103 protein-coding genes and 4 tRNA genes (1 of these 107 running past the window's edge) are annotated in these 115,343 nt (G+C 62.8%); 66 read left to right on the plus strand and 41 right to left on the minus strand.

Annotated elements, in window-relative coordinates:
• Positions 1–228 precede the first annotated feature (228 nt).
• Positions 229–1,215 (plus strand): bile acid:sodium symporter family protein, encoded by a 987-nt coding sequence (locus ACIPV6_RS16185; protein WP_400271860.1) that lies wholly within the window; start codon positions 229–231, stop codon positions 1,213–1,215.
• A gap of 153 nt (positions 1,216–1,368) precedes the next feature.
• Here ACIPV6_RS16185 and ACIPV6_RS16190 read toward each other — a convergent pair whose 3' ends face one another.
• The gene (locus ACIPV6_RS16190; RefSeq protein WP_400271861.1) at positions 1,369–2,373 is read right to left on the minus strand and encodes a LacI family DNA-binding transcriptional regulator; all 1,005 of its coding nucleotides are present in this window, start codon (positions 2,371–2,373) and stop codon (positions 1,369–1,371) included.
• A 128-nt stretch (positions 2,374–2,501) separates the two neighbouring features.
• On the opposite strand from ACIPV6_RS16190, the gene ACIPV6_RS16195 reads away from it, so the two are divergent.
• The gene (locus ACIPV6_RS16195) at positions 2,502–3,755 is read left to right on the plus strand and encodes a D-arabinono-1,4-lactone oxidase (RefSeq protein WP_400271862.1); all 1,254 of its coding nucleotides are present in this window, start codon (positions 2,502–2,504) and stop codon (positions 3,753–3,755) included.
• A 154-nt stretch (positions 3,756–3,909) separates the two neighbouring features.
• On the opposite strand, the gene ACIPV6_RS16200 is transcribed toward ACIPV6_RS16195, so the two are convergent.
• The 4 genes from ACIPV6_RS16200 to ACIPV6_RS16215 are packed head-to-tail and all read right to left on the minus strand — an operon-like array spanning position 3,910 to position 9,489.
• Positions 3,910–5,673, minus strand: a complete 1,764-nt coding sequence (locus ACIPV6_RS16200) for an acetyl/propionyl/methylcrotonyl-CoA carboxylase subunit alpha (protein WP_400271989.1) — start codon at positions 5,671–5,673, stop codon at positions 3,910–3,912.
• Positions 5,674–5,680: 7 nt separating this feature from the next.
• Complete coding sequence (locus ACIPV6_RS16205) at positions 5,681–7,330, minus strand: 5-oxoprolinase/urea amidolyase family protein (RefSeq protein WP_400271990.1); 1,650 nt, start codon at positions 7,328–7,330, stop codon at positions 5,681–5,683.
• A gap of 19 nt (positions 7,331–7,349) precedes the next feature.
• The gene (locus tag ACIPV6_RS16210) at positions 7,350–8,687 is read right to left on the minus strand and encodes an MFS transporter (protein ID WP_400271863.1); all 1,338 of its coding nucleotides are present in this window, start codon (positions 8,685–8,687) and stop codon (positions 7,350–7,352) included.
• Between the two features lie 43 nt (positions 8,688–8,730).
• The gene (locus tag ACIPV6_RS16215) at positions 8,731–9,489 is read right to left on the minus strand and encodes a LamB/YcsF family protein (protein WP_400271864.1); all 759 of its coding nucleotides are present in this window, start codon (positions 9,487–9,489) and stop codon (positions 8,731–8,733) included.
• Positions 9,490–9,598: 109 nt separating this feature from the next.
• Between ACIPV6_RS16215 and ACIPV6_RS16220 the strand changes: the two genes are divergently transcribed.
• Positions 9,599–10,297: a GntR family transcriptional regulator gene (locus ACIPV6_RS16220; RefSeq protein ID WP_400271865.1), complete on the plus strand. Its 699-nt coding sequence runs from the start codon at positions 9,599–9,601 to the stop codon at positions 10,295–10,297.
• 11 nt (positions 10,298–10,308) lie between these two features.
• Here ACIPV6_RS16220 and ACIPV6_RS16225 read toward each other — a convergent pair whose 3' ends face one another.
• Positions 10,309–11,028, minus strand: a complete 720-nt coding sequence (locus tag ACIPV6_RS16225; protein ID WP_400271866.1) for a LysR family transcriptional regulator substrate-binding protein — start codon at positions 11,026–11,028, stop codon at positions 10,309–10,311.
• A 34-nt stretch (positions 11,029–11,062) separates the two neighbouring features.
• Between ACIPV6_RS16225 and ACIPV6_RS16230 the strand changes: the two genes are divergently transcribed.
• Complete coding sequence (locus ACIPV6_RS16230; RefSeq protein WP_400271867.1) at positions 11,063–11,509, plus strand: DUF5997 family protein; 447 nt, start codon at positions 11,063–11,065, stop codon at positions 11,507–11,509.
• A gap of 47 nt (positions 11,510–11,556) precedes the next feature.
• Here ACIPV6_RS16230 and ACIPV6_RS16235 read toward each other — a convergent pair whose 3' ends face one another.
• On the minus strand, positions 11,557–11,937 hold the full coding sequence (locus ACIPV6_RS16235; RefSeq protein ID WP_400271868.1) for a VOC family protein: 381 nt from the start codon (positions 11,935–11,937) through the stop codon (positions 11,557–11,559).
• A gap of 526 nt (positions 11,938–12,463) precedes the next feature.
• On the opposite strand from ACIPV6_RS16235, the gene ACIPV6_RS16240 reads away from it, so the two are divergent.
• Positions 12,464–13,003 (plus strand): hypothetical protein, encoded by a 540-nt coding sequence (locus ACIPV6_RS16240; protein ID WP_400271869.1) that lies wholly within the window; start codon positions 12,464–12,466, stop codon positions 13,001–13,003.
• 60 nt (positions 13,004–13,063) lie between these two features.
• On the opposite strand, the gene ACIPV6_RS16245 is transcribed toward ACIPV6_RS16240, so the two are convergent.
• From ACIPV6_RS16245 to ACIPV6_RS16255, 3 genes are all read right to left on the minus strand, one after another.
• Positions 13,064–14,584: an APC family permease gene (locus ACIPV6_RS16245; RefSeq protein ID WP_400271870.1), complete on the minus strand. Its 1,521-nt coding sequence runs from the start codon at positions 14,582–14,584 to the stop codon at positions 13,064–13,066.
• A 25-nt stretch (positions 14,585–14,609) separates the two neighbouring features.
• Positions 14,610–15,473 carry a universal stress protein gene (locus tag ACIPV6_RS16250; protein WP_400271871.1) on the minus strand — a complete coding sequence of 288 codons (864 nt, stop codon included), beginning with the start codon at positions 15,471–15,473 and terminating at the stop codon, positions 14,610–14,612.
• Positions 15,474–15,557: 84 nt separating this feature from the next.
• Positions 15,558–16,931, minus strand: coding sequence for a flavin monoamine oxidase family protein (locus ACIPV6_RS16255; RefSeq protein ID WP_400271872.1), 1,374 nt, complete (start codon positions 16,929–16,931; stop codon positions 15,558–15,560).
• Positions 16,932–17,038: 107 nt separating this feature from the next.
• Here ACIPV6_RS16255 and ACIPV6_RS16260 point away from each other — a divergent pair, with 107 nt between their 5' ends.
• The 3 genes from ACIPV6_RS16260 to ACIPV6_RS16270 are packed head-to-tail and all read left to right on the plus strand — an operon-like array spanning position 17,039 to position 19,045.
• Entirely contained in the window at positions 17,039–17,743 is a 705-nt protein-coding gene (locus tag ACIPV6_RS16260; RefSeq protein ID WP_400271873.1) for a TetR/AcrR family transcriptional regulator, read from the plus strand.
• Positions 17,744–17,761: 18 nt separating this feature from the next.
• Entirely contained in the window at positions 17,762–18,184 is a 423-nt protein-coding gene (gene arr, locus ACIPV6_RS16265) for an NAD(+)--rifampin ADP-ribosyltransferase (protein ID WP_400271874.1), read from the plus strand.
• A gap of 21 nt (positions 18,185–18,205) precedes the next feature.
• A complete protein-coding gene (locus ACIPV6_RS16270; RefSeq protein WP_400271875.1) occupies positions 18,206–19,045 on the plus strand; it encodes an EamA family transporter in 840 nt (279 codons plus the stop codon).
• 22 nt (positions 19,046–19,067) lie between these two features.
• On the opposite strand, the gene ACIPV6_RS16275 is transcribed toward ACIPV6_RS16270, so the two are convergent.
• Positions 19,068–19,523 (minus strand): hypothetical protein, encoded by a 456-nt coding sequence (locus tag ACIPV6_RS16275; RefSeq protein WP_400271876.1) that lies wholly within the window; start codon positions 19,521–19,523, stop codon positions 19,068–19,070.
• A 135-nt stretch (positions 19,524–19,658) separates the two neighbouring features.
• On the opposite strand from ACIPV6_RS16275, the gene ACIPV6_RS16280 reads away from it, so the two are divergent.
• The 9 genes from ACIPV6_RS16280 (at position 19,659) to ACIPV6_RS16320 (ending at position 30,444) form a co-directional block, all read left to right on the plus strand.
• Complete coding sequence (locus ACIPV6_RS16280; RefSeq protein ID WP_400271877.1) at positions 19,659–20,381, plus strand: hypothetical protein; 723 nt, start codon at positions 19,659–19,661, stop codon at positions 20,379–20,381.
• A gap of 131 nt (positions 20,382–20,512) precedes the next feature.
• Positions 20,513–21,640 carry a mandelate racemase/muconate lactonizing enzyme family protein gene (locus tag ACIPV6_RS16285; protein ID WP_400271878.1) on the plus strand — a complete coding sequence of 376 codons (1,128 nt, stop codon included), beginning with the start codon at positions 20,513–20,515 and terminating at the stop codon, positions 21,638–21,640.
• Between the two features lie 10 nt (positions 21,641–21,650).
• Entirely contained in the window at positions 21,651–22,349 is a 699-nt protein-coding gene (locus ACIPV6_RS16290) for a FadR/GntR family transcriptional regulator (RefSeq protein ID WP_400271879.1), read from the plus strand.
• Between the two features lie 332 nt (positions 22,350–22,681).
• Positions 22,682–24,079 (plus strand): FAD-binding oxidoreductase, encoded by a 1,398-nt coding sequence (locus tag ACIPV6_RS16295; protein WP_400271880.1) that lies wholly within the window; start codon positions 22,682–22,684, stop codon positions 24,077–24,079.
• A gap of 58 nt (positions 24,080–24,137) precedes the next feature.
• The gene (locus ACIPV6_RS16300; RefSeq protein WP_400271881.1) at positions 24,138–25,790 is read left to right on the plus strand and encodes an ABC transporter substrate-binding protein; all 1,653 of its coding nucleotides are present in this window, start codon (positions 24,138–24,140) and stop codon (positions 25,788–25,790) included.
• Positions 25,787–26,740: an ABC transporter permease gene (locus ACIPV6_RS16305; RefSeq protein WP_400271882.1), complete on the plus strand. Its 954-nt coding sequence runs from the start codon at positions 25,787–25,789 to the stop codon at positions 26,738–26,740. The genes ACIPV6_RS16300 and ACIPV6_RS16305 overlap by 4 nt, the downstream gene beginning before the upstream one ends.
• Positions 26,737–27,591 (plus strand): ABC transporter permease, encoded by an 855-nt coding sequence (locus ACIPV6_RS16310; protein WP_400271883.1) that lies wholly within the window; start codon positions 26,737–26,739, stop codon positions 27,589–27,591. The genes ACIPV6_RS16305 and ACIPV6_RS16310 overlap by 4 nt, the downstream gene beginning before the upstream one ends.
• A gap of 1 nt (position 27,592) precedes the next feature.
• The gene (locus ACIPV6_RS16315) at positions 27,593–29,251 is read left to right on the plus strand and encodes an ABC transporter ATP-binding protein (RefSeq protein WP_400271884.1); all 1,659 of its coding nucleotides are present in this window, start codon (positions 27,593–27,595) and stop codon (positions 29,249–29,251) included.
• Positions 29,248–30,444, plus strand: coding sequence for a PLP-dependent aminotransferase family protein (locus tag ACIPV6_RS16320; protein WP_400271885.1), 1,197 nt, complete (start codon positions 29,248–29,250; stop codon positions 30,442–30,444). The genes ACIPV6_RS16315 and ACIPV6_RS16320 overlap by 4 nt, the downstream gene beginning before the upstream one ends.
• Before the next feature lie 118 nt (positions 30,445–30,562).
• Here the strand turns inward: ACIPV6_RS16320 and ACIPV6_RS16325 are convergent.
• Positions 30,563–30,645: transfer RNA gene (locus tag ACIPV6_RS16325), tRNA-Leu, on the minus strand.
• Positions 30,646–31,041: 396 nt separating this feature from the next.
• On the opposite strand from ACIPV6_RS16325, the gene ACIPV6_RS16330 reads away from it, so the two are divergent.
• The 7 genes from ACIPV6_RS16330 to pknB are packed head-to-tail and all read left to right on the plus strand — an operon-like array spanning position 31,042 to position 40,631.
• Positions 31,042–31,788, plus strand: a complete 747-nt coding sequence (locus ACIPV6_RS16330; RefSeq protein WP_397324250.1) for an FhaA domain-containing protein — start codon at positions 31,042–31,044, stop codon at positions 31,786–31,788.
• A 5-nt stretch (positions 31,789–31,793) separates the two neighbouring features.
• Complete coding sequence (locus tag ACIPV6_RS16335) at positions 31,794–32,273, plus strand: FHA domain-containing protein (protein ID WP_387437643.1); 480 nt, start codon at positions 31,794–31,796, stop codon at positions 32,271–32,273.
• 3 nt (positions 32,274–32,276) lie between these two features.
• Positions 32,277–33,986, plus strand: coding sequence for a PP2C family protein-serine/threonine phosphatase (locus ACIPV6_RS16340; RefSeq protein WP_400271886.1), 1,710 nt, complete (start codon positions 32,277–32,279; stop codon positions 33,984–33,986).
• Positions 33,983–35,413 carry an FtsW/RodA/SpoVE family cell cycle protein gene (locus ACIPV6_RS16345; protein WP_400271887.1) on the plus strand — a complete coding sequence of 477 codons (1,431 nt, stop codon included), beginning with the start codon at positions 33,983–33,985 and terminating at the stop codon, positions 35,411–35,413. The genes ACIPV6_RS16340 and ACIPV6_RS16345 overlap by 4 nt, the downstream gene beginning before the upstream one ends.
• Entirely contained in the window at positions 35,410–36,867 is a 1,458-nt protein-coding gene (locus ACIPV6_RS16350) for a penicillin-binding transpeptidase domain-containing protein (RefSeq protein WP_400271888.1), read from the plus strand. Before ACIPV6_RS16345 ends, ACIPV6_RS16350 begins: the two co-directional genes overlap by 4 nt.
• Positions 36,864–38,693 carry a protein kinase gene (locus ACIPV6_RS16355; protein ID WP_400271889.1) on the plus strand — a complete coding sequence of 610 codons (1,830 nt, stop codon included), beginning with the start codon at positions 36,864–36,866 and terminating at the stop codon, positions 38,691–38,693. Before ACIPV6_RS16350 ends, ACIPV6_RS16355 begins: the two co-directional genes overlap by 4 nt.
• Before the next feature lie 6 nt (positions 38,694–38,699).
• A complete protein-coding gene (gene pknB, locus ACIPV6_RS16360) occupies positions 38,700–40,631 on the plus strand; it encodes a Stk1 family PASTA domain-containing Ser/Thr kinase (protein WP_400271890.1) in 1,932 nt (643 codons plus the stop codon).
• A 106-nt stretch (positions 40,632–40,737) separates the two neighbouring features.
• Here pknB and ACIPV6_RS16365 read toward each other — a convergent pair whose 3' ends face one another.
• Genes ACIPV6_RS16365 through ACIPV6_RS16375 form a run of 3 tightly spaced genes read right to left on the minus strand, consistent with a single transcriptional unit; the run spans position 40,738 to position 42,266 of the window.
• Positions 40,738–41,379 carry an aminodeoxychorismate/anthranilate synthase component II gene (locus tag ACIPV6_RS16365; protein ID WP_400271891.1) on the minus strand — a complete coding sequence of 214 codons (642 nt, stop codon included), beginning with the start codon at positions 41,377–41,379 and terminating at the stop codon, positions 40,738–40,740.
• On the minus strand, positions 41,376–41,546 hold the full coding sequence (locus tag ACIPV6_RS16370; RefSeq protein ID WP_400271892.1) for a hypothetical protein: 171 nt from the start codon (positions 41,544–41,546) through the stop codon (positions 41,376–41,378). Before ACIPV6_RS16370 ends, ACIPV6_RS16365 begins: the two co-directional genes overlap by 4 nt.
• A gap of 3 nt (positions 41,547–41,549) precedes the next feature.
• Positions 41,550–42,266 (minus strand): class E sortase, encoded by a 717-nt coding sequence (locus ACIPV6_RS16375; protein WP_400271991.1) that lies wholly within the window; start codon positions 42,264–42,266, stop codon positions 41,550–41,552.
• A 259-nt stretch (positions 42,267–42,525) separates the two neighbouring features.
• Between ACIPV6_RS16375 and ACIPV6_RS16380 the strand changes: the two genes are divergently transcribed.
• The 7 genes from ACIPV6_RS16380 to ACIPV6_RS16410 all read left to right on the plus strand — a co-directional run bounded on the left by ACIPV6_RS16380 (position 42,526) and on the right by ACIPV6_RS16410 (position 47,231).
• Complete coding sequence (locus ACIPV6_RS16380) at positions 42,526–42,780, plus strand: cell division protein CrgA (RefSeq protein WP_387437502.1); 255 nt, start codon at positions 42,526–42,528, stop codon at positions 42,778–42,780.
• A 44-nt stretch (positions 42,781–42,824) separates the two neighbouring features.
• Entirely contained in the window at positions 42,825–43,334 is a 510-nt protein-coding gene (locus tag ACIPV6_RS16385; RefSeq protein WP_400271893.1) for a methylated-DNA--[protein]-cysteine S-methyltransferase, read from the plus strand.
• On the plus strand, positions 43,334–43,882 hold the full coding sequence (locus ACIPV6_RS16390) for an RNA polymerase sigma factor (protein WP_400271894.1): 549 nt from the start codon (positions 43,334–43,336) through the stop codon (positions 43,880–43,882). Before ACIPV6_RS16385 ends, ACIPV6_RS16390 begins: the two co-directional genes overlap by 1 nt.
• Positions 43,879–44,505: a methylated-DNA--[protein]-cysteine S-methyltransferase gene (locus ACIPV6_RS16395; protein ID WP_400271895.1), complete on the plus strand. Its 627-nt coding sequence runs from the start codon at positions 43,879–43,881 to the stop codon at positions 44,503–44,505. Before ACIPV6_RS16390 ends, ACIPV6_RS16395 begins: the two co-directional genes overlap by 4 nt.
• Positions 44,502–45,218: an alpha-ketoglutarate-dependent dioxygenase AlkB family protein gene (locus ACIPV6_RS16400; protein WP_400271896.1), complete on the plus strand. Its 717-nt coding sequence runs from the start codon at positions 44,502–44,504 to the stop codon at positions 45,216–45,218. Before ACIPV6_RS16395 ends, ACIPV6_RS16400 begins: the two co-directional genes overlap by 4 nt.
• Positions 45,219–45,303: 85 nt before the next feature.
• Positions 45,304–45,906, plus strand: coding sequence for a DNA-3-methyladenine glycosylase I (locus tag ACIPV6_RS16405; RefSeq protein WP_400271897.1), 603 nt, complete (start codon positions 45,304–45,306; stop codon positions 45,904–45,906).
• 698 nt (positions 45,907–46,604) lie between these two features.
• Positions 46,605–47,231, plus strand: coding sequence for a GyrI-like domain-containing protein (locus ACIPV6_RS16410; RefSeq protein WP_400271898.1), 627 nt, complete (start codon positions 46,605–46,607; stop codon positions 47,229–47,231).
• Between the two features lie 82 nt (positions 47,232–47,313).
• Here ACIPV6_RS16410 and ACIPV6_RS16415 read toward each other — a convergent pair whose 3' ends face one another.
• Both ACIPV6_RS16415 and ACIPV6_RS16420 read right to left on the minus strand, forming a co-directional pair.
• The gene (locus tag ACIPV6_RS16415; RefSeq protein WP_400271899.1) at positions 47,314–48,168 is read right to left on the minus strand and encodes a rhomboid family intramembrane serine protease; all 855 of its coding nucleotides are present in this window, start codon (positions 48,166–48,168) and stop codon (positions 47,314–47,316) included.
• 9 nt (positions 48,169–48,177) lie between these two features.
• Complete coding sequence (locus tag ACIPV6_RS16420; RefSeq protein WP_400271900.1) at positions 48,178–48,720, minus strand: peptidylprolyl isomerase; 543 nt, start codon at positions 48,718–48,720, stop codon at positions 48,178–48,180.
• 153 nt (positions 48,721–48,873) lie between these two features.
• Here ACIPV6_RS16420 and ACIPV6_RS16425 point away from each other — a divergent pair, with 153 nt between their 5' ends.
• Positions 48,874–49,773: a hypothetical protein gene (locus ACIPV6_RS16425; RefSeq protein WP_400271901.1), complete on the plus strand. Its 900-nt coding sequence runs from the start codon at positions 48,874–48,876 to the stop codon at positions 49,771–49,773.
• A gap of 124 nt (positions 49,774–49,897) precedes the next feature.
• Positions 49,898–50,776: a glycosyltransferase gene (locus ACIPV6_RS16430; protein ID WP_397324231.1), complete on the plus strand. Its 879-nt coding sequence runs from the start codon at positions 49,898–49,900 to the stop codon at positions 50,774–50,776.
• Positions 50,777–50,807: 31 nt separating this feature from the next.
• Here ACIPV6_RS16430 and ACIPV6_RS16435 read toward each other — a convergent pair whose 3' ends face one another.
• Positions 50,808–51,716: a DMT family transporter gene (locus ACIPV6_RS16435; protein ID WP_400271902.1), complete on the minus strand. Its 909-nt coding sequence runs from the start codon at positions 51,714–51,716 to the stop codon at positions 50,808–50,810.
• A gap of 103 nt (positions 51,717–51,819) precedes the next feature.
• Here ACIPV6_RS16435 and ACIPV6_RS16440 point away from each other — a divergent pair, with 103 nt between their 5' ends.
• Entirely contained in the window at positions 51,820–53,817 is a 1,998-nt protein-coding gene (locus ACIPV6_RS16440) for a beta-N-acetylglucosaminidase domain-containing protein (RefSeq protein WP_400271903.1), read from the plus strand.
• A gap of 183 nt (positions 53,818–54,000) precedes the next feature.
• On the opposite strand, the gene ACIPV6_RS16445 is transcribed toward ACIPV6_RS16440, so the two are convergent.
• The 11 genes from ACIPV6_RS16445 to dnaA all read right to left on the minus strand — a co-directional run bounded on the left by ACIPV6_RS16445 (position 54,001) and on the right by dnaA (position 66,170).
• Positions 54,001–54,076 (minus strand) — tRNA-Ala (locus tag ACIPV6_RS16445).
• Between the two features lie 70 nt (positions 54,077–54,146).
• Complete coding sequence (locus tag ACIPV6_RS16450; RefSeq protein ID WP_310208192.1) at positions 54,147–54,266, minus strand: DLW-39 family protein; 120 nt, start codon at positions 54,264–54,266, stop codon at positions 54,147–54,149.
• Positions 54,267–54,310: 44 nt separating this feature from the next.
• A tRNA-Ile gene (locus ACIPV6_RS16455) sits at positions 54,311–54,384 on the minus strand.
• A 113-nt stretch (positions 54,385–54,497) separates the two neighbouring features.
• Positions 54,498–55,181, minus strand: a complete 684-nt coding sequence (locus tag ACIPV6_RS16460; RefSeq protein ID WP_400271904.1) for a DUF3566 domain-containing protein — start codon at positions 55,179–55,181, stop codon at positions 54,498–54,500.
• Positions 55,178–57,850 (minus strand): DNA gyrase subunit A, encoded by a 2,673-nt coding sequence (gene gyrA, locus ACIPV6_RS16465; protein ID WP_400271905.1) that lies wholly within the window; start codon positions 57,848–57,850, stop codon positions 55,178–55,180. The genes ACIPV6_RS16460 and gyrA overlap by 4 nt, the downstream gene beginning before the upstream one ends.
• 61 nt (positions 57,851–57,911) lie before the next feature.
• The gene (gene gyrB, locus ACIPV6_RS16470) at positions 57,912–59,987 is read right to left on the minus strand and encodes a DNA topoisomerase (ATP-hydrolyzing) subunit B (RefSeq protein ID WP_400271906.1); all 2,076 of its coding nucleotides are present in this window, start codon (positions 59,985–59,987) and stop codon (positions 57,912–57,914) included.
• 337 nt (positions 59,988–60,324) lie between these two features.
• The gene (locus ACIPV6_RS16475; protein ID WP_400271907.1) at positions 60,325–60,879 is read right to left on the minus strand and encodes a DUF721 domain-containing protein; all 555 of its coding nucleotides are present in this window, start codon (positions 60,877–60,879) and stop codon (positions 60,325–60,327) included.
• Positions 60,866–62,059: a DNA replication/repair protein RecF gene (gene recF / locus ACIPV6_RS16480; RefSeq protein ID WP_400271908.1), complete on the minus strand. Its 1,194-nt coding sequence runs from the start codon at positions 62,057–62,059 to the stop codon at positions 60,866–60,868. The genes ACIPV6_RS16475 and recF overlap by 14 nt, the downstream gene beginning before the upstream one ends.
• A gap of 24 nt (positions 62,060–62,083) precedes the next feature.
• A complete protein-coding gene (gene gnd, locus ACIPV6_RS16485) occupies positions 62,084–62,968 on the minus strand; it encodes a phosphogluconate dehydrogenase (NAD(+)-dependent, decarboxylating) (RefSeq protein WP_400271909.1) in 885 nt (294 codons plus the stop codon).
• A 91-nt stretch (positions 62,969–63,059) separates the two neighbouring features.
• Positions 63,060–64,184, minus strand: coding sequence for a DNA polymerase III subunit beta (gene dnaN, locus ACIPV6_RS16490; protein ID WP_400271910.1), 1,125 nt, complete (start codon positions 64,182–64,184; stop codon positions 63,060–63,062).
• 564 nt (positions 64,185–64,748) lie between these two features.
• Positions 64,749–66,170 carry a chromosomal replication initiator protein DnaA gene (dnaA, locus tag ACIPV6_RS16495; RefSeq protein ID WP_400271911.1) on the minus strand — a complete coding sequence of 474 codons (1,422 nt, stop codon included), beginning with the start codon at positions 66,168–66,170 and terminating at the stop codon, positions 64,749–64,751.
• A gap of 465 nt (positions 66,171–66,635) precedes the next feature.
• Here dnaA and rpmH point away from each other — a divergent pair, with 465 nt between their 5' ends.
• The 8 genes from rpmH to ACIPV6_RS16535 all read left to right on the plus strand — a co-directional run bounded on the left by rpmH (position 66,636) and on the right by ACIPV6_RS16535 (position 72,281).
• On the plus strand, positions 66,636–66,773 hold the full coding sequence (rpmH, locus tag ACIPV6_RS16500; RefSeq protein ID WP_011776797.1) for a 50S ribosomal protein L34: 138 nt from the start codon (positions 66,636–66,638) through the stop codon (positions 66,771–66,773).
• Positions 66,774–66,814: 41 nt separating this feature from the next.
• On the plus strand, positions 66,815–67,225 hold the full coding sequence (rnpA, locus tag ACIPV6_RS16505) for a ribonuclease P protein component (RefSeq protein ID WP_400271912.1): 411 nt from the start codon (positions 66,815–66,817) through the stop codon (positions 67,223–67,225).
• 70 nt (positions 67,226–67,295) lie between these two features.
• A complete protein-coding gene (yidD, locus tag ACIPV6_RS16510; RefSeq protein ID WP_397324265.1) occupies positions 67,296–67,640 on the plus strand; it encodes a membrane protein insertion efficiency factor YidD in 345 nt (114 codons plus the stop codon).
• A 16-nt stretch (positions 67,641–67,656) separates the two neighbouring features.
• The gene (yidC, locus tag ACIPV6_RS16515) at positions 67,657–68,625 is read left to right on the plus strand and encodes a membrane protein insertase YidC (protein WP_400271913.1); all 969 of its coding nucleotides are present in this window, start codon (positions 67,657–67,659) and stop codon (positions 68,623–68,625) included.
• Positions 68,625–69,176, plus strand: a complete 552-nt coding sequence (locus ACIPV6_RS16520; protein ID WP_397324219.1) for a protein jag — start codon at positions 68,625–68,627, stop codon at positions 69,174–69,176. Before yidC ends, ACIPV6_RS16520 begins: the two co-directional genes overlap by 1 nt.
• 6 nt (positions 69,177–69,182) lie before the next feature.
• On the plus strand, positions 69,183–69,833 hold the full coding sequence (gene rsmG / locus ACIPV6_RS16525; RefSeq protein ID WP_400271914.1) for a 16S rRNA (guanine(527)-N(7))-methyltransferase RsmG: 651 nt from the start codon (positions 69,183–69,185) through the stop codon (positions 69,831–69,833).
• 87 nt (positions 69,834–69,920) lie between these two features.
• Complete coding sequence (locus ACIPV6_RS16530) at positions 69,921–70,973, plus strand: AAA family ATPase (RefSeq protein ID WP_397324217.1); 1,053 nt, start codon at positions 69,921–69,923, stop codon at positions 70,971–70,973.
• 66 nt (positions 70,974–71,039) lie between these two features.
• Entirely contained in the window at positions 71,040–72,281 is a 1,242-nt protein-coding gene (locus tag ACIPV6_RS16535; RefSeq protein WP_400271915.1) for a ParB/RepB/Spo0J family partition protein, read from the plus strand.
• A gap of 6,427 nt (positions 72,282–78,708) precedes the next feature.
• On the opposite strand, the gene trxA is transcribed toward ACIPV6_RS16535, so the two are convergent.
• From trxA to ACIPV6_RS16560, 5 genes are all read right to left on the minus strand, one after another.
• Positions 78,709–79,035: a thioredoxin gene (gene trxA / locus ACIPV6_RS16540; protein ID WP_400271916.1), complete on the minus strand. Its 327-nt coding sequence runs from the start codon at positions 79,033–79,035 to the stop codon at positions 78,709–78,711.
• Positions 79,036–79,068: 33 nt separating this feature from the next.
• Entirely contained in the window at positions 79,069–80,025 is a 957-nt protein-coding gene (gene trxB, locus ACIPV6_RS16545; protein ID WP_400271917.1) for a thioredoxin-disulfide reductase, read from the minus strand.
• Positions 80,026–80,264: 239 nt separating this feature from the next.
• Positions 80,265–81,887, minus strand: coding sequence for an ABC transporter substrate-binding protein (locus tag ACIPV6_RS16550; protein WP_400271918.1), 1,623 nt, complete (start codon positions 81,885–81,887; stop codon positions 80,265–80,267).
• A gap of 139 nt (positions 81,888–82,026) precedes the next feature.
• Positions 82,027–84,036 carry a murein biosynthesis integral membrane protein MurJ gene (gene murJ / locus ACIPV6_RS16555; protein ID WP_400271919.1) on the minus strand — a complete coding sequence of 670 codons (2,010 nt, stop codon included), beginning with the start codon at positions 84,034–84,036 and terminating at the stop codon, positions 82,027–82,029.
• Positions 84,037–84,062: 26 nt separating this feature from the next.
• Entirely contained in the window at positions 84,063–84,566 is a 504-nt protein-coding gene (locus ACIPV6_RS16560; protein WP_090822121.1) for an NUDIX hydrolase, read from the minus strand.
• Positions 84,567–84,762: 196 nt separating this feature from the next.
• Between ACIPV6_RS16560 and ACIPV6_RS16565 the strand changes: the two genes are divergently transcribed.
• The 5 genes from ACIPV6_RS16565 (at position 84,763) to ACIPV6_RS16585 (ending at position 90,607) form a co-directional block, all read left to right on the plus strand.
• Positions 84,763–86,229 (plus strand): CCA tRNA nucleotidyltransferase, encoded by a 1,467-nt coding sequence (locus ACIPV6_RS16565; RefSeq protein WP_400271920.1) that lies wholly within the window; start codon positions 84,763–84,765, stop codon positions 86,227–86,229.
• On the plus strand, positions 86,230–86,811 hold the full coding sequence (locus ACIPV6_RS16570) for a histidine phosphatase family protein (RefSeq protein ID WP_397324211.1): 582 nt from the start codon (positions 86,230–86,232) through the stop codon (positions 86,809–86,811). It begins immediately after the preceding gene.
• A gap of 586 nt (positions 86,812–87,397) precedes the next feature.
• Positions 87,398–87,538, plus strand: a complete 141-nt coding sequence (locus ACIPV6_RS16575) for a hypothetical protein (protein ID WP_400271921.1) — start codon at positions 87,398–87,400, stop codon at positions 87,536–87,538.
• A 143-nt stretch (positions 87,539–87,681) separates the two neighbouring features.
• Positions 87,682–89,172: a glycosyltransferase family 87 protein gene (locus ACIPV6_RS16580; protein ID WP_400271922.1), complete on the plus strand. Its 1,491-nt coding sequence runs from the start codon at positions 87,682–87,684 to the stop codon at positions 89,170–89,172.
• Positions 89,165–90,607 (plus strand): phytoene desaturase family protein, encoded by a 1,443-nt coding sequence (locus ACIPV6_RS16585; RefSeq protein ID WP_400271923.1) that lies wholly within the window; start codon positions 89,165–89,167, stop codon positions 90,605–90,607. Before ACIPV6_RS16580 ends, ACIPV6_RS16585 begins: the two co-directional genes overlap by 8 nt.
• Positions 90,608–90,618: 11 nt before the next feature.
• Here ACIPV6_RS16585 and ACIPV6_RS16590 read toward each other — a convergent pair whose 3' ends face one another.
• Positions 90,619–91,224, minus strand: coding sequence for an NAD(P)-dependent oxidoreductase (locus ACIPV6_RS16590; protein WP_400271924.1), 606 nt, complete (start codon positions 91,222–91,224; stop codon positions 90,619–90,621).
• A gap of 83 nt (positions 91,225–91,307) precedes the next feature.
• Here ACIPV6_RS16590 and ACIPV6_RS16595 point away from each other — a divergent pair, with 83 nt between their 5' ends.
• Entirely contained in the window at positions 91,308–91,706 is a 399-nt protein-coding gene (locus tag ACIPV6_RS16595) for a winged helix-turn-helix transcriptional regulator (RefSeq protein WP_400271925.1), read from the plus strand.
• Positions 91,707–91,721: 15 nt separating this feature from the next.
• On the opposite strand, the gene ACIPV6_RS16600 is transcribed toward ACIPV6_RS16595, so the two are convergent.
• Positions 91,722–92,453, minus strand: coding sequence for an ABC transporter ATP-binding protein (locus ACIPV6_RS16600; protein ID WP_400271926.1), 732 nt, complete (start codon positions 92,451–92,453; stop codon positions 91,722–91,724).
• Between the two features lie 23 nt (positions 92,454–92,476).
• Positions 92,477–93,556, minus strand: a complete 1,080-nt coding sequence (locus ACIPV6_RS16605) for an ABC transporter permease (RefSeq protein WP_400271927.1) — start codon at positions 93,554–93,556, stop codon at positions 92,477–92,479.
• Between the two features lie 195 nt (positions 93,557–93,751).
• Here ACIPV6_RS16605 and ACIPV6_RS16610 point away from each other — a divergent pair, with 195 nt between their 5' ends.
• From ACIPV6_RS16610 to ACIPV6_RS16640, 7 genes are all read left to right on the plus strand, one after another.
• Entirely contained in the window at positions 93,752–95,044 is a 1,293-nt protein-coding gene (locus ACIPV6_RS16610) for a sensor histidine kinase (RefSeq protein ID WP_400271928.1), read from the plus strand.
• Positions 95,041–95,697: a response regulator gene (locus ACIPV6_RS16615; RefSeq protein ID WP_400271929.1), complete on the plus strand. Its 657-nt coding sequence runs from the start codon at positions 95,041–95,043 to the stop codon at positions 95,695–95,697. Before ACIPV6_RS16610 ends, ACIPV6_RS16615 begins: the two co-directional genes overlap by 4 nt.
• A 58-nt stretch (positions 95,698–95,755) precedes the next feature.
• Entirely contained in the window at positions 95,756–97,735 is a 1,980-nt protein-coding gene (locus ACIPV6_RS16620; RefSeq protein WP_400271930.1) for a penicillin-binding transpeptidase domain-containing protein, read from the plus strand.
• A 13-nt stretch (positions 97,736–97,748) separates the two neighbouring features.
• Positions 97,749–99,014 (plus strand): FAD-dependent oxidoreductase, encoded by a 1,266-nt coding sequence (locus tag ACIPV6_RS16625; RefSeq protein ID WP_400271931.1) that lies wholly within the window; start codon positions 97,749–97,751, stop codon positions 99,012–99,014.
• Between the two features lie 128 nt (positions 99,015–99,142).
• On the plus strand, positions 99,143–100,825 hold the full coding sequence (locus ACIPV6_RS16630; RefSeq protein ID WP_400271932.1) for an ABC-F family ATP-binding cassette domain-containing protein: 1,683 nt from the start codon (positions 99,143–99,145) through the stop codon (positions 100,823–100,825).
• Between the two features lie 157 nt (positions 100,826–100,982).
• Positions 100,983–101,738, plus strand: a complete 756-nt coding sequence (locus tag ACIPV6_RS16635) for a DeoR/GlpR family DNA-binding transcription regulator (RefSeq protein WP_400271933.1) — start codon at positions 100,983–100,985, stop codon at positions 101,736–101,738.
• Entirely contained in the window at positions 101,735–102,928 is a 1,194-nt protein-coding gene (locus ACIPV6_RS16640; protein ID WP_400271934.1) for an MFS transporter, read from the plus strand. Before ACIPV6_RS16635 ends, ACIPV6_RS16640 begins: the two co-directional genes overlap by 4 nt.
• On the opposite strand, the gene ACIPV6_RS16645 is transcribed toward ACIPV6_RS16640, so the two are convergent.
• The gene (locus ACIPV6_RS16645; RefSeq protein WP_400271935.1) at positions 102,873–103,577 is read right to left on the minus strand and encodes a phosphatase PAP2 family protein; all 705 of its coding nucleotides are present in this window, start codon (positions 103,575–103,577) and stop codon (positions 102,873–102,875) included. The genes ACIPV6_RS16640 and ACIPV6_RS16645 overlap by 56 nt on opposite strands.
• 79 nt (positions 103,578–103,656) lie before the next feature.
• Between ACIPV6_RS16645 and ACIPV6_RS16650 the strand changes: the two genes are divergently transcribed.
• The 8 genes from ACIPV6_RS16650 (at position 103,657) to ACIPV6_RS16685 (ending at position 113,138) form a co-directional block, all read left to right on the plus strand.
• Positions 103,657–105,162, plus strand: a complete 1,506-nt coding sequence (locus tag ACIPV6_RS16650) for a bifunctional phosphatase PAP2/diacylglycerol kinase family protein (RefSeq protein WP_400271936.1) — start codon at positions 103,657–103,659, stop codon at positions 105,160–105,162.
• Positions 105,163–105,325: 163 nt separating this feature from the next.
• Positions 105,326–106,267 carry an ABC transporter ATP-binding protein gene (locus ACIPV6_RS16655; protein ID WP_397324191.1) on the plus strand — a complete coding sequence of 314 codons (942 nt, stop codon included), beginning with the start codon at positions 105,326–105,328 and terminating at the stop codon, positions 106,265–106,267.
• Between the two features lie 14 nt (positions 106,268–106,281).
• Positions 106,282–107,172 (plus strand): ABC transporter permease, encoded by an 891-nt coding sequence (locus ACIPV6_RS16660; RefSeq protein WP_400271937.1) that lies wholly within the window; start codon positions 106,282–106,284, stop codon positions 107,170–107,172.
• Positions 107,173–107,190: 18 nt separating this feature from the next.
• Entirely contained in the window at positions 107,191–108,480 is a 1,290-nt protein-coding gene (locus tag ACIPV6_RS16665; protein ID WP_400271938.1) for a sensor histidine kinase, read from the plus strand.
• On the plus strand, positions 108,477–109,172 hold the full coding sequence (locus ACIPV6_RS16670) for a response regulator (protein ID WP_400271939.1): 696 nt from the start codon (positions 108,477–108,479) through the stop codon (positions 109,170–109,172). Before ACIPV6_RS16665 ends, ACIPV6_RS16670 begins: the two co-directional genes overlap by 4 nt.
• Positions 109,173–109,234: 62 nt before the next feature.
• Positions 109,235–110,149: an intradiol ring-cleavage dioxygenase gene (locus ACIPV6_RS16675; protein ID WP_400271940.1), complete on the plus strand. Its 915-nt coding sequence runs from the start codon at positions 109,235–109,237 to the stop codon at positions 110,147–110,149.
• 37 nt (positions 110,150–110,186) lie between these two features.
• Positions 110,187–111,488: a M18 family aminopeptidase gene (locus ACIPV6_RS16680; protein WP_400271941.1), complete on the plus strand. Its 1,302-nt coding sequence runs from the start codon at positions 110,187–110,189 to the stop codon at positions 111,486–111,488.
• 237 nt (positions 111,489–111,725) lie between these two features.
• Positions 111,726–113,138 carry an amino acid permease gene (locus ACIPV6_RS16685; protein WP_400271942.1) on the plus strand — a complete coding sequence of 471 codons (1,413 nt, stop codon included), beginning with the start codon at positions 111,726–111,728 and terminating at the stop codon, positions 113,136–113,138.
• A gap of 146 nt (positions 113,139–113,284) precedes the next feature.
• Here the strand turns inward: ACIPV6_RS16685 and ACIPV6_RS16690 are convergent, their stop codons facing one another.
• Both ACIPV6_RS16690 and ACIPV6_RS16695 read right to left on the minus strand, forming a co-directional pair.
• A complete protein-coding gene (locus ACIPV6_RS16690; RefSeq protein WP_400271943.1) occupies positions 113,285–113,944 on the minus strand; it encodes a DUF1345 domain-containing protein in 660 nt (219 codons plus the stop codon).
• A 10-nt stretch (positions 113,945–113,954) separates the two neighbouring features.
• A complete protein-coding gene (locus ACIPV6_RS16695) occupies positions 113,955–114,116 on the minus strand; it encodes a hypothetical protein (RefSeq protein ID WP_400271944.1) in 162 nt (53 codons plus the stop codon).
• A gap of 113 nt (positions 114,117–114,229) precedes the next feature.
• Here ACIPV6_RS16695 and ACIPV6_RS16700 point away from each other — a divergent pair.
• Positions 114,230–114,312, plus strand: a tRNA-Leu gene (locus ACIPV6_RS16700).
• Positions 114,313–114,374: 62 nt separating this feature from the next.
• Here ACIPV6_RS16700 and ACIPV6_RS16705 read toward each other — a convergent pair.
• Complete coding sequence (locus tag ACIPV6_RS16705) at positions 114,375–114,713, minus strand: YnfA family protein (protein WP_400271945.1); 339 nt, start codon at positions 114,711–114,713, stop codon at positions 114,375–114,377.
• 228 nt (positions 114,714–114,941) lie between these two features.
• On the opposite strand from ACIPV6_RS16705, the gene rpsF reads away from it, so the two are divergent.
• Together rpsF and ACIPV6_RS16715 are read left to right on the plus strand one after the other, a co-directional pair.
• Positions 114,942–115,247, plus strand: coding sequence for a 30S ribosomal protein S6 (gene rpsF / locus ACIPV6_RS16710; RefSeq protein ID WP_397324157.1), 306 nt, complete (start codon positions 114,942–114,944; stop codon positions 115,245–115,247).
• A gap of 48 nt (positions 115,248–115,295) precedes the next feature.
• Positions 115,296–115,343 carry the start of a single-stranded DNA-binding protein gene (locus ACIPV6_RS16715; RefSeq protein ID WP_397324155.1) on the plus strand. It continues 543 nt past the right edge of the window, so the window shows 48 of its 591 coding nt (coding positions 1–48); its start codon is at positions 115,296–115,298; its stop codon lies beyond the right edge, outside the window.

Raw genomic sequence — 115,343 nt, forward strand, 5'->3', positions numbered from 1 at the left:
GCATCAAGCGCTACCTCGCCCGCCACATCTACCGCACACTCAACGCCTCAACAACAAGCGCGCCTTGACAGACATAGAAGAGTCTAGGGGACAGGTCTTGCTCTATTGACGGCTCAGTGGAGCAGGTGCTGTCCCCTAGTTGGGCTGGGATGACGGATGTCTGACATATACGCCTCGCTGCAAGTAATGAACTCGTGCCGGTTGGGCGGTAAATGTGAGCATGGATGAATGCTTGAGGCAACGAATTCTCCATCCGAAACCACCGCGCCAGCCAACGCAGCCCTCGCCGCCGAGGCCAAGATCGCGCGCATCGCGGTCACTATCTTCCCGATCCTGGTGGTTGTTGCCGGCGTTCTTGGCTTCCTGCTTCCGGATCTGTTCAAGCCACTCGGCGTGACGGTGCCGTACCTGCTGGGCGTCATCATGTTCTGCATGGGCCTCACGCTGACGCCGCCGGACTTCGCCTCCGTGGCTCGCCGGCCGTGGGCTGTGGCGTTGGGAATCGTTGCGCACTACGTGATCATGCCCGGCGCCGGTTGGCTCATCGCCGTCCTGCTTCAGCTTCCACCGGAGCTCGCGGTGGGCCTGATCCTGGTGGGATGCGCTCCGTCCGGAACCGCGTCCAACGTCATGGCGTTCCTGGCCAAGGGTGATGTGGCACTGTCCGTTGCGGTTGCTTCGGTGTCCACCTTGATCGCACCACTGGTTACCCCGGCACTCACCCTGCTCCTGGCCGGATCCTTCCTCCACATCGACGCCGGCGCCATGGTTCTGGACATCGTCAAGACCGTCCTGCTTCCCGTCATCGCCGGCCTCTTGGCCCGTCTGTTCCTGTCCAAGCTGGTGGCGAAGGTTCTTCCCGCACTTCCGTGGGCGTCCGCCGTCGTGATTTCACTGATTGTTGCAATCGTGGTGGCCGGCAGCGCCAGCAAGATCGTCGCGGCAGGCGGCATCGTGTTCCTGGCAGTGGTGCTGCACAACGGTTTCGGACTGGGCCTCGGCTATCTGGCCGGCAAACTTGGCCGCTTGGACGACAAGGCACGCCGCGCCCTGGCGTTCGAGGTTGGCATGCAGAACTCAGGCCTGGCCGCGACCCTCGCCACGGCACACTTCAGTGCTCTCGCGGCGTTGCCTTCCGCGGTGTTCTCCCTGTGGCACAACATTTCCGGGGCGATCGTGGCCGCGTGGCTGGCTCGTCGCCCGCTGAGGGGCTAACTCCGCGTCGACCGGGCGGGCCGCCACGACCCACATTGGCCCAGCTACTCCGGCGACACGCCGCAGTACCCCGCGAAGTGGGAGATAGCGGCCGTCAAAGTGGGTGGTGGCGGTACAGGCCTCCCAACACGGCAGGCGCAGTGCAACCCAGGGTTAGCCAAGCGTGGTTCCACGGCGGTGCAGCTTCCAAGGGCTCGCCACGCGGACACCCTCGGCAGGGGCTTTCCCGGCCAAACGGTCCAGCAGCATGCGCACAACCTGTTCGAAGATCGGATCCGGGCCAACGGTGGTGAGGGGTGGATCGAAGTCTTGGCCCTCAGTTGAATTGCCCACTCCAACAATCTGGACGTCCTCAGGGACCCTCAGCCCCAGGCGGTAGGCCGCGCGAATGGCCTGCAGGGCTTCCATGTCGTCAGTACAGAAAATGGCGGTGGGCCGGTCCGGCAACTGGAGCAACTCGAGCCCGGATTGGTAGGCAATCGGCGGCCGGTGCTGCGATGTCCGCACCAGGGACTCGTCCACCGGAATCCCGGCTTTGGCCAGTCCGGCAGCGTACGCGGCGAAGCGGCTCTTGGGGCGGCCTTCAGGTTCGGCCCGACGGATGCAGGCTATCCGGCGGTGTTCTGCGGTCAGGAACTCCATGCACTCGTGCAGGCCGCTGTCCTGCTCGGGTGCGAGGACATCGAATCCATCCGGCTTCAGGGTTCCAGAGATCACCACCTGCGCCACACCCCGACGGGCAAGCTCGCTGATGGTCGGATCCTCCTGCTTGGATTCCGGGAAGAATCCGACGATGACACCATCCGCGCCACCTGACATGACGAACTTCCGCCAGTCGTCACCGAGCAGAATCACAGGCTGCAAGCCGTGCTCCGGGAGGATCCTCGCAGCAGCGGTGGCAAGAGCCCGGTCCCATGGCCAGTCAAGGTTTCCAATAGCCACAGCCACTACGTCCGTCTTTCCGCGGCGCATTCCGCGGGCAGCTTGGTTGGGCACGTAGCCCAAATCCTTGACGGCTGCGAGGACCCGCTCTTGCGTGGGCTGGCTGATCCGGGTGGTTCCGCCGTGCCGGCCGGAAAGGACATAGGAAACCGTGGTCAAGGAAACGTTCGCGGCAGTGGCCACATCCCGGATGGTGGGCTTGGATGCCTTGCTCACGTGCTGCTCCTGATCAACGGACGAATTTCTTGAACTCTATCCGTCCCAGCGTGGACGGCCCTTGACGCGCGTTGTTGTTAGCGCTAACAATCAAAACAAGCCAAATCCACACATGGGAAGATCAGTCGATGAAGAACTGGGCAGGGAACCTCGAGTACTCCTCCGCGAATGTCTACCACCCCACCGCCGTCCAAGAGGTCCAGCAACTGGTGGCCGACGCGTCCCGGATCAAGGCGCTGGGTTCGCGTCACTCCTTCAACCGCGTTGCCGATACTGACGGCACCCACATCCTGCTGGATGCCCTCCCCCAGGACATCGTCCTTTCGGCGGACAAGACCACAGTGAAAGTGAGCGGCGGCATCAGCTACGGCGCCCTGTGCAGGGCCTTGGAAGAGCACGGCTACGCCATCCATAATCTCGCTTCCCTGCCCCACATCTCCGTCGCGGGTGCCATCCAAACCGGCACCCATGGGAGTGGGGTCAACAATCCCTCCCTGGCTGCCGCCGTCGTAGGTGTGGATTTGGTGCGCCCCTCCGGAGAGTTGGCGACACTCACCCAGGACGACGACGAATTCCTCGCCAGCGTGGTGGGACTTGGTGCCTTCGGCGTAGTGACGGGCCTGGAATTGGCCATCCGCCCGAGCTACGACATGCGGCAGCGGGTCCTCACTGATCTGCCCTGGGACACTGCGCTCTCGAACTTCAAGCAGATTGCATCCAGCGCCTACAGCGTCAGTTTCTTCACGGACTACACGGGTGATGCGATCCCACAGGTCTGGCTGAAAGCCTTGGACTCAGAGCCCGCCCTGCCGGACCTCTTCGGAGGTACGGCGGCCTCAACGGCACTGCACCCGCTTCCGGGGATGTCGGCCGAGAACTGCACCGTCCAACTCGATGAGCCTGGCAAGTGGCTGGACCGGCTCCCCCATTTCCGGCACGAGTTCACCCCGAGCAACGGCGAAGAGTTGCAGAGCGAGTTCATCCTTCCGCTGAGCGACGCCCCCGCTGCGCTCACCGCTGTGAGGGCCCTGGCTGACAAACTGGCACCCCTGCTCTTCATCTCGGAAATCCGCACCATTGCCGCCGACGAGTTCTGGCTCAGCCCCTTCTACCGGCAGCAAAGCGTCGCGCTCCACTTCACCTGGAAGCCGCTCCAGGCCGAGGTGGAGGCCGTGCTGCCCGAACTCGAGTCGGCGTTGGCACCCTTCGGATCGCGGCCGCACTGGGGCAAACTTTTCACGCCGGGCTTGTACAACTTCGCCGCCCTCTACCCGCGTTTCGAGGACTTCCGGGCACTCGTCCACGCCAACGACCCCTCCGGCAAGTTCCGGAACGGGCTGCTGGAAAGCGTCCTCGGCGTTCCTACCCCGGCAGGCAACTAACGCACGACGGCGGTCCCGTCGCCTTGCGCTGCTCGCGGCATCCCGCGGGTTGCCCGCTCTTCCGTTGCCGGGCAACCAGGGAACGCAGACGTCCACCCGTCGCCCTGCGCTGCTCGGCACCCGCGGGTTGCGGCGACTGGATTACGTTGAAGTGCTACTCGATGTGAGCCAAGACCGCACCGGTGGTTACTACTCCCCCGGGTGCTGACAGCACTTCCGTGAGCTTTCCCGCCCGGTGCGCAGGGACCTGGGTTTCCATCTTCATGGCTTCGAGCACCACCAGGGGATCCCCTGCGGCAACCTCGGCTCCAGGTTCGACGAGCCACTTGACCACGGTGCCGGACATAGCCGCAACCAGGGCCGACTCGGCAGGGGATGTCACACCGTCCACAACAGAACCCGGCGTATCGGTCAACCCGGCCACAGGAGGCAGCCCTTGCCCCGACCGTGCCCAACCGTCAAGCAGATCAGCCGGAAGACCCACAGCCAGCCGCTTGCCATCAACGTCCACGGTGATGGTCCGCCGTTCGCCTCCGGCAGCTACGGCACTGTAATCCGGGTCAACAGGGATCTGGTCCGCGAAGTCCGTCTCGATCCAGCGAGTATGAATGCGCAGCCCTTCCAAAGACGTGAAGTCCTCCGATTCCAGGACCGCCCGGTGGAACGGCAGGACCGTGGCCAGCCCGGTAACGTTCATTTCCGCCAGGGCCCGGCGAGCTCGACGCAGGGCCTGCTGGCGGTCCGCCCCAGTCACGACCAATTTGGCGAGCAGGGAGTCGAACTGCGGAGCCACGATAGAGCCTGCCCGGACACCCGAATCCAAGCGGATGCCGGGACCGGTGGGTGCCACAAGCGAAGCAACTGTGCCGGGTGACGGCAGGAAGCCACGGCCAACGTCCTCGGCGTTGATGCGGAACTCGAACGAGTGTCCGCGAGCCACTGGATCCCCAGTGATGCTCAGGGGTAGCCCGGCGGCGATCCGGAACTGCTCCTGCACAAGATCCACGCCAGCCGTTTCCTCGGTGATGGGGTGCTCCACCTGCAGTCGGGTGTTCACCTCAAGGAAGGCCACGGCCCCGTTGGCTGAGACAAGGAATTCCACGGTGCCGGCACCGTAATACCCGGCCTCACGAACGATCGCCTTTGCGCCGTCGTAGATCTGCTGCCGTTGGGATTCGCTGAGGAACGGTGCAGGGGCTTCCTCCACAAGTTTTTGGTGGCGACGCTGCAACGAGCAGTCCCGGGTTCCGACCACAATGACGTTGCCCTGTTTGTCCGCAATGACTTGGGCTTCCACGTGACGGGGACGGTCCAGGTACTGCTCAACAAAGCACTCTCCCCGCCCGAACGCCACCACGGCTTCGCGGACTGCGGAGTCGAAAGCTTCCTCCACCTCGGCCAGTTCACGGACTACCTTGAGACCGCGTCCGCCGCCGCCGAAGGCCGCTTTGATGGCAATGGGCAGCCCGTGCTCCTCAGCGAAGGACCGGGCTTCGGCCGAAGACTCCACGGGTCCGGCACTGCCGGCCACAAGCGGGGCACCGGCCCGCACGGCGATCTCACGAGCCGTGATTTTATTGCCCAACCGGCGGATCGACTCCGGCGACGGACCGATCCACTCAAGTCCGGCGTCGAGCACGGCCTGGGCGAAGTCCGCATTCTCGGAAAGGAATCCGTACCCCGGGTGGACGGCATCCGCGCCGGAACGGGAAGCGACGTCGAGCAGTTTGCCGATGTTCAAGTAGGTGTCAGCCGGGCTGTTTCCACCCAGGCTGAAGGCTTCGTCGGCAACTGCCACGTGCATGGCGTCCGCGTCGATGTCTGCGTAAACGGCTACCGAGGAGATTCCGGCATCATCGCAGGCTCGGGCGACGCGGACGGCGATCTCGCCTCGGTTCGCAATCAGGACCTTGCGCATCAAGTACTCACTTTTCTGGGATCGGGGTGAAGTCTGGGGAACCGGGGACGAACCGGAAGCGGATCCGTCCGCCGATGGGGACCTGCGCGGCGATGTCCAGGTGTTCATCCCGCACAACGCCGATCACGGGGTACCCACCGGTGATGGGGTGGTCTGCCAGGAACAGGACGGGCAGCCCGGCGGGCGGAATCTGAAGGGCACCCGCCATGGTGCCCTCGCTGGGAAGCTCACCTTCGCGGAGGCGTTCGAGTGGTGTGCCGTCAAGCCGCATTCCCACCCGGTTCGACTGTGGCGTGACCAACCATTCCTGGCCGGTCAGGGATTCAAGGGCGGCCTGATCGAACCAATCGGCGCGCGGGCCTGGGACCACATCCAGTACGGTGACGCCGTGGCCGGGAAATTCAGGCTGGAGCTCGGGGCTGCCAACTGCGGTGGAGACCGTCTCTGTTCCCAGGGGCAGTATTTGCTTGGGCGCGAGGGGTGCGGGTCCAATCCCGGACATGGTGTCCGCTGATCGGCTGCCGAGGACCGTGGGCGCATCGATCCCTCCGCGGAGGGCCAAATAGTTTCTGAACCCGGTCGCGGGCGCGCCCAGTGTGAGCACTTCACCGTCGAGCAGCGCGAAAGGCGTGGCCATCGGTATGGTTCGCGTCGCATCCGGCGGCCTGCCGGCGTCGGGCCCGTCTGCATCAGCCCACGACGGCGATTGGACAGTCAGCGTTGCAGGCGCACCGGTCACGGCAATCACCTGGTCTCCTACGGCCTCGACGGTGAGTCCGCCGCCCACGGATTCGATGGCCGCAGCTGAAGAGGCGTTGCCCACAAGCCGGTTGGCGCGGCGGAACGACGCGCGATCCAGTGCACCGGCGGCGGACACACCCAGGGGGCCGTAGCCTCGGCGGCCGAGGTCCTCGATAAGGCTCTGTGCTCCGGGGCTGAGGATCCTCAGACCGGCAGCCGCGTGGTGTTCAGCATCGGACTCGGAGTCATGCGAGGAGGCAGTGACCACTTCACGGACAGCACGGTATTGGACCCTGTCGCCAGGCCGAACCAGCGCCGGTTGGGCGCGGTCCAAATCCCACATCCGGGCACCTGTGCGACCGATCAGCTGCCAGCCTCCAGGGGAACGCCGCGGATAGACGGCCGAGTACTGCCCGCCCAAGGCCACGGAGCCGGCAGGGACGGCGGTACGTGGTGAGGCCCGGCGCGGAACGGTCAACGACTGGTTTTCCCCAACCATGTAGCCAAAGCCGGGTGCGAAGCCGGCAAAGGCGACGGTCCAGATCTGGCCGGTGTGGGCAGCTATCACGCCATCCACGCTCAGGCCGGTGAGTTCCGCGACATCGGCGAGGTCTTCGCCGTCGTAAACGGTATCGATGACCACCAGCCGGGAATCCGTATCCTCCGGCGTGGTGAGTTCCAGCTCCAGCAGCCGCTCCCCAATGGCCCGGGTTGCGGACGCTGACTCGCCCACCACCATGACTGTCTCTGCGGCGGCCAGTACGTCAACCTGCCCCGGGAGGGGGGACGTGTTCAGCATGGCCTGCAGGGCGAGCACATCCGGGAGTCCGTCCAATTCGGCGAGGACTGCTCGCGTGCCCACGGGCCTCACGGATCGGACCTTCTTGGTGGTTACGGTTTCCATCACGGTTTCCATCATTCACTTCGCCGGCCGGTCAGGCGTGCGAACCCTCCAGGAGATGGGCTTCTTCCTCCGGCTTCGGGTCGCGTCCCATGAGCATGCCCACGATGGTGACAACCGCTGCCAGCAGAAGGTAGCCGGCAATGAGGTACCAGCCGTGGTTGGCTGCACCGTAGAGGGCCGTAAAGATAATGGGAGCCACGGCACCGCCGATCACACCGGCCAAGGTGTAGGCCAGGGAGCTACCCGCGTAGCGGAGACGGGCCGGGAACTGCTCAGTGATGAACGCGGCCTGCGGGCCGTACATGAAGGCATGCAGTGCCAGACCGATCACGACGCCGACGGTCAGCATCACCACGGACTTGCCCTGGATCATAAGGAAGAAGATCGGGATGAAGATGGCAGTCGCCGCGGCCGTTACGCCATAGACCAGGCGGCGGTTGATGCGGTCGGTAAGGGCCCCGGCCGCTGGAATGAGGAATAGCTGGAAGGCCGAACCGATGAGGATTGCGGCCAGGACGTTTCCGGTGGTCATGCCCAATTCCTTGGTGGCGTAGACAGCAACGAACACGGTGAAGAGTGCGTAGAGGACGTCCGGGCAAACACGGGACAGGGCGGCTGACACCAGTGCCTTGGGCTGCTGCGTGAAGACTTCCTTGATGGGGGCCTTGGGACGTTCGCCGTGGGCCTGGATGGCTTTGAACACGGGTGTTTCTTCGAGCTTCAGCCGGATCAGCAGGCCGAAGACCACCAGAAGTGCGGAGGCCAGGAACGCTACGCGCCAGCCCCAGGACAGGAAAGCCTCTTCACTGAGGGAAGCAGCCAGGACCGCGAGGACTCCGTTGGCCATGAGGTTGCCGGCGGGTGGGCCGATCTGTGCAGCGGAAGACCAGAAGCCGCGCTTGTTGGGGTCACCGAATTCGCTGGACAGCAGCACGGCGCCACCCCACTCGCCGCCCACTCCAATGCCTTGGGCAAGGCGCAGGAGGACCAGGATGGTGGGTGCGGCGACTCCAATCACGGAATAGTCGGGCAGCGCACCGATGAGAACCGTAGCAACGCCAATCAGGACCAGCGTGAAGACGAGAACGTACTTGCGCCCGATCTTGTCGCCCAGGCGGCCGAAGATCACTCCGCCGATGGGACGGGCCAAGTACCCGACGGCGAACGCCGAGAAGGAAAGCAGGAGGGCAACGAATTCGTCGTTCGAGGGGAAGAAGATCTTCGGGAACACGAGTGCCGACGCGACCGAATAGATCGCGAAGTCGTAGTACTCAAGCGACGTTCCGGTGAGGCTGGCGATATATGCCTTGAGGGCGCCGGCCGGTGGCTTCCTTGTCACGGCCTTGGCTGCCTTGTTGGTGCTGGTCATGGTTTCCTCCGGAGGGGATGAGGGGTACTGCTTGGCCTGTTGGCTAGATGAACGAGCCGATGGTGACACCGGCATCGCTGAGGGCGGACTTCACTGCGGTGGCCATGGCGACGGCACCCGGTGAATCTCCGTGCACGCAGATGCTTTCTGCGCGGATGGTGAGGGTGGAACCGTCAATTGCCTTGACGGTTTGTTCCGTTGCCATGCGCAGGACGTGCTGGGCAACGTCGGCGGGATCGTGAAGGACAGCTCCTGGCTGGGAACGGGAAACCAAGGTGCCGTCGGGGTTGTACGCGCGGTCAGCGAAGGCTTCCGAAACCGCCCGCAGGCCGGCTTCTTCAGCCAAGCGCAGGACCTCCGAGCCGGGGAGTCCGAGGATCGGAAGGTTGGGGTCAACCGACTTCACGGCTTCCACTACGGCGCGAGCTTGGGCCGTGTGCTTCACGATTGCGTTGTAGAGCCCGCCGTGTGGCTTCACGTATTGCACCCGGGCACCCGATACGGCCGCCAGGGCCTGGAGCGCACCAATTTGGTAAACCACATCGTCCGCAAGTTCCTTGGGGTCGATGTCCAGGAAACGGCGCCCAAACCCGGCAAGGTCGCGATACCCGACATGGGCGCCGATTACGACGCCGGCCCTCGCCGCCTTTTCGCTGGTGGCACGGATGACGCTGGGGTCGCCGGCGTGGAATCCGCACGCAACGTTGGCACTGGACACCGATTCGAACATGGCGGCATCGTCGCCCAGGGTCCAGCGGCCGAAAGACTCTCCGACGTCGCTGTTCAGGTCAATGATTGCCATGCTGTGATCCCTGCCTCGTGATGTGCGTTACATCAAGGATGCACCAAGTTGTGGGATTGTTCAACAATCCAGCGATCCCAGTTTTCGGCAATCGTGTAATTTTGGTGTTATGGCCAGTGCAGAGCAGCAAGCAAGCGAACAAGCTGGCTTCGACACTGCCCGCGCACGCGTGCGCATGCGGGTCCCCTCAGTGGCGGAGCGGGTGGCCGAAGAACTCCGCTACCAACTGGCCGAAGGATTCCTTGTTCCCGGGGCCAAACTCACCGAGGCCACCATCGCTGAGGATCTGGGCGTCTCCCGCAACACCGTCCGAGAGGCTTTCGCCGAACTGGCCAGTGAACGCCTCCTGATCCGGCAACCCAATCGCGGCGTTTACGTAGCAACGCTTGAAGCGGGCGACATCCATGATGTGTATACGGTTCGCCGCGCCATTGAAGTCAGCTCGATCCGCGCGGGCGGCTCACCGGAGCGCATTGCCGCCGTCAGGGCCGCCGTCGAGGAGGGAAAGAAGGCCGCTGCCGCCAATGACAACGACGGCCTGGGCAGCGCCAACCAGCACTTCCACGGCTCGATCGTCGCCTTGGCTGAGAGCAGCCGGCTCAACACGATCATGCGGCAGGTCCTCGCCGAGATGCGCCTCTACTTCCATAAGGCCACGGTCAACGCACACTTCTACGTCGACTGGCTCTCGGAAAACGAGCAGATCTGTTCCGCTTTGGAGAATGGCGAGCTGGAAAAGGCCGGCGACCTCTTGCTGGCCTACCTCAACCGCTCAGAGCAACAACAGTCCACGATCCACGGTGAATAACCGAGGGTAGGTCAGCGCTTCCCCTTCTTGCGGGATCCCCGGCCTCGACCCTTGTCTGGATTGGGCGCGTAGCGCTGCGAAACCGCAGGTTTCTTTCCGGCAGACGAAGTCCCTCTGCGGTCCGGCTTCGGAGTCTTCTTAGGTTTCTCTTGCTGCGCCGACGGCTGACGCGAACTCTGCGCGGTACGCCCACGCACAATCCCAATGAACTCCTCGATCACGGGACTGTCATTGCCCGCAAGCCACGCGAGGCCGATCTGCGTACCGGGAACACCTGACAGCCTCCGGCTCACGGTCTGCTTGTTGTTCAGGTGCCTGGCCACAGGCATGGGCATAATGACCAAGCCCGCTCCGGAGGCCACCACCTGCAGTGCCATGTCCGGGCCACCCATCCCGGCTACATCCAGGAAGTTTTCCTCGGACACATCCTCGAAGGCCACCTCTTCGAAGACCGAGATTTCATGCCCTTTCGGCGCCACCACGGCCTGCTGTTCCTCGTACAGCGGGATGACGTGCAAGCCTTCGCGATCCACGGGCAGCCGCACAAAACTGAGGTCCGCGGAGCCGTCACGCAGCACCGAAAGCTGCGATTCGTCGTCGGACATGAAAGCGTGCAACGGAACATCCGGCATCCGCTCTTCCCACCGACGGATCCACTTTCCGGGCGTAACGCCCGCCACGTAGGCGAAGCGGAGCTCGGGTGTTTCGGGGGACTCTTCAGCGTCTGGCACACACTCACAGTACCGGGCCGGATACCCTTGAAGCATGACTCCCAAGAACTCCCAGACCATGAAGCCGGCAACAGCTGCCAAGAAACTCGGTATCTACTTGCCCGCTGCACCGCAGGAGTTCCAGGACTCACCCGTCACGCGCGACGAATACGCCGAACTCCAGGCCAACCCGCCCGAGTGGCTCGCCGAACTGCGCCGCAACGGCCCGCACCCGCGGCCGGTTGTGGCCCAGAAGCTCAACATCTCCATCAGCGGCCTCACCCGCGGGGGCGTCACCGAGCCACTCACGACGGCGGAAATCGCCGAGCTGCTGCAAGCTCCCCCGCAGTGGCTGGTGGTTGAGCGCGCCACCCACGCTGCTGTGCGCGCCGAGACCTTGAGGGTCAAGGAAGAGGCCCGCAAGAAGGCTGCCACCAAGGAAGCCAGGGAGAACGCCGCTGCCAAGCGCGAAGCTCCCAAGGGAACCAAGCGCAACTCCTAAACCAAAGGCTGTGGCCGGGGCCGAAACGTCCCGGCCACAGCTCTTTACTAGTCCTGGTGGAGCATCACAAAGTTGCCACAGCCGTCGTCGAAAACGGCAGTGACACCCGAGGGATCCTCCGTAGGTTCGCCCTTGAAAGTCACGCCGGCGGCCAGAAGCCGCTCATACTCGGCCCGCACGTCAGGCACGCCGAGGACAACGGCCGGCATCCCGGCTTCGTACACTGCATTCATGTAGTTGGCACCGATGGGGTTATCGCTGGGTTCCAGCAACAGGCCTGGAACGCCGTCTCCCGCACCCGGGTCCTTGATGATGAACAGGTTCGCCTCGGGCATGGCCATGAGGGTGTCGAAGCCGAGCGTCTCCGTGTAGAACGTGTGGGCCGTAGCCGGGTCTTTGACGTGGATACTGCACATTTTCAGTCTCATGGCCCTAGGCTACGCCGCAGCACCGACAGCCAAAACGTGCACGCATGCGGCGACGGCCACGGAACAATCCCGCAGCCGTCGCCAACCCGTTAGGGTTCCATGCGCCAGAACGTGCGGACAACGTCCCACGCAAAGCGTGCGATGTTGACCAGCAGGTTCAGGCGGCCCCAAGGCTCGGGACGTTGCTGTCGTCGAGACATGGTGCACCCCCTCCCACAGGACAGGGTGCGACCGCACAGCCTGCTTGCACAGAATGCGCGCAGGGGCATACCCTTGTGGTGTGGTTTGCAAGGATATACCCCTTGTCATCGCACCAAAGAGCGCCTCGCGCTGAACGAAGGACCCGATTGCACTCGGGTCCTTCGTTATTTACTAGGCGGCAGGCTTTTGCCCGCTGACACGAGTGTACCGAGAGTTGGCTACCCGATTTAGAAGCCCAGTCCGGGATGTTGAAATCGCCCTGTACCAAACTCCCCGCCGGAACGCATACTGAAAACACAGCCTTTTGCGTCCGGGAGGTACTCCGATGCTCATGTGGGGTTTGGCCCTGATCCTCGCGACAGCGGCCACGACGTTCGTCCTGCATCGCAAGCTCACGCACGGTCTGGGACCAGAACCGGACACGATCTTTTGGGACCTGTTTGCCGGACTCGCGGTGATCGCGCCGGCCATCGTGGTCCCGTCCGTGCAGTGGGCACCCGCCGGACTGGTGATGGTGGCACTGGCAGGAACGACGGCGGCAGGAACCTTGGCAGCCGCCCGGAAAGTCGAGCGCGTGCACGCCGCCGAGCCGTGGCGCCGTGCAGGTTTTGCCGATGACGCCGCACACCACGAAGTCATTCTGGCTCAATGGCGAAGGTACGAATTGGACCCCGGCCAGACCATCGACTACCCCGCCATGACGGACGTGCGGGTAACAGAAACGGCGACCCTCACCAAAGCCATGCGCGAGGCGGAATATTGCAAGGTGACCGCAGGCACCGACTACCGTGCCGCCGTCGAGCGCCTTGCCCAAGCCCTTACCGAGGCCGAGCGTGCCGCCGGCGTCCCCCATGCCACACTGTGAGGCCCGCCCAGCGCCCCATCGCGTAGTTTTAGGGCGCAGAGCCGGCCCAACAACGCGGGTCTAGCTTCGGGAAGCGCCGGTACGGGAGAAGTTCCTGAAGAACTCAGGACGCACCCGGTACATCACCAGCATGACCACAACACCCAGCAGGATCACGCCCATGCCCAGGATGAACACCAAGCCAATGCCGCCAACAGAGGAGCCCGAGCCGTAGGCCGGATCAAGGGAGTCAATCGCGGTCTTCACGAACATGACCAGCAGGATCACCCCGCCCAGCAGAGGTGCCAGGAACTTGAAGAAGAACGAACGCACACTGCTGAAGGCGGAAGCCCGGAAGTACCAGACACAAGCCAGCGCTGTGATGCCGTAGTAGAAACAGATCATCATGCCCAAAGCAGTGATGGTGTCCCACAGGGCGTTCTCAGAGACGGTCCGGGTGATCACGTAGAAGCCCGCAGCTGCAATGGCCGCGGCGATCGTAGCGGTGCTGGGCGACTTGAAGGTGGGGCTGATACGGCCGAAACGAGGCGATATGGCCTTGTAGTGGCCCATCGCCAACAGCGTCCGGGCGGGAGATACGAACGTCGACTGCAGCGAAGCCGCCGAACTGCTCAGGATCGCCAAAGACATCAAAATGGCGAACGGGCCCATCACCGGACCGGCCAGCACGGCGAAGATGCTCGACTGATTCTCCGGATTTCCTGCACCGAGACCGGTATCGCCAACACCCGCGAAGGAAAGCGTGGCCAGGGCAACGGTCATGTAGATGACCACGATGACCAGCACGGTCACGGTTGCTGCGCGGCCGGGCGTCTTCTCCGGATTCTTCGTTTCCTCATTCATGGTCAGGGTGACGTCCCAGCCCCAGTAGATGAAGATCGAGAGAGAAACTCCGGCCGTGAAAGTGGTGAAGGAGTCCACGGCGAACGGATTGAACCAGTCTGGCGAAATGGCTGTGGCATCGAAGGCCGTTCCGTTGGCCACGTGCGCGAAGGCCGAGATCGCGAACCAGCCGAGAACCAGCAGTTGGAACGCCACCAGCACATACTGCACGCCCTTGGTGGTTTCCATGCCGCGATAGGAAATCCAGCAGGCCGCCGCGATGAACACCAGCGTCGTGGCGATGTTCAAAGGAAGGATCTTGCTCAGCTCAGCCAGTGACGGATTGCTGAACACCTGGCCCAGCATCAGGTAGAAGAAGTCCACAGCAACCGCGGCGAGGTTGGAAAGCACAATGATCGTGGCGGCGATGAGCCCCCAGCCACCCATCCAACCGATCCACGGACCAAAGGCGCGCGTGGCCCACGTAAAGGAGGTACCGGCGTCGGGCATTGCGTTGTTGAGTTCGCGGTAGCCGAGCGCCACAAGCAACATCGGGATGAAGCCCACCAGGAAGATCGCAGGCAGGTGGACGCCCACCTCCGAGACGGTCGGGCCGAGTGCTGCGGTCAGGGTGTACGCGGGTGCAATGCAGGAAACGCCAATCACGACGGCGCCGATGAGGCCCACCGATCCGGCTTTCAGCCCCTTCTCACTCAGGGCCGAATCTTTCGACTGGACCGTCTTTGGTGCAGTTGACATGGAATTGCCTCTCAGGCGACGGATGCTAGGAGCGCTGTCGCGTGTAGTCGCGGGGAACCACGATCATTGGTACTGGCAGGGCACGCAGTATGCGGTTTGCGGTGGTGCCCAGGAAGGTGGCGCGGTGTTGCGCCAGGCGGCTGGAGCCGATGAGAAGGATTTCGCCGTCTTCCCACTCGAGCCGGTCCACCGCTTCTTCGATGGTGCGGCCTTGTGCGACGACGATTTCGGGCTCGGTCCCGGAATCGGACGCAGAACCCCCGACGGCGGCAAGACGGTCGGCGGCATGCACCCAGGCGGCGTCGGCGAGCCCAGGCGAGTTACCGCCGTCGAGCGCCAACAGGGAGACGAGCCGCAGCGGAAGGTGACGGTCCGCCGCAGACTCCACGGCGACGTCGAGCAGTTCGTCGGCGCCCGGCCTGGTACCAAATCCGCAGCTGAGCCGGGTGATGCCGTCCGTGCGGTGATAGCCGTGCGGCGCCAAAGCAACGGGAAGCGGTGCGGAATGCAGGAGCGAACTCGCTACCGAGCCGATGGTGAAGCGCTTGAAAAGCCCATTGTTGGTAGCTCCGATAACCAGGGCGACGGCGTCGAACTCCAAGGCTGCATCGATCAGCGTCTGCGCTTCCGAATCGCCCCGGCGGATGTGCGCCCGGGCAGTGACGTCGTCCGGAACCAAGGCCAGGCCTTCGTCGAGCCACTGCTTTGCCTGCTCGTTGAGGATCGAATCGTACCCGGGCTCCGGTGGGTAGACCGCGTTGAACGGGGAATCCTCCGGAACCACCAGGACCAGATCCAGGCTGGCGTCCTGGCCGCGGGCCAGCGCAATGGCGAGGTGGACGGCGTCACGACCCCTCGCGTTGGCGGTGTAACCGACGACGTAGCGCATGGTTGCCCTTTCGATACTTAAACAGTGCTGCCGGCAGTCCGGGGACGGCACTTCCCCCGGACTGCCGGTTGCTTGATTCTGCGGCTAGACGGCTACCGAAGCCAGCTTGTTGGCCTCGACGATGCGCGCGGCCGTTGCCTGGCCCATGCGGACTGCGCCATCGACGTGCTGGTAACCCTCGGCGGCAAGGTCGGACGAGGACCAGTAGATGGGGCCGACGTTGGCGTGCTGGTCCTTGCCGTAACGGTGCAGGCCGCCAAGGTCGTAGCTGGAGGCGTAGGCGCCGCGGGTCCATTCCTCGGAGCCCCAATCGGACTCGTAGTACACCTCGGGAGTCAGGGCCTTGTCACCCAGGAAACCGGCGATGGATTCCAGGATGGCCTTCTTGCGGTCTTCGGCGCTGAGCTCGAACACGGCGTCGGCCTTTTCGTCGGACACGAAGCCCACCAGCGTGCCGCGGGAGTCGCCGTGGTTGGTGTTGTCGTAGACCTCCTGGACCAGCGCACCGGCGCCGAAGCCCGTGCCGGAGAGTCCATCTTCACGCCAGAACGGTGTCTCGTAGACGGCGTGGACCTTGATCACCAGGCCCAGCGACTGGTGCTGGTGCATCTGGTGCTGGCGGCGCGGCAGCGGCGGGTTGAAGGACACGCGCGAGTACAGGTTCGGCGGAACGGCCATGATCACATAGCGGGCGTTGACGGTTGCGCCGTCGGAAACAACGGTGACGTTGTTGCCTTCCCAGTTGATGGTGCGCACCGGGCTGTTAAGGACGACGTCCGAGCCCAGCTCAGCTGCCTGCAGCAGCGAGACCTGCTGCATGCCGCCGATCACGCGCTTGTCCAGGATGAAGTCCTCGTCCGTGAGGTGCGTGAAGGAGCCGGCAGAGGCCGCCATGAGGATGGCCTGCAGCGCGGAGAATGCGTGGGCGGGTTTGGTGAGCATACCGCCGGCGATGAAGAGGCCAATGTTGTTGCAGGCTTCTTCATTGTTCGAGTTCTGACGGAGCCAGTGATGGAAGGAAATAGTGTCCAGTTCGCGCGCCTTGGGGTGTGCCCAGGGTTCGGTGGGGCCGATTTCCGCAGCGAGCCCGTCAAGGATGGCTACAAGCTTGTCCATTTCGGCTTTGGTGGTTTCGCTGACCGGGAAGGTGTCGCCGGTGTAGCGGGTGGGCTTGCCGTCTGCGCCGATGTAGACGGACTCGCCTTCGCGGTAGCGCGAGTACATTTTCAGGCCGAGCTCGTCCAGCAGGGCCATGAGGGCGGTCTGGTCCGGGGAAACCCACTGGCCGCCGATCTCCAGCATGGCGCCGTCGATGGTGTCGGTCCAGGTCCGGCCGCCCACGCGGTCGCGCGCTTCAAGCACTGCGACGCTGAGTCCGGCCTTCTTCAGTTCGCGTGCCGCCGTCAACCCTGACGGCCCGGCACCGACGATCACAACGTCGCGATCAAGATTCTGCATGATGTCCTCTCCGTGGCCGTCCGTTGGTGGCTGACCAATAAATGAATGTCATTCATTTATATCCAGAGTAGCCCGAAAGTCTGCGGCTGTGAAGACCCGATGGAATAATGCTGGGGACACAGGCAGCAGAAAGGCTTCCGATGCCCGCACCCTCACCAGCCCCCTCCACCACCTCCAGGCGGCGTGCCGGGCGACCAACCGCGGCGGTCCTGGACCAGGGCGGAATCACGACGGCGGCACTCGGGTTGATCAGCACCAAGGGTTACGACGGGCTCACCATGGCGGCGTTGGCCCGATCGCTGGGGGTGGCCCCGTCAGCGCTGTACAACCACGTCTCCTCCAAGGACGACGTGCTGCTCCTGCTAGAGGACCATCTCGCGGCAATGGTGGACGTGTCAGCTTTTGGCGTAGAACCGTGGGACGTCGCGGTCCGGCGCTGGGCATGGTCTTACCGGGACGTATTCTCCGAGCACACTCCCCTGATTCCCGTCATTGCCGTACTTCCCGTTGCCAACGCCCCCAAGACCCTGGCCATGTATGAGGCCGTGACCGCGGGCTTCCGCGATGCCGGCTTCCCCGAGGAACGGATCATCTCCGCAATCGTGGCCCTCGAGGCCTTTGTGTTCGGGGCCGCCTACGACGTCACCGCGCCGGAAGACATTTTCGACGCCGGTAACCTCTCCGACCAGGTCCCGAACTTCACCTCCGCCGTGGACCGACTGGCCTCGGAGGGGCACGAACGGCCCACGGATGTTGCGTTCAGCCTGGGCCTGGAAGCACTGATTGCGGGTTTTGGGGCGCTGCGCGCGTAGTCTGCCTAGGCTGGACCCATGACTGAAACGCTGGACGAGGGTCCGTTCTATCACGGCACGAAAGCCGAGCTTAAGGCGGGCGACATCCTTTCGGCGGGCTACCGGTCCAACTATCGTCCCGACGTCGTGATGAACCACATCTATTTCACCGCCTTGCGTGACGGTGCCGGACTTGCTGCGGAGATCGCCGTCGAACTGGCCTTGGAACCCGGCGAGCCACATGTTTACCTCGTGGAACCGACCGGACCGTTCGAGAATGATCCGAACGTTACGGACAAGAAGTTCCCCGGAAACCCAACCCGTTCCTACCGCAGCAGCTCGCCACTCAAAGTGGTTGCGGAAATCCACGACTGGACACGGTTGACCCCGGAGGCACTGCAGATGTGGCGGGAGCGGCTGGCGGTGCTTTTGGGGGACGAGGCCGGGGAGATCATCAACTAGCTTCCTAGTGCAGTTGCGGCAATGCTGGCCATTCAGTTTTCCAACGCACTCTCTGTTGCCGTAATCGGCCAGGTTGGCCCAGCAGGAACAGCTTGGCTGCGCATGTGCTTCGGGGTGGTGTTCTTATGGATCATCAGCCGTCCGGCAATCCGTTCCCTGCGCCGGCGCGACCTGCCGGCGTTGATCGCACTCGGCGTGGTGACCGGTTTCATGACCACATTCTTCCTCGCCGCCGTCGAACGCATCCCGCTGGGGACCGCCGTCGCCATCGAGTTCCTGGGACCCCTCACAGTGGCCGGGTTGATGAGCAGGAACCGTAGGGCGCTGGTCTGGCCGTTCCTCGCCCTCATCGGCGTAGTGCTGCTCACGGAGCCTTGGGCGGCCTCGATCGACTTCGCCGGCGTCGGCTTCGCCCTGGCCGCCGGTGTCTGCTGGGGTCTGTACAACGTCCTGACACAACACGTTGGCGACCGCTTTTCCGGGATCAGCGGCTTGTCGCTCACCATTCCCGTCGCAGCCCTGGCCACCCTGCCCGTGGGACTGCCGCAAGTCCTTGGGCACCATTTCGAATGGTGGGTCCTCCCCGCGGCGGCCGGCATCGCCCTGGTCACGCCCGTGATTGCCTTCGGTCTGGAGATGCTTGCGCTGCGGCGGATGACCCACACGGCTTTCGGCACGTTGCTTTCCATCGAGCCGGCCTTCGGCGTGCTGATCGGGTTGCTGGTACTGGCTCAAGCACCCACACTCATGCAGTTAGTGGGGATCGCGTTGGTTGTGCTGGCGGGGACCGCGGCCCAGCAGGGTGGTCGCCGCAGCCCGGACGCCGCAGTCACCACCGACGTTCCTGCTACGCCTTCCTAGAACCCGCCTTACGAGAAAAGCATCACGCAGACTTCCGCCGCAGGCCAGGCCTTCGAAAGGTGAGCGTCGCGAGCGAGATCAGGGAAAGAGCGCTCACCCCGTACAGCAATCGGCCCCACGGCGAGTAGTCACCACCCGAGATCGCAAAGGTGTCCGCCAGTCCCATGCCCGCCGGAAAGGACGCCATCAAATGGCTGGGCGCCCCCAGAATTAGAACAAGCAGCACCAGTGCCAGAACGGTTCTCACACCGATCGGCCTCCTCAACGCTGCGACCAGAACCGCGGCACCCAAAGCGATGCCGATAGCGCTCCACACGAGCACCAGTGGAATCGCCAACGACTCTTTGGCCCGATCAACGGTGGAATAAATCTCAGCCAATGACATTCCCGGGACAGCCTCCAAGGGATTCCAGACAAGGATCTGCACGGCACCTATCACCGCGTACGCGACCACCGCTACGAACCCAATTGCTGCCACCCAAAGCGCAGTTCCCTGACTGCCCGCTCCCCCAAACGCCATGGTGGCAAGCCTAACGGCTCAGGGGAACGGATAGTCTTATCTCAGCTGGGAATCGCCTGGCAGTAAGTGCAAGACCCAATGGGGGATTTGGAAATGAAGAAGTTTGCGCTGCACAGCGTCGGAATTTCGGCCTTGGTCATGATGGCCGTGAGCGGTTGCGGTGGCTCAGCGGGGTCCACGGACGCCGCTTCGCCGGAGGCCACGGCGACGCCTACGCCCACAGTTGCCAAGCAGTACACCAACGATGAACTCGTTGGACTGGTCAAGCAGATCAAGCCCAAGTCCGGCAAGGAATTGACGGTAGCGTCCAGCGAGGAACTCGCGCAGGAGAATCCCATCAAGGCCCTCCTGAGCATGTTCACGATCGAACCTGCCGAGTGCAAGGACCTCGCGACGCTGGGCGGCAATACGACACTGGCCGGTTCAACCACCGCTGCCGGGGCAGATCTGGATGCTGAATCGGGGGTCATGACCATGGTGACCCTGACGTCCGGACTCGATAAGCAGAAACTCCAGGACAGCATCGACCAGAGCGGTGCACAGGCCCAAAAGTGCGCGAAAATGACCCTCTCAATGGCCGGTCAATCGATGAATGTCTCCACTGAAAAGTTCGACGGCATCAGCGCGGTTCCCGGAACTGTGGCTTACAGGACCGAAATGTCTTCAGCCAGCGGATCGACGCAGACCACGTACATGGCCTACGCCATAAAGGACGGGGTACTGATCTCGGCTACGGCTTCCGGCAAGGGCGCCGAAGCGAGCGGTGTTGCCACGGCCAGCGACCTCATGGAACAGGCCGCAGCGCTGATCAAGTAGCAGTCCTCTATTTACAGGGGCCGCGACCCTCGCCGGGTCGCGGCCTCTTGTTTGTTCCGGAGACAGCCCCACATCCTCTTGTAGCCTAAGTAACTAACTTGTATCCTAAGTGAAACAACTTAGGAGACCCATTGAGCACCGTAGACCTCATCCGGCACGTCAAACTGTCCACAGCCCGACTGCCCCTCACCGTGCCCATCAGCGACGCCAAAGTCTTCACCGGCCGCCAGAAGCCGATGACCGAAGTGGTGTTCCTGTTCGCCGAGATCACCACGGAACAGGGCCACAGCGGCATCGGATTCAGCTACTCCAAGCGAGCCGGCGGCCCCGCACAATACGCGCACGCCAAGGAAGTCGCAGAGGGCGTCATCGGCGAGGACCCCAACGACATCGGCAAGATCTACACCAAGCTCCTCTGGGCCGGAGCCTCGGTTGGGCGGTCCGGCGTGGCAACGCAGGCACTGGCCGCCATCGACATCGCGCTCTACGACCTCAAGGCCAAGCGCGCCGGACTCCCCCTCGCCAAACTCCTGGGCTCCTACCGCGACTCCGTGCAGACCTACAACACCTCCGGCGGCTTCCTCAACGCCACCCTGGACGAAGTCAAAGCCCGGGCCACGCAATCCATCGAAGAAGGCATCGGCGGCATCAAGATCAAGGTGGGCCTGCCCGATTCCAAGGAGGACCTCCGCCGCGTTGCCGGGATCCGCGAGCACATCGGCTGGGACGTTCCCCTCATGGTGGACGCCAACCAGCAGTGGGACCGTGCCACCGCACTGCGCATGGGCCGCCAGTTGGAGGAGTTCAACCTCATATGGATCGAAGAACCGCTGGATGCCTACGACTTCGAAGGCCACGCACACCTCGCACAGGTCCTGGACACCCCCATCGCCACCGGCGAAATGCTCGCTTCCGTCGCCGAGCACAAGGGCCTTATCAGCGCCAACAGCTGCGACATCATCCAGCCGGACGCCCCTCGCGTCGGCGGCATCACCCAGTTCCTGCGCCTCGCCGCCCTCGCTGATGAGCGCGGTCTGGGCCTGGCCCCGCACTTCGCCATGGAAATCCACCTTCACCTCGCCGCCGCCTACCCGCGCGAACCATGGGTTGAACACTTCGACTGGCTCGATCCCCTCTTCGAGGAACGGCTGGAAACCAAGGACGGCCGCATGATCGTCCCGGACCGCCCCGGACTCGGCGTCACCCTGAGCGAGCAGGCACGCGCCTGGACCACCGAATCCGTGGAATTCGGCGCGTAATCTTGAACCCATGAGCCGCAACCTGACCACGGACCTCGCCGCCGATCTCCGCAACCGCATTGTGGACGGCGCCATCCAGCCAGGTGAAAAGCTCCCCAGCGAAAACACCCTCATCAGCGAATACGGGGTGAGCCGGACAGTGGTCCGCTCCGCCCTGACGCGCTTGCAGGCCGAGGGACTCGTCGAGACCGAACGCGGGCGGGGCAGCTTTGCGCTGACCCCGCCCGACGACGGGCCTGTCCATGCGCCCGGCACACGCCAGGTGGCCAGCATGGAAGACCGACTGCAGATGCTTGATTTCCGCATCGGCGTGGAAACGGAAGCCGCAGCACTGGCCGCGCAAAATCACTCGGAACGCCAACTGAAGGCGGTCCAGGGAGCTTTGGAACAGTTCACTGCGAGCTCCGGGCACCCCGCCCACGCCATGAAGGCCGATTTCGAATTCCATCGGGCAATCGCTGCCGCTTCCGGCAATCCCTTTTATATGGACTGCATCTCCGCGCTCGGCCAGACCATGATCACCATGCCCCGCCCGCGCCTGGTCTCCAGCGACGAGCCCGATTCCCCGGAGCGCTTCGCCCAGGTGGTACACGAGCACTCCTCCATCTACCAGGCCATCGCCGAGTCAGATCCCGCCGCTGCCGCCGCAGCGATGCGCCTGCACTTGAGCAACTCACGACGCCGGTTCAAGACTTCCGCGCGCGGCTGACCTCCCGGCCCCTCCCACAACTGAGTCGCAATAGTGCGCGTTTTCGGCGTTCAAAACGCGTGTTCACAGCGCGCACAAATGCGACCCAGTAGGGTACGCCGTAATGTGACGCATTACTCCGTCCAACCAAGACATATTTAGTCGCATAGAGACCTCAGATAAAGAAATGGGAATCCCCACGTCGTCCCGTTGAGAACTATTGATTGACGTTTCACGAAACTGGCATCCAAATTCCGAGTGCCGCTAACTTTTGATGACTAGTCAAAAGCCTTTGGGTGCTTCGTTGCAGGGATTCCTGTCTTGTCATGCACCCGGACAGAAAGCGCACCGGCATGACAACACAGCAAACAGAAACCTCATCCATCCAGGCGTACCTTGGGCAACTCCCGAAAAACATCGAGGTCCTCGAACCAGGCCTGGAAACCACCCGCTACAGCTACGACGCCGCCACCGCCAAAACCGCCGCGGGAACACAAGCCCCAGGCCCCGCCGTCGTATTTCCCGCAACTGCAGCCGACGTCCAGGTCGCCGTGACGCTGGCGGCAGAACTCGGCATCACAGTGGTTCCCAGGGGCGCCGGCAGCGGCCTCTCCGGCGGGGCCACCGCAAGCGAAAACCAAGTTGTCATTTCCACTGAAAAGCTCAACAGGATCATCGAAGTTTCACCGCTGGATGAGGTTGCCGTAGTGGAACCGGGCGTTATAAATGCCGAACTGAACAAGCACCTGGAATCCCACGGACTTTTCTACGCACCCGATCCTGCAAGCTTTGATATTTCCTCCATCGGCGGCAATATCGCCACCAATGCCGGCGGGCTCCGCTGCGCGAAGTACGGGGTGACCCGGGAATCGATCCTGTCGCTCGACGTCGTCCTCGCCGACGGCAGCCTCATCACAGTTGGCCACCGCTCCATCAAGGGCGTCACCGGGCTGGACCTGACGTCCCTGTTCGTCGGTTCGGAGGGGATCCTTGGGATCGTCACAAAAGCCACCGTGAGGCTCCGTCCCGTGCCTGTGGCCCGGAAGACCGTGAGTGCCTTCTTCGACAGCACGGCGGAGGGCACGGACGGCCTTGCCGCAATCACCCTTTCGCCGGTGCGCCCGGCCGCGATCGAATTCTTCGACACCCCGAGCCTGGCGAATATCGACGCCTACTCCGGAACGGCGCTGCGCGAGCGAGGCGCCGCACTGATCCTGATCGAGCTGGACGGGTACGGCATCGGCGACCAGGCCGCCGACCTCGCTACTGCACTCAGTGCCGTCGGCGGCCGGGTGACCGTTGAAGCGGACGACGACGGCGTGCGGCTTTGGGAGTTGCGGCGCAGCGGACGCGGCCTCCCGCACAACAAGTGGTACATCGGCGAGGACATCGCGGTGCCCAAGTCGCAGCTTGCCAAGGTCTACGCAGCCTTTCCGGCGCTGGAAGCCCGCTTCGGCGTCGACATTTCAGCGGTGTCGCACGCCGGCGACGGAAATCTGCACCCACTCATCACCCTGGACAAAACGCCCGACGACGGCCCTAACCCGCCTGCCGCGCTGTTGGAAGCAGCCACTGAACTCGTGAAGGTGGCGCTCTCCCTCGGCGGCACAGTCACCGGCGAACACGGCGTAGGCACCGTCAAGAAGGAATGGGCCGCACTGGAGCTGTCCCAGCGCAGCCGCGAACTGCAGCACGCCATCAAGGCAGCGATTGACCCACTACACCTTCTCAACCCCGGCAAGGCCATTTAGCCAAACAGCACCACCCGGCCACCCCAACGGCCGTACCCAACGCATCCAAGGAGCAACCATGAACACCTTCGCCACCCCCGAATTCCGCAGGCGAGCCTTCCTCGCGGGCCTCGGTGCCCTGTCAACCTCGGCACTCATCACCGCCTGCGGCGGGCCTACCGCCAGCACTGGCACCAACGGAGGCGCCCCTGTGGAAGGCGGCAACATCACCTTCCTGATCCAGGGCTACGACACTGGCTGGGTCTCCAGCAAGACCTCCATTTCCAGCTACGAGGGCAACCTCTGGGGCCAGATCACGGACAAGCTGGTCTACGTCAACGAAAAGGGCGAGCTCAGCCCCTGGGTCGCCGAGAAGTGGGAGGAGCTCAACGGAGCCAAAGACTTCGTCCTGCACCTGAAGGAGGGCGTTACCTTCTCCGACGGAACCCCGCTGGATGCCGCAGCGGTGGTGGCCAACCTCAATGCCTGGGCCAAGGGCGATTCGGCACGCGGCATCAGCAAGGTGGGATTGTTCCCGTCCACCAACTTCGTCTCCGCCGAGGCGGCCGACCCCAAGACGGTCAAGGTTTCCTTCTCCTCCCCCGCGCTCGGGTTCATCGCCACGTTGGCGTATCACGGCTGCATCCTGCTCTCGCCGAAGACCCTCGCCTTGCCGGTCGAGGCGCAGGCGGACCTCAGCCAGGAAATCGGCAGTGGCCCCTTTGTGGTGAAGTCCTGGAAGCAGGGCGACAGCTACGTGTTGGAGAAGCGCAAAGACTACAACTGGGGCCCGGCGGCACTCGGCCACACCGGACCGGCCCGCCTGGACACCATTACCTACAAGGTCATCAAGGACACCTCCGTCCGGACCTCCACGGTGGTTTCCGGACAGGCGGATGTTGCCTTCAACGTGGAGCCGCAGGAAATCGAGTCCCTCAAGGCACAGGGCTTCACGGTGGGAACGCCCCGCTACCTCGGCTTCGTCGATGGCTTCCAGGTGAACACCACGGCCTTCCCCACCAATGAACTCGCGGTTCGGCAGGCCATCCAGCACGGAATCGACCGCGAAGAGATCCGCAAGACGGTCTACACGGACGACTGGAACGCGGCCACCACGTTCATCCAGGGCAATGTCCCCGAGGCAGGCGAGTTCAGCGACTCCTTCAAGTTCGATCCGGAGAAGGCCAACAAGGTCCTGGACGACGCCGGCTGGGCCAAGGGCTCCGACGGTTACCGCACCAAGGACGGAAAGACCCTCGAGTTCACGCTCACGCCCAATCCGTATGTCCCTTCCACCAAGGCCGAGGACGAGCTCATTGCCCAGCAGCTTAAGAAGGTAGGCATCAAGGTCAACCTCAAGGTGGTGGACGTCGCCGGCTACGCCGCAATCCAGGCCAGCAAGCCGCCGCTGTTCCAGACCTCGCGAAGCTTCGTCGACGTCGGCACGGTAGCCGGTGTCCTGACCAGCCAGAACAAGGGTGAGGACTGGTTCAGCGTTGGTACCAGCGACCAGAAACTGAACGACCTTTCGACGGCGATCGCCACCGCCTCGGACCGCGCCTCCCGGGAGAAGGTGGCGGACGAACTGCAAAAGTACGTGCTGGAGCAGGGCTACTTTGTACCCCTTAACCAGCTCGTCCAGCGTCTATACCTGATCAACCCGAAGATCAAGGACGTCCAGTACAACGGCCTGGCGTACGCGAACTTCTACACCGCCTGGATTTCACAGTGACCAGCGACTACCGGCGCTTTGCCCTCACGCGTGTGGGCCAGGCGGTCATCGTGGTCCTCCTCGCCTACGTCCTGACGTTCCTGGTGATCAGCGTGCTTCCCGGCGACGCCATCACCAATTCGCTGCGCGATCCGCAGCATGGACTCAGCGAGGAGGACATCCAGCGGATCGTGTCCTACTACGGGCTCGATCAGCCGGTGATCGTGCAATTGCTCCTGTCACTTGGCCGGTTCCTGACGGGCGAACTCGGCTTTTCCTTGCAGTCCAACCTCCCGGTGACCCAGATCGTCGGGGATGCACTGCCATCAACCCTGACTCTGGCGTCGAGCGCCCTGGTCATCGCAATCGTTTTCGCCGTGGCCATCGCCTACGGCGCCCAGTACCTTCCGGGAAAGTGGGGAGCGGTTGTCCGTTCCATCCCGTCGCTCTTCCTTTCCGTGCCGAACTTCGTGATCGGCCTCATCCTGATCGAGCTCTTCGCCTTCCGCCTGCACTCCTTCACCACCACTGATCCCAATAGCCCAGTGGCCACACTGTTCGCGGCCATCACCTTGGCGATCCCCGTCTCGGCGCCGTTGGCCGAGGTCCTGATTGCCAGCCTGGACCACGAGTCCCGGCAGGAGTACGCAGTAGTGGCACGCTCCCGTGGCCTGACGGAAGCCAGGCTTTTCGCGAAGCACTTGGTGAAGCCATCGGCGCTGCCCTCGGTGGCGATGGTGGCCTTGATCGTCGGTGAACTCCTGGGCGGCTCGGTCATCACCGAAACCATCTTTGGTCGCGACGGCATCGGCACCGTGGTTCAGAAGGCGGTGACGGGCGAAGACCAACCGGTGCTGCAAGCAGTGGTATCCCTTTCAGCCGTGGTGTTCGTGGTGGTCAACCTGCTGGCGGACCTGGCCTCGCCGCTGCTGGATCCGCGCGTCAAACTCCGGGAGAAGGTAAGCGCATGACCGCCCTGCTCAGCAACCCCCAGCTCAACCAAACAGAACCTGCGCAGCGGAAACTGACGGATGGGCTGCCGCCCGTCACGGTCCTCCTGTCCTTCGCAGTGGTTTTGCTCGTCATCCTGTGGTCCCTGGTGCCCGGTCTCTTCACGCACTACAGCCCCGTTACGGGCGATACCGCAAGCAAGTTGGCCGCACCCAGCGCAGCACACTGGTTCGGCACCGACTACCTTGGCCGCGACCAGTACGCGCGCGTCGTCCATGGCACGGCCTCCTCTGTCACGAGTGCCTTGGTGGCCGTCCTGATCGGCTTGGTAGTTGGCAGCATCATTGGCCTCGCGGCAGGTTTCCGTGGCGGCTGGGTCGACTCGATCCTCGGCCGTTTCGTGGACGTACTCCTGGCCATCCCGGGCTTCCTCCTGGCTGTGGTCATCGTGAGTTCCCTTGGGTTCCAGACCATCAACGCCGCCATCGCAACGGGAGTGTCCGCCGTCGCAGTTTTCGCCCGGCTGATGCGTGCAGAAGTGCTGCGCGTCCGCGGCGCAACGTACGTCGAAGCGTCCTATCTGGAAGGCGGCAACCGGCTTCACGCTTTGCTGGGGCACATCCTCCCCAACGCGTACCGCTCCGTGCTGGTCCTGGCCGTCCTGCAGTTCGGTACATCCATCCTGGTCATCGCATCGTTGGCGTTCCTTGGCTATGGCGATCCTCCTCCGGCTTCGGACTGGGGCCTGCTGGTGGCCTCCGGCAAGACCTACGTCACGGCTCCATGGCTCGTGTACGCGCCGGCGCTGGTCATCGTCATCACCGTCTTGTCCGTGAACCGCATCAGCCGCTGGCTGCGAAAGGCGAAGTGACATGAGTTCCCTCTTAACAGTGCAAGGTTTGTCGATCGCGTACGGCCGTGCCGCCGTCGTCCATGACGTGGGGTTTTCGCTCGCAAAAGGTGAGAGCCTCGCGCTGATTGGCGAATCGGGCTCCGGAAAGTCGACCATCGCCAAGGCCGTCCTCCGGCTGCTCCCGCACGACTCCACCGCCACCGGGAAAGTGGAGTTGAACGGCCAGGACCTCCTGTCCCTTCCGGAGAAGCAGTTCCGGCCCTTCCGCGGCCGTGAGCTCGGTTTCATCCCGCAGGATCCTGCGTCGGCCCTCAACCCCGTACGGTCCATCGGCGCCCAAGCCCACGAGGCCGCCGCGCTGCTGGGCGAAACGGACCCCGAGGTCCGGCGCACGAAGATCCTGGAGGTCCTCGAACAGGTGGGATTGCCCGATCCCGGCCGCGTGTACAACTCCTACCCGCACCAATTGTCCGGCGGTATGCTGCAGCGCGTCCTCATTGCGCTGACGGTACTTCCGCGGCCGTCACTGATCGTCGCGGATGAGCCCACCTCCGCCTTGGACGTCACGGTGCAGAAGCTCATCCTGGACATGCTGACCGAGCTCCGCCGCGAACTGGACATCAGTCTGCTCCTCATTACCCACGATCTTGCCATTGCGGCGGAACGCACCGATTCTCTGGTGGTGCTGAAGGATGGCGCGGTCCAGGAAAGTGGTCCGTCGCGCGAAATTTTCGCCGCGCCCGCAACGGAGTACGCGCGCAACCTCCAGGCAGATGTACCCGCCATGCACCCGGACAGGTACCGGAACCAGCGGTTAACGCACGACGACGGCTCCCGGACTGACGCTTCAAGGTCACCAAACGTGCCCGCACAGATTGATGTGCGCGGGGTAACCAAGCGGTTCCATGCCGGCGGGAAGGACGTCGTGGCCGTGGATGGCGTCTCGTTCTCCGTGGAACGGGGACGGACGCACGCACTTGTCGGCGAATCCGGATCGGGCAAAACCACCGCCGTCCGGTTGCTGCTCGGGCTGGAACAACCGGACGGCGGGGAGATCGCCGTCGCCGGCCAGCCGACGTCGGGCAGGTCCCGGAACGAAGTCCGCGAGATCCGCCGCCATCTCCAACTCGTGTACCAGAACCCGTTCACCTCCCTGGATCCCACGTGGAAGGTCAGCAAGATCGTCCAGGAACCCCTGGACCAGTTCGGGGTGGGCACCAAAGCGGAACGGGCCCAACGGGTCCTCGATGCATTGGAGTCCGTTGGCCTTCCCGCCTCCGTGGCGCCACGCAGGCCGGCAAACCTGTCCGGTGGCCAGCGGCAACGCGTGGCTATCGCCCGCGCGCTGGTGGTGCGTCCCGACGTCGTGGTCTTGGACGAACCCACGTCCGCGCTCGACGTGAGCGTCCAGGCGGGAATCCTGGAATTGCTCTCCAAGCTGCAGCGCGAACTTGGCCTGACGTACCTGTTCGTCTCGCATGACCTCGCGCTGGTCCGGCAGGTTGCGGACACCGTTTCCGTGCTCAGGCGTGGGCAGGTAGTGGAAGACGGCCCCGTGGAGGACATCTTCCTGCGTCCCCAACATCCCTATACCCAGGCACTGCTCCAAGCGATCCCGCTGGCCACGCCTGTCCGGGACAAGACAGAAGCCAAACAACTAGCGGAGGCATCAACATGACCGTGAACCTGACCACCAACCGCCGGCCCGCCCTGATCGAGGCGTTCACCGCGCCCCAGGGATTCGGCGACGCAACACTGCGCGACAAGCGTGCAGACGCCATCGAACTCCTGGGCGGCATCCCGGATCCCAGTGTGTTGCCCACAACGGAACTGGCCGCGGCCACGGCCCGAGTACTGGCCAAACCGGGAGTCCCCGCGCTTCAGTACTCGCGGACCGAAGGCATTTCTCCGCTGCGCGAGTGGATCGCCGAACGCGAGGGCGTCTCCGTTGACCGCATCCTCATCACTAACGGCGGCTTCCACGGCTTGTCCCTGGCCATCCAATCCGTCGTGGAACGTGGCGACCTTGTTGCTGTGGACAATCCCATCTTCCCGTTGTTCCTTCGGGGGCTGCAGCTGTCCGATGCCAGGACCCTGCCTGTGTTCGTGGGCCCGAACGGATTGGACGTCGACCATCTCAGCGATCTTCTCCGGGGCGGTGCCCGGCCATCCGCCCTCTATACAGTGCCGGACTTCCATAACCCCTCGCAGGGAACGCTCCCGGGTGAGGCCCGACGCGAGTTGGTGAGGCTGGCCGAGCACTACGGATTCGTGATCCTGGCGGACAACCCTTATCGAGAGCTGCGTTTCTCCGGAGAGCAGGAAAGCGTGGAAGAGTTCAACAACTCGGACCACGTACTCCACATCAACACGTTCACCAAGACCTTGGGTCCCGGCCTCCGTCTCGGCTGGACTGTCACCCCTGAGCACTTGGCGCGTGATCTTGTGGCGCTCAGGAGCCGGCAGGACTCCCACAGCTCCACGTTGGTCCAGGCGGTCATCGGCGAACTCGTGACGTCCGACCCCGGAATATTCGACTCCACGCTTGAGAAGGCGCGCGCTCTGTACCGGAGCCGTGCCGAGACCCTTGTGGCGGCGTTGGACCGGGAAGCTCCCGGGGCGTTCGAGTCCGTCCTGCCCGAGGGCGGGCTCTTCTTGTGGCCGCGACTGGCCGAAGGGTCAGTGGACCCGGACCAGCTCGCCGCTGATGCCAGCGCGGAAGGTGTTGAGTACCAGCGGGGTTCATTCTTCCCGTCCGGACCTGGCACCGAAGCCGACCGCCACCTCCGCCTGGCCTACGGCGACGTGTCCGCGGAGAAACTCGAAGAGGCCGCAGCCCGCCTTGGACGTGCCCTGAAGCGCCAGTCCTGACCCATCTGGATCGCAGTTCAGGTCGTTGCCAGCCCTGGGAACGGCCTGAACTGCGACTTACTTGGCGGGCACAAACAAAAGAGCCCCGGTCCTAAGACCGGGGCTCTTTCAGATTGCGTGCGCGAGGGGGGATTTGAACCCCCACACCCTTTCGGATACTGGCACCTGAAGCCAGCGCGTCTGCCGTTCCGCCACTCGCGCGCAACTTCTTTTTCAGGACCCTGACCGGTAACCGGCTTCGCTTCCTTCAAAAGCAGCGAGATCAAGCATAACGGACACTTTGGGCAAAACACCAATCGGCCGCCGCAAGGGTCCTGGAACGACATTTCGGAACACACGAACAAGGCCGCAAAGGCAGCCAACAACAGCTGAACAGCGAGGAAATTTAGTCGCTGCCCCGGCCCGCCACGACGGGCATGTGGCGAACTTTTCCGGGTCGCAAGGCGTTGTGGATTAAGGCCATTCCCAGTCACTCCCAGTAGTATCGGGAAGTGAAAGGGCCGTTTGGCGCTCACTTCAGTGTGTGCACGGACGGGACCATGGACCGACTATCGAGCCAGGCACCGCGTGTGCCGCGACGAAGAAAGGAGAAGGACCATGGGTCTGCTGGACAAAGTGGAACGCGGCATTGAAAAAGCCGTCCGCAACGTCTTCTCCACGGGGTCGCGGGCACGTGTTGAGCCGGTGGAAATAGCCAGCAAACTGCGGCGCGAACTGGACAACCAGTCCATCACCATTGCGGCGGGACGCACCCTCGCCCCCAACGTTTTCGATGTCCTCCTCAGCAATGACGATTTCACCAGGGCACAGGAATGGGGCACGCCCCTCGCCGAGGAGCTCTGCGATGTTGTTATCCAGCATGTGCGCAGCCAGGGCTACACGCTGCAGGGTCCCGTGCGGATCTCCTTCCGCCGGAATGAGGAAGAGCGGGCCGGTCACTTCGAAATCGCCTCCCGGACCGAAAAGTCCGACGGCGGCGCTCCCGCCCCGCAGGCTCCGCGGCCAAACCTTCCAGCGGCACCGGCCCGGCAACCCACCAGGCTCCAACCTGTCCTGGATATCGGCGGCCAGCGGTACTCCCTCAATGCCCAGTCGGTTGTGCTGGGCCGCTCCTCGGAAGCAGACATCCTGGTGGATGACACCGGTGTTTCGCGGAAGCACCTTGAGGTCCGTACGCAGAACGGCACCACCTGGGCCGTAGACCTTGGCTCCACCAACGGCAGCTACGTCAATGGCCACAAGGTAGACGGCAGCGTGGAACTCACAGACGGCTCAACCATCACGATGGGACGTACCAAGATTATTTTCCGCCTTCTCCCCCAAAACCCGGGTGGCAACGCGTGAACGACATCAGCGAACTGACAATCACCGCTCTTCGCTTCGGTTTCCTCTTGCTGCTGTGGGTCTTGATCTTCAGCATCGTGTCCACCATGCGCCGCGACTTCCAGATCGGACGCAAAGCCGTGACTGGCACGCCCACGGCGCGTGAGGTCCGCAAGCATCCGGAGTTGGCCGCCTCGCCGCCGCCCGCCATCCAGCATGCCCGGAACCTCGTGGTCACCGAAGGACCGTTGAAGGGCACCACGCTCCCCCTCGCAGCCAGTCCCATTCTGTTGGGCCGCGCACAGGAAGCCACGCTTGTCCTGGAAGACGACTACGCTTCAGGCCGCCATGCCCGCCTGTTCCCGCAAGGCAGCCGTTGGTTCATCGAGGACCTTGGCTCCACCAACGGCACCTATCTGGCCGATCAGCAGCTCACCCGCGCTTTGCCGGTGGAGCTTGGCGTCCCCGTGAGAATCGGCAAGACGGTCATTGAATTGAGGCCGTAGTCCGTGGCCGCCCCCCAGACCACCGAAGGCAAGGAAACGCCGGCGGAGCGCCCCCTCATCATGCGCTACGCGGCGCGTTCCGACGTCGGCCGGATCCGCTCCAAGAATGACGACTCCGCTTACGTGGGCCGCCATCTTGCCGTCGTCGCCGATGGCATGGGCGGCCACGCCGGTGGCGACGTGGCCTCGGCATCGACGGTCCTGGACATGATCCACCTGGACCACGACGATTACCCGGACGGCGCAGACACTGTCCTTGCTGACGAGATCCAGACCGCGAATTCCTTGCTGTCGGAGCTCGTCCACCAAAACCCCAAGCTTTCCGGCATGGGCACCACCGTTACGGCGCTGCTCCTTGAGGGCCGCAAGCTGCACTTTGCCCACATCGGCGATTCCCGCGCCTACCGCCTGCGCAACAAGAAGTTCGAGCAAGTCAGCATCGACCACACCTTCGTGCAGCGCCTCATCGATGAGGGCCGCCTGCGCCCGGAGGAAGCCGAAACACATCCCCACAAGAACGTCCTGATGCGCGTCCTGGGCGACGTTGACGCGAGTCCCGAGCTGGACCTGGACATTCTGGATGTCGAGCCCGGCGAACGCTGGCTGCTGTGTTCCGATGGCCTGAACTATGTGGCCGGACATGTAGTGGAGCGCAAAGTCCGCGAGATCAAGGACCTCCGCGAGTGCGTGGAAACCCTGGTGGACCTGACCCTTGAAGCCGGCGCCCCGGACAACGTCACCGTCGTGATGCTTGAGATCGTGGAAGAAACGGACGACGACGTCAGCACGGCCGCCGTCGACGTCGTACCTCCCGCGGTACCCGCCCAAGCCGAACAGGCGGACACGGTCACCGCCAGCAAGTCAGCGGAAGAAACGCCAGCTTCGAAGGATGCGGCGGCGAAAACCGCAACAGGCAGCAAGGAGCCCGCAGCGGGTTCCTCGTTCAGCGCCCACGGACCCGGCACCAGGGATCCTGACGCCGCAGATCCCGATGCCCCCGGCAAGGAAGCGGCCAAGGACCACTCCGCCGAGGACAAGGAACCGCCCGCCACGACGGATCCCAACCTGGGCGAGCACCTGTCCGCCGAGGTCCTGCGCGAGGAACTGGCCAGCCGGCCCCACGAACTGGTTGGCGCGGCGGCGACGGCTGCCGAGACCGGCTCGATTCCCACGGTGGCAGGCCGCACGGTGGCCCGCCGGGCAGCGACGGTCCTGACGCACAAGGCCGAACAGGACCGCCTCGAACTCGAAGAACCCCCGCGGCGCCGCATCCGTTGGCTCATGCCCGCCGTGGCCGCCGTCGTGGTCCTTGGCGTGGTGGTGGGCCTGTGGCTCGGCTATGCCTGGACCCAGACCCGTTACTACGTGGGCGAGTTCGACCAGCGCGTTGCCATCTACAACGGCATCTCGCAGCGGCTCGGTCCCATCCAGCTTTCGCGATTGGAGTCGGTGACGGACCTTCGCGTCGACTCGCTGCCCGAGTACGGCCGCCAGAGCGTCCGGCAGACCGTTCCCGCCGGAGACCTGGACGACGCCCAGCGGATTGTGGAGAACTTGAAGAACTACGGCAGCGCTTCGGCAAGCTGCCCCAGCTCTTCCCCCACCGCAACTCCCACCCCCTCCCCAAGCACCAGCGTTCCTGTTCCAAGCACGGCAGCGATTGCCACACCAACGCCCTCGCCCGTCCCGACTCCATGTGAGGCGGCAAAATGATCCAGACTGAAACAACTCCCAAGCCCCGCCGGAACGTCGAGCTGGTGCTCATCGTCCTGGCCCTGGCCGTGGGCATCGGTGCGAGTGCTTTGGTGAGCATCAATTCCGAGTCCGGGCTGGACAGCGATTTCTGGTTCCAATCCAGCCTGCTCGCCTTGGCTGCGTTCGCCTTCCACGTGGTCCTCCGACTCCGCGCTAAATATGCCGACCCGGTAATACTTCCGATTGTGGTTGCACTCAACGGACTGGGCCTGGCGCTGATCCACCGCATGGATGCTCCGGGCGAAGACACAGGGAACAACCAGCTCCGTTGGACGCTCATTGCCATGGCCGTGGCCATCGCCGTCATCTGGTTCCTCAAGGACCACCGGATCCTTCGTCGGTTCACCTATATTTCCCTGGCTGTCAGTGCTTTCCTGCTGATCTTGCCCTTGGTTCCGGGCATTTCCGCCGGTGAGATCCTCGGCGCACGGGTGTGGATCCGCGTCGGCCCTATGACGTTCCAGCCTGGCGAAATTGCCAAGATCACCCTCGCAATATTCTTCGCCGGGTATCTATCCTCCAACCGGGACCTGATCCTGCTGGCCGGACGCAAGATCGGCCCCATGCAGTTCCCGCGGTTCAAAGACCTCGGCCCCATGATTACCGCCTGGCTGGTGAGCATCGGCGTCTTGGTCTTCCAGCGTGACCTCGGCTCGTCCATCCTCTTTTTCGGCCTGTTCATCGTCATGATCTACGTGGCCACCAGCCGTATCTCCTGGGTGGTGATCGGCCTCGCGCTGATTCTTGGCGGCGGCTTCATAGCGTCCAGGATCTTCTCGCACGTCGCGTTCCGTATCGACAGCTGGATCAACGCCTTCACCCCGGAAGTCTTCGGACGGTCACCCGGCGGCAGTGGACAGATTGTCCAAGGCCTGTTCGGCATGGCCGACGGCGGGCTCGTGGGAACGGGACTGGGCCAGGGCAGGCCGGACCTTGTTCCCTTTGCCAACAGCGACATGATCGTGGCACTCATCGGCGAGGAACTCGGCCTGATTGGCCTGTTCGCCGTGGTGATGCTCTACCTGCTGCTGTTCACCCGCGGCTTCCGTGCCGCACTGGGCACCCGGGATGCGTTCGGCAAGCTCCTTGCGTGTGGCCTGTCTTTCGCCATCGCCCTGCAGTGCTTCGTGGTGATCGGCGGCGTGACCCGTTTGATCCCGCTGACCGGCCTCACCACGCCGTTCCTCGCCGCAGGTGGCTCGTCGCTCCTGGCCAACTGGATCATTGTTGGATTACTTCTCATGATTTCCAACACGGCACGGGGTCCAGTGGACACTACACCCATGGTCAACAGGCCACCGGCAACCAGCAGCACCCCGGCTGCCCGTAAGCCGGCCACCGGACAGAACCCCAGCACACCAACAGAGGCGGTGAAGCAGCAATGAACCAGGCTATTAGGAGTTCGTGGATGGCTGCCGTCGCCATGTTTGCCTTGATCCTTGGCGCCATCAGCTACGTGCAGGTGATCGGCGCCGACGATCTCAACAAGAATCCTTGGAACCAGCGAGCGATCCTCGCGTCCTTCTGCAATGACCGCGGGGCCATCATCGTGGCCGGCACGCCGATCGCCGAATCTGTCACAGGGACCGAGTCCTGCGCGTTCCAGCGAAAGTACACCCAACCCGAGCTGTACGCCGGCATCACGGGTTACTTCTCCAAGGGCTTTGGTTCCACGGGCCTTGAGCAGTCCATGGGAGATACCCTCGCGGGCAACTCGGACCAGTTGTTCCTGGACCGCGTCAGCCAGATGTTCCTCGGGAACGAGCCCAAGGGTGCCTCCGTGGAGCTGACCTTGGACCCCGCCGTCCAGAAGCTTGCCTATGACCTGATCCCGGACGGCCAGCGCGGCTCCATTGTGGTGACCAACCCGAAGACCGGAGCCATCCTGGCCATGGTCTCCAAACCGTCCTACGACCCCAACCTGATCGCCACCCATGACACCAAGGCGGCGCAGGCCAACTACAACGAGCTGAACCAGATTCCGGGCATCAACCTGAACCAGAACGTGAGCGGCCCCACGGGCAACCTGCTCTCTCCGGGCTCTGTCTTCAAGCTGATCGATACCGCTGCGGCGTTGAACTCGGGGAAGTACAACAAGGACAGCGAGCTTCCGAACCCCGCCAGCCTGCCGCTCCCGGGATCCAGCGCAAGCCTCCCCAACTATGCCGGCGGTAACTGCAATGTCCGGGAGACGGCGTCGTTCTCCTTCGCCCTGGAGCAAAGCTGCAACACGCCGTTCGCCAGCATCGCGCTGGACCTTGGCCAGGACGCCATCCGCCAGCAGGCCGAGAAATTCGGTTTTGGTGACTACTTCGGCGACCAGTTGAAACTCCAGATGGCGCCGAGCGTCTTCCCGAAGGACCTTGACCAGGCACAGTTGGCACAGTCCTCGGTGGGCCAGCGCGACGTCAAGGCGACCCCGTTGCAGATCAACCTCATGACCGCGGCCATTGCCAACGGCGGCGTGCAAATGAAGCCAAACCTCGTCAAGACCGTCAGGTCCCCGGATCTCCGCGTTATCAGCGAGACCAAGCCCGAGGCCCTCCGCACCAGCACCACGGCTCCCATCGCCGGCCAGATCACCGAGTGGATGACCAGCGCCGTGGACAACGGCATCGCCAACGGCGCCGCTGTTTCCGGCGTCAAGGTGGCCGGCAAGACCGGCACCGCGGAACTGGGCGATTCAGGCCTGAACAACTCATGGTTTACCGGGTTCGCCCCGGCAAACGACCCGCAAGTGGCCGTCACCATCGTCATGGAAGGTGTGGATGTGCTCAGCGGTGCCAAGCTAACCAGTCCGAACGCAAAGAAGATTTTTGAGGCGGTGTTGAATAAGTGAGACCTACTTCGGGAATCACACTCGGCGGCAGGTTCCAGTTGACCAGTCGCATTGCGATTGGTGGCATGGGCGAGGTCTGGAAGGCCAAGGACCAGATCCTGGGCCGGATCGTGGCCATCAAGGTGCTCAAGGAGGAATACACCGGCGACCCCGGATTCCTGCAGCGCTTCCGTGCCGAGGCCCGCCACACAGCACTGCTCAACCACGTGGGTATCGCCAACGTTTTCGACTACGGCGAGGAAGCCGGCTCCGCGTACCTGGTCATGGAGCTTGTTCCGGGCCACCCGCTCAGCGCCATCCTTGAGCGCGAGCAGGTGCTGTCTCCGGACATGACGCTCTCCATCATTTCCCAGACGGCACGTGCCCTGGCCGTGGCGCACGCACAGGGACTGGTGCACCGCGACATCAAGCCCGGCAACCTGTTGATCACGCCGGACAACCGCGTCAAGGTAACGGACTTCGGCATCGCCCGCCTTGCGGACCAGGTACCGCTGACCCAGACCGGACAGGTCATGGGCACAGCCCAGTACCTCGCACCGGAACAGGCCACCGGCCAGACCGCTACGGGGTCCTCGGACATCTACTCGCTGGGTGTCATCGGCTATGAGTGCCTCACGGGCCACCGGCCGTTCTCCGGCGAGTCGCAGATTGCCATTGCCCTGGCCCAGGTGAATGACGCTCCGCCGCCCCTGCCGGAGACGCTCCCCACCCCGGTGCGGGCGCTGCTCATGTCCATGCTGGCCAAGGACCCCAAGAACCGTCCCGCCAACGCCATCAAGCTGGCGGAAGCCGCTGAGGCCATCCGCAACGGGGACATCGCCACGGCCCACGCCGCCGTTCCCGGCATGCTCCTTTTTGAAGGTGCCACCGGCCCCATCACCGCTCCGGTCAACACGGCCACGGCCCCCACGGGCGTGGTTGCCTCGCCGTTCGGCAAAGAGCAGTCGACGACGGCGACCTCCGCACTTCCGGTGGTTGGCGCCGCCGCTGCCGGGGCTGCTGTGGGCGCCGCTGCCGCTTCGTCGGACAACGCGCTGACCCGTGCCAACGCCTTGGAAGCAGAACGCCAGCTCAACGACGACGAGACCGTTTACAGCGACGATGACGGCAACTACGACGACCAGGAACCGGAGCGCAAGAAGCGCAGCCCGTGGACCTGGCCCCTCGTGGCGCTGATCCTGCTGGTCCTTTTTGCCCTGGTTGGGTTCCTGATTTCACAGTCGGGTTTCTTCTCGCCGAGCCCCAGCCCCAGCAGTTCCTCGTCCAGTCCCAGCGTGTCCTCGAGCCCCACCAGCAGCTCGGCTTCACCCACGCCCTCCCAGACGTCGCAGACGCCCACTCCTTCGCAGTCCACGCCGGAGAAGATCAATGTGATCCCGGAGCAGTTCCAGGGACAGCAATTCCCGAAGGTCAGCTCTGAATTGCGGGCAATGGGCTTGGGCGTCAACGGCCAGGAGGTCTTCAGCAACACCGCCGCGCCGGGCGAGGTCATCAGCCTCAACCCAACCGGTCCCGTTGACCCAGGCACCACCATCACCGTCCAGTATTCCAAGGGTCCTGAGATGGTGGCTGTCCCGAGCATCGGCGTGGGCTTGCCCGAAGACCAGGTTCGCGGGCTCATCGAGGGCGCAGGCCTTCGTTGGGTGGCTGGCGATCCCGTCAACGGTTCCCCAACGCAGCAGCCCGGGACGTTCGTCCGGTCTTCGCCGGCCGCGGGCACCAACGTGGAAGCAGGCTCGCTGGTTACCTACTACCTGTCCAAGTCCGTGGTTCCCACCAGCCCGTCGTCGTCCAGCGCAAGCCCCAGCGCCCAGGCAACCAAGTAGTTCACCATGTCAACGTCACGGCCCGGTCCGGCACACCGAGAGGAAAGCACGCCTGTGTCTGAACAGCGCATCCTCAACGGTCGCTACGAACTCGGTGAGCTGATCGGCCGTGGCGGCATGGCAGATGTCTACCGCGGCACGGATACGCTCCTTGGACGGACCATCGCGGTCAAAGTCCTCCGGGCGGATCTCGCCCGCGATCCCCAGTTCCAGGCCCGCTTCAAGCGCGAGGCACAAGCCGTAGCTGCGCTCAACCACGCCTCCATCGTGGCCATCTTCGACACCGGGGAGTACTCGGTTCCCGGCGGCCCCGGAGAGGACGTACGCGTCCCGTACATCGTCATGGAGTTCGTCTCAGGCCGTACCTTGCGGGACATGATCAAGGCTAAAGAGCTGACGGTCGAGGACTCCATTGGCTATACCCTCGGTGTGCTGTCCGCCCTTGAGTACAGCCACCGCGCGGGCATTGTCCACAGGGACATCAAGCCCGCCAACGTGATGGTGTGCGGTGACAGTGGCGACGTGAAGGTCATGGACTTCGGCATCGCACGCGCCATGGCGGATTCGTCCGCCACCATGACCCAAACGCAGGCAGTGGTAGGAACAGCGCAGTACCTGTCGCCGGAGCAAGCCAGGGGCGAGACCGTCGATGCCCGCAGCGACCTCTACTCGGCAGGCTGCCTGCTCTTCGAACTCCTGACGGGCCGCCCGCCATTCGTGGGCGACAGCCCGGTGTCCGTGGCCTACCAGCACGTGCGGGAAGTTCCGGATCTTGCCAGCGCCCACAACCCCGAGGTTTCCGAAGCCCTCGATTCTGTCCTGACCAAGGCCTTGCAGAAAAACCGCAGCGACCGCTTCCAGGATGCCGCGGCCTTCCGCCGCGCCCTCAGGGCAGCGAGCAACGGCATCCCGGTACCTGCCGTCGCCGCCAGCGAGGCTCCTACGGATCCCAACGACCTCGTGGATGACGAGGGCCCCGCAACCCAATTGCTGAGCGCCACCGCCGTCGGGTTCCTCGACGTGGACCAAATCAACGAGGACCCCGAGCGGGCCGGTTACAACGAGCCGCAGGCCTACGCCACCCGAGCCCAGGAGGAACCGCTTCCGCTGGGCCTCCCACCGGAACGGGAGCGGACCCCACGGCAGAACTCCCGCCGTCGTGCGTGGGCAGCCACGCTCGCCATCTTCACCATCCTGGTCCTTGCCGGCGCCGGATTCTGGATCTACAGCGTGGTCAACACACCCCCGCCCGCGCCCGCCAAGGTGGCTGTTCCCACCGTGGCGAACATGTCCGAGTCGCAGGCGATCCAGGAGCTTTACGGCGCCAAATTGGTGCCCAAAACCACGCGTGTTGCCAGCGATTCGGTGGCCAAGGACATGGCCATCGGCACCTCACCGACTGCCGGTTCCCAGCTCGAACAAAACGCCGAGGTGATTCTGAACATCTCCAGCGGCCCCAGTTCCGTGACCATTCCGAAGGACATCGCTGGGCGCACGGAAGCGGACGCCAGGGACTACCTCCGAAGCTTGGGAATCACCGGCACCATCTCGACCGTCCGGACCAACAGCCCCACAGTCGCTGCAGGCCTGGTGATCACCACGGGCCCTGCGCCCGGAGCACCCATAGCTGCCGGGTCCAACGTGGAACTACAGGTCTCCTCGGGCAAGGTCCTGATGCCGCAACTCATCGGCCTTGCGCAAGCAGAAGCCGAAGCGCTGCTGAAGGAAAACGGTTTGGTGATGACCGTCGTCGAGCAGGAAAACAGCCAAGTGGAACCCGGCAAGGTGACCGCCCAGAGCGACGCTTTCAACGTCGAAGTCGATCAGGGCAAGACCATCACTGTGACAGTGGCGAAGGCGCCGGCCCCGAGTCCCACTCCCACACCAACGCCCACGGACAAGCCGAAGCCCTCGCCGTCAGCCACCAAGAAGGACTGACGAGCGCCCCGACGGTCGCAATCGTAGTCGCCGGTGTCCGGCAGCGTGCGTCAAAGCGACGAAGGAGCAGCACGCAGAGGACGGCGGCGGCGGCCGACCAACCGGCTTAGTGCTGGATCAGCGGGCTCAGCTTGGCGGCACGTTCGGCGGCACCCTGCATGCCCAGTGACTCCAGCCAGTTGCCAAGCATCTGGTACCCGCCTTCGGTGAGTACGGATTCCGGGTGGAACTGCACGCCACAGAGCGGTGCTGTCTTGTGCTGGAGTCCCATCACCACACCGTTCGTGGTCTCTGCCGTGATCTCCAGGACGTCCGGGATGGAGTCGCGGACGGCCGCCAGCGAGTGGTAGCGCGTAGCGGTCACCGGGGAGGGGAGGCCCGCGAAGACACTCTTGCCTTGGTGTTGCACAGGCGATGTCTTGCCGTGCATCAGTTCAGGTGCGTGCGTCACCACGCCACCGTAAGCCTCGGCGAGGGCCTGGTGGCCCAGACAGACGCCGAACATTGGTTTGCTGTTTTCGCCGCACCACTTGATGAGCTCAATGCAGACACCCGCTTCGGCAGGCGTGCCGGGACCGGGCGAGACAAGGACGCCGTCGCGGGCCGCCGCGAGTTCCCTTGCTTCAGCGAGCGTCACGTCGTCGTTGCGGACCACGGTGGTTTCGGCACCGAGTTCCTGCAGGTATCCAACAAGGGTGTAAACGAAGCTGTCGTAGTTGTCTACGACCAGGATTTTTGTTGTGCTCATGGCTGCTGTGCTGCACCAATCGTTGAGTCGGTCAGGGTGGTGAATTGGGAAAACCAGGGGAAAAGGAACTCGACCATAAGTACCAGGGCCGCCCCTGCGAGGACCACTGAGGTCAGGATCCGCACCCACAAGGGTCCGGGAAGGTTACGGAAAATCCAGGCGTACATCCGCTACCCCTTTCCTTGGGCTTGGGCTACCAGGGCGGCAATGTCCGACGGCGGTCCGGCTGACGACGGTTGCCAACTATCCAGTACTGAGTAGGCGATGATTCGTTCCTGTGATCCGAAACGGGGGTTGCAACTGGTCATGGTCAGGATGCTTTCGCGGGGGGTGGCCCCTTGTTGGGTAGGGACGGGCAATAGCACGTCGGTCCGGCTCGGGAGCACGATCTGGTTGTTGCGGAAAACGTAGGTGTAGTAGGCGTCTTTGGTCTGAACGTAGATCTTGTCGCCGGGCACCAGGGTGTGGATGCTGTCCAGGACGGCGCCGTGGGTTTGCCGGTGCCCGGCCACGGCAAAGTTTCCAACCGCTCCGGGCATGCTGGTGCTTCCGTAGTGCCCCAGGCCCAACGTGTCCAGGACGTCGGATCCGGTGCCCTCAATGATGGGGCGCGTGTACGTTGCCCCGAAGCGGGGAACGTACATGATGCCGATGGTTCCGCCGTTGCCCGGTGCCGTACCCACCACGGGCTTGCCGTAGTCTGCCGGAGCAGCGGGCGTAACGGGGCCGGTGAACTCCTGCGCGAAGCTCTTGACGGCCTCGGTCTGCTTGGCATCGGCCTCTACGTTGGTCCACCAAAGTTCCCACGCAACGAAGAGGAGCAGGACCACGCCGGCGGTGATGAGCAGTTCGCCGATAATCTGGCTGGTTTTGCGGACTATGTCCATGGGGCGGAGCTTCCGGCGCGGGGCTTTGTTCCCCCGGCTTTCGGCAGACGGCACAGCAGCAGCGGCTGAGGTCTGCTGGTGCGCCACGGGCTCTCCTCGTCTGGGGACGCGGGCGGCGCAACCGGCCCTTTGGTTACGGCTAGACTTGACAGCTAGACCAACCCGGAACGCCGCTGGCCGTTGACCGCTGGAATTTTCCTTCCTGCAGGATATCAAGGCAGGCTGCGACGGGTTTATGTGAACCAGCCAAGGAGGATCCGTGCCCGAGTCCAAGCCCCGCAAGCGGCCTGCCCGTCAGGAACAGCAGACTTCCGCCGCGCAGCAGTACAAGCCGAATCCGGTTTGGTACAAGCCGGTGATGTTTGGCCTCATGATCATCGGCCTCATCTGGATCATCACCTTCTACATCACTGAAGGGCAGTTCCCGGTCCGGGATTGGGCCTCATGGAACATCGTGGCTGGCTTCGGCATTGCGATCGTCGGCTTCCTCATGACTACCCGCTGGCGTTCCTAGAAACTCCAACCTCACATTTCCGTGCCAGTGAACGTCTACAGGGTATGAACAGCAGGCACACCACCATGGATTCTCCGTTGGGGCAGTTGACGCTGACTGCCCGCGGGGAATTTTTGACGGGCATCTTTTATGAGGGCCACTGGCATTTGCCGCCAACCGAGTACTTCGGAGACCCGGTGGAGGCGGAGGATGCCGTGTTTTCGCAGGCCGAGTCGGAACTCCGTGAGTACCTGGACGGCACCCGGACCTTCTTCGACGTAGCGTTCAAGACCAGCGGGAATCCCTTCCAGGAGCGGGTCTGGGAGCGGCTGCAAAGTATTCCGTTTGGGGAAACAGTCACGTACGGCGAGTTGGCCGCCGAGTTGGGCGATCCCCATCTGGCCCAGGCTGTTGGATCTGCCGTGGGCCGCAACCCGATCAGCATTATCATTCCCTGCCACCGCGTTGTTGGTCACAAGGGCCAACTCACGGGCTACGCCGGAGGGTTGACCAACAAGCGATTCCTGCTGGAACTTGAGGAACCCGCGTCCATCAGAGAGAGCAAACTCTTCTGATGGGACCCACTCCGGCCGCACCCACCAAGAGACCCTTCGAGGCGGTGGTCCAGGACCACGGCGCCACGGTCCTTCGGGTGTGCCGCGCGGTACTTGGCATCCACGAGGCCGACGATGCTTGGTCAGAGACCTTCCTCTCAGCACTTAAGGCTTATGGCGAACTTCCGGCGGATGCCAACGTCGAAGCCTGGCTCGTGACCATTGCACACCGGAAATGCCTGGACTTGCTGCGCGCCATGGGCCGGCGCGCGGTCCCTGTGGACGCACCCCCGGAGGAGCCGTCCCGGATCGGTCTCCCTGGTGATGGGCACGCGGATATCCTCGAGGCCGTGGGCCAGTTGCCACCAAAGCAGCGCCAGGCCGTGGCCTACCACTACTTGGCCGGGCTTCCCTACAGAGACATCGCTGAGCTGCACGGCGGTACCCCCGAGGCCGCACGTCGGGCGGCAGCGGACGGCGTCAGGGCACTCCGGGCGGCCCTCGCTGACCAATCCATGAATTCCCACCCCACCCTGGTATCGGCAACACCGAAAGGAGCCTCCCGATGACCCCCGAATCCTCCCCGGACCACGGCGACGTCGCCACCCTCCTGAAGCCCTTGGATTCCGGGCTTGAAACAGCACTGGCCAGTCTTCATGCCCGCCTGATCCGTGAGGCCTTGGATGACAATTCGCTGGAGATCGCCTACACGGTGGTCGACTCACCAGTCGGCAAACTCCTCCTTGCCACCACCGCGCAGGGAATGGTCCGTGTGGCCTTTGAACTGGAGGACCACCAGGCGGTCCTGCAACTCCTCGCAGACACCGTCAGCCCCGCCATCCTCAAGGCTCCGTCTCGCTTGGACGAGGCCGCCAGGCAGCTGGACGAGTACTTCGACGGCGCACGCCGCAGCTTTGACCTTCCCCTCGACTTTCGGCTGGCACGCGGGTTCAGGCTGGATGTCCTCCACCATCTTCCCCAGATCGCCTACGGCAGCACCGAGAGTTATGCCCAGGTGGCCCAGGCCGCGGGCAGTCCCAAGGCCGTCAGGGCAGTCGGCACCGCATGTGCCACCAACCCCCTGCCGGTGATCGTCCCCTGCCACAGGGTGGTCCGCTCTGATGGCTCGTACGGCGGGTACCTCGGCGGCGCCGATGCCAAACGCACGCTGTTGACCCTGGAGGCGGCATGAGTGATGACGCGCTGTTTCCGGTGGAGCTTGTCCAGCCGGACACGCACGACGCCGGTCCCCGCCTGATTGCCCCGGGTGCCGTCCACGTGCCGGGTTGGCTCAGCCTGGAGCAACAGCGATGGATCGTGGACCGCTTCGGCGAATGGACCCGTGGCCCGGTACCGCTCAGGGCAGCAACCCTCCCCGGCGGCCACCAAATGTCCGTGCGGACCGTATGCCTCGGCTGGCACTGGCAGCCGTACCGCTACACGCGCGAGGCTACGGATGTGAACGGCCGTCCCGTACTGGACTTCCCGGACTGGATGGTGCGCCTCGGCAGGAAGGCTGTCGCGGCCGCCTACGCCCCGGAAGTGACTAAGGACGCATCATTGGCGGACCTGGCCGTGGACTACACCCCGGATGCAGCCTTGGTGAACTTCTACAACAATGCTGCAGCCATGGGCATGCACCAGGACAAGGATGAGCACTCGAACGCGCCTGTTGTTTCGCTGAGTATTGGCGATTCCTGCGTCTTCCGCTTCGGAAACACAGAGACCCGCACCAAGCCGTACGCGGACGTCCACTTGCGCTCCGGAGACCTCTTCGTCTTCGGCGGCGCTTCGCGGTTCGCCTACCATGGCATCCCCAAGGTGCACTCCGGAACGGCACCCGCGGACTGCGGGCTCTCCGAAGGTCGGATCAACATCACCATGCGCGTCACAGGATTGTCGTAGCCAGCAGGCAGAATAATCCACAGAACACCCACCCGTGGTAGGCCGCACCCTGGCTGCTGCGGAGGATGCCACAGAGGAGCACCGCATGACCCCGGGAGAGAACGGCACCATTATTGGCCAAGACGGCCTTGCACGGCCCGTGTGGGCCGCATCAGACCCGTTGATGCAGTCGTACTACGACCATGAATGGGGCATGCCGGTCCGGGACGAACAGGGGATGTACGAGCGCATCAGCCTCGAAGGCTTCCAGGCGGGCCTGTCCTGGGCCACCATTCTCCGGAAACGCGAGGCCTTCCGAAAAGCCTTCATGGACTTCCACCCGGAGAGTGTCGCTGCTTTCACCGAGGAAGACGTGGAAAGGCTCATGTTGGACGCCAGGATCGTCCGCAACAGGCTCAAGATCCGCGCCGCCATCACCAATGCCAAAGCCACCATTGCCTTGCGTCAGGACGGTGGCCTGGTGGACTTCGTATGGTCCTTCAAACCCGAATCCACACCGGCGCCCAGAACCTTGGCAGACATTGCCACCACTTCGCCGGAGTCCATCGCCCTTTCCAAGGCCCTCCGCAAGAAGGGTTTCGCCTTCGTCGGTCCCACCACCATGTACGCGCTCATGGAAGCCATCGGGATCATCGACACCCATTTAGTGGACAGCCACCGGCGAGGGTCCTCGGGCGTCTGGGGTTAACCGCCGGGATGGCCACACCGGCTGTCCACAGAAGTGCGTAAAGTTATCCACAATCGGGGATAACTTATGTGGACATCCACGCATTTGCTGGCTTCTTCCCCGCCGTTGCGGCAACCATAAGCGTCCAACGGATTTGAACAGGGTTATACCCACTGTGCATCGCCCTGTGGATAGTGTTCGCTTCTTCACGGAAAATTCACCTCTGGAGCATTGCGTCCTTCACTCTGCGGAGGGCTGCCCGGCTTCAGGGACGGGGCCCCGGCAGAAGTTGTCCTAAAGGCGACTATCCACTTAACAACAAGCGACTGCCCACAAGTTATCCACAGTTGGGGAAAAGGTGTGGGTTGATACGAGGAAATCCCTGAATTGGCGGGCTTTGAGCGGCTCATCCACCTCTGAACTACACAGCTGTAAGTTATTAACAGTGTTGATAAGCCTGTTGATACCCCCTTATTAACAGGTGGATTAACAGGGTTTTCCACACCTTGGGTCCCAAGCGGCCGCTTGTCCACATAATCGCCCCCGCCGGGGACAAAGTTATCCACAGATGTGGATGGAAACATGCCAAACGGGGGATATCTACCCTCTTTTCCCCGAATGCAGGCCTCACCAAAGCTAACTACACAGATGTAAGTTACGCACAGTGTGGATAACATCTGTGGATAACCAATAAACGGCACCGAGAACGGGGGAGAGGCATGGGCAGCGGGACCAAGATCGACTTCAAACGGGAGATCCACAGCTACAAGGCCCGTGCAGGGCAGCTGGAACTGGTGACTGTTCCTCCGCTGCAGTTCCTCATGGTGGATGGGCACGGTGATCCCAATACTGCCCAGTCCTACGCGGACGCGCTCTCCACCCTTTATCCGATGGCCTACACGCTGAAGTTCTTCAGCAAGAAGGAGCTGGGCCGCGACTATGCAGTCATGCCCCTCGAGGGCCTGTGGTGGTCCGAGGACATGGCGAGCTTCACCAGCTCAAGGGATAAATCCAAATGGGACTGGACCATGATGATCATGGCTCCGGACTGGATCACTCCGGAACACAGTGACGCAGCACGTCACACCGTGGCGGGCAAGGGCGGTGCCCCCGCTCTGGATTCACTTCGCCTGGAAAGCCTTGACGAAGGGTTGGCTTTGCAGACCCTGCACGTGGGCCCATACGACGCTGAGGGACCCGTGCTGGAGGAAATGCACCACGGCTACATCCCGGACAACTCGCTGCGGATGACCGGCAAACACCACGAGATCTATCTCAGTGATGCCCGAAGAACTGCTCCGGAGAAACTCAAGACCATCCTCCGGCAACCCGTAGCCCGCGACTGACCTTCCCGACTAAGTCGCAGTTGATGCCGTTATGAGTGCTTCGAATCGCCATCAACTGCGACTTACTTGGGTGGAACGGCAGCTAGCCGGCAGAAACGCGGAACCAGGTAACGATCGCCAGAAGGGCGGCAACCAGGACCAGTCCGCCCACTTGAAGGAGTGTCTGGTTCTTACCGCGGGGAGCGTAGGCGATGACCGCAGCTGCCAGCCCGCCAGTAATGAGGCCGCCCAAGTGGGCTTGCCAGGCGATTCCTTGGATAAAGAAGCCAATGGCCCCATTGATCGCGATGAGGACCCACAGCTGGCGGGTTTCGCCGCCTCGATGGCGCTGGACCACCAGCATGGCCCCGAAGAGGCCGAAGATCGCGCCTGAGGCACCAACAACGCCCACCAAGGGGCGGTCGGGCGTCAGGAGCAGGAACCCAACAGAACCACCGACGGCGGACAGCAGGTACACGGCCAAATACCGGATACGCCCGAGCAAGGGCTCAAGGGCCTGACCGAATATCCACAGCGTGTACATGTTCAAGACGATGTGAAGCAGGAAGCTCTGCGAATGCAGGAAAGCCGCGGTGAGCATCCGCCACGGCTCGGTATCTGCGAAGACGTTGGCAAAGGCGAATTCCTGGAAGACGGCATCGCCAGGAATAACCCACTGCAGGACGTAAACCAGGACGCACAACCCAATGATCGCGTACGTCACCAGGGGCCGGCCCACGGCCAAGGTGCCGCCGTAGGCAGAGCGGTATGCCGGCGTCGTGCGTTTTTGTTCGTTGACACAGTCAACGCATTGGAACCCGACGGCGGCCGCCCGCTGGCACTCCGGGCACGCAGGGCGCCCGCAACGCTGGCACCTGACGTAGGAGGGCCTGTCCGGGTGCCGGGGGCACACCGGAATATCAGCGGACGGCTCGGCCGACGGGACTCCGTAGCTCATGGGTTCTGGCTAGAGCTGTTCGATGTCGATGCTGTTGATGACCACGTCTTCAACGGGACGGTCGCCCATGCCGGTGCGAACGCCTTCAATTGCGTCAACAACCTTGCGGGATTCCTCGTCCGTGACCTCGCCGAAGATGCTGTGCTTGCCGAACAGCCAGTCGGTGTTGACCGTGGTGATGAAGAACTGGGAGCCGTTGGTGCCCTTGCCCATCTGGATGCCGGCGTTGGCCATGGCCAGCTTGTACGGAGCGTTGAAGGTCAGCTCGGGGTGGATTTCGTCATCGAATTTGTAGCCCGGTCCGCCGACGCCGCGGCCCAATGGATCGCCACCCTGGATCATGAAGTCCTTGATGATCCGGTGGAAGATGGTGCCGTTGTAGAGCGGGGTGCCGGTCCTGTCTTCGCCGGTCTCCGGGTGGGTCCAGGACTTTTCGCCAGTGGCCAGGCCAACGAAGTTGGCGACCGTCTTGGGGGCGTGGTTACCGAAGAGGTCAACCTTGATGTCGCCCAGGCTCGTGTGGATTGTTGCTTTTGCGGTTGCAATGGTCATGCGCCCATTGTTTCATGCAGGGGCAACGCCGTGGCGGCCCGAAAGCCGGTTCCGCGCTCGGTGAAATCCGGCAAGAATCTTACGGATGAATGGCCCGTGTTCCGTGGGACACGTAGGCTAGCAACAAACCAGCATGTGTATCGGGAGGTAGTTGTGAAGAAATCAGACCGTATTGCCCGCGACATTGAGCACTCTGTTGCGACCGGCGTAGACAACGCCCGCGACTGGGCAGCGCCACGTGTTGAAGCAGCCGTCAACTGGGCTGTTCCGCGTATCCAGCACGGCATCGACAGCGCATCTCCCAAGATCCAGGAAGGCCTGAAGTCGGCTGCCCACAATCTTGCGGACGGCGTTGAGAAGGTCACACCGAAGATCCAGGACGGCCTCGCCCAGCTGGCCCCCAAGATCCACGATGCCGTTGAGGACGCAGCACCCAGGATCCAGGAAACCCTCAACAAGGCCACACCGGCCTTGGGCGTTGCCAGGGACAAAGTGGTTGACGAGTACCTCCCCAAGTTGTCCGAACAGTTGGGGCATGCCTCTGTAGCGGTGCACCATGCCCTGGAGAATGCTCCGGCGCAGGTGGACGCCGTGGCACAGAAGCTGGTGGACTCTGGCGTTGTCCACAGCGTCCAGGAGCAAGCACAGGCAACCGGCAAGCACATCAAGGCTGTTGCCGATGAGACCACCAAGGCTGTATCCAAGCAGTTGGGCAAGCAGCAAAAGCCCAAGAAGCGCGGCTGGCTGGTAGTCACCGTGATCGCCGCCGCCGTTGCTGCGGGCGTAGCTGCCTGGAAGGCTGCCAAGCCGGTTGAGGACCCGTGGAAGACGCCATCACCGGTGACTCCGACCCCCGCGCCCGTTCCGGCTGACGCTGCGGCCTCGGCCACGGCCAGCGCCAAGGAAGCAACCGAGGCAGTGGAAGAAACCGCCAAGGACGTCGCAGAAAAGGCCGAGGACACCACCGCCAAGGTTGCCACCGACGCCAAGACGGCCGTCAAGAACATCGCTGCCAGCATCCACAAGGATGAGGAGAAGGGCTCCGAAGCCTAGGTACCACTGCTCAGTCAGCTGGATAATTCTGAAGGGATCCCGCCACCGGGGTCCCTTCAGTGTTATTCAGCTTGTAACCCGGGCGTCCGCTGGTGGCGGAGTGCCGGGTGTTAGATTTGAAGGGATGTCAGCTGATAGACCCGTGATGGGTGAACTCAAGGATGTCCCGGAGCCTCCGGGCGTTTCAATTGTCATCCCGGCGTATAACGAGGAAAGCGTCATTCGCCAGTGCCTCATCGCTGCCATCTACCAGTCCGTTCCCGCCGAGGAAATCATCGTGGTGGACAACCTGTCCACGGACCGCACCGCCAGGATCGTGCGGCAAATGCAGCAGGAATACCCCGAAAGCCCCATCATCCTGCTTCGACAGGCCGACAGCCAGGGCCTCATCCCGACGCGCAACTACGGCCTCAACCATGCCACCGGCCAGATCGTGGGCCGGATCGACGCAGACTCGGTGCTTGAGCCCGACTGGGTGGAACAGGTCCAGAAAGCCTTCGCCGATCCCACCGTCCAGGCCGCCACGGGCCCGGTGGTCTACTACGACATGCCCATGCGTCGCTTCGGCTTGAAGGCAGACGACAAAATGCGCCAGCTGATGCTCCGGCTGGCCAAGCACCAGTACCACTTCCTTTTCGGCTCCAACATGGCCCTCCGGCGCTCGGCGTGGGAAACCATCCGCGACGAAGCATGCCTCGATGAAAAGGACGAGATGCACGAGGACATTGATTTGTCCCTGCACTTGGCCGAGCACGATCTCCACATCCAGTACTGGCCGCAGATGGTGTCCGGTATGTCCGCGCGGAGGCTCGAGGATTCGCCCCGGGATTACCGCTACTACGTCACGCGGTTCGATCGGACGTACAAGGCCCATAACGTCAAGAAGATGGCTTTGAAGGCTCCCATGGTGGTCTTCTTCTCGGTGTACTTCCCAGCGAAGCTGCTGCGCGCCATCCACGCGGCCAACGCTGCCCAAGGCGGCGTCCGGCGCGGGGGCCTGTAGCCCGCCTGCTTAACGCACGACGGCGGCTGCTTCAGTCCGTGCCCAGCTCGGCTTCGCGCCGGTCTTCTTCGATCCGGCCGCGCCGCTGTCCGATCACCACCACAGCCAGGCCCACCAGGATCAATGCCAGCCCGGCGTAGGTGCCGCCGGGAAGAGTCTCGTTCAGGAAGACGGCGGCGAGGATGGCCGCCCCGGGTATTTCCAGCAGGATGATCATGGACACCACCAGCGGACTCATGGTGGCCAGCAGGTGGTTGAACGCCGTGTGCCCCACCAATTGCGCGCAGACGGTGATGGCAATAATCCCAAGCCAGCCTCCGGCGTCGAACCCTGAGAGCGGCTGGCCGGCCACCAAGGCCATGACGGCAACCAGGGCGGCACACATCCCGTAGCAAAGGGCCGTATACGTTCCGGTGCCCATGGTCTGGCGGGCCTTGCCTCCAGCGAGGGTGTAGAGGCCGGCCAAGGCACCACCGGCCAAGGCCAAGACATCGCCCAGGAGTGCTTCGGGGGAGGACCCCATGTCGAAGCCGGTAATGGCAACCACACCACCGAACGCGATACCTAGGCCAACCAGCACCGGCCATCGGTGGCGTGTTCCTCGAAACAACTGGAAGACGGCAATCCACGCTGATTGCAGGCAGACCAGCGCCGTTGCCGCGGCAACGGACGTCAGCTGGAGCGCCGTGATGAAGCAGGCGAAATGGAAGGCCAGGGCAACTGCCGCGAAGGCTGACCACCCGAATTCGCGGCGCGTGACCCGGCCGAACTGCCTGGGGGTCCGGATCGCCACGGGGGCGGCCATTACTACAGCGCCAATCGCGTTCCGCCAAAAGGCAACCGCCAAGGCTGTCACTGAGGTGGCACCGAGTGTGCCGGCGATCAGTGGTCCGGAGGAGGCGACGCCCAAAACACCCAGGGCGGAAATGAGGAGGTTCACGCATCAACCTTAGTTGGGCAGGAAAACCGGAACCGCACTATCTGCGGCGTGATCAGTGTGATTGTCTTGACACATCGTTTCAGAAACCCAGGGAGATACCTGATTGAACGCAGCACCCGCCCATCCCGGAACCAAGCGGAGGCGCCGGGCCCTGATGCTGTCCGCTGCTGCGATCCTGGTGGCCGCACTCGTCGCGGGCTGGCTTATTGCATCCAAGGACCGGCAGTCCACCCCAAGTAGCCACCCAGCAGGCCCTCCCGGGGTCTATCCGGTGCCACAACGCGCCAGCACCCCGTCCGGTCCTTCGGTACCACTGAACGGTCGGGTGTACATTGTGGCGCCACCGGGGACGGACCAGCCGTCGCTTGCGGCGGTCCAAGACCTGGTGACGGCCAGCGGCGGCACCGGTGAGGTGGTAGCCGCGGTGAACGATCCGGCCGATGGTTCCTCGGCTGTCTACCTTGGAGCATCGGAGGGATCTTCCGCAGGAGCGGTGCTCAAGGAGCTCGGGCGGGACAGCGCGGACTCCAACCAGGAAGCCCTCAAGCATGCCGAAGGCTATGCGATGGCCACGGGAACCTCCGGAGGAATCCCGACGGCGGTCCTCACCGGAAGCGATGCGGACGGCCTCTTCCACTCCGTCCAGACACTTCGCCAGATAGTGAAAGACGGTTCAGTTCCCCCGATCCGCGTCAGCGACTGGCCGTTGATGGAGACCCGCGGAGTCATCGAAGGCTTCTACGGCACGCCCTGGTCCCATCAGGCCCGTCTGGACATCATCGAGTTCGCTGCCCGCCAGAAGATGAACACCTACATCTATTCGCCCAAGGACGATCCCCTCCTGCGGGACAAGTGGCGGACGTTCTACTCGGACCAGGAGCTCACGGAACTGCAGGAGCTCATCGATACTGCCACGGCCAACCACATCCGCTTCACGTACGCGTTGTCGCCGGGGATCGATGTTTGCTATTCACGGGAGTCAGATTTGGATGACGCCATCACCAAGCTCGAATCGCTCTACTCCCTGGGGGTGCGGTCATTCGTCATTCCCCTGGACGACATCGCCACGAAGGTCCAGTGCCCCGAGGACGTCAAGGAGTTCGGCTCTGGCCAATCCAACCTCGCGAAAGCCCAGGCGTCCTTCCTGAACGAACTGAACAAGCGCTTCACGGCCGGCAAACAGGGCCTCCAACCATTGGAAACAGTGCCCACCTTCTACTCCGGTTCCGGCAGCACGCCCTACAAGAAGGAACTCGGCCGGGCACTGGATCCCGGAATCGTGGTGCAGTGGACCGGAGAGGACGTGGTGTCCCACCGCATCACCCGCGACTCTGCCGAAACCGCCCGGCGCAGCTACGGAACGCAAGGAACGCCACGGGACCTCGTCATCTGGGACAACTACCCGGTGAACGACTTCTCGCAGGACCACCTCTTCCTGGCGCCACTCATAGGGCGGGACGCAGACCTCTACCAATCGATCCGCGGTGTTGTCACCAACCCCATGATCCAGCCCTACCTGTCATTGCCGGCGATCTTCAATTACGCCGACTTCTCCTGGAACGGCCCGGCCTACAATCCGCAAAAATCCATGGACGCCGCGCTGGCACAGGTCTCCGGTCCGGATCCGGACGTGCAGGCCGCCGTGAAGGCGTTCGTGGACCTGAACCAGGACTGGCAGGACGACGAACTCACTCCGTCCGCCCCAGCGCTCCGGCGCGATATTGAACAGTTCTGGAGCGATTACGACGCCGGCAGGTCACCTTCCGGAGGATTGCAGGCCCGTTCTGGGCTGCTTCAGCGCTTGCCCGAGCTCCTGCCAAAGATGGAAGTGCCGGGCTTTGCAGACGATGCCACGCATTGGGCTACCGCGGCGGCCGAGTACGGCCGCGGCGTCACGGCGGCCCTGTCCATGCTTGATGCTGCAAAGAAGGGGGATTCGGCGGCGGTTGCTGATGGCCGGAAGAACGTCCAGGCAGCGCTGGCCTCCGCCGGCGCGAAGACCCAGCCCACACTCAATCTGGGAGTTGTAACCCCCGTGCTGGGCGACAGCGAACTGAAAACGTTCCTGGAAAAAGCCGTCCAGAAGGTACCTCCCAACTGAGTCGCAGTAGTGCGCGTTTACGGAGTTCTAAACGTGCACTACTGCGACCCAGTTGGGTGCCTTGGATTGGGAGGTCCTGCTCGAAAGGGACCCGGGCTTAGACGTTGTCCCGGGCTTAAACGTTGGAAGGGGTCTGGGCTTAAACGAAAAAGTCCCGGTCATTCCTGACCGGGACTTTCCTTATGGTGGAGGCAAGGGGACTCGAACCCCTAACCCCCTGCTTGCAAAGCAGGTGCGCTACCAATTGCGCCATGCCCCCATAAGAAGCAACCCGTCAATCATACCCCACGTCCTGACTGGTTTTTGCCAGTTCAAGACCGGGCTCCAGGCTAGTCCACCTTGTCGGTTGACTTGCTCCAGACATCCTTCCGGGCTTCGGATTCCTGTGCCTTTTTATAGACCAGGACACCTGCGACTGCCGCTGCAACTACAACCAGCAACTTCTTCACAAGTACCTCGTTCCGGTCCAGTTTCCTGAACCTGTTAGGTTCCGTGGGCGTACCAGGACTTGAACCTGGGACCTCTTCGTTATCAGCGAAGCGCTCTAACCGCCTGAGCTATACGCCCCGATGCCTCATCGGGCCGAGATATGACTGTACAGCACATCCCGGCCCGATCTCAAATCGAGGCATTTTCGGGTTGGATTTCCGCGTGAATCAGCGTAAATCCGGGGATTATGGCTAGTCGTCGGTGAGGGTCACGCCGATGCCGCCAACCAACGTTGCCGAAATGTTATACAGCACCGCCGAGAGCATCGAGAGAGCAGTCAGCAGGACCACGTTCACCACAGCGATGATAGTGGCGAAAGAGGCCACCTGGCCCAGGGATGCGATCTTCTTCAACTCGAAGCCACTGCCCTCAGAACCGGCAAGGGTACCCAGGAGGCTGTCCACCTGGTTGAAGATGCCGGTGAGGTCCAGCACAGTCCACAGCACGATCGCGGCAACCACCGTGACAATACCCAGGGCCACGGACAACAGGAAGGCCATCTTCAGGACAGACCAGGGGTCCACCTTGCTGACCAGGAGCCGGGCACGGCGAACTTTGGCCTTGGGAGCAGGCTTCACCAGGCCCGGGCCTCCTTGTGGGGGACGCTGTCCGGGAGCGCCGGCAGGGCGCTGCCCGGCAGAAGCGGGACGCTGGCCGGGTTGGGCCGGACGCTGGCCAGCCGCACCGGCAGGGCGCTGGCCGGGAGCCCCGGCCGGACGATGCGGGGAGCCGCTCGGGGCCGTCGAGCGGGCTGCGCCGGCGCCAGGGCGCTGTTGCGGCGGTGCGGGCGTTCCTGCCTGGGTGTTGCCTGCTGGCTGCCGGAGTCCGCCGGGGACACCTGTGCTCGGCTTGGGATATGAGTCGGAATTACTCACTCGTTACCTCCGGTGTTGTCTTCATTCAGCTCCGCGCCCGCTTCGGTATCCGGGTCTGCGTCGTTTTGCGTTTCTGACGTAACGGTCGCCTCGGCAGCGCCGTCTTCTGCAGCCAACGTTACGTCATCGTCCTGTCCGTCTTCGGATTCTTCGCCTTCCAAACCGCGTTCGCTGTTGCGTGCAACCTCGATGATGCGGTCGTTTTTGTCCGGCTTGGCGAAGATGACGCCCATCGTGTCACGGCCCTTCGCCGGGACGCCACTGACGCCTGAGCGGACAACCTTGCCGCCCTCCATGACCACCAGGACTTCGTCCTCTTCCTGCACAATCAGGGCCCCCACCAGGTCGCCCCGATCTTCGGCCAGTTTGGCCACCTTGATCCCCAAGCCACCGCGGCCTTGCAAGCGGTATTCGTCGACGGCGGTGCGCTTGGCGTAGCCGCCCTCGGTAACAATGAAGACGAACGAGCCGTCCTGGACCACATCCGCGGCCAACAATTCGTCATCTTCACGGAACTTCATGCCGGTCACACCCGAGGTTGCACGCCCCATGGGGCGCAGGGCATCGTCCGTGGCAGTGAAGCGGATGGACTGGCCCTTGCGTGAAACGAGCAGGAGATCATCGGTTTCGCTGACCAGCTGGGCGGAGACGAGTTCATCCTCATCGCGCAGGTTGATCGCGATCACGCCTGCCGAACGGTTGGTGTCGTAGTCCTCCAGGCGGGTTTTCTTGACCAGGCCATTCTTCGTGGCCAGCACCAAGTAGGGAGCCTGCTGGTAGTCCCGGAGGTCCAGCACCTGCGCAATGTGCTCGTCAGGCTGGAAAGCGAGCAGGTTGGCAACGTGCTGTCCCTTGGCATCGCGGCCTGCTTCAGCAAGTTCATAAGCCTTGGCACGGTAGACACGTCCCAGGTTGGTGAAGAACAGCAGCCAGTGGTGGGTAGTGGTCACGAAGAAGTGCTCCACGACGTCGTCACCGCGCAGCTGCGCGCCCTTAATGCCCTTGCCGCCGCGCTGTTGCGAACGGTAGTTATCGCTGCGGGTCCGCTTGACGTAGCCACCTCGCGTGATGGTCACGACCATTTCCTCTTCGGGGATCAGGTCTTCCACGGACATATCGCCGTCGAAGCCCATGAGGATCTGTGTCCGGCGATCGTCTCCGTGCTTGGCAACGATCTCGGCGAGCTCCTCACTGATGATCTGGCGCTGGCGTTCTTCCGAGGCCAGGATCGCGTTGTACTCCTCGATCATGGCTTCGAGTTCTGCGTGGCGGTCCTGGATCTTCTGGCGTTCCAGCGCGGCAAGTCGGCGAAGCTGCATGTCCAGGATGGCACGTGCCTGGAGTTCGTCAATCTCCAGGAGTTCCATCAGGCCCTCGCGTGCCGCCTCCGTGGTGTTGGAGGCGCGGATAAGGGCAATGACCTCGTCCAGCATGTCCAGCGCCTTGAGCAGCGCGCGCAGGATGTGGGCTTCTTCCTCGGCCTTGCGCAGGCGGTACCGGGTGCGGCGTGCAATGACGTCCATCTGGTGTGCAACCCAGTGCCGGATGAAGGCATCCAGGCTCAGGGTGCGAGGGACGCCGTCCACGATCGCCAGCATGTTTGCGGAGAAGTTGTCCTGCAGCTGCGTGTGCTTGTACAGGTTGTTCAATACAACCTTGGCCACGGCGTCGCGCTTGAGCACGATCACCAGGCGCTGGCCGGTACGGCCCGAGGTCTCGTCACGGAGGTCGGCGATGCCCTGGATCTTGCCGTCCTTGACCAGTTCGGCAATCTTGATGGCCAGGTTGTCCGGGTTGGCCTGGTACGGAAGTTCGGTGACCACCAGGCAGGTACGGCCCTGGAGCTCCTCAACATTCACCACGGCCCGCATGGTGATGGAGCCGCGGCCGGTCCGGTACGCCTCCTCGATGCCCTTATGCCCCAGGATCGTGGCGCCCGTGGGGAAATCCGGTCCCTTGATGCGCACCAAAAGCGCCTCGAGCAGTTCCTCACGCGTAGCACCGGGGTTGTCCAGCGCCCACTGCACACCATCAGCGACCTCGCGGAGGTTATGCGGCGGAATGTTGGTTGCCATGCCTACGGCGATGCCGGAGGAGCCATTGACCAGGAGGTTCGGGAAACGCGCCGGCAGGATGGTGGGTTCCTGGTTCTTGCCGTCGTAGTTGTCCTGGAAATCGACGGTTTCCTCGTCGATGTCCCGCACCATCTCCATGGCCAGCTGGGCCATCTTGGTTTCGGTGTAACGCGGAGCTGCGGCGCCGTCGTTGCCCGGGGAACCAAAGTTGCCTTGGCCCAGGGCCAGCGGATACCGCATGGTCCAGTCCTGGATCAGGCGGACCAAGGCGTCGTAGATGGCCATGTCGCCGTGCGGGTGGTAGGTACCCATGACGTCGCCCACAACGCGGGCGCACTTGTTGAACGCACGGTCGGGTCGGTAGCCGCCGTCGAACATGGCGTAGAGCACGCGGCGGTGGACGGGCTTCAGGCCGTCACGGACGTCAGGCAGCGCACGGCCTACGATGACGGCCATGGCGTAGTCCAGGTAGGAGCGCTGCATTTCTGTCTGCAGGTCCACTTGTTCCACGCGGTCAGTTAGCACATCTCCCTCAAGGATCACGTCCTCGGATTCAGGGTTGCCCGCCGGGACTTCAGGAGTTTCGTCGCTCATAATCTAAGTTTCCGTTTCAGGTATATGTCAGTTATGGAATATTTAGGAACCCTGTAGGGTCCTAGATATCAAGGAACCTGACGTCCTTGGCGTTCTGCTGGATGAAGTTTCGGCGTGATTCCACGTCCTCGCCCATCAACACGGAGAAGGTCTGGTCTGCCGCCAGCGCGTCATCCATGGTCACCTGCAGGAGGGTGCGGCGCTCAGGGTCCATGGTGGTGTCCCACAGTTCCGTGTAATCCATCTCGCCAAGGCCCTTGTAGCGCTGGATGCCGTTTTCCTTGGGCAGCCTCTTGTTGAGAGCGGCACCGTTACGGATGGTTTCATCGCGTTCCCGGTCGCTGAAGACGTAGTCGTGCGCAGCGTTGGACCACTTGATCCGGTACAGCGGGGGCTGGGCCAGGTAGACGTAGCCGTTCTCGATCAAAGGACGCATGTAGCGGAACAGCAACGTCATCAGGAGCGTGGTGATGTGCTGGCCGTCAACGTCGGCATCGGCCATGAGCACGATCTTGTGGTACCGCAGCTTGGAGATATCGAAGTCCTCGCCGATGCCCGTACCGAAGGCTGTGATCATGGACTGGACCTCGGCATTGCCAAGGGCCTTGTCCAGGCGGGCGCGCTCCACGTTGAGGATCTTGCCTCGAAGCGGGAGGATGGCCTGGGTTTCCGGATTGCGGCCGCGCTTGGCGGATCCACCTGCGGAGTCACCCTCCACAAGGTAGACCTCGCAACGCGACGGGTCCTTGGAGGAGCAATCGGACAACTTGCCGGGCATGCCGAATGATTCCAGCGGGCTCTTGCGGCGTGCATTGTCGCGGGCCTTCCGGGCAGCCATGCGGGCCTGCGCGGCCTGGATGGCTTTGCGGATCACGTCGCGGGCCGGGCCGGGGTTGCGCTCAAGCCAATCGCCCAACTGGTCTGTGACCACGCGCTGGACGAAGCCCTTGACCTCGGAGTTGCCCAGCTTGGTCTTGGTCTGGCCCTCGAACTGGGGCTCGGACAGCTTCACCGAGATGACGGCGGTCAAACCTTCACGGATGTCGTCACCAGTAAGGTTGTCTTCCTTCTCCTTGATGATGCTCTTCTCCCGCGCGTAGCGGTTGATCAGGGACGTCATCGCAGCACGGAAGCCTTCTTCGTGCGTTCCACCCTCGTGGGTGTTGATGGTGTTCGCGTAAGTGTGGACGCTTTCCGAGTACGCAGTGGTCCACTGCATGGCTACTTCCACGGAGATGTGGCGCTCGGTGTCCTCGGTTTCGAAGGCGATGACGTCCTCGTGGACGATTTCCACCTTCTTGTTGGAATTCAGGTGCTTGACGTAGTCCAGCAAACCGTCGGGGTATTCGTAGATAACCGTCCGGTGTTCGGCAGCGACTTCGCCCTCGGTGGCCACGGCGTCGAGATCCAGATCGTCTTCGCCTGACTTCGCGGGCGGCCGCTCATCCGTCAGCGTGATCTTCAGGCCCTTGTTGAGGAAAGCCATCTGCTGGAAACGCGCCCGCAGCGTCTCGAAATCGAATTCGGTGGTCTCGAAGATGGTGCCGTCCGGGTAGAACGTCTGCGACGTGCCTGTTTCTTCGGTGGCCTCTCCCTTGACCAGTTCGCCCTGGGGCTTGCCGCCGTCGGCGAAGGACATACGCCAGACGCTGCCTTGGCGGCGTACTTCCGTATCCACGCGCCGGGACAGCGCGTTGACCACGGAAATACCCACGCCGTGAAGGCCGCCGGAAACGGCGTATCCGCCGCCACCGAACTTGCCACCGGCGTGCAGGATGGTCATGACCACCTCAACCGTGGGCTTGCCTTCCGTGGGGTGGATGTCCACGGGGATGCCACGGCCATCATCCACAACCTTGACGCCGCCATCGGCTTGGAGGGTTACTTCAATGTGGCTGCAGAAGCCGGCCAGTGCCTCATCGACAGAGTTGTCCACGACTTCATAGACCAGGTGGTGCAAGCCCCGGGGTCCGGTGGAGCCGATGTACATGCCGGGGCGCTTGCGGACGGCTTCGAGCCCTTCCAGCACGGTAATGTCACTCGCGCCATATTCCCTGGGTACTTCCGCCGCGGCCGGCGTGGAAGCTGCCTCCCCCGCGGGCTCTACTGCCAAGGTCTCTGCATTGTCGTTAGCCACAGGCGCTTTCGACTCCTCTGTGATAGATGACGGCCGCACCGCATCGGGCTCCGGCATGCGCGGAACCTTCAAAGGCACGTGACTGATTGCGCCGATTACTCCAACGAAGGGGGTCCTGGATCCACCACTGTGGATTCCCGAACCCCTGACGGTGTTTCACCGGCGCTCAGTATCTAGGCCAATTCTATCGTGGAAAAGCCCGAAACCCTGCAAATACGAGGGCAGCCGAGAGCTGAATGTGCCGATGGGAGGCCACTGGCCCCCTCTGGAACGGCCCTGTGGAGGTCCCGATGGGGGCCTATACGGTCCGGGGGCGTTGAATCGCCCTGCACGCCGTTCAGCCGTATGTGTCCCGAGGACCCCGGCCGTTCACGCTGCGCCCGCCTTTTCGCCAGTTCGGCGCCGACGGACCGAGGACTTGGATGCTCGTGACAACGCCGTCGCCCAGCTCTTTCCGGAACATCTCCAGCAAGCTGGTGCTCAGCAAACGGAGCTGGGTGGCCCACGCCGTCGAATCGCAACGGACCTGGAGGGTGGTGTCTGTGAAGCTCTCGGGCGTGCAGTGGGCCGCGATATCCGGTCCTACCAGTGCATCCCATTCGGCCATGACGGATCCCACGGCAACCGGCGACGTCCAGCCGCGTTCGGCAACCAGGCGGCCCACCACTTTTCCCAGACCCAACGGATCGCGGCCGTTCCCATGGAATTGCGAAAATCCCTTGGTGTCGCGCAGGCCGGTCCGCTTGGGAGTGGATCCGGGACGGGGAGCGCGTTGGCGCACTTCACCGCGCGCGGCCGCGGCTTCGCGCATGCGGTTCAAGGCGGCCTGGGCTGCGTCGATTTCGTCAGGATCCCGGCCGGGTTGACGTCCGTCGGCGCTATCCCTCGCCATCGATGCCTCCCGGAACAACGGTTATGCGCCGTCCGGCCAGCTCCTCCGGGATGTCGGCGTCGACGGCGGCGGTCACCAGCACCTGTTCGGCACCGGCCACGATTGCTGCCAGTTTACGCCGCCGCTGGACGTCGAGTTCGGCGAAGACATCGTCCAGGATGAGGATCGGTGCCGTACCGCCGGTTTGTGCGTCGTCGAGCATCACGTAATAGGAGGCCAACCGCAGGGAGAGGCACATGGACCACGTTTCGCCGTGCGAGGCGTAGCCCTTGGCAGGCGCTTGGCCCAGGACCAGCTCGAGTTCGTCCCGGTGCGGACCCACCAAGGAAACTCCGCGTTCCAGCTCCTTCTTGCGGCTTGCCGCAAAGGCCTGGATGTACCGGTCGGTGAGCTCGTCCACGGACAGTAGCCGGAGTTCCTCGGCCGACGCCGGAGGTTCCGTTGACGGCGTGCCTGCACCGCCGTCGTCGTCAAGGATGCCTTGGATGGTTGAGCGGTAAACCGCGCCGGCGTCCTTGGAACCGTCCGTCAATTGCGCATAGGCGCTGTTCAAGTGCGGACGCAGACGTTCCACCAGCTCGAGCCGGGCGTGCAGGAGTTGGGCGCCGGCGCGTGCCATGTGCTGGTCCCAGACATCCAGGGTTGCCTCGTGCCCTGCGGTGAACTTTCCCGTCCGTGCGGATTTCAAGAGCGCGTTCCGCTGTTTCAGGACGCGATCGTAGTCGCTCCGCGTCGCCGCATGCCGGGGAACCAGGCTCACCAGCAGTTCGTCCAGGAAGCGCCGGCGGTTGGATGGATCCCCCTTGACCAAGGCGAGGTCCTCCGGAGCGAACAACACGGTTTGGCAAATGCCCAGGATGTCCCTGGCCCGCACCGGGTTTCCGCGGTTGATGCGTCCACGGTTGGCACGGCCGGCGTTGATCTCCAGCTCGATGATGCTGGACTGTTCGCCACGCACCAACCGTGCCCGGATCAGGGCACGTTCGGTTCCGAACCGGAGCAGCGGCGCATCTGAACTGACGCGGTGCGAACTCAGCGTTGCCAAATAGCCGATGGCTTCCATCAGGTTCGTCTTACCGATCCCGTTGGAACCCACCAGGACAGTAACGCCCGGGCCAAGCTTCAGGTCAACCTGGGCATAGCTCCGGAAGTCGGTCAGCGAGAGATGTTCGAGGTACACGCCGTTTGCTGGACTCCTGCGGCCTTAGTTGGCCGGGCGGGTAGCGTGTCCGCCAAACTGGTGGCGCAACGCGGAAACCATCTTCATGGCAGGAGAAGTGTCCTCGCGGGAAGCGAAGCGGGCGAACAGTGCAGCCGTGATGGCAGGAGCGGGAACGGCATTGGCGATCGCTTCTTCAACAGTCCAGCGCCCTTCGCCGGAATCTTCCACGTAGTCGTCGATCGAGGCCAGGCCTGGATCTTCGTCGAGTGCCTTGACCATGAGGTCCAAGAGCCAGGAACGGACTACCGTTCCCTTTTGCCAGGCCCGGAACGTGCCCGGCAAATCCTTCACGATGTCCTTGGCGGCCAGCAGTTCGTAGCCTTCGGCGTAGGCCTGCATCAGGCCGTACTCGATTCCGTTGTGGACCATCTTGGCGTAGTGGCCGGCGCCGACTCCACCAACGTGGACGAAGCTGTCGGCACGGTCGCCCTCCGGGCGGAGGGCATCGAACACCGGCATGGCCAGCTCAATGTCTTCCTCGGAGCCGCCGGCCATGAGTCCGTAGCCGTTCTGCAGGCCCCACACACCGCCGGAAACGCCGCAGTCGGCGAAGCGAATGCCCTTCTCGGCCAAGGCCTCGGCATGCTTCTGGTCTTCGGTGAAGCGTGAGTTGCCGCCGTCGATCACCATGTCACCGGGGCTGAGTTTGCCGCCAAGTTCCGTGACGACGGCATCGGTGATGGCGCCGGACGGAACCATGACCCAGACAAGCCTGGGAGTGGGCAGTGCGGCGATGAGCTCATCGACCGTTGCAACGTCGGTAACGTCCGGATTCCGGTCGAAACCAGTTACCTCAATGCCACCGTTCCGCATGCGCTCACGCATGTTGAAACCCATTTTTCCAAGACCGATCAGTCCAATGTGCACAGTGTGACTCTTTTCTGCGGAGGGTGGCGGGAAAGTTCCAAGCCGTGTCATGTGCTGGTGATCCGGGCGGCGGACCGTCAACGATTGGCGGCTAGTTGGGCAGGCGGACCGGCATCACCAGGTAGCGGTAGTCGTCCTGGTCTTCGCCGTCAGCTTCGGCCTGGGCCGTGATCATGGCCGGCTTGGGAGCTGATGTGAACGAGAACCGGACAAACTTGGTTTCAATGACGCTCAAGCCCTCAACCAGGTAATGCGGGTTGAAGGCAACGGTGATGTCATCGCCGGAAAGCTGGGCTTCGAGTTCTTCAGAAGCCTGGGCATCTTCGCCGGTGCCGGCGTCGAGATTGAGCAGCCCCTGGCTGAAGGCGAGGCGAACAGGAGTGTTGCGCTCAGCCACGAGTGACACACGGCGAACGGCTTCAACCAGTTCCTGGGTTTGGACGGTTGCGTGGATGGGCGTGGAATCCGGGAAAAGTGACCGGATCTTGGGGTAGTCGCCATCCACCAGCAGCGAAGTGGTGGTGCGTCCGCCGCTCTCGAAACCGATGAGGCGGCTGTCGTCATCGGCAAGGGCAACGTTGATGTCACCACTGCCGCCGAGGGTCTTTGCAACCTCGTTGAGGGTCTTGGATTTGACCAGAGCGCTGGTGGAAATGCCCGGAGTGACGGGCTTCCACGGAACTTCCCGCATGGCCAGGCGGTACCTGTCCGTTGCGAGGAGGGTGATCATGTCATCCTCGATCTCCATGCGGACACCTGTGAGGATGGGCAGGGTGTCGTCCTTGCTGGCAGCAATGATCACCTGGGAAACAGCCTGGGCGAACGAATCGCCCGGCAGCGTGCCGCTGATGGCTGGAAGGGCAGGCAAAGCCGGGTACTCGGATTCGGGCATGGTTGCCAGGTGGAAGCTGCTTCGGCGGCACGTGAGGGTGACTTTGCTTCCATCGGTTTCAACTTCCACGGGGGCGGAAGGCAAGCTTCGGCAGATATCGGCCAGGAGTCGCCCGGAGACCAGGATGGTGCCCTCGGTGGTGATGTCTGCGGGGATTTCCAGACGTGCCGACGTCTCGTAGTCGAAGCTCGAAAGGCTAACGGTTCCAGCCTCGGCTTTGAGGAGGAGGCCGGAAAGCACAGGTACGGGCGGCCGCGGAGACAACGACCGCGCGGTCCACGTGACGGCTTCTGCCAGGACGTCGCGGTCGACTCTGAACTTCACGGAGGGGTGCCGCCTTTCATTGCTGCTGCCAAGTAGTAGCTGCGGATTCCTGCCTGGAACCCACTAAAAATCCGCGTTCCGGCACCGGGAGCTGCATGGTCCGCGCTGAACGAACTACAAAACATACCCAGGGATGGGAGCGCTGCTGACAGCTTAGCCGGAACATCTGGGATTAACCCATCCCCGTTTGCCCGGACTCGCCCTATGTGGACAGCCTCGGCTGTCCGTTGGTCCGTTCCCCTCGGGCAGGCGGTGTGCGGGATAGGGAGATTGTTATTTGAGGGATTTCGATTTTTTGGGATTCGTAGTGTTAATAACTGCTGTGGAAACTGTGGATAAGTGCTTCCTGCCGCGCGGATCCGCGGTTAAGCCCTGTTCACGGAGTGTGCGTTAACTGGGTTTTAAACAGGGTGTGGATGGGGACAACTCCAAGGGCACTTTTTAACGATCCACAGATGGCTTAAGGGTTTTAAGCCCATTAACCGCGCTTGTCCCCTTAACAATCCACAGGGTTATCCACATGCACCTGTTAATAAGGTATGTAGTGCGCGGTGCGATGTGGATTCAGGAGTCCCGCTGCTGTTGCTTGATGCGGTTGGTGAGTTCGGTGACCTGGTTGTAAATCACACGACGCTCAGCCATCAGCTCCCGGATCTTCCGGTCGGCGTGGATGACAGTGGTGTGGTCGCGGCCGCCCAGCTCCTGCCCGATCTTCGGCAGGGACATGTCCGTCAGCTCCCGGCAGAGGTACATCGCGATCTGCCGGGCGGTCACCAGGGTGCGCGTACGCGACTTGCTGCAGAGTTCTTCCATGCTGAGCTTGAAGTAGTCCGCGGTCTGGTCGAGGATCTGCTTTGCCGTGATCTCCTGCGCACCGTCGTCGGTGATCAGGTCCTTGAGGACCATCTCTGCGAGGGCCACGTCCACGGGCTGGCGGTTGAGGCTGGCGAACGCCGTGACCCGGATGAGGGCGCCCTCGAGTTCGCGGATGTTGCTGGAAATCTTCGAGGCGATGTACTCCAAAGCATCGTCCGGGGCGGACAGGCCTTCGCTGAGGCCCTTCTTGCGGAGGATGGCGATGCGGGTTTCAAGTTCGGGCGGCTGGATGTCCGTCAGGAGTCCCCACTCGAATCGCGAAGTCATGCGGTCCTCGAAGCCGGCAAGCATCTTGGGCGGCTGGTCGGACGTGATGACAACCTGCTTGTTGGCGTTGTGCAGGGCGTTGAACGTGTGGAAGAACTCTTCCTGGGTCCGGTCCTTGCCCGCCAGGAACTGGATGTCGTCGATCAGGAGCACGTCCACGTTGCGGTACGTGGTTTTGAAGCTGGTGCCCTCGTCGTCGCGGATGGAGTTGATGAAGTCGTTGGTGAATTCTTCGGAGTTCACGTAGCGGACGCGGATACCGCTGTAGAGGCGCCGGGCGTAATGGCCAATGGCGTGCAGGAGGTGGGTTTTGCCCAGTCCGGAGTCGCCATAGATGAACAACGGGTTGTACGCCTTGGCCGGCGCCTCGGCCACGGCCACTGCCGCAGCGTGGGCGAAGCGGTTGGAGGAACCGATCACGAAGGTATCGAAGATGTACTTCGGGTTCAGCCGACCAAACTCGTGCGAAGTGCTGGGCGGCGTGGGCTGCGGCTTCGGTTCCAGTGCGAGGTCCGGGGCAGCGGAAAGCTCGACGACGGGTTCCGGCTCCGCGTGGACGGGAACCAGTTCGGTATCCACGTCGATGGCGCAACGGATGTCATCGGAGAAGACGCTGCGAAGGGCATCGTCCAAGGCATCCTTGACCTGCGTTTGCAGGACTTCCCTGGTGAGCTCATTGGGCACGGCAACCAAGAGCGTGGAACCGATGAGGCCCTGTGCCTGGGCGAGGATGACGAAACCGCGCTGACGGGGTGAAACCCGGTCGTCTTGTTCCAGGAGGCTCAGCACCCTGCGCCAGGAACTTCCGACAGTATTGGCGTGGTTGGCTTCGTCTACTGTCATCAATGTGTTCCTAAATACTTGCTTGCCGGCGTTGCTGGCAGCCGAAAAGCCTCCGGCAGGCAGTGGTTCCGGGGAATAATCCACAGACTTATGCACAGCGGGTGGACAATGGGCTACTGAGCCACTCTAGGGGATGATTTCCCCAGAAGATAGCTGGGAAGTTGCTTGTGGATAATTACACTGTTGTTGTTCTTGATCGAGCCCTGTGAGCCAGTTCATCCACAGGCTGCATCCCTCGGTTTGCCACAGTTGTGGACAGCTTCCCGGGTGGCTCCCGGTTTGACTGGGGGTCCCTTTTTGCCCTAACGTTGTGAAGTCCTTTGTGTCCGCTTTTGCGATCAGTTGCACCCCGGTACGTTCACCGTGCGGGAGGCAACGGCGGCAGGCACATACAAAACTTAGCGTCGGCCAGTTCTTCCCCTTTTGATCGGGTGGGCGCACCTTTGATCCACTGGAGTAACTAACGTGAGCAAGCGGACTTTTCAGCCGAATAACCGCCGTCGGGCCAAGAAGCACGGCTTCCGCCTTCGTATGCGTACCCGTGCCGGCCGCGCCATCCTGGCTGCCCGTCGCGGCAAGGGCCGCGTCGAGCTGTCGGCCTAAATAACTGACTTGTCGGTCAGGGTCCTCTCGGGGGTTCGTCGGTGCTAGCCACCCCAAACCGTCTCCGGACGTCTACCGACTTTTCAACAACTGTACGTTCCGGCGTCCGCAATGGACGCCGGAACTTAGTGTTATATACGGCTCCTATCGGGGCCGCGGAGCCGAGTCGAATCGGCTTCATTGTCTCCAAAGCCGTCGGGAACGCCGTGACCAGGAACCTCGTTAAGAGGAGACTGAGAGAAGCAGGCGCGTTGTCTTTGCAACTGCATGGAACGGGCCTGGCGGTGGTAGTCCGCGCATTGCCTGCAGCTGCATCAGCCAGTTGGGATCAATTGCTCGCGGACTACAACGCCGCATTGGCAGTGACGACGAAGCGACTGGGTGGCTCAGCTCCACGCAACACTTCGCCGGACCGCAACGGCACCACAACGGAAGGGACAGCGCGTGCATAACCATAGTGCCGCCGTCGTTCCTTCCTTTGGTGACCCCGCTGACGAGGTTCCTTCCCAAAGCTGGCCCGCCATGATCGGCAGGTTCGTCTGGGACCTGCCCAGGAACGTGTTGATCCTCCTGTTGAAGGCCTACCGCAAAGTGGTCTCGCCCCTGTACGGCCAGGTTTGCCGATTCTTTCCGTCCTGCTCGGCGTATGCGCTCGAGGCTGTCACGGTGCATGGCGCCGTCAAGGGCACTTGGCTCGCAGCCAGAAGGCTCGCCAAATGCCACCCCTGGAATGCCGGCGGTGTGGACCACGTCCCCGCAGGGCATCGTCATTGGCCTGAGGGCCGGACGCCCACAATTGTTGTACTGAACAACCCGGACCTGTTCCTGGCTGCTCAGGCTGATGAAGAAGGCCGCCCTGCGGCCTGACGAATAGGGATATCGTATGGACTTCTTTGAAACAATCATGTTTCCGTTCAAGTGGTTGGTGTCAATCATCATGGTTGGCTTCCACGAGGGGCTGAGCTTCATTGGGCTCCCTGCCGCCAACGGCTGGACCTGGACGCTGTCCATCATTGGCCTGGTGCTGGTGATCCGTGCTGCCCTCATTCCTGTCTTCGTCAAACAGATCAAGGCCCAGCGAGGCATGCAGCTGCTGCAGCCTGACCTGAAGAAGCTGCAGACCAAGTACAAGGGCAAGACCGATCAGCTCTCACGCCAGGCCATGGCGCAGGAGCAGATGGCTCTGTACAAGAAGCACGGAACCAACCCCTTCTCGGCCTGTTTGCCGATGCTGATCCAGATGCCGTTCTTCTTTGCGCTGTTCCAGGTGCTGTCCGGCATTTCGAACAATGCCAAGGCCGGCCAGGGTATTGGGGCCATGAGCCACGAGCAGGTTGTGCAGTTCGATCAGTCGAGTATCTTTGGGGCGCCCTTGTCGGCTTCGCTGCTGCACGGTGGTGCCGGTGGTAACGAGGTAGCTGTCTGGGTGCTTTCGATCATCATGATCCTCGCCATGACTGCCTCGCAGTTCATCACGCAGAAGCAGATCATGGCCAAGAACATGTCCGAGGAAGCCCTCGCCAGCCCGTTCATGCGCCAGCAGAAGATGATGCTCTATATCCTGCCGCTCGTGTTCGGTATTGGTGGCATCAACTTCCCGATCGGTGTGCTCATCTACTGGACCACCACCAACCTCTGGACCATGGGTCAGCAGTTCTTCGTTATCCGCCGTATGCCCACTCCGGGTTCCCCTGCCGCCAAGGCGCTCGAAGAGCGTCGGGCCGCCAAGGGCCTGCCGCCGCTGCTGGGTGGCAAGAAGAATGACGACGCCGAGGCTGCCGCTGCCGCCGCTGCTGCTGAGGTCAGGGCGCAGCGCGTCCAGCCGCAACGTAAGAACAGGAAGAAGAAGTAATGTCTGCTGAGAGCACCGAGGAAGTAACCGCCGCCGTGACTGAAGACCAGGACGACGCCCAGGAAGAGACGCTGTCCAAGACGGCAAGCCGCCTGGAAGAGGAAGGCGACATTGCCGCCGATTACCTCGAAGAGCTCCTTGATATCGCAGACATCGACGGCGACATCGACATCGAGGTCCGCAATGGGCGTACCTACATTTCCATTGCAGCCGAAGAAGAGTCGGCCGCCCTGGAGAGCCTGGTGGGCCGTGACGGAGAAGTCCTGGAAGCGCTGCAGGAACTGGCCCGGCTTTCCGTTCTTTCCGCAACGGAGAACCGCTCCCGCCTGGTGCTGGACATCAATGGCTACCGCAAGGACCGTGCCGGTGTTCTCCAGCAGATCGCTGAAGATGCCGTGGCCAAGGTCAAAGCCAACAGCGGGACGGTTGCCCTGGAACCTATGAGCGCCTACGAACGCAAGATTGTTCACGATGCCGTGGCCGATCTTGGTTTTGTGTCTGAATCCGAGGGTGAAGGCGCAGGCCGGCACATCGTGGTTTCGGCTGACTAGCGGCTCATGGTTGAGATTTCCGCTACTGAACTGCAGGCAGCTGAGAAAATTTTCGGGGCACGCTTGGACCTTGCCAAGCGCTACGTTGAGCACCTGGCAACGTCCGGCATTGAACGCGGGCTTATTGGTCCCCGCGAGGTTCCCCGTTTGTGGGGCAGGCATGTCCTGAACTGTGCCGTCATCGAATCCGCCATTGCCAAGGACAAGCATGTGGCCGACGTCGGATCAGGAGCCGGACTGCCGGGCCTGTGCCTGGCGATTGCCCGTCCCGACTTGGAACTGACACTCATCGAGCCGCTGGAGCGCCGGGTGATCTGGCTTCAGGAAGTGGTGGACGACCTTGGGCTGGACAACGTGACCGTCATGCGGACGCGTGCGGAACTGGCCGTAGGTCTCGTGGACGCCGACGTAGTAACCGCCCGCGCGGTCTCCGCGTTGACCAACCTGGCCGGACTGACCATTCCGCTGCTTAACGGCAAGGGTGAGGTAGTTGCCATCAAGGGTCGGAGCGCAGCGGAGGAAATCGAGAAAGCCAGGAAGGTCATCCGTAAGCTGGGCGGCGTCGAAACGTCCGTTGTGGTTTGCGGACAGGAGCTTTTGGAGGAACCCACCACCGTGGTGAGGATCATCGTCAACAAGCCCGGAAAGACGGCCTAGGCAGGGCTTGGTTTCCCGCGTGTCGGCGGCGGAGCGGTTAGGCTAGAGAACGGCAGCAAGCGCCGAATGAGAGTGAGAGTGTGACCAGTGGGCAGTAGCGAAACCTCCACGCAGCGGATTCCCCCATTTATGTCTTTGGGGTCTGCGCGGTCCATGGCCACACCTTCCGCATCTCTGCAGTCCGCGATTGTGCGTACCGAATCGGTTGAAAATGCCGTTTCACGTGAAACCCTCACCGACGATGGGCCTAACCTCATGGACTCCATGGACGATTCAAGCCCCATTGCCCGCGAACTCGCGCACGAGACCCGGCGTCGCGAGCGGCTGATCGGCCGCCAGCTCCCGAAGCCTGAGAAGACACGAATCTTCACAGTGTCCAACCAGAAGGGTGGCGTCGGTAAGACCACCACCACGGTCAACATCGCGGCCGCGCTGGCATCCGCGGGGCTTAATGTTCTCGTCATCGACATTGATCCGCAGGGCAACGCCTCCACTGCGCTCGGCATCGAGCATCACGCAGACGTGGACAGCATCTACGACGTCCTCATCAACGACCTTCCGTTGAACGACGTTGTTGCGCCGTGCCCGGATATCCCCAACCTTTTCTGCGCGCCGGCAACCATTCACCTGGCTGGCGCCGAGATTGAGCTCGTGTCCCTCGTTGCCCGCGAGCAGCGGCTGCGTCGGGCCATCGACGTCTACGCCAAGGAGCGCGAGAAGGCGGGTGAGGGCCGGCTCGACTATATCTTCATTGATTGCCCGCCGAGCCTCGGCCTCCTGACCGTCAATGCTTTCTGCGCTGCCAGTGAGGTGCTGATCCCCATCCAGTGCGAGTACTACGCGCTGGAAGGGCTCAGCCAACTCCTTAAGAACATCGAGATGATCCAGAAGCACCTCAATGCGGACCTGGAGGTTTCGACCATTCTCCTGACGATGTATGACGGCCGGACGAACCTGGCGGCCCAGGTGGCGTCGGAAGTCCGTCAACACTTCCCCCAGCAGGTTCTCAGTGCCGTGGTGCCGCGTTCGGTGCGTATCTCCGAAGCGCCCAGCTACCAGCAAACGGTCATGACGTATGATCCCTCATCGAGCGGCGCGTTGTCCTACATGGAAGCCGCCGCTGAAATCGCTGAACGCTAGAATTCTTGAAACACTGCAACAGCCTGAGTCGCTCCGCGCTCGGCTATCCATCGGAGGGATGAATCAATGAGCGAAAAGCGAAGAGGCCTGGGCAGGGGTCTTGGGGCTCTCATCCCCAGCTCCGCCGCCGCAGGCTCCCCAGGCAATGGCGCGTCGCCTTCGCGTCCGGTGGACTTGTTCTTCCCCGACGCACGCAAAGCGGCCGAACCGGTTACAGAGGCACCCACCGCGGATGCTCCCGGTGTAGAGTCACCTTCCGGGTCCAAGGGTTCCGGTTCCAAGACCGCGAGAGGTGCACGTTCGACTTCCACGGAAAAGGCTCCTGCCAAGACTGCGGCGAAGGCGCCTGCAGCCAAGGCTCCGGCTGCCAAGCGTTCCGCTGCAACCTCTGCAAAGGACCCTTCCGAAGAGCGAACGACGTCGGCCTCCTCACCGGCTGCTGCTGTGGCTGCACCAGCACCTTCAGCGTCAGACGTCGAATTGGTGGAGGTCCCCGGCGCCAGGTTTGCCGAAATTCCGGTTACGGACATCCATCCCAACCGGAAGCAACCGCGTAGTGTCTTCGATGAAGACGATATGGCGGAGCTGGTGCACTCGGTCAGGGAAATCGGCGTCCTCCAGCCAATTGTTGTACGTACTTCAACTGAAAAGGGTGGAGAACCGTACGAGCTCGTCATGGGCGAGCGTCGCTGGAGGGCTGTACAGGCCGCCGGACTCGACACCATCCCAGCGATCGTCCGCGACACCACGGATGACGACCTCCTCAGGGATGCCCTGCTGGAGAACCTTCATCGCAGCCAACTGAACCCGTTGGAAGAGGCAGCCGCCTACCAGCAGCTCCTTGAGGATTTCGGTACCACGCATGAGCAGCTCGCCGATCGTATTGGGCGATCCCGTCCGCAGGTGTCCAACACACTCCGGCTGCTGAAGCTCCCACCGCTGGTCCAGCGCCGTGTAGCCGCCAATGTTCTTTCGGCGGGACACGCTCGTGCTTTGCTGTCACTGCCCGACGCTGCCGCCATGGAGCGCCTGGCACAGAAGATCGTGGCTGAAGGCATGTCTGTTCGGGCCACCGAGGAAGCTGTGGCCCTGTACCAGGATCCCACGACGCCGCCTAAGAACAGCATCCCCAAGCCCAATGCTCGTCACGAGCGCTTGGACTACTTGGCCTCTTCGCTGTCCGATCGTCTGGACACCAATGTGAAGATCACCCTCGGTGCCCGCAAGGGACGCGTCAGCATCGAGTTTGCCAGCGTCGAGGACCTCAACCGCATCATGGATGTCCTTAGTCCCGGTGCTGAGGGCTAGTTCTCCTTCATTCAATTCAATGGGGTTCACTTCCTAAGGAGTGGACCCCATTATTGTTGGGAGACGTGTGTGCAGGCATCTCGCTGCGTCCACAAAATGCGCCCTCCGGACATGGGTAGGCCAGTGTTGCTGCGGTCATCGTCTCTGCGTTTGTATGGCTATTAGAAGGATGCTGTGATGCCCGAGCCGATAGGGCCACCCAGGCATTTCGTGTTCGCCGAGCGACCACTGGGCAGGCCCTCCCCGCGTCTCCGAAGTTCCGCGATGCGCAACCGGGTAGCTTGGGGGTTCAGTTCCCTGTACCCCGCTTAGCAGGGATTCGGCCGCCCCCGGACCTGATACGCGGCAGCAAAGGGAATGTGTGGGTTCGTTCCCGCAGACTCGTTCCTATCACGGCTGAGCAGGCAAATGCCCCTCCTGAGCCAGCTATGCGGGCGAAAAAAACCTATCCGGATCGTGCTGGCCTGCTCTGGATCCACTCGATTTGTGCAACTTACGAGCTGTTGCGGGGAACGCCTACCGACCTACTAACTCGTGATTGGCCGTAAACGGACTAGTGGGTCCGCATCGTCGTCTTAGTGTTCCCAAGGCGCGTGGCTGTAGCAACTTCGGTCTAGGGCGGCATGCTTCCATGGTTCTGTATCGCCTGAGGCGAGATGTTTCACGTGAAACTTAATTTCATGCGTCAGATCGCCGCACATACGGCGATGCTCGTCTTTGGACGGGCGATCTGTGCTTCACTTCTGCTCCTTCTGCACACGTTGCCGTGATGTTCTGATGGGGTTATGGTCTCCTTTCGAGCCCGATCAGCCGGCTGCAGCACTCACCGAGGACTCTGGCTCTAACTGGACCTAGAACAAGATTTCAGAAGCGCAAGCATCTGCATGAGCGCCCTCTATGACCGTTATTCCTTGGTTTCACGTGAAACAGTGCGTGTCTTCGCTCAGAAACTCCAGGAAGCGCAGTGTTGCGCGGGACGCAAAAGGAGCCTTCGGATACTGCAGGATGCCGAACCCAGGCTGCGAGTAGAAGGACAGTCCTCGCCATCTCGAGTGAATGAGCGCGAGGTGATTCTGTACGACGATGCCCGAGAAAGTTCCGAGGTTGCGGTGAACGGTGTGAATCTCGACATTCCGTGATTCTGGAAGGAGAGAAGGATGCAGCTGGGCTGGCCCAACCTGGCTCCAGATGTGATGTTTCACGTGAAACATAGTGTTTCAGTGCCGGAAAAGATGGGTCGAACCACAGTGCGATCAGGCGGTGCCAATGCCCGGGGAAGGGTGGATATCCCCTAGCCCTTGAGTCTTCGGGATGTCCGTGCGAGCGACCTGCGGTTGAAGGTAAGGGGCGGCGAATGCGCCGGTGTGGACACTTGCGGCTCGGCTCCAGCACTGTTTCACGTGAAACACCGCTTGCTCAACTGGGTTTTGAGTAGAAGAAGAACCTTTACCCAACCCCTGCAATCACACCAACCTCATCGCATTTTGGTTGGTGATACGGCATTGGCGATCACGCAGAGGGGCGCCAACGAGACTCTTGTCCCAGACTCTATGCGATACGGTGCTCCGCGAGCCGTGAAATCAGAGGCGCGGTGCGGACTGGGGATGTGGAGCTGACTGGCTGGATGAGCCTGGGAAATGAGCACTCCCAATGGTGAATGCCGCCGAGCAACATCGTTTGCTAGCTGGTGCCTCGTCCAAGCCACGATGCTGAGTTCACGCCTGCCGCGCGTGTTGTTCCCTGGTGCATTGACGTTGCATGACGATTCGAAGGCCCGCCGTCTGCACTGTTGGTATTGACCACAGTCTTCGTGCGCTGGCGACCCCTGAGTGACTGAGTACGGGATGTTATCTGTCGGGCATGGCTGACGAAGGTATTGAGACAAGCAGTCTCAGCCGGGAGAGTCGGTTGACGTGCACCAGAGATGATGCGCACTCCCCTGCGGCCCGCTGCCCCACGGGTCTCGATGGCGCCGGCTTTGGTCGACTGCGATGCGGCGCATGTGCCGTCGTGATACTCCCGCCTCGACTGCGGCGCCGTAGCGTACTCATCACTGGGAACACCAAGTCCAGCCACGACGGCGATCAATTAGCAGGTATATAGGAAGTCTCGTCCTGCGGCCAGTCGTTGCACTCCTGCATGACAACGGACCAGAAGAGTCAAGGGGCGACAGAGAATGAACTCGGGTTTGCTCAGATGCCCGCCACATCCTTCTGGCAGATGCCACGTGGCTCGTAGGAGATGCTCTTCCACGAAGTCCTGCGGGCAGCGTAAGCCGGACTGGAACCACCCATCCACCATCCATGCATCCCGTCAGTACTCGGCTGTTTTTCGATGGACCACGTTCAACAGGTCAGATCCTCCGGTTGCATCGTAATGGGCCTACCCTACTCTCTGTGTCCAACCCGGCTGTCCAAACCGTGGTGCCGGCTCGCTGGCTGGGCTTGGGAAGGAAGGGCCCGAGTACCAAGCCCCGGTAGCGCGCCGTGGATCCATGAGTCAACAACGAGTGTTCTTGTCCACTGTGTGCTTCGGACCATCGGTAAGTTCTGGGGACAGCGAGTCATGACTCGTGGTCGATCATGGGCTCCCTCCGAGCGTCCTTGTGCCTCGCTGGCCTGGTGAAACTGAGCACGGAATAGCAGCCGTACGTGCCGGGCTACAGAGGGTTAGGTGTGGACGACAAGTGGACATAACTGAACCGCTAGTACACGAACACTCTCGCTGCAGATGGTGAGCGCAGTGGAGCCGGAAGCCTGCATCCTCGTACGCAGGCTGGGCGATGGGTCACAAGAGATCTGATGTTGTACGTTTCGAAGCTCATCTGCTTGGGACGGCCAATTGAACTAGCACGCTCTTCGAGCCGATTGATCTGCTGCAAGATTGCCCAGGTCATACCCTGAGATCCGGAGCGAACCTTCGTGGGGGACGAGCAGACGCAGATTCTGCATCTCGTGTTTCACGTGAAACAAGGACTCGACGGTCGGCGCGAACCAGTCTCGGACACCCAGATCCGGCGTGTGAGCCCAGATGCGGAAAGTGGAAAGCTCGGTGGATATCCCTGTGGATAACTTTGGGGATAACGTTGGGCGTACTGAGTGTGTCGGTCAATCTTGAGTGATCGCCCTTTAGCACCAGCTGCGCCAAGCGGGAGTCGAACGAAGGACTCCAGGCGTGGGCGCCAGCAGCTCTATGCGACGCGGTGAGATTATTGTCATATCTCGCGAAAATTCGTTGATTTTATGGCCATTCTGGCGAGTGCACCACCATGGGACCGCAAACTCTCAGGCGGGTAGCCAACTGAGCGGGACTACCAAGCCTGCCAGCCCTCGCTCGCCTGTGAGAAGTTCATCTGGGATGGGTGTGGACGGCAGTGGAAAAGCCTGTGGATAACTTTGTGAATAAGTCTCGCGTTTTCGCTCGACGTCGGACCGCTCTATCCGACCAATTGGTGGGCGGCCCCTGATAGTGAGTCCCGGACATCCATCGGCCATGGCCCAGTTCAAGCCGGAGGCCTGATCTCTAGCCTGACCGCGCATCCAGCAACCCAAGTCTGATCCCAGGCAGTAGCTGGGGCGCAGGACAGAATGGCGAAGAGGCTTAGGGATGGTCCGTGAGCTGTGACTAACGATCAGTGTTCGCGGCTGTCACGGAGCATCGTTTCATCGGATGTCTCTTGACGAATGAGCGGTCGGATGGAGGAAGCCCGATTGCCCGCCGTGGCGCTTCCAGTGCAATGGTACGACGGCCGCGGCGACCCCCGATGCCAACCTAAGACGTAGGGGTCTGAGTTTGACCCTCAAGTGCTGGCCTCCAGCTGGCTGTTGGCCGCCTTCTACCTCCGCGCCGGGCGCGACAGTGCCCAAGTGCTCATGGTCGTCGTTGCTGTTTCACGTGAAACATTGATCCCTCTATCGTCCAGCGGGTGCGCAGTCCGATGCCTGCCGATGCTTGGTCTGTTCGTCAGGATGCCCGACATTCGAAGCTTAGATTGAGACGAAGTCGCGCAGCTGGGAAGCCGATGACAAGACGGCGGCCAAAGGAGCGCGAGCAGTCTATGTTTCACGTGAAACACGGCCTAAGTGGACGTCCAACTCCCCCGAAGAGCTGCCGGGTTATGCAGTCGGAAAGGCTGCACTTTGCGGTGCAGAAGCGGCGCACCCCCACTCCGTGCCAGTGCGCAGCAACGCCCAGCCACGATCAACACGGGCATGGAGAACGCGGGAGCGGAGCCGTGAACGGACTGCAGCGTGATAATCAGGCACGGTAGGTCCGTGCGGGCAGCTGCAGGGGTAGCAGTGGCGTAGCGGTGGTTGGGGTGGCGGGTGCATAGGCTTCCGTGGATGCGGCCGGGCGTAGAAGGGGCCTGCCAATCGACATGCAATCATCATTGAATCCACTGGATTCCGCATGGAACCCCATGATCAGCAGACGCAGACTGCCTGGCATTGGATAACCCCGAAGGGCCAACGAGTACGAATGATCCTCTGTGTCGACGACCGCGGAACGCTCCTTCCGGCCCCGTCTAGTCGGGGGCCTTTCTAGCTTGCTTGGCGAGCCGAGGCTTCGGTCAACGTACCTATGTGCGCCTTCCTGGTGCCACGTTGACAATTCATCGTGGCATTACGGGCTATAGTGGCGGCTAAGTGGGCTGATCAGTTCTGGTGAGTTGTCGGAGCCTAGACTAGAAGCCGTGTGTGTTCTTTGAGTGATGTCATCCAGGCTCCATGGTGTCATTTGAAGAGCGTTCCCAGACATTTCGGGGTTGTGACGTCGACTGCCAGAATGTGTTGGGTGTCCGAGTTGCAGATTCACCAGCTAGTAAGGTGAAGAGCCAGCGGAGCCGAGAAGTTTGCCTTTAGTGGGTCGGTGCGCCCCAGGGCCGCGAGGTGGGCTGTTGATGGCCGGACGCGCCTCCAGGGCCGCGAGGTGGGCTATTGATGGCCGGACGCGCCTCCAGGGCCGCGAGGTGGGCTATTGATGGCCGGACGCGCCTCCAAGGCCGCGAGCTAGGCCTTTAGTGCTCTGGCGCCCCGTGCGCTGCAACGTCGGGAGGTTGGCTGTTTGTGGGCCGATGTGTCTCTAGTGCAGCGGAATCGGCTCTCGCCCAGCTGCGCTCCTAGGGCCCACCAGATTGGGTGGTAGGCAGCGGTGGTCTGGCTATACCTGGCGGGTCGACCGGGCGCCTTTCTGCCACGGATCTATGGGCTCGGGTGTCGCGTCCCCGGGTACCTCATATCTTGGCTTCTAGGCAGGCGTCCGCTTCACTTTCAGAACAGCTGGGATGGCGTTGACGGCTCTTCTGAGTCCATTTCAGGGTGCAGTTCGATGGGTCCTACCGAGGCGGCTCCGGCCCTCCCGGCACCAGCTGGGTGCCATGAGGTTCGTAGTAGTCTTGTTGACTTCACGCGAACGTCCGAGTGCGCACCGATCAGGCGCTTCATTGTTCCGGCGTTCAAGTGACGATTACGGTGAAGCGACTGACTGGTAGTCGACGGTGCTGACCTCGCTGTGTAGGTTATGGGTTTCCTCGCACTCGCTAAATTCTGGGTGTCTGCGTGGAGTCGCGAGAGTACTTCCCCCGGGGCTTGCCATTGGGAAGGTACTCAGCAGTGTGGATGATCCGTGTTTCACGTGAAACGTTGATCTCCCACGTAGCTCTGAGTCAGCGGTGCCCTGAGCGAGTACGCGAATACGTTGAACTGTGGGGCGGAAGATCTGGAAAATCTATTGGCTGGGAGCAGACCAGACGCCAAAGCAAAGTAGGTGATCTCTGTTGGTGCAGCGTGAGCTGGATCGGCTCAGCATTCTTACAACGCGACTGCAATTGCGGTGGTTCGAGCACAGCAGAAAGATGGCGGACGCACCCCCCGGTTTGTTCTGGAGCCGGTGCTATCCGAGAGGGGTCTTAGGGGAAAGTCCACCGTCGCGCCAGGATGTCCGGTGTTGTGCGCGAAAAGGCTTCACATTGCTGTGATGGTCTGCTGAAACTATGGCCTACCCTCACACAGCAAGACTTCGCCGTCGTGGGTGTTTCACGTGAAACGTCCAGCACGTCAGGGGTTGGTTCAGCAGCCTCCATCCCAGACGGCTCAGCTCTCGAAGAGTTGGGTTCAGTCCGCGGCGCGCTACTCTCATGAGGCCTGTTTCCAAAGAGCGGGTGATTCAAGAGGTCACCCCGCACCGCGGGGGCGTTATCTTACGTGCCGCCGTAGAGAGTGCACCTTAGAGCAGCCTCAGGGAGCCTAATCCAGGTAAGCCAGGCCAAGTCTATCCCAACTGGCGCAATGCAGGGCCCCCTGGCCAAGGTTCCTCTAGAAAGAAACCGTTGGAGATTCATTTCCAAAAAAACCGGCGGCTCCTTGTCCCAAAGGGGCATTGTCCCCAGAGGGGCAGGAGCCGCCGGCTTCCGACGATGGATCAGGAACTAGGACAGGACGTCCGAGAATTCCTTTTCAAAGAACTGCTTGGGCTTGGCGCCGATGACGGTGCTCTTCACCTCTCCCCCGCTGAAGAGGTACACAGCCGGGATGGAGGTGATGCCGTACTGGGCTGCGATGGCGGGGTTGTCATCCACGTTCAGCTTAACGACGTCCACCTTTTCGCTGTACTCCACCGAGATTTCGTCGAGGATGGGACCGAGCTTGCGGCAAGGACCGCACCACTCTGCCCAGAAGTCTACGATGACCGGCTTATCGGAAGCCAGGACATCCGTGCTGAAGCTTGCGTCAGTTACGTCTTTGGCGTTGCTCATAACTTTTCCCTTCGTATGGTTGCTGGATGCAGCTTAGGAGTGCAGGTCCGCCAGGTAGTGCTCTACGTCGAGGGCCGCCACACAACCGGAGCCCGAGGCTGTGATGGCCTGGCGGTACGTGGGGTCGATGACGTCACCGGCAGCAAACACACCCTTGATGTTGGTACGCGAGCTGCGGCCTTCGACAGCGATGGTTCCTTCGGCGGTGAGATCCACCTTGCCCTTGACCAGATCGGTTCGGGGATCGTTGCCAATGGCCACGAAGACGCCCGTCACGTCGATTTCGGACTCAGTGCCGTCCACGAGGTTCTTGAGCTTCAAGCCCGTTACCTTGTCGCCACCCAGAACGTCCTCAACGGCCGTGTTCCAGACAAAGTTGATCTTCTCGTGGGCCTGCGCACGGTCACCCATGATCTTGGAAGCCTTCAGGGTGTCGCGGCGGTGCACCACGGTAACGGACTTGGCAAACTTGGTGAGGAACAGCGCCTCTTCCATGGCAGAGTCGCCACCACCGATCACGGCAATGTCCTGGTCCTTGAAGAAGAAACCATCACAGGTTGCACACCAGCTGACGCCGTGGCCTGAGAGGCGCTTCTCGTTCTCCAACCCGAGCTCGCGGTAGGCAGAGCCGGTGGAAAGGATAATGGCCTTGGCCTGGAACTTCTCCCCCGTGCCGATGGTGACCGTCTTGATGTCGCCGTCGAGCTCCAGTTCGGTGACATCCTCGAAGAGGATTTCGGTGCCGAAGCGGGCAGCCTGCTTCTCGAAGTTTTCCATGAGGTCAGGTCCCATGATGCCCTCAGGGAACCCGGGGTAGTTTTCTACGTCCGTGGTGTTCATCAGTTCGCCACCAGCGGTGACGGAACCAGCAATGAGCAGCGGCTTCATGTTGGCGCGGGCGGTGTAAACGGCGGCAGTGTAGCCGGCCGGGCCGGAGCCGACGATGATGACGTCACGCACCTGCGATGCGCTGTTTTCTGCAATGCTCACGTGGCGTGAACCTCTTCCTTGATCGATGCTGCGGCTTTCGGGGCAGCCACCTGACTCAACCCCTGTAAGGCTCCAAATATTCCGTTGGATTTTGGGGACAGGGAGGCACCCTGAAATCCACCATTATTCAGGGTACCGGGTGCAGGCGTGCCGAATCGAAGCGGTGACGCCAAGGTAAGTAGCAGTAAGGGCCGTTCTGACGAGTCAAAACGGCCCCTACTGCTACTTAGTTGGGTGGACTACTGGATGGTGACCTCGGCCAGTCGGAGTCCGTAACCGAATCGGGTCTTCGGTGCTGCCAGCTTGGGCAGGGACTTGATGACCACAATGACGTACTGGGTCTGCGCAGGAGCGGCCAGCGGCATGGTCAGCTCCGGCGAGGTGAAGCTGTTGGTGCCCACCAGCTTGGCTCCGTCCATGGCAGGACGATCGTTCGTGTAGACGCTGATGCTGCCGCCGGAACCACCCAGCTGGTTCAGCACCACGGACTTAACCTCTGCAGGTTCCTTGAGCTTGACCACCAGCGGCATCTCACCCGAGAGCCCGCCCCAGTCGGGAGTTGCGAACTCCATGTCCGACCAATAGCTGGCTGCGTTGCCGTCGAACGCCTTCACAAGGTCCTTGTCGAACGACGCCGCGAATTCGAAGTTACCCAACCGGGTGATTTCCTGGATGGCCGGCGGAGCAGCCGGGGGCGCTGTTTCGGACTGGGTGGGTTCGGCGGATTCGGAGCCGGAGGCCTGTGGTGCAGTGGTGTTTTGGGTGGCTGCCGGCTTGGAACTGGGCAACAGGCTGCCGAGGTTGGTGACAGCGAGGACCAGGCCCACAACCAGTACCGCGGCGAGCAATCCGCCAACCAACCAGCGAAGGGAACGGGGTTCGCGCTGGGGCGCCTCGTCCTCGTAAACCTCGTCGTCATCATAGTCATCGGCTGCGGCCGCCGAGGCCGGGAAGCTGCTGGCCGCACGGTCGTAACCAGAACCAGAGCCACCGGAAGCTGTTTCTCCGCTAAAGCCGTAGTCCTCCTGGGACCAGAGCGAAACCTTGGGTTCCGTGGATGGCTGTGGCGAAGGAGTCGGGGCCGCCGGTTGGGCGGACACCGCCTGGGTGGGTGGCTGCGGTGAAGAAGCCGGAGCTGCGGGCGGGGTGGACACAGCCTGGGTGGGCGGTTGTGCCGGTGCGCTCGGAAGGCCCGACCCTGAGGAGCCAGCGGCAGCACCGGCGTCGTTCGTCTTGGAACCGGCGTTTTTCAGTGCTGCTGCGGCAGCGGCACCAGCCGCACCGGCGCCTGCAGCTGCGGCAGCGATCTTGGCGCCGAAGCCCTTGCCCGCGGCGGGTGTCGCTTCGGGCTTGGGAGGCACGTTGCCCGCAGCCGGGGCCTCAGGAGCAGTCTCGTTATGGATGGGGTAGCCGTCGTTGTCGTACTGGATGTACTCGGCCTCGTGCTCGTCGTCCTCGTAGAGGCCGTCGTACGTTTCGGGCTCATAAGTGCGGGACTGGCCGAAGATCTCGGTGCCGAGGGCTTCCGTGAAGAACGGTTCCACGTACGGTGGGTTGGTGGCGACCACCAGGTCCAGCAGGTCCGGCGCGGTGCTGTGGTTGGTGATCAGGTACGTGGTGTTGTCGCTGACTCCGAGGTCCAGGATCTGGACGTGGCCTGGGCGCTCCCCCGTGGCGACTTCGCGGGCGCTCTGGGCTACCTGCTCGGCATTTCCGGGCCCGGCAACGAGGATGCTCACGGGACGGTTGAGGACTTGGTCCACGCCGTCGAGCACCAGATCTTGGTCATGCGAGGTCAATACGGTGGCCGTGACCTTGTAGCGGCCGCCAAGTACTGATCCGACGTCGATCGGGTGGGACACGTGTTCCTCCTAGGCTGTCCGGGAGCTGCGGGTCCTGCAGGCGGGCACCCGCTGAGCCGGGAAAACCGCTTTTGCAACTACCTATATTCGTTTCTAGCCTAGCCGATAGCCGCCCTGCGCCCACGTTGGCGCCGCCGCTTTACCTCTTCCTGTTGTCCTCCACAGGGAAGTAGGGATTCCGTCCGGCCTCGCCCTGGTATGTCCGGCGTCCGGGCAGTGGCACCTGGGGACGGAACTTCCCGCCCATGGCCGTACTGGGTACATCTTCGTCCGGAATGTACTCGGCCGCGCCAACCACATCAGGGTGGCGTTCGACGGCGGGTTCCGGCTCGAGTGCCGGGCCGGCCCTGAAGGAGGCGGCGTCGAATTCGCCCGAGATGCGCGGAATCAGGCCGGTGTCGTCCGAAACCGTGGCGCGCGCCGCCGTCGTGGGTTCGGCAGCGACGCCGGCGGGGACCGGTACGCCCCGGCCGAGACGGCCCAGCAACGGTCGCAGTAGATCGCGCAGTTCGGTGACGCGGAAAACCCGCAGCAACAGCAGGTAGACAACCAACATGACAGGCCCGACGACGACCACGGTCACCAGGGCGGCGGGCCGGCTGCTCCAGGCGAATCCGTCGGCGCGGTAGCTGCCGAGCAACCACAAGGCCAAGGCACCGGCAATGGCCGAGCCAAGGCCCGCGTAGCCCATACGGATATACGAGTTGGCGATGCGTGGACCGTCGAGGTGGCCCAGCAAGCGGCGAAGGAACACCACGCTGATCACTACGGAAAGGATGTTGCCCAAGGTATAGAGCACGGCTATCGCGTAAATGATCTGTCCCACCGGCAGGAACTGGATGATGAACGCGCCAACCACGTAAACAACGGCCAGCAGCAACTGAACGTAGAGGGGCGTGCGGGCGTCCTCGTTGGCGTAGAAGACGCGGGACATCATGAAGTTGGCGCTCATGAACGGCGTGCTCAGGGCAAGGATGGTCAAAGTCTGCGCCAGCATGACGCCGTCTTGTGGCTGGCCGCCGGAAAAGAACATGCCCAGCGGACCGGCCAGCGCGAAGAGCGCCAGCGCTCCAAACACGGTGGCTACGGCCATGGTCCGGAGCCCGTGAGACAGTGCGTCGCGGAGTTCGGCCTTGTTGCCGTCCTGGGAGGCTCGCGTCATGCGATTAAAGAGGACGGTGGCCAAGGAGAGGGCAATGATCGAGTGGGGCAGGAGATACAACTGGCTCGCGACCTCAAGGACCGCGTTGCCGGGAAGCGTGGAGGCCGCGGTGGTCTCCCCCGCGTTGCTCAGCCGAAGCCGCTCGGCGCCGGGAATCGTGGCGATCCTCATGACATAAAGGAACGCCAACTGCCCGACGGCGGCAGTCAGCAGCGTCCACACGCTCAGCTTGGCTGCCTGGCCCAGTCCAACGCCCCGCCAGCCAAAGCGCGGCCGGAGTCCCAGCTTCAGCCTCAGGACCGGTATGAGCAGTATGGCTGTCTGGGCCACCACGCCAATGGTGGAGAAACCGGCAACGAAGAAGGTCTGTACCGGTCCCCAGTTATCCAGCGTGTGCGGATTGGTGATGTTGGCACCAAGGATCCAGATGAACATCCCCAGGCCCGCAATGGCCACGAGGTTGTTCAGGATGGGAGCCCACATGGCAGGCCCGAACGCACCGTGGGCGTTGAGGACCTGGGTAAGAAGGGCATAAAGCCCGTAGAAGAAGATCTGTGGGAGGCACCAGAAGGCGAAAGTGACTGCAAGGGCCTTCTGCTGTTCGGAGTAGTCCTGCGTTGTGAGGTCGATGACGAGCGGCGCAGCCAACGTTACGATCGCGGTCAGGGCCAGGAGCACCAGGACTGCGAGGGTCAGAAGCCGGCTGAGGTAATCCGCCCCGCGGTCCTCTGCCTTGCTTGCCTTAATGATCTGGGGCACCAGGACGGCGTTGAACACGCCGCCGGCAACCAGGAGGAAGATCAGGTTGGGCAGGTTGTTCGCGTTAATAAAGGTGTCAGTGACCGTGGAACCCAGGCCCAGGGCGGCACCGAGCATCCACGTTTTAGCGAAGCCAAGGAACCGGGAAACCAACGTTCCCGCGGCCATGATGGCACTGGAACGTGCTTCTCCGGATTGAACGGACTGGGTTGTTTTGGCTTCAGACATCGCCTTTATCGTCCCATGTACCCGGCTCAGAGGTGTTCCGGCAGAACTTCCCGTGCCAAATCGGCGATGCGGCGTTCATTCGGGAAGGAGAGCTTCCGGGCCAACTCCTGGATGGGAACCCATGCAGCGTCCACGGCTTCCTGGTCCGGATCGTTCTCGATGGTCAGTTCGCCGCCGGTGGCCTGCAGGAGGAAATGGTGGACCGTCTTGTGTACCCGGTGGCCGCTGACGGTGAACCAGTAATCGATGCTTCCCAACGGGGCCAGGATGCTTCCCTCGATGCCCGTTTCTTCCGCGATCTCGCGAACGGCAGCTTCCTCGTTGTTTTCGCGGCCTTCCGGGTGCCCCTTGGGCAGGCACCACTCAAGCCGGCCACCCCTGTTAAGGCGGGCGATGATCGCAACCCGGAGTTCGCCGTCGGACGTGTCCACCACGACGCCGCCCGCCGATACTTCCTCGACAGTGGGAAGCGAGGCCTGGACCGGGTGCTGCGGGGCAGGCGCGACGTGCGCACCGATTGCCGACGGCAACGGTGCGTTTGTCCTCCTGCCGGGAGCGCTCGGTATGGGATTGGCCATGAAGTCCACTCTAACGACTCTTGCCCTCGAGTGATGACCGGGACATGGCCGCAAGGTGGACTGCAAAAGACAGCCGTTCCGCAGCGCTGCGTATTTGCTGCCTTCCGTGGCCCAACGCCGCCCAAAAATCTGCCAAGCTTAAGGGACTATGGCGCACGTATTGGACAGCTCTTCTGTTAACTTCACCATCGACCCGGTGGTGCTCGACCTCGGGCAGCGCTTTGTCGATGCCGGATTCGAGCTGTCCCTGGTTGGCGGTCCCGTGCGCGATCTATTCCTTGGCCGGACCTCCCCGGACCTCGATTTCACCACCGACGCCACACCGGACCAGACCATCTCCGTCATCAAGAAATGGGCGGACAACTTCTGGGAGATCGGGCGTGCCTTCGGCACCATCGGGATGCGCAAAGACGGCTTCCAGATTGAGGTCACCACGTACCGCGCCGAGGCCTACGATGCCGATTCGCGCAAGCCCGTGGTGGCGTTCGGGAACTCCCTGACGGACGACCTCCTCCGCCGCGACTTCACCATCAACGCCATGGCACTCAAGCTGCCCAGCCTGGAACTTGTTGATCCCTTCGGCGGCGTCCGCGATCTGCACGCGTCCGAACTCGCCACGCCGGGAGCACCCGAGGCCTCTTTCTCCGACGATCCGCTGCGCATGATGCGGGCAGCCCGTTTCGCCTCGCAGCTTGGTGTCTCCGTCCATGACGACGTCCGGCTGGCCATGTCCCAGATGGCCGATCGCATCAAGATCATCTCGGCCGAGCGTGTCCGCGACGAACTCATCAAACTGATCAACGGAGCGCACCCCCGCGTTGGCATCGACCTGCTGGTGGACACGGGGCTGGCCGAGTACGTCCTCCCTGAAGTTTCCGCCCTCCGCCTCGAATCCGATGAGCACCACCGGCACAAGGACGTGTACCAGCACTCTCTCCAGGTACTGGAACAGGCCGCGGACCTGGAGACGGGTCTGGACGGTGCGGTCCCGGGTCCCGACTTTGTGCTGCGGTTTGCCGCCTTGATGCACGACGTCGGCAAGCCGGCTACGCGCCGGTTCGAACCGGGCGGCGCGGTCAGCTTCCGGCACCACGACGTGGTGGGCGCGAAGCTGACGGCAAAGCGTATGAAAGCCCTGCGCTTCGACAACGACACCACCAAGGCTGTGGCACGGCTGGTAGAGCTGCACATGCGTTTCTACGGTTACGGCGATGCCGGCTGGACGGATTCCGCGGTTCGCCGCTACGTGACCGATGCCGGACCTCTCCTGGAACGGCTGCACCGGCTCACCCGCTCGGATGTCACCACACGCAACCAGCGCAAGGCCGACCGCCTTTCCTTCGCCTACGATGACCTTGAACAACGCATTGCCACCTTGCTGGAACAGGAATCGTTGGCAGCCGTTCGGCCGGACCTGGATGGCGCACAGATCATGGCGCTGCTGGGACTCAAGCCGGGACCCGTCGTCGGACGCGCTTACAAGTTCCTCCTGGAAGAGCGCATGGAACACGGACCGCTCTCCCCTGGGGAAGCCGAGTCCAAACTCCTGGCGTGGTGGGAAGACCAGCCCGAGTCCGCCGTCGTCGATCCTGAAACCGAAACAGAGGAGCCTTAATTGAACGCCGCGACCTCCCCTCGCCCGCAACTCTGGATTCTTCGCCACGGCGAGACGGAGTGGTCCAAGAGCGGCCAGTACACGGGACTTACCGACCTTCCGCTGACGGTGGAGGGTGAACAGCAAGCCGTTGAGGCGCGGAAGGTGCTGGAAGGCATCGACTTCGACCTCGTGCTGACTTCCCCGCTGCGCCGCGCGCGCCGCACTGCCGAACTGGCAGGCTTCCCGGACGCCGTGCATGAGCCGCTTGCCGTGGAATGGAATTACGGGGACTACGAGGGCATCAGCTCGGACCTCATCCGCAAGGACAACCCGGACTACCTCATCTGGACCGACGGTGTGCCCAACGGCGAGACCCTGGACGAAGTAGCGGCACGGGCAGACAAGATCATCGGCCGCGTCCTCGAGTCCGGGATGGACAACGTCCTGGTAGTGGCCCACGGGCATTTCTCCCGGATCCTCACTGCCCGGTGGCTTGAAATGGATGCCACGCAAGGCCGTCATTTCCTGTTGGGCACAGCAAAGGTATGCACCCTTGGCTGGGACAAACGAACCCCGACGATTATCCGCTGGGGACTCTGAAACAAGATTTTTCACATTAGTTTGGCGAATTTCCGATTTTGACTGGCCAAATACACTAATTGTGCTGTACCTTAAATCTTGTTCCCAGGGCGTCTTGCCGGGAACGAAGCGTGCATTCCCCGGTTAGTCTGCCGGGTTGATTGCCTTGGCGGGCTGTTTACGGCCAGAGAAGGAGGTTGGGAAAATGATTACTTTGACTAGCGGACGGAAGATGACTTTCACTGCTGCCCCGGCCTCTGCTGCTAACGCGCGCCATTTTTGGAGCCACTGACCACTCCGGTTTCACCGGCCCGGCCTTGACGCCGGGGGTGTTCCAGATCCAGGGATGGAACCTGATCTGTATGAGTGTTCAGTTGTGCGAGCGGACCGCAGTACGTCGCGGGTACGCAGTTTCCCCATAGTTCGGAACCAGCTTCTTGTTGGGTTAATTGCCCGTATTCTTCGTGCGGACAATTCGTGTTCCACTGTTCCGGTCTGCTCACCTGTCCACTAATTCCGGCTGTTTGTGCCTTTTTGACCCTTGAATTAAATGGGTCAATTTAGTGTGCCCAAATTCCGTCCACCCACCCAGGAAAGGAGGTGAACTGTGCCCAGGAACCTCAAGGAACTGCGCTTCTACAAGAGCACCGATGCTCCCAAGGACCGCACCCTGTTCAACGGCCAGCTGCTCGACCAGCGCCGTGAAGACGTTTACGTCGTCCTGCACCAGATGGGAGTCATCCGCTGATGCCTCCCCCGCCCCGAAGGAGTCCCCGGTGCCGCATGGTCACGCTGAACCCTTGGAAGCCCGCGCGGCTACGCGTGGGCTTCCCCCTTTTAAGGCGAACAACAGTGCTCAAGGGACCGCTTGCCGGACTGTAAGCTCGACTCATGCAGGAGACGAAGCCGCACCGGCAGCGAGAACGGGCCCGCTTTGTGGTTCCCAGCCGCAGCGACTCCCTGCTCCGTAACTTCACCGAACTGGTAGGTGGTCCGCTCGGCCGCCATTCGTCGCCCGGCAAGATCTCCCCCGGGCCGTTCACTGTGGAACGGGTCCTCATCATCTTGACCGTCCTGGCTGCATTGTTGGCAGTGCTGGCCAAGGACTACTGCCGGGCCAACGGCTGGGAAACCCCCTCACAGTTCTACGCCACCTGCTATTCCGACTTCCCCGAGTTGTTCAAGAACCGGGGGCTTGGAGACGGCGCCTTCCCCTTCTTCACCCAAGGGAGCCTCTTTGAGTATCCGGTCCTCATGGGCATCATCGCGGGCCTGACGGCGCTGTTGGTTCCGGGCAAGGGAGTGGGCAACGAACGGATCCTTGGGTACTTCGACGTCAACGCGACGCTCATTGTTGCGGCGTGGATTCTAACGGTCCTCCTGACGGCCCGCATCAACCGGCGCCGTCCTTGGGATGCAGCGATGGTGGCCCTTGCGCCTGGGATCATCCTTGCCGGCTTCATCAACTGGGACATGTGGGCAGTTGTACTCCTGGCCCTGGGCATGTACTTTTTTTCGCGCGAAGAATTGGTGTGGGCAGGCATCTTCATCGGACTGGGTACAGCAACCAAGCTTTACCCCCTCTTGATCCTGGGAGCCGTGCTGGTCCTGGCGCTGCGGACGGGCCGCCTCCGTGCCTTCTTCATCACGGCAGGTGCCACGGTGGCGTCCTGGCTGGCGGTCAACCTGCCCTTCGCTGCGCTTGACCCGGCCGGCTGGCGCTACTTCTTCGAGTTCACCCAGAACAGGCCTGCTGGATACAGCTCACCGTGGTTCGCCTTCAACCTGGCTGCCGACAGGCTCCACTGGACGCAGCTCAATGCGGCAACCATCAACTCGCTGGCCCTTTACCTGTTCGTCATTGCGTGCGCCCTGATCGGGATCCTGGCGCTGACAGCTCCCAGGCGTCCGCGCCTGGCCCAGCTCGCTTTCCTCATAGTTGCTGCGTTCATCCTGACCAACAAGGTGTACTCGCCCCAATTCGTCATCTGGCTTATTCCACTGCTGGCCCTGGCCCGCCCGCGCTGGCGTGACTTCCTCATTTGGCAGGCAGCCGAGGGGCTGCACTGGGCGGCCATCTGGATGTATCTGGGACAGGCGACCAGCGGCGGCGTACCCCAGCACAACATTGACATGTCCGCGTACGTGCTGTCGGTGGTGCTGCATATGGTCGCCACGGCCTACCTGATGGCCCGCGTGGTGATGGATATCTGGGATCCTTCGCAGGATCCTGTGCGGGCATCAGGTGAGGATGATCCGCATGGCGGCCCCTTTGCAGGCGCAAAGGATTGGCTGAGAATCAACATTTTCCGTCCTTCGGCATCAGCCCTGCCATGGCGGCCTAAAGCACCCCGGCGCGAGGAGGTCGGCAGCGATGGATGACGTCGCCGTCGTCGGGTCCGGACCGAATGGCCTGGCAGCAGCCGTGGTCATGGCGCGAGCCGGCCTGGACGTACACCTCTACGAGGCCGGTGCGACGATCGGCGGCGGAACCCGGACATCCGAGCTCATCCAGCCGGGCTACTGGCACGATGTCTGCTCGGCGGTCCATCCGATGGCCGTGGCATCGCCTTTCTTTAAGGCGTTCGAGTTGTCCAAGCGCATTGAGTTGCGCGTACCCGAGGTGCAGCACGGCACTCCCTTGGACGTGGGCGGTGCGGCCGTGGCGTACCAGTCGCTGGAACGTACCGCCTTGGAGTTGGGCAACGATGGGCCGGCTTACCGGCGTTTGCTGGAGCCCCTGCTGGAGAGCGCTGCGGGCATTGTGGACATCTCTTCCTACCAGTTGCTGAGGGCTCCCAGAGATCCGATCGCCGCCTTGCGGCTGGGTCTGGCCACCCTGGACCAAGGCACGCCGTTCTGGAATCGCCGTTTCACGGAGGAAGCGGCACCCGCACTGCTGACGGGCGTCATGGCACACGCGGTGTCCGCGCTTCCATCGCTGACCGCTACGGGTGCCGGGCTGATGCTTTCCTTGCTGGCCCACGCCGGTGGCTGGGTCATACCGGTAGGAGGTTCGCAGTCCATCGCGAAGGCTATGGCCGACGACCTTGTTGAGCACGGCGGCACCATCCACACAGGGCAAGCCGTTGAATCACTCGACCAAGTGAGGCCAGCCAAGGCGATACTGCTCGATGTGGCTGCTCCGGCACTGCTCCGGCTGGCTGGATCCGAGGTGCCGGACGGGTACCGGAGAGCCTTGGAAGCATTCCGGTTCGGGAATGCAGCGTGCAAGGTGGACTACATTCTTTCTGAACCCGTGCCATGGCGCGATCCTGCCTTGGCAAAGTCCGGCACGGTGCACGTTGGAGGTTCCAGGACAGCAATGGCCGAGGCGGAGAACCTTGTAGCCATGGGTAAGCATCCCAGCGAGCCCTATGTCCTCGCGTCACAGCCATCCCTCGTCGACTCCACCCGCGCACCAGCCGGGCGGCACATTCTGTGGACCTACTGCCACGTTCCGGCTGGTTCGGACGTGGACATGGAAGAAGCCGTTACAGCGCGCCTTGAGCGGTATGCGCCGGGCTTCCGCGATGTGGTGGTGGCCTCAAAAACCACGACGGCGGCAGGGCTGGCCGCATACAACCGCAACTACGTGGGTGGAGACTTCAGCGCTGGAATGATGAACCTGCGGGGCCTGCTTCGCCGTCCGGTATTCTCAACGGTTCCTTGGCGGACACCGATTCCGGGTGTTTATCTGTGTTCATCCTCCGCCTCGCCTGGACCCGGAGTGACAGGTATGCCCGGATACAACGCGGCGAAATATGCCTTGAAGGATATATTCCAGAAGCGTGTACCCGGGCTGGGCCTGGCCTAATTCTGCCCGCGCTAGTTGGCCGCGGTGAAGCGGGAGCGGCGGTGGGCCGGGCTCTCGATTTCGTCCAGCATGGCTACGGCGTAGTCCTGGGAGGAAATGGAGTTGCCGGCCGGGGTGTCCTTTGCCACCTTGTACTCGCCTGTGCGCTCACCCGGCTGGATGAGGGGTGCGGGTGCGAAGACGGTCCAGTCAAGGGACTCGGGGCTCTGTTTCACGGCTTCGAAGGCCTTGGCTGCCGTGGTGGCTTCGGCTTTGTAGGCTTCCGGGAAGTCCGGGGAGTCGAGTAGTCGGACGCCGTCGATTTCCAAGGTGCCTGCGCCGCCGACGATCAGGAGGCGGGTTCCCTCAGCGTTGCTGTAAGCCGTAGCCATCGCTTCGAGCCATTCCGCATGGTCACCGCCGGTGCGGCTGGGGCCCGTCGCCAGCACAACGACGTCGTGGTCTTTGGCGATGGAAGCGAACGCCTGGCTGTCGGCCTGGTCGACCGCCTGGGCGGTGGCACCGGCTACCTCGGTTCCCTTGCGGGAGATGGCCGTGACGCTGTGGCCGCGGGTCAGGGATTCCTTGACGATCTGGCTGCCGACCATGCCCGTTGCGCCGTAGACTGCGATTTTCATTGCTCTCCTTGGGGTTGGTATCCTTGCAATGACACAAAGGTATCCATTGGATACTGATAGCTTCAAAGGAACCTAGTTACCTCATGGATACTAAAAGCCTCCCCGGCAACATTCTCGACCCCGACTGCCCCTCCCGCGTGATCTTCCAGCGCATCGGCGACAAGTGGGCTTCGCTGGTGATCCAAGTCCTGGGTGACGGTCCCGTGCGGTTCTCCGAACTCCGCAAGATGGTCAGCGTGGTAACGCCGAAGGTCCTGACCCAGACCCTGCGGGCATTGGAACGCGATGGACTGATCACCCGGACCATCCATGCGCAGGTGCCACCGCGGGTGGACTACGAGCTCACCCCCATGGGCCGTTCCCTGCTGCAACCGCTGGGCATGCTGCGGGAATGGGCCGAGAGCCACGTGCCCAGCATCCTCGAAGCCCGGGACGCGTATGACGACGCCCAGGACGCAGCCGTGCTCGGCGCCCCCATCTAGGGGACAGCTCCTGCTCTACCCAAGCCCCTTAGCGACATTTGCTGTCCCCCAGTTGGGCAGGGGCGCTGGGACTGCGGCGCGGCTGATGCGGCCGTCGCGCATGGTCGCGACTGAGTCGGTCAAGGGGAGGAAGTCGGTGTCGTGCGTGACCATGACGGTTGCCGTGGAGAACTGGTCCGTCACACGGCACAAGAGGCGAACAATGGCCTCGCTCCGCTCGTGATCGAGGGCCGCCGTGGGTTCGTCCACCAGCAGGACAGTTGGCTCCCCCATGAGCGCCCGCGCGATATTGACCCGTTGGCGCTGGCCGCCCGAGAGTTGGTGCGGACGCTTGGCACCGGCCGAGCCAAGCCCCACCACGTCCAGCAGTTCCTCAGCCCTTCGACGACCCTCCTTTGCTGCTTTCCCCCGCAGGTGCTCGCCGAGCAGCAACTGCTCGACGGCGGTCAGTGACGGCAGGAGGTTGGGTTGCTGGAAGATGATGCCCACCTTTTCGCGGCGTAACGTGGTGCGTTCGGCCTCCGTCAATGCCGTGACGTCTTCGCCGTCAATGACAACAACGCCCGAGGTGGGTTTGATCAGTGTTGCGGCCACGGCCAGAAGCGAGGATTTTCCGGATCCCGAGGGACCCACCAAGGACAGGAACTCGCCGCGACCCACCCGGAGATCAACGGAGTCAAGGGCTTTGAGGGTGGACGAACCGTCGGGATATTCGAGCGAGACGTTGACAAGACTGAGGACAGACACGTGTATTCCTTTCCGGGAATGGATTAGTTGCCGCCGAGGGCAATAAGGGGATCAACCTTGGTGACGCGTCGAACGGCCAGGGCCGCACCCGCAAGGCCAAGTACCAGGACTCCTGCTACGGGAAGCAACGTGGTCATGGGTGTGACCAGGAAGGGTGCTGCCTTCGAGGCCGCCCAGCCCCCGGCAAGCCCCACCGCGCCTCCCGTGGCGGTCCCGGCCACCAGAACCAAAGCTGCTTGGGCCAAGGCATCGCGGAGAACGTAGCCGGTAGACCCACCCAAGGCGCGGAGGACGGCGATGTCGCGGGTGCGTTGCACTGTCCAGACGGTCAGGAAGGCCACGATCACCAATGCGGAGATGCCGTAGAGGAAGGCCTGCATGAGCATCAACGAGCCGTTCTCGCTCTTGTAGGACCCCAAAGCCTGGAAGGATCCCACAACGTCAGAGCTGACGGTCCCGGCCGCCGCATTGGCGGCGTCGGCACTCACGGAAGTGCCGGCGTCGTACGTGACTCCCAAGACAGTTGCCGTGTTCGGTGCGGCGTGCGCAATGCTCCGCCAGTCCTGCAACGTGGTCCAGACGACGCCGGTGTGCGAGTACCACTGGTCCTCCACCACGCCCGCCACGGTCAGATCCGTACCGCCGATGCGGACGCGGCTGCCGGGTTGGAGGACCAGGTCCTTTGCCACGCTCCGGCCGATCACCACGGTCCCCTCCCTAACAACGGACGGAGCCAGTGAACCTCCGAAGACCGCCACGTTGACCGTGCCGCTGGCCGATCCATCGCCGGCCAGGGACTGGAAGCGGGTCTGGCCGATACCGATCGGCTGGACTGACGAGACGCCCGGTTGGTCGCGCCAGGTTTGGAGCTGTTGCGTGGATACTTCGGATTCCGTGTAGGAGGCCTTGGGCTCGCTGCCGGCAGGTGCGCCGAAGACAATCTGCTGGACCGGCAGGTTCTTGATGGCCGACGTCGACTGGTCGCCGAGCCCGGCAGTCAACCCGGAGAGCATGACGAGCAACAGGGTAATGAGGGCCACCACACTGCCCATGAGTGCGAAGCGGCCCTTCGCGAAACGAATGTCGCGGATGGCAAGAAACATCGGATTCCTTCGGTTGGGTGCGGGCTTTGTCCCGGCACACTCCACTTTTCCGTTCGGCGTCCGCGGGCACATCGGAAGCGGGGTGGATTGCCCACGGACGTAGGGTTGAGGGGTCCATCAACCGAATGGTTGATCCGGGCGTGATTACGCGGTTTTCCACCTCATTCGCTCCGGGGCGCGGATACGCTGGGAAGCGTGAATGCATCACCCGGAGAAGACCGACTGGAGACGCCCACAGGCGCCATCCTCCGCGTCCTCCGGGTGAGCCTCCATGTGGGATTCGCGGTGCTGTTGCTCGTGGCGGTGATCCGGTTGCTGGCCGGGGCCAGCGCGGCGCCGTCGGCTGTGGCCATTGCAGCGGGCCTGGGACTTTCCGGCGCCCTGGCACTTGTCTACTTGGCTGGAACGGTGCTGGAAAAGCGGCACGCGAGCGGGGCCTCGCCGTTCGATCCCTCACCCTATGCGCGCTGGTGGCTGGCCACCGTGATGCTGCTGTGGCTGCTGCTCCTGCTGGTCAGCAGCGATTTCGCCTGGGTGGCCTTCCCACTCTTCTTCCTCCAACTTCACATCCTCCCGCGCCGGGTGGCGCTCCCTGCCATCGTGGTGAGCACGGCGCTGCTGGTGGGCGCCCTGTGGTTTCACGGCCGGGGAACGCCCGACGGCGGATTGCAGCTTGCGATGATCCTGGGGCCACTGTTCGGGGCCGGGTTCGCCGTGGTTACCGGCATGGCCTACCGCGCCTTGTTCCAGGAAGCGGAGAACCAACGGCTCGTTGCCGACGAACTTCGACGGACCCGCGCCGAACTCGCGAGGACCCAGCACGAGGCCGGCATGGTTTCCGAACGCGAGCGTTTGGCCCGCGAAATCCACGACACCCTGGCCCAGGGGTTCTCCAGCATCATCCTGATGGGAAGGTCGGCCGAAAAGGCTTTGTCGGAGGGGCAACCGGAGACGGCGAAGGAGCGGTTGAGGACCGTCCAGGACACGGCTTCGGCGAACCTGGCCGAGGCGCGCAGCTTTGTGCGTGGCCTGCGTTCTCCCGATTTAGCGCAGTCGGGGCTGGTGGATACCCTCGCCAGGCTCTGCGCGAAGACGGAGACGGAGGCCGCTGCCAGGGGGACGGATCTGCGTTGCCGCTTCGAGTTGGTGGGCTCCCCGGTGGAACTCCCCGGTTCGTACCAGACCGCCTTGCTTCGGGCGGCCCAGGCTTCCCTCGCGAACGTGTGGGCGCACGCTCAGGCCCATGCCGCCGTCGTGACGCTGTCCTTTCCAGGAACCGAGGTGACCATGGACGTTTTCGATGACGGCGTCGGTTTTGATCCCGCGTTGGCCGCCGGCGCGGCGCGGGGCGACGGAACCGGCGTCGGGCTTTCCGGGCTGCGCGAACGGCTGGCCGCGCTGGACGGGAGCCTGGAGGTCGAGTCCGCCCCGGGAGAGGGCACGGTGGTGGCCATCCGCCTGCCGCTGCCCGCGGAGGGCTTGGCATGAGCGGGATCCGTGTACTCCTGGTGGATGACCATCCCGTGGTCCGTGCAGGGCTACGCGCCATGCTGGCCGATTTTCCGGGCGTCAGCGTCGTTGCGGAGGCCTCGGATGGTGCTGCGGCGTTGGCGGAGCTCCGACGGTTGGCTGCCTTGGAAGAGCCGGTAGATCTGGTGCTCATGGACCTGCAAATGGGCGCCGGCATGGACGGGGTCACCGCCACGGGGAAGATCAAGGCCGGGGAAGGCGGGACTCCCCCGCCGCCGGTACTGATCCTCACAACGTACGACACGGACGCCGACATCCTTGCCGCCGTGGAGGCGGGGGCGAGCGGCTACATGCTCAAGGATGCCCCGCCGGAGCAGATCCTGCAGGCAGTTTCGCAGGCCGCTGCGGGGCAAACCGCACTCGCCCCGGAAGTTGCGGCGCGTCTCATGGGACGGATCCGCAACCCGTCGCCGGCGCTGAGCGCCAGGGAAGTCCAACTCCTGGAATTGCTGGCAACCGGGATGGGCAACCGGGCCATCGCCAAGCAGCTTTTCATTTCAGAGGCCACCGTGAAGACGCACCTTGTGCACATCTACGCCAAACTCGGCGTGGATAACAGGACGGCCGCGATTGCCGTGGCCACGCAGCAAAGGATCATCCGCGGGCGGTGACCGTCCGGGGTGTGGGCGCAACAAGAAACTGTCAGGGGAACCCGGCATAATGGCGCAAATGGGGAAACTTCGGAACCTGGTTTTTGGTCTCGTTACGCTGGTGATGGCTGGTTCGCTGACCGCTTGCGATGACGGCCGCTCTGGAGCGGAAAGTGCCGCGAAGCAGCTGGCCTCAGCCTTGGAAGCGCTCGACGTCGGGCAACTCGCCTTCGACGGGAAGGACGCAGCGGCCGCCAACGATGAACTGAAAGCCGTAGTTGGAGGCCTCGACGCCAAGCCTTCCGTCCAATCCGGGGACCTCAAACTCGACGGCGACAAGGCCACCTTCCCCCTCAATTACAGCTGGAACATCGGCTCGGCCAAATGGGAATACAGCCTGGACGCGACGCTCAAGAAGTCCGGCGACAAATGGGCAGTCCAGTGGTCCCCGTCCCTCCTTGCCCCGGAGCTTGCTGAAGGCCAAACGCTCTCGGCCAAGACCGTAGCTGCCCAGCGTGGCCAGATCCTGGGCTCCGGAGACGCTCCGATCGTCGAAGATCGGCCTGTCTTCCGGGTTGGTATCGACAAAACCAAAACCTCCGAAGACAAGTGGGACGCCTCGGCGCGGGCCATGGCTGCACTGCTCGGCTTGGATGCAGAGGATTACGCCAAGCAAGTGGCAGGTTCCGGACCGCAGGCTTTCGTGGAGGGCATCGTCCTGCGCGCCTACACAGCGGATATCACCGAGGCCAAGATCAAGGCGATTCCCGGTGGCGTGAGCATCCTGGATTCCATGGCCCTTGCCCCCACGCGCACTTTCGCCCGCGCGCTCCTGGGCAGTGTTGGCCAGGCCAGCGCGGAGCAGATCGAAAAGTCCAACGGGTCCCTGCGCGCCGGAGACACCACCGGTACGGGCGGGCTGCAACAGAAATACGACTCCTTGCTTCGCGGCAAGGATGGAGTTGAGGTTGTTGCAACGGCGAAGGCTGCGGCCGAAGGCGCGACTCCGGAATCCAAGGTCCTCTTCTCCACTCCCGCGGAAGCGGGGACCACGCTCAAAACCACACTTGACCTTAAGCTGCAGCAACTGGCCGAAGAGACACTGGGCGGCGTTGGACCAGCATCGGCCATCGTCGCCCTCAAACCTTCGACGGGCGCGGTGCTCGCTGCGGCCTCCGGACCGGGCAGCAACGGCTACAACACGGCACTCCTGGGCCAGTACGCGCCCGGTTCCACGTTCAAGATCGTGGATTCCCTGGCGATGTTCCGGAACGGTGCCACGCCGGATTCCAAAGTTGACTGCCCCTCCACGGTGACCGTGGATGGCAGGACCTTCAAGAACTCCGAAGGGTATCCCGAAAGCTCGCTGGGGAACGTGACACTAACGGATGCCTTCGCCCATTCCTGCAACACGGCGTTCATCAACGCGCGCGACACCGTCAGCCAGGATCAACTCGAGTCAGCTGCCACAGCGCTGGGCGTTGCCGTTGAGGCCCCCAAACTGGGTGCCGATGCTTTCCTCGGTTCCGTCCCGGGCGAGGCCGCCGGCACCGAGCACGCCGCCTCCATGATCGGGCAGGGCAAGGTCCTGTTCTCCCCGCTCTCTGCGGCTGTCATGGCTGCCTCCGTCGCCAACGGAGCGCCCGTTTCGCCCCAACTGGTGCTCAACGCCGACGCCCTGGGAACACAGCAGAACCCCGACGCCGGTACGGCCACCGCGGAAGGCGGCACCGCATCGCCGTCGTCCGCTGCGGCAACGGCCCCGGCGTCACCTGCGTCCACCAAACCGATCACCAAGGAAGAAGCCGCGTCCCTTTCGGACATGATGCGTGCCGTGGTGACCTCCGGGCACGCCGGGTTCCTGGCCCAGGTTCCGGGAGCACCCGTGGGCGCCAAGACGGGAACGGCCGAATTCGGAAACGACGATCCGCCGAAGACCCACGCGTGGATTGTGGCAGTGCATGGTGACCTCGCGGTGGCCGTCTTCGTCGAGGACGGCGGACTCGGCGCCACCACCAGCGGCCCCTTGCTGAAGACCTTCCTGTCGGCTGCCGGATGATGAGGGAATAATCATGGAAACCAGCAATACCCAGTGCTTGGTGGTCGGCGGAGGGCCGGCCGGGATCGTCCTGGGATTATTGCTGGCGCGTGCCGGAGTCCACGTCACGGTACTGGAGAAGCATGCCGATTTCCTGCGTGATTTTCGCGGTGACACCGTGCATGCTTCCACTGTGCGGCTGCTCGACGAACTGGGCCTGGGCCAAGGGTTCCGGCGGCTGCCCCAAAGCCAACTGAACAACTTCAGGCTGCCCACCGAAGACGGCGAATCCGTGGTACTGGCTGATTTCGGCCTCCTCAAGGAGCCGTACAACTATGTGGCAATGGTGCCGCAATGGGATCTGTTGGACTTCCTGGTGGAAGCAGCCCGGCAAGAGCCGACTTTCACGCTGCTCATGAACACCGAGGCAACGGACCTGATGAGGGATGAGGCAGGCGCCGTGGAAGGAGTCAGGTTCCGTACACGGGATCCCCACTCCGGCGAAACCATGGATACCGGGGAACTGCGGGCCGGACTCACGGTTGCCTGTGACGGGCGGGGTTCCATCCTCCGTAAACGTGCGGGAATGGTGCCCCGGGAGTTCCCCGTACCGTTCGATACGTGGTGGTTCCGGCTCCCGCGGACGGCGTCTGAACACGATCCTGTGGCGTCCATTTCTCCGCGGTTTGGGCGCGGGGACGTGCTGCTCAGCCTCACTCGCAAGGACTACCACCAGATTGCCTATCTGGCAGCGAAGGGGTTGGACGCGGATCTAAGGCGCGAGGGTGTGCAGGCTTTCCGCGACCGCATTTCACGGCTTCGCCCGGACCTCGCGGATCGTGTGGACACCATCCGATCCATGGATGACGTCCACCTGCTGGACGTCAAGCTCAACAGGCTCAGCACATGGCATCGGCCCGGCTTGTTGCTGATCGGTGACGCCGCGCATGCCATGTCGCCGGCCGGAGGGGTAGGCATCAACCTGGCCGTCCAGGATGCGGTGGCCGCTGCCCGGATCCTGGCACCCGCCCTGCTCAGTTCAACCCTGGACGAACGCCACCTCGCTGCCGTCCAAAAACGCCGCTGGCTTCCAACAGTGCTCATCCAGACGTTCCAGCGCGTGCTGCACCGGGGAGTGTTCGCCCGTGTCATGGCGGGACATGAGGCCAAGCCACCCAAGCCGCTGCTGTTCGTTGTCCGGCATTTCCCCGGCTTCCGCAAACTTCCTGCGCGGATGATCGCGTTTGGCCCTCGTCCGGAACACGCACCCGGGTTTGCCCGGCGGAAGCCGGACGCCTGACCCGCCAAAGGTCCATGCCCGCCAAGGGTCCCATGGCGGCCACTGGTTCCTTGCCGGCCACTGGTTCCTTGCCCGCGGTGGCAAGTGCCGCCGTCGAGCATTAAGCCCTGCCGTGGGAAGATTGGGCAGTGGCCCATATTGACGTTTCCGGCATCGACTACTTCCTCTCCGACGGCACCCAACTGCTCAACGGCGTGACCTTCAAGGTTCCTGACGGCACCAAGACAGCGCTGATCGGCCCGAACGGTACCGGCAAAACCACGCTGTTCAAGATCATCGCGGGCGACCTCACGCCGGACGAGGGCGTGGTGGGACGCTCGGGGAACATGGGCATCATGCGCCAGTTCGTGGGCCAGGTCCGCGACGAATCCACTGTTCGGGACCTGTTGGTGTCCACCGCCCAGCCGGGCCTCGCCAAGGCAGCCAAAGCCGTTGAGGAAGCCGAGCTGGCCATGATGGAGCACGACGACGAGCCCACCCAGATGCGCTACGCCCAGGCAATCGTGGACTGGGGAGACGCGGGCGGGTATGACGTGGAAACCGTGTGGGACGAGGTCTGCATGGCCGCGCTGGGGATTTCCTTCGACAAGGCGCAGTTCCGTCGCGCGTCCACCCTGTCCGGCGGCGAGCAGAAGCGGCTCGTGTTGGAAGCACTTTTTGCCGGGCCGGACGAGCTCCTGCTGTTGGACGAACCGGACAACTACCTCGATGTGCCCGGCAAGCGCTGGCTTGAATCCAAGCTCAACGAATCGAAGAAGACGGTGCTGTTCATCAGCCACGACCGCGAATTGCTGAACAACGCGGCCGGCCGGATCGTAACGCTGGAGCCGGGCATCAACGGTGCCGGTGCGTGGATTCACGGCGGCGGTTTTGGTTCCTATGTGGAGGCTCGCGCGGACCGCAATGCCCGCTTCGAGGAACTCCGGAAGCGTTGGGACGAGGAGCACGTGAAGCTCAAGGAACTCGTCAACATGTACAAGAACAAGGCCGCATTCCGCTCTGACATGGCCAACCGGTACCAGGCTGCCCAGACGCGGCTCGCCAAGTTCCTCGAAGCTGGCCCGCCGGAGGCATTGCCGATCGAGCAGAACGTCCGCATGCGTCTCAAGGGTGGACGGACCGCCAAACGGGCCGTTGTAGTCGAGAAACTGGAACTGACCGGACTCATGAAGCCGTTCTCCACGGAGATCTGGTTCGGGGACCGGGTGGGGGTCCTGGGGTCCAACGGCTCGGGCAAGAGCCACTTCCTGCGTTTGCTCGCTACTGGTGGAACCGATCCCGAGCGTGAGCACTTGCCGGTGTCCGACGTGGTGATTGCCGAGGTTCCGCATGAAGGCACCGTCAAGCTTGGTGCCCGTATCCGTCCCGGGTTCTTTGCACAAACACATGTGCGGCCCGACCTTCTGGGACGGACCCTGCTGGAGATCCTGCACCGGGGTGATGAACACCGGTCTGGTTTGCCCCGCGAAGCGGCTGCGGGTGCGCTGGATTCTTACGGATTGGCCGGCCAGTCGGAGCAGAAGTACGAGTCGTTGTCCGGTGGCCAGCAGGCGCGTTTCCAGATCCTTTTGCTGCAGTTGTCCGGCGCCACGCTGCTTCTCCTTGACGAGCCCACGGACAACCTGGACCTGCATTCGGGCGAGGCTCTCGAACGGGCGATTGACGCCTTTGAGGGCACTGTCCTTGCCGTGACGCACGACCGTTGGTTCGCCAAGTCCTTCGACCGTTTCCTGGTGTTCGGTTCGGACGGCAAAGTGTACGAATCCGAAGAGCCTGTGTGGGACGAGAAGCGGGTAGAGCGCGCCCGCTAACCCGATCCTCTCTCACCGAACCACCCCTAAACGGGAACGCTCTTGCACCCACTGCGAGAGCGTTCCCGATTAAGGGGTGTTAGGTGAGAGAGGGTCGGAAGTGAGCAAATGATCACAGAAAATGATTAAGTGCGCGCACGCTTGTTAGGCTGGACGCATGAAGACTGCCGACCGCCACCGCTACATAGGGGAGCTCTTGCGAGCCCGCGAGGCGGTGACGGTTGACGAGTTGGTGGCCGAATGCGGTGCCTCCGGAGCCACCATCCGGCGGGACCTGGAGATCCTTGCGGCCAACGGAGTGCTTAAGAGGGTCCACGGCGGTGCCCGCAGCCTGTTGGCGCGCGGCGATAATCCCGGCTACGGCCAGCGTGAACTTGAAGAGCACGAGTCCAAACTACGGATTGCAGCCGTTGTTGACGGCCTCCTCCGGGACCGTGAGCACGTTTGGCTGGACAGCGGATCCACGGCCACGGAAATCGCACGCAGGCTGTCCAACCGCGAACTCACCGTAATGCCCATGTCCCTTCACGGCGTGGACGCACTGGCCGGTGGGCGCGCCGAACTCATTTTGCCCGGCGGCCGGCTCATCCCGGGCGAACAATCATTCCGTGGACCCATGGCCGAAGCCAACATCCGTTCGCTGCGCTTCGATACCGCGCTCGTCACCCCCTGCGCGTTCAACCTCAAAGACGGACTGCTGGCCCACGACCTCGATGATGCCGCCGTTAAACGCTCCGGACTCGAATCAGCCGCACGGGTGATCGCTGCCGGATCCGGAAGTAAATGGAATGCCAGCGCTGTGGCGTTGGTTGCCGCAATGGAGGCTGTGGACGTGATCGTGACAGACCTCGAACCCTCACCAGAAGACCTTGCCCGGCTCGACAAACTCTCCGTGGAAGTTGTGATTGCATGACCACCAGCACCCGAACCTTACCGAACGTGAACGCCGCGGCCATCGCTACCTTCCTGGTCTTCGGCATGAACGGCCTGGTCTTCGCCAGTTGGGCGGCCCGGATTCCCGCCGTGACCGAGGCGCTCAGCCTCACCTCAGGACAGATGGGCACGCTGCTGTTGTGCACCGCCGTCGGTTCCCTCCTTGCGCTCCCTTCGGCGGGATGGGTGGTGGGCCGCATCGGAACCGCCAACACGGTGAGGCTTGCAGGGATCGTCGCCGGAGGCGCCGGGACGGCGATCGCCCTCTCGCTCATGGCGGCTTCGGTTCCGGCCACCGCCATTGCGCTGTTCTTCTTTGGCATTGGCATCGGCTTGTGGGACGTGGCGCAGAACATTGAGGGCGCCGACGTCGAGCACCGCCTCAAGCGCACCATCATGCCGCAATTCCACGCGGCCTTCAGTGGTGGCGCTTTCGTTGGCGCACTGATCGGTGCCGGGCTCTCGCAAATCGGTGTGGGCCTGCCGCTGCACCTGCTGGTCATCGCGGCCATCGCCGTGACCCTTTCACTCACGGCCCCGCGATTCTTCCTTCCGCATCAGGCTGCGGTGGCTGAAACTCACGACGGCGGCCCGGCGGCTTCCAGAGGCCCCTCGGCATGGCGGGATGGCAGGACGCTGCTCATCGGCGTAGTTGTCCTGGGTGCCACGCTGACCGAAGGTGCGGGCAACGACTGGATCGCCAAGGCAGCCGTAGATGGGCTTGGCTCCTCCGAGGCGACGGGAGCGCTGCTCTTCGCACTCTTTGTGGCAGCAATGACTGGCATGCGGTTCGTGGGCGGAAAGGCGATCGACAAGTTTGGCCGCGTAGCCGTGCTCCGTGCCAGCATGGCCGCCGCGGCGGTTGGCCTGGCGCTGTTTGTCTTCGCGGACAACGTGGTCCTGGCGGCTGTTGGTGCTGCCCTGTGGGGTATCGGCGCAGCCTTGGCATTCCCTATGGGTATGTCCGCTGCGGCCGACGATCCACGGCACGCCGCAGCGCGGGTCTCGGTGGTCTCCACCATTGGCTATGTCGCGTTCCTGGCCGGGCCCCCGCTGCTGGGCTACCTGGGTGACCACACGGGCATCCACAACGCCCTGCTGGCTATTGGTGCGCCTATTCTTGTGGCCCTGCTGCTTGCCGGGGTTGCGAAGCCTTTGCCCGCCAAATAGGCCCGGTCCCGTTACTTTCATTCTCGGCAATGCATATGCTGCGAAACGGCACCCACAGCAGCAAGGCAAGGCCCGTCCCCAGACAGGCCGCGCCGAGGACATCGCTGAGCCAGTGCGCTGACAGATAGGTCCGGCTGATCATCATGGCCAGGATCCCCAGCGCGGCCAGTGCTTTGATCCAGAACCGGTCGATGAGCACCACCATGACTACTAAAAAAGTGGTTGTAGCCGATACATGCCCTGAAGGGTATGAGCCCGTGTCTGTCAGGACCTCGGCTCCCTCGGGACGCTGTCGCCCCACCATCACCTTGGCCAACTGGGTGAGGGCAAGGGCAGCCACACCCACGACAATCACGAAGAGGGCCGTCCTGGGCCGTTGCCACAGCAGGAGCACCGCCCCGAGAAGAAGCTGCAGGACAAGCATTCCCACGTAGCCCACGGCGTTCAGCACCAGATTCACCTGGTCCCAAAGGGGCGTGTGCAGGGTGAAGACGTAGGCCTGCCAGAACGTGTCCACGCCGTTGAACGCCGGCTCGCCGTTGCCCGCGAGGATGAGCAGGCCGGGAACAACAAAAGCGATCAGCAACAGCACGGCCGGTGTGGCAATCTGCCAGGTGGGCCGTTGACGCGGTTGCAGGAGGCGGGCCATCCACTCATGGTAGCCACCGGGGGATGGAACCGCTGGGGAGGCGCCGGGCACCCGTCGGCATCGGCGTTACGCTGGTCTGATGCGAGGCTTCCTGCGTAAAGGTCCAAAGCACGTTGCCAGGTTTGATCACTTCCTGGTGAGGGCTGTCTCACGCCAGCCCCAGGGTGACCACGACGACTTCTTCCGGCGGCTCTCAGCAGTGGCCACCAAGGGCAAACTGTGGTTCGGAATTGCGGGCATCATGGCCACGGTTCCGGGAAAGCCCCGCCGCGCTGCCTTGCACGGCCTGCTTGCCCTCGGCGTGGCCTCGGGGGTGACCAATTTGGTTTTCAAGACGGCACTCCCCCGCAGGCGGCCATTGCCCGAACACCTGCCTGTTTTCCGTTTCGTGAATCCGCAGCCCGTCAGCTCGTCCATGCCGTCGGGCCATTCCGCTTCTGCCGTGGCGTTTGCTGTTGGAGCCGGGCTGGTTTCACCGGCCATCGGCCTTGCCCTTGCTCCCGTTGCGGTCGGCGTTGCCTACTCGAGGGTCCACACGGGTGCGCATTGGCCGTCTGATGTGGTGCTGGGTTCGGCCTTGGGAGCGGGCGCCGCCTTGGTGACACGGAAATGGTGGCCGACCAAGCCCCCGGAGCCCACTCCGCGGCGGACGCCCGTGGAACTCCCCAGGATATCCAACGGCGATGGGCTGAGTATCGCGGTCAATACCATGGGCGGCTCCTACTCGCCGGAGACAGGCGAACTTCTCCGAAAAATATTCCCTAAGGCGCATATTTACGAGATTGCCGAAGGCGAAGACATCGGGCAAAAAATCGAGGCTGCAGCCACACGGGCCGGCATTGTTGCCCTTGGCGTGTGGGGCGGTGACGGAACCGTCGGCACGGCGGCTGCTGCCGCCGTCGAACATTCCCTGCCTCTCCTGGTGCTGCCGGGCGGAACGTTGAATCACTTTGCCCGCGACCTCGGAGTCGGGTCCATGGACGATGTCCTGAAGGCGGCGCACGATGGGTCTGGCGCGTTGGTGGATCTGGGCAAGGTTGTTATGCAGAGGGGCCTACCGGAGCTGCCGGAAACCAGCGAATTGGCGATGCTCAACACGGCCAGCGTGGGGGTTTACCCCAACCTTGTCCGGCGCCGTGAACGGTTGCAGGCGGCATTGGGCAAGCCCCTTGCCGGGCTGGTGGCATCGTTGCGGACGTTTGCGGTCAATTCCCCCACCACCCTCCTGGTGAATGGCGTAAGGCACAAGCTGTGGATTCTGTACATGGGCCGAGGCAGGTATTACCCCAGGGACCACGCGCCGCTTCGACGTCCGGTGCTGGATGACGGAGTGTTCGACCTGCGAATGATCACTGCGGATGAGCCGTTTGCACGGGCCCGCCTGCTGTGGGCCACCGTGACGGGAACGGTGAGCGCGTCCAAGGTGACGCACCTGGCCGAGGGGACCGAAGTAAGCATCGAGGCCATAGGGCAGCCGTTGGTGCTGGCCGTCGACGGGGAGCCGAAAGCCGGCGTCCGCAGCGCCGAATTCGTCGTCAAGCCGCGAAACCTGCGGGTCTATTCACACCTCGACGCGGCGGTCTGAGCTGTTTGGATCATCCGCGAGGATTACCCTGACTGAACCCTGAATCATCCCTGGGACAGGCGATTTCCGTCCTTTGTGTGACTAGCGTTTTAAGTACATTCACTACTCATCCGCATTCACTACTCATCCGCACAGACACGTGCCCAGGGAGGGGAACGCTTCCATGATCGAAGCAAAAGGCCTGACGAAGGTCTACGGCGAAAAGACCGCCGTTGGCGGTGTCAGTTTCACGGTCCAGGCCGGCCGGGTGACGGGCTTCCTTGGCCCGAACGGCGCCGGTAAGTCCACAACGATGCGCATGATCATGGGGCTGGACAGGCCGACATCAGGTGATGTCACGGTCAACGGCCTCCACTACGCCCAGCACAAGGCTCCGCTGCACCAAGTGGGCGCCTTGCTCGATGCCAAGGCCGTTCACACCAGCCGCAGTGCATACAACCACTTGTTGGCGATGGCTGCGACCCACCACATCCCCACGTCGCGGGTCCACGAAGTCATCGAAATGACCGGCCTTGGCGCGGTGGCCAAGAAGAAGGCCGGTGGATTTTCCTTGGGCATGGGCCAGCGGCTCGGAATCGCGGCTGCGTTGCTCGGTGACCCGCAAACGCTGATCCTCGACGAGCCGGTGAACGGTTTGGATCCCGAAGGCGTTCTGTGGGTCCGCAATTTGGTGCGCTACCTCGCCAGCCAAGGCAAGACTGTCTTCCTGTCGAGCCACCTCATGAGTGAAATGTCCCAGACGGCGGACCACCTGATTGTAATTGGCCGGGGCAGGATCATTGCCGATGCTCCCATGCAGGACATCATTGCCGGCGCCCAACAGGCCAAGACACTGGTGCGTACCTCTGCGGCAAGCCGACTGTCCACGTTGTTGGTGGGCGACGGCGTCCGTGTGGACCAGAACGAGAACGAAACCCTGGAAGTCGTTGGTTTGCAGCCTCGTGAGATTGCCCAAGTGGCCTTGGACAACCAGGTTCTGATCTACGAACTGACTCCGCAGGTTTCGTCCCTGGAAGAGGCCTATTTCAACCTCACCAAGGACGAGGTGGAGTATCACTCCCATCTCACTGGCGAGCCCGTCGCCGCTGCAGCGGAAGGAAAGTAAGGACGATGAGCACCATGACTGAAAGCCGAACGAACGCACCTGCACATGCCTCCGCAGGCGGAAGGGGCGTGACCTTTGCCGGTGTTGTGAAGTCCGAATGGATCAAGCTGCGTTCCCTCACCTCTACGGTGATCCTGCTGGCACTGACACTTATCGCCACCGTAGGCGTCGGTGCGCTGGCTGTCCTCATCCGGTTCACGTTCATCGACCAGATGATCAAGGAAGCGAAGGACGCCGGGCAGCCGGTGACTGCCGAGATGATCACCCAGCAGTTCCCGGCGGGCTCCGGGTTCGACCTCTACAACCTTCCGAACGCCGGGATCCAAATCGGCACCCTGGTCCTCGGTGCACTGGCCGTGCTCTTCATCTCCTCGGAGTACGCCACGGGGATGATCCGGTCCACCATGAACGCTGTTCCCAAGCGCATTCCGGCTTTTGCAGCCAAGGCTTTGCTCCTGGTGGTCATTTCCTACGTGATCACCACCATCGCCGCAGTCCTCACCTTCCTGATCGCCATGCCGGTGTTCCAGGGCCTGGACATCAAACTCGACTGGTCCACCGATGGCGTCATGTACAGCGTCTTCACCGGTGGCCTCTACGTTGCAGGCGTGGCCCTCATTGGTCTGTCGCTGGGTACGCTGCTCCGCAACTCCGCAGGCGGCGTCACCGTGCTGGTGGCCCTCTTCTTTGTCCTTTCCATCGCTTCCGGGTTCCTGAGCCTCGTTCCCGGTGACTTCTGGAAGTACGTCCCCCAGTACATCCCCAGTGAGGCAGGCGGTCGCTTCCTGGCGATCGGGCACACGGACGGCGTACTGGATCCGTGGCAGGGCGGGCTGGTTTTCCTCGGCTACATCCTGCTCTTCCTCATCCCCGCCGTGTTCGCCATCAAGAAACGGGACGTCTAGGCGGTCTAGGCTCGATCCATGACTGAAGCTCCACAGGCGAGGGACGCGTTGGCCACAGCGGCCGACGCGTCCTTCGCCGAAATCGCCCAGCGGCGGCGCGGCCGCGTCCGGCGGTACTTCTACGAGCGTCCGCGGGCCATGGACGCCGTGGTGGTCCTTTGCTACGTGCTCCTTGCCCTGCCCACCATCATTGCGTCCGGCAGCGAGGGCAAGTGGCTGGCGATGTCGCTGTTGCTGCTGATTGCGACCGTCCTGGCTTTCAGGCGACGCTATCCGCTCCAGGTGGTCACCGCCGTCGTGCTTTTCGAAGTGGCGGCCACCATCCTCAACCCGTGGGGCTCAAACGTTTCTGCTGGTTTGTGGTTCGCCCTCTATGCGGTGGCGACAGCGAAGAAGCGGCCTCTCGCGCTGCTGGTTTTCGTGGCGGCGAGCCTGCCGTTGAGCCTTCTGTACCTGTTCATGTGGACCAGTCCCACCAATCTGGACACGCTTCAGGACGTGCCGGAGAACTTCCATCTCATCAACAACATCGCCACGGCCGTCACCATCATGCTGTCCAATCTCCTGGCTACGGGAATCGGCATTTCGGTGCGGCAGCGGCGTGAACACGAGGCTGAGATTGCTGCGTGGGTGGCGCGGACAACGCAGCTGGGCAAGGTTACGGAGCGCAACAGGATAGCCCGCGAGATGCACGATGTTGTGGCGCATTCGCTGACGGTGATGATCAGTCTCTCCGATGGGGCCGCTGTGGTGGTCAAGAAGGATCCGGAACGCGCAGGCGACGTGCTGAACGAGCTGTCCAGGACCGGAAGGGCCGCGCTGGCTGACATGCGGCGCGTCCTGGGCGTTCTCCGAGACGATTCCGGACGGCCCGCGCCATTGGCTCCGCTGGAGTCGGGCCATAACCTGGGGAAGCTCCTGGACGGGTTCCGCACCGCCGGCCTGCCCCTTCACTACGCCCATACGGGTCCGGCGCTGCCCGCCGACCCTGCGTTCGAGTTGACGGTGTACAGGATCGTCCAGGAGTCGCTGACCAACGTTCTCCGCTACGGCCGGTCACTGAGCCGGGTGGACGTGCAGATAACCCGCGAGGGCGACTTGGTCACCATTGACGTGCTCGACGACGGCCGTGGAACCCGGGAGGGTGGCGGGGACCTGGCGAGCAGCATCGGATCGGGCCAAGGCATTGCAGGGATGAGTGAGCGTGCGGGAATCTATGCTGGAATCGTGACTGCCGGTCCTGGAAAACGTGGCGGCTGGGCGGTGCACGCCCAGCTGCGCTGGAACGGCGATAAGGGGGAAGAATGACTGGGGACAGCATCATCAGGGTCCTGCTGGTGGACGATCAACCACTGCTTCGGATGGGGTTCCGGCTCATCCTGGAGGGTGAGGACGATTTCACCGTTGTTGGGGAAGCCTCGGATGGGGCGGAGGCAGTGCGGTTGGTCGCGGAGCTGCGCCCTGACGTGGTGCTCATGGACGTCCGCATGCCCGCCATGGACGGTATTGAGGCCACCCGGCGGATTTCGGATTCTGGCTCGGATTCCCGGGTGATCATCCTGACCACCTTCGACCTCGACGAGTACGCCTTCTCGGGTTTGCAGGCCGGTGCCTCGGCGTTCCTGCTGAAGGACGTGGCACCCGCCGAACTGGTGCATGCCGTGCGCCTGGTAGCCAGTGGGGATGCTGTTGTGGCGCCGCGGGTGACGCAGCGGCTGCTGGAAACGTACGTCCGTGGCGGGCATGCGCCGGGGCTGGCTCCCGCACCGCACCGCGATCCGCTCCTGGACGAGCTCACGCCGCGTGAAACCGAAATCCTGACCACCATTGCCGAGGGCTTGTCCAACGCCGAGATTGCGCACAAGTTCTTCCTGTCCGAGGCTACGGTGAAGACCCACGTCCGGCGGATCCTCAGCAAACTCCAGCTGCGGGACCGCGTACAAGTGGTGGTTTACGCCTACGAGACGGGCCTGGTGGTCCCCAGCAACCCGGATTACTGACCCACAGCCGCGGCACAGCTTCCCCATGTACAAGCCATAGGCTTCCCGCGTTTGATGGAGGCATGACTTCACCCCAGCGCCCCACGCAAGCTTCCACGGAGGCCGGACAGCCGCATCCCAACCACGATCGCGGACTCGAATTCGATCTATCTACGATCCTGAACCGCAGACGGACGCTAGGCGTCCTTTTCGGCGCGGGAACGGCAGCAGCCCTGGCAGCCTGCACGCCGGATACGGGAGGCAGCAGCGCCACGCCGTCGTCCTCTGCCAGTGCGACGGCGACTGCAACGTCGACTGCCACCGCTTCGCCTTCCGCCACCAGCACGGTAACCAGGGCCTTCGCGGAATGTGGCGTGGAGATTCCCCAGGAGACGGTGGGTCCGTACCCGGGCGATGGCTCCAACGGTCCGAATGTGCTGGAGGCATCCGGAGTGGTGCGCAAGGACATCACGTCCAGCTTCGGCACCTCCACCACCAAGGCCGAGGGGGTACCGCTGACGGTGACCCTGACCCTCCTGGACAACGCGAACGGCTGCTCCCCGTTGGCCGGCGCGGCTGTGTACGCCTGGCACTGCGACCGGAACGGGAAGTACTCCCTCTACGACAGTGGCTTGGAAAACGAGAACTACCTCCGCGGAGTCCAAGAGACCGACGCCAACGGGCAGCTTACGTTCACCACCATTTATCCAGGCGCCTACAACGGGCGTTGGCCACATATTCACTTTGAAGTATTTGAATCGCTGAGCAACACCAGCTCCGCGGGGCAAGTCCTGGCCGTGTCCCAGATCGCCCTGACGGAGGCGGCATGCAAGGAGGTCTATGCGTCGAGCGGGTACGAGAGCAGCGCCAGGAACTTCCCGAATACGACACTGACCTCGGACAATGTTTTTGGTGACGACGGGGGCATATACCAGCTCGCGACTATGTCCGGCTCCGTGGCCGGTGGCTACACGGCCGCGCTGAACGTCACGGTGTAGCCCGGCCCGTCTGCGCAGCGGGACTAGACTCGGGGTCATGCCTTCGAACGCCTCCGCAGCAGACCACATTCAGGACCTCGGCTCTTTCGTTTCGGCGTCTCCGTCGAGTTTCCACGCAGTGCATGAGGCGGCCCGACGCTTGGATGCTGCGGGTTTCACCGGGCTTGATGAGCTTCAACCGTGGGAGGGCGGCCCGGGCAACTACTACGTGATCCGTGACGGTGCCCTGATTGCCTGGGTTACGCCAGCCAACGCGGGTGCGACCACCGGCTTCAATATCCTCGGGGCGCACACGGATTCGCCGTCGTTCAAGCTCAAGCCCAAGCCCACCACCGGGAAGTTCGGTTGGCTGCAGGCGGGTGTTGAGGTCTATGGTGGCCCGCTGCTCAACTCGTGGCTGGACCGGGAACTGCAGCTTGCGGGCCGTTTGGTGATGCGTGACGGTACCCAGTACCTGACCAACACCGGGCCCCTGCTGCGCTTCCCGCAGTTGGCCATCCACTTGGACCGTGCCGTCAACGAGGGCCTCTCCCTTTCGAAGCAACAGCACATGAACCCGATCTTTGGCCTGGGAGACCCTGCGAGTGAGGACCTGCTGGGCTTGCTGGCCTCGCGTGCGGAAGGCGCCGGGGTGGACGCAGCTGATATCGGCGGGTACGACGTCGTGGTGGCAGACACGCAGACGCCGGCAGTTTTCGGGGCCAAGGGTGAGTTCTTCGCGTCGGGCCGTTTGGACAACCTTTCCTCAACCCACGCAGGGTTGGTGGCGCTGATTGCCCACGCCGCAAACGTGCCGACAGAGGGACCGATCGCCGTCCTGGCTGCCTTCGACCATGAGGAGATCGGATCCAATTCCCGCTCGGGCGCCTGTGGCCCCTTCCTGGAGGACATCCTGACCCGGATTTCCGATGGTTTCGGCGCTTCGGCGAGCCAGCGGAGGCAGGCCCTCTCGGCGTCGTTCTGTGTCTCCGCGGATGCGGGCCACGCCGTCCACCCCAACTACGCGGAGCGCCATGATCCCGCCAACCGGCCACTGCTGAACGGCGGGCCGCTGTTGAAGATCAACGCCAACCAGCGCTACGCCACGGACGCCACGGGCGCTGCTTTTTGGGCGCGCCTCTGCGAGGAGTCGGGTGTGCGCTACCAGGAATTCGTCTCCAACAACGACATCCCGTGCGGCTCAACCATCGGTCCACTCACAGCTACTCGGCTGGGCATCCGGACCGTTGATGTGGGCGTTCCGCTGCTGTCCATGCACTCTGCCCGGGAGTTGTGTGGGGTGGAGGACCCGCACTTGCTGGCGACTGTTGTTGGGAGGTTTTTCGCCACCGCGGTGTGACCCGACCCATAGACTAAAGCGTCAAGGAGTCGTTTCAGGCTCGTTTCAATAGTGCTTGCAGCGAAACAATTGGTGACTGCAGCTATACATTTTGTGCATCCTCCTGTTTCGCTCTGCATCAAAATGTACGTTCGCACAGCAAAAGCCGGAACCTCGGTGGCTAGTGTGGGAAAGCCAAGTGGCCCAGTGCACATCTGCCGGGGGCCTTTCCAAGAACACTAAGGACGGCGCCCATCCATGCACGCTGACCAACAACTTTCCAAGTCGCTGAAACCCCGCCACCTGTCCATGATCGCAATCGCCGGCGTCATCGGTGCAGGCCTCTTTGTGGGCTCCGGTGCCGCGATCCAGCAGGCAGGTCCGGGCATTCTGGTTGCCTACCTGGTAGCAGGCCTCGTAGTGATCCTCGTGATGCGCATGCTCGGTGAAATGGCTGCCGCAAACCCCGAGACCGGCTCCTTCTCCACTTATGCTGACAAGGCCCTGGGCCGCTGGGCCGGCTTCAGCATCGGCTGGCTGTACGCCTGGTTCTGGATCATCGTCCTCGGCATCGAGGCGACCGCCGGTGCGGCCATCATGCATCGCTGGGTTCCCGGCGTCGACCAGTGGGTTTGGGCCCTCGTCCTGATGGTCCTGCTGACATTGACCAACCTTGGGTCGGTCAAGTCCTATGGTGAGTTCGAATTCTGGTTCGCGTCCATCAAGGTAGCGGCGATCGTGATCTTCCTCCTCGCCGGCATCGCCGCGATCCTCGGCCTGTTCCCGGGTGTTTCCGCCCCGGGCGTGGCGAACCTGCTGGACCAGGGCGGCTTCATGCCGAACGGTCCCGGCGCCGTGCTGGCGGGAATCCTCGTGGTGGTTTTCTCCTTCTTCGGCGCCGAAATCGCGACCATTGCTGCCGGCGAATCAGCCAATCCAGTGGACGCCGTCAAGAAGGCCGTCAAGTCCACGGTATGGCGGATCCTCATCTTCTACATCGGTTCCATCGCGATCGTGGTTACCCTCCTGCCCTGGAACAGCGCTTCCGTGGCCAAGAGCCCGTACGTAGCCGTCATTGAGCTGTACGGCATCCCCGGCGCGGGCACCATCATGGACATCGTGGTCCTGACCTCGGTGCTCTCCTGCCTGAACTCGGGCCTCTACACGGCGAGCCGCATGCTGTTCTCCCTTTCGCAGCGCGGAGATGCACCCAAGTCCTGGACCAAGATCTCCAAGCGCGGCGTCCCAGCGGCAGCTGTCCTCGCATCGACGGTGGTCGGCTTCATCACTGTGGGCCTGAACTACATTGCGCCGGACACGGTGTTCCTCTTCCTGGTGAACACCTCCGGCGCAATCGCCCTGTTCGTCTGGCTGGTCATCGCCACATCCCAGCTGATCCTCCGCAGGCGCATGGGCGACGCCGCAAAGAGCCTCGAACTCAAGATGTGGTTCTTCCCGTACCTCACGTGGATCGCGATCGCCAGCATCGTGGCACTCATTGTGGGCATGGTGATCCTCGAATCCACCCGCGAATCGCTGTTCTTGTCGCTGGCCTTGGCTGCCGTCGTGGTCGGAATTGGCGTGTGGCGTTACCGCAAGGGCGGTCAGCCGAATCAGGCGACCCCCGCGGAAGCCAAGCCTGCGGAAGTAGGTTCCGGACCGGCGTCGTAAGCGTCTGTTCGCTGCGGGGCAGCTGCCGTCAACGTACGACGGCGGCTGCCCCGTTTGCGTTTAAACCGCCTACGGAACGGCTGCCGGAAGGTAAGCGACCGGTCCGGAGCCGTCGGATGCTGCGGTAGTCACCGCCGCCGTCACGGCTACTGAGCCAGGCCGATCACCAGATTGATGGTCACGGCCAGGACGACGGTTCCGAACAGGTAGGAAAGCAGGCTGTGCTTCAACGCCTCGGCCCGGATCCGGTGGTTTTGCAGATTGGTGTCCGAAACCTGGTAGGTCATGCCCAGGCTGGTGGCAAGGTAGGCGAAATCGGTGTACTGGGGCGGCCGGTCCTGGTTGAAACTGATGCCGCCAACGGCGCCACCGGCCTCTGGCCCGGGGCTGTAATACAACTCGGCGTAGCGAAGCGTGAAGAGCGTCTGAACCAGCATCCAGGAAAGCGCCACGCAGACCATCGCCAGCGCGGCGGAATTCAGCCTGGCGGCGGTATCGTCCGCGTGTGAATTGACGATGACAGCCGCAACGGCGGCGAGGCTCCCCAGGTTGGCGATGAGAATCAGCAGGTCCGTGACGCCGCGGGAGGGGTCTTCGGATGTCGCGTGCCGTTGGGTTCCCTCGGGGTCCAAGCGTGCAATCACCAGCCATACCCAGGCCACGTAGATGAACGCCGCCACAGCCCAAGCTACGGCAGGTGCGTCCACCCAGTTGCCAGTCGAACCCGTGACAGCCGTGGCGATTCCTCCGGCGATCACCATCACCACAAAGCGCAGCCGGCTGCGCCTGACCCTCGGGGCGTTCATGCGGTCCACCCTAGCGCTGGCTGCCCTGGTGTTCCTGGTGATCCCTGGCGGCCCGCCGCTGGTCGGCTTGGAGAATGCCATCCCTGACGCCGGAGCGGACCACGAAATACAGGAGGTAGAGGAAGATCGCGCCGAACACGGCAGTGAGGGCAAGCGAGGTCAGTGCATCCATGGACCCACACTAGCGGCCGGTTTCAACGTCGGAATCCACAGAATGGCCAACTTCGTGTTAGTGTCTTTGACGCTGTTACGGAGAAAAAGGAAACCGGCTCTCCGAATCACCCTGCGCGGGTGGCGGAATGGCAGACGCGCTAGCTTGAGGTGCTAGTCCTCGAAAGGGGGTGGGGGTTCAAGTCCCCCTCCGCGCACACAGGAAAACCCCTGGAAGGTCGACGATCTTCCAGGGGTTTTTTCGTCTGACTGCTCGGGTTCACCCGCCGGGGCGCGGGGCGAACATGATGACCCCGACGCCGACCATGCAGATAGCGGCGCCAATGACGTCCCAGCGATCCGGCCGGAAGCCGTCCATGAGCATCCCCCACGCGAGCGAGCCGGCGATGAAGACTCCCCCATAGGCGGCGAGCACCCGCCCGAAGTGCGCATCGGGTTGGAAGGCTGCGAAGAATCCGTAGATGCCCAGCGCCACGACGCCGAGTCCTGCCCACCACCACGCCTTGCCCTCCCGGACGGCCTGCCAGATCAACCAGGCGCCGCCAATCTCGGCAACTGCCGCGAGGATGAAGAGAATCGTTGACTTGAGGATGGTCATGACCCAAGTATTCGCTGCGGCTGGGCGTTATCCACATACGAGCGATGGCTGGTTTCGGTGCGGTACTCCGCCGAATAGCTTTGAGTGCGGGAGATGCACTAAGATATTGAAGTCTGTGCTGCGCCTTCCTTCCGAAACTTCGGCGGGGGAGTGATGCACAGCATCGCAAATGAACCTCCTGTTACGGAAATACCGTAACCGCTTAGCCCAAAGGAGGTGGGTTCACATATGCGTCCTTACGAATTGATGGTAATCATCGACCCCGAGGTCGAAGAGCGTACCGTAGAGCCGTCGCTTCAGAAGTTCCTGAACGTCATCACTACCGATGGTGGAACCATCGAAAAGGTTGACATCTGGGGCCGTCGCCGTCTGGCATACGACATCAAGAAGAAGTCTGAAGGTATCTACGCCGTGGTGAACTTCACCGCTGAGCCGGCTACCGCCAAGGAACTTGACCGCCAGCTGTCTCTCAACGAGACGATCATGCGTACCAAGATCATCCGCCCCGAAGACCAGAAGGTTGCTGCTGAGTAATCAGCCCTTCAAATCTTTACCCCGCAGGAACGAACAAGGAGGCAGTAGATGGCAGGCGAAACCACTATTACGGTCATCGGTAATCTCACCAATGAC

Origin of the sequence: Paenarthrobacter sp. NPDC089988, from assembly GCF_044748465.1 — a bacterium.
Classification (GTDB): domain Bacteria; phylum Actinomycetota; class Actinomycetes; order Actinomycetales; family Micrococcaceae; genus Arthrobacter.

Coding starts and splice junctions, on each gene's coding strand:
- ACIPV6_RS16185 (WP_400271860.1), top strand. CDS start 229: ATGCTTGAGGCAACGAATTCTCCATCCGAAACCACCGCGCCAGCCAAC.
- ACIPV6_RS16195 (WP_400271862.1), top strand. CDS start 2,502: ATGAAGAACTGGGCAGGGAACCTCGAGTACTCCTCCGCGAATGTCTAC.
- ACIPV6_RS16200 (WP_400271989.1), bottom strand. CDS start 5,673: ATGCGCAAGGTCCTGATTGCGAACCGAGGCGAGATCGCCGTCCGCGTC.
- ACIPV6_RS16205 (WP_400271990.1), bottom strand. CDS start 7,330: ATGGAAACCGTGATGGAAACCGTAACCACCAAGAAGGTCCGATCCGTG.
- ACIPV6_RS16210 (WP_400271863.1), bottom strand. CDS start 8,687: ATGACCAGCACCAACAAGGCAGCCAAGGCCGTGACAAGGAAGCCACCG.
- ACIPV6_RS16215 (WP_400271864.1), bottom strand. CDS start 9,489: ATGGCAATCATTGACCTGAACAGCGACGTCGGAGAGTCTTTCGGCCGC.
- ACIPV6_RS16220 (WP_400271865.1), top strand. CDS start 9,599: ATGGCCAGTGCAGAGCAGCAAGCAAGCGAACAAGCTGGCTTCGACACT.
- ACIPV6_RS16230 (WP_400271867.1), top strand. CDS start 11,063: ATGACTCCCAAGAACTCCCAGACCATGAAGCCGGCAACAGCTGCCAAG.
- ACIPV6_RS16235 (WP_400271868.1), bottom strand. CDS start 11,937: ATGAGACTGAAAATGTGCAGTATCCACGTCAAAGACCCGGCTACGGCC.
- ACIPV6_RS16240 (WP_400271869.1), top strand. CDS start 12,464: ATGCTCATGTGGGGTTTGGCCCTGATCCTCGCGACAGCGGCCACGACG.
- ACIPV6_RS16245 (WP_400271870.1), bottom strand. CDS start 14,584: ATGTCAACTGCACCAAAGACGGTCCAGTCGAAAGATTCGGCCCTGAGT.
- ACIPV6_RS16250 (WP_400271871.1), bottom strand. CDS start 15,473: ATGCGCTACGTCGTCGGTTACACCGCCAACGCGAGGGGTCGTGACGCC.
- ACIPV6_RS16255 (WP_400271872.1), bottom strand. CDS start 16,931: ATGCAGAATCTTGATCGCGACGTTGTGATCGTCGGTGCCGGGCCGTCA.
- ACIPV6_RS16260 (WP_400271873.1), top strand. CDS start 17,039: ATGCTGGGGACACAGGCAGCAGAAAGGCTTCCGATGCCCGCACCCTCA.
- arr (WP_400271874.1), top strand. CDS start 17,762: ATGACTGAAACGCTGGACGAGGGTCCGTTCTATCACGGCACGAAAGCC.
- ACIPV6_RS16270 (WP_400271875.1), top strand. CDS start 18,206: ATGCTGGCCATTCAGTTTTCCAACGCACTCTCTGTTGCCGTAATCGGC.
- ACIPV6_RS16280 (WP_400271877.1), top strand. CDS start 19,659: ATGAAGAAGTTTGCGCTGCACAGCGTCGGAATTTCGGCCTTGGTCATG.
- ACIPV6_RS16290 (WP_400271879.1), top strand. CDS start 21,651: ATGAGCCGCAACCTGACCACGGACCTCGCCGCCGATCTCCGCAACCGC.
- ACIPV6_RS16295 (WP_400271880.1), top strand. CDS start 22,682: ATGACAACACAGCAAACAGAAACCTCATCCATCCAGGCGTACCTTGGG.
- ACIPV6_RS16300 (WP_400271881.1), top strand. CDS start 24,138: ATGAACACCTTCGCCACCCCCGAATTCCGCAGGCGAGCCTTCCTCGCG.
- ACIPV6_RS16310 (WP_400271883.1), top strand. CDS start 26,737: ATGACCGCCCTGCTCAGCAACCCCCAGCTCAACCAAACAGAACCTGCG.
- ACIPV6_RS16315 (WP_400271884.1), top strand. CDS start 27,593: ATGAGTTCCCTCTTAACAGTGCAAGGTTTGTCGATCGCGTACGGCCGT.
- ACIPV6_RS16320 (WP_400271885.1), top strand. CDS start 29,248: ATGACCGTGAACCTGACCACCAACCGCCGGCCCGCCCTGATCGAGGCG.
- ACIPV6_RS16330 (WP_397324250.1), top strand. CDS start 31,042: ATGGGTCTGCTGGACAAAGTGGAACGCGGCATTGAAAAAGCCGTCCGC.
- ACIPV6_RS16345 (WP_400271887.1), top strand. CDS start 33,983: ATGATCCAGACTGAAACAACTCCCAAGCCCCGCCGGAACGTCGAGCTG.
- ACIPV6_RS16350 (WP_400271888.1), top strand. CDS start 35,410: ATGAACCAGGCTATTAGGAGTTCGTGGATGGCTGCCGTCGCCATGTTT.
- pknB (WP_400271890.1), top strand. CDS start 38,700: ATGTCAACGTCACGGCCCGGTCCGGCACACCGAGAGGAAAGCACGCCT.
- ACIPV6_RS16365 (WP_400271891.1), bottom strand. CDS start 41,379: ATGAGCACAACAAAAATCCTGGTCGTAGACAACTACGACAGCTTCGTT.
- ACIPV6_RS16370 (WP_400271892.1), bottom strand. CDS start 41,546: ATGTACGCCTGGATTTTCCGTAACCTTCCCGGACCCTTGTGGGTGCGG.
- ACIPV6_RS16375 (WP_400271991.1), bottom strand. CDS start 42,266: ATGGACATAGTCCGCAAAACCAGCCAGATTATCGGCGAACTGCTCATC.
- ACIPV6_RS16385 (WP_400271893.1), top strand. CDS start 42,825: ATGAACAGCAGGCACACCACCATGGATTCTCCGTTGGGGCAGTTGACG.
- ACIPV6_RS16390 (WP_400271894.1), top strand. CDS start 43,334: ATGGGACCCACTCCGGCCGCACCCACCAAGAGACCCTTCGAGGCGGTG.
- ACIPV6_RS16395 (WP_400271895.1), top strand. CDS start 43,879: ATGACCCCCGAATCCTCCCCGGACCACGGCGACGTCGCCACCCTCCTG.
- ACIPV6_RS16400 (WP_400271896.1), top strand. CDS start 44,502: ATGAGTGATGACGCGCTGTTTCCGGTGGAGCTTGTCCAGCCGGACACG.
- ACIPV6_RS16405 (WP_400271897.1), top strand. CDS start 45,304: ATGACCCCGGGAGAGAACGGCACCATTATTGGCCAAGACGGCCTTGCA.
- ACIPV6_RS16410 (WP_400271898.1), top strand. CDS start 46,605: ATGGGCAGCGGGACCAAGATCGACTTCAAACGGGAGATCCACAGCTAC.
- ACIPV6_RS16415 (WP_400271899.1), bottom strand. CDS start 48,168: ATGAGCTACGGAGTCCCGTCGGCCGAGCCGTCCGCTGATATTCCGGTG.
- ACIPV6_RS16420 (WP_400271900.1), bottom strand. CDS start 48,720: ATGACCATTGCAACCGCAAAAGCAACAATCCACACGAGCCTGGGCGAC.
- ACIPV6_RS16430 (WP_397324231.1), top strand. CDS start 49,898: ATGTCAGCTGATAGACCCGTGATGGGTGAACTCAAGGATGTCCCGGAG.
- gyrA (WP_400271905.1), bottom strand. CDS start 57,850: ATGAGCGACGAAACTCCTGAAGTCCCGGCGGGCAACCCTGAATCCGAG.
- ACIPV6_RS16475 (WP_400271907.1), bottom strand. CDS start 60,879: ATGGCGAGGGATAGCGCCGACGGACGTCAACCCGGCCGGGATCCTGAC.
- dnaA (WP_400271911.1), bottom strand. CDS start 66,170: ATGACAGTAGACGAAGCCAACCACGCCAATACTGTCGGAAGTTCCTGG.
- yidD (WP_397324265.1), top strand. CDS start 67,296: ATGATCGGCAGGTTCGTCTGGGACCTGCCCAGGAACGTGTTGATCCTC.
- yidC (WP_400271913.1), top strand. CDS start 67,657: ATGGACTTCTTTGAAACAATCATGTTTCCGTTCAAGTGGTTGGTGTCA.
- ACIPV6_RS16520 (WP_397324219.1), top strand. CDS start 68,625: ATGTCTGCTGAGAGCACCGAGGAAGTAACCGCCGCCGTGACTGAAGAC.
- rsmG (WP_400271914.1), top strand. CDS start 69,183: ATGGTTGAGATTTCCGCTACTGAACTGCAGGCAGCTGAGAAAATTTTC.
- ACIPV6_RS16535 (WP_400271915.1), top strand. CDS start 71,040: ATGAGCGAAAAGCGAAGAGGCCTGGGCAGGGGTCTTGGGGCTCTCATC.
- trxA (WP_400271916.1), bottom strand. CDS start 79,035: ATGAGCAACGCCAAAGACGTAACTGACGCAAGCTTCAGCACGGATGTC.
- murJ (WP_400271919.1), bottom strand. CDS start 84,036: ATGTCTGAAGCCAAAACAACCCAGTCCGTTCAATCCGGAGAAGCACGT.
- ACIPV6_RS16565 (WP_400271920.1), top strand. CDS start 84,763: ATGGCGCACGTATTGGACAGCTCTTCTGTTAACTTCACCATCGACCCG.
- ACIPV6_RS16580 (WP_400271922.1), top strand. CDS start 87,682: ATGCAGGAGACGAAGCCGCACCGGCAGCGAGAACGGGCCCGCTTTGTG.
- ACIPV6_RS16585 (WP_400271923.1), top strand. CDS start 89,165: ATGGATGACGTCGCCGTCGTCGGGTCCGGACCGAATGGCCTGGCAGCA.
- ACIPV6_RS16590 (WP_400271924.1), bottom strand. CDS start 91,224: ATGAAAATCGCAGTCTACGGCGCAACGGGCATGGTCGGCAGCCAGATC.
- ACIPV6_RS16595 (WP_400271925.1), top strand. CDS start 91,308: ATGGATACTAAAAGCCTCCCCGGCAACATTCTCGACCCCGACTGCCCC.
- ACIPV6_RS16605 (WP_400271927.1), bottom strand. CDS start 93,556: ATGTTTCTTGCCATCCGCGACATTCGTTTCGCGAAGGGCCGCTTCGCA.
- ACIPV6_RS16615 (WP_400271929.1), top strand. CDS start 95,041: ATGAGCGGGATCCGTGTACTCCTGGTGGATGACCATCCCGTGGTCCGT.
- ACIPV6_RS16620 (WP_400271930.1), top strand. CDS start 95,756: ATGGGGAAACTTCGGAACCTGGTTTTTGGTCTCGTTACGCTGGTGATG.
- ACIPV6_RS16625 (WP_400271931.1), top strand. CDS start 97,749: ATGGAAACCAGCAATACCCAGTGCTTGGTGGTCGGCGGAGGGCCGGCC.
- ACIPV6_RS16635 (WP_400271933.1), top strand. CDS start 100,983: ATGAAGACTGCCGACCGCCACCGCTACATAGGGGAGCTCTTGCGAGCC.
- ACIPV6_RS16640 (WP_400271934.1), top strand. CDS start 101,735: ATGACCACCAGCACCCGAACCTTACCGAACGTGAACGCCGCGGCCATC.
- ACIPV6_RS16645 (WP_400271935.1), bottom strand. CDS start 103,577: ATGGCCCGCCTCCTGCAACCGCGTCAACGGCCCACCTGGCAGATTGCC.
- ACIPV6_RS16650 (WP_400271936.1), top strand. CDS start 103,657: ATGCGAGGCTTCCTGCGTAAAGGTCCAAAGCACGTTGCCAGGTTTGAT.
- ACIPV6_RS16655 (WP_397324191.1), top strand. CDS start 105,326: ATGATCGAAGCAAAAGGCCTGACGAAGGTCTACGGCGAAAAGACCGCC.
- ACIPV6_RS16660 (WP_400271937.1), top strand. CDS start 106,282: ATGACTGAAAGCCGAACGAACGCACCTGCACATGCCTCCGCAGGCGGA.
- ACIPV6_RS16665 (WP_400271938.1), top strand. CDS start 107,191: ATGACTGAAGCTCCACAGGCGAGGGACGCGTTGGCCACAGCGGCCGAC.
- ACIPV6_RS16670 (WP_400271939.1), top strand. CDS start 108,477: ATGACTGGGGACAGCATCATCAGGGTCCTGCTGGTGGACGATCAACCA.
- ACIPV6_RS16675 (WP_400271940.1), top strand. CDS start 109,235: ATGACTTCACCCCAGCGCCCCACGCAAGCTTCCACGGAGGCCGGACAG.
- ACIPV6_RS16680 (WP_400271941.1), top strand. CDS start 110,187: ATGCCTTCGAACGCCTCCGCAGCAGACCACATTCAGGACCTCGGCTCT.
- ACIPV6_RS16685 (WP_400271942.1), top strand. CDS start 111,726: ATGCACGCTGACCAACAACTTTCCAAGTCGCTGAAACCCCGCCACCTG.
- ACIPV6_RS16690 (WP_400271943.1), bottom strand. CDS start 113,944: ATGAACGCCCCGAGGGTCAGGCGCAGCCGGCTGCGCTTTGTGGTGATG.
- ACIPV6_RS16695 (WP_400271944.1), bottom strand. CDS start 114,116: ATGGATGCACTGACCTCGCTTGCCCTCACTGCCGTGTTCGGCGCGATC.
- ACIPV6_RS16705 (WP_400271945.1), bottom strand. CDS start 114,713: ATGACCATCCTCAAGTCAACGATTCTCTTCATCCTCGCGGCAGTTGCC.
- rpsF (WP_397324157.1), top strand. CDS start 114,942: ATGCGTCCTTACGAATTGATGGTAATCATCGACCCCGAGGTCGAAGAG.